Source organism: Paenibacillus sp. FSL M8-0334, from assembly GCF_038000405.1.
Lineage (GTDB): Bacteria > Bacillota > Bacilli > Paenibacillales > Paenibacillaceae > Paenibacillus_AQ > Paenibacillus_AQ campinasensis.
The window spans coordinates 1,439,929-1,555,271 of sequence record NZ_JBBOCH010000002.1 but is presented as its reverse complement, the minus strand read 5'-3'; the positions used below and the strand labels follow the sequence as shown (position 1 = coordinate 1,555,271).

At 52.9% G+C, this 115,343-nt stretch carries 93 protein-coding genes and 5 riboswitches (2 of these 98 only partly in view); of the genes, 27 read left to right on the top strand and 66 right to left on the bottom strand.

Going from position 1 to position 115,343, the window contains the following annotated elements:
* The 17 genes from MKX64_RS21250 to MKX64_RS21170 form a co-directional block, all read right to left on the bottom strand.
* On the bottom strand, positions 1 to 958 hold the 5' portion of the coding sequence (locus MKX64_RS21250; protein ID WP_341037293.1) for a glycoside hydrolase family 3 N-terminal domain-containing protein. Its footprint begins 1,343 nt before the window's first position; 958 of the gene's 2,301 nt are visible here — the first part of the coding sequence; the start codon lies at positions 956 to 958; its stop codon lies beyond the left edge, outside the window.
* Between the two features lie 424 nt (positions 959 to 1,382).
* Entirely contained in the window at positions 1,383 to 3,458 is a 2,076-nt protein-coding gene (locus tag MKX64_RS21245; RefSeq protein WP_341037291.1) for an alpha-glucuronidase family glycosyl hydrolase, read from the bottom strand.
* 118 nt (positions 3,459 to 3,576) lie between these two features.
* Positions 3,577 to 4,251: a GntR family transcriptional regulator gene (locus MKX64_RS21240; RefSeq protein ID WP_095265288.1), complete on the bottom strand. Its 675-nt coding sequence runs from the start codon at positions 4,249 to 4,251 to the stop codon at positions 3,577 to 3,579.
* 74 nt (positions 4,252 to 4,325) lie between these two features.
* Positions 4,326 to 5,132: a Nif3-like dinuclear metal center hexameric protein gene (locus tag MKX64_RS21235; RefSeq protein ID WP_341037290.1), complete on the bottom strand. Its 807-nt coding sequence runs from the start codon at positions 5,130 to 5,132 to the stop codon at positions 4,326 to 4,328.
* Positions 5,133 to 5,289: 157 nt separating this feature from the next.
* Positions 5,290 to 5,754: a hypothetical protein gene (locus MKX64_RS21230; protein WP_244908161.1), complete on the bottom strand. Its 465-nt coding sequence runs from the start codon at positions 5,752 to 5,754 to the stop codon at positions 5,290 to 5,292.
* Positions 5,755 to 6,059: 305 nt separating this feature from the next.
* Entirely contained in the window at positions 6,060 to 6,473 is a 414-nt protein-coding gene (locus MKX64_RS21225) for a YugN family protein (RefSeq protein WP_095265290.1), read from the bottom strand.
* A 70-nt stretch (positions 6,474 to 6,543) separates the two neighbouring features.
* Positions 6,544 to 7,038 carry a VOC family protein gene (locus MKX64_RS21220; protein WP_230875770.1) on the bottom strand — a complete coding sequence of 165 codons (495 nt, stop codon included), beginning with the start codon at positions 7,036 to 7,038 and terminating at the stop codon, positions 6,544 to 6,546.
* Between the two features lie 17 nt (positions 7,039 to 7,055).
* Positions 7,056 to 8,429, bottom strand: a complete 1,374-nt coding sequence (locus MKX64_RS21215; protein ID WP_095265291.1) for an AraC family transcriptional regulator — start codon at positions 8,427 to 8,429, stop codon at positions 7,056 to 7,058.
* Between the two features lie 147 nt (positions 8,430 to 8,576).
* Entirely contained in the window at positions 8,577 to 9,461 is an 885-nt protein-coding gene (locus MKX64_RS21210) for a cation diffusion facilitator family transporter (protein ID WP_095265292.1), read from the bottom strand.
* Positions 9,462 to 9,814: 353 nt separating this feature from the next.
* On the bottom strand, positions 9,815 to 10,666 hold the full coding sequence (locus MKX64_RS21205; RefSeq protein WP_095265293.1) for a protein phosphatase 2C domain-containing protein: 852 nt from the start codon (positions 10,664 to 10,666) through the stop codon (positions 9,815 to 9,817).
* 72 nt (positions 10,667 to 10,738) lie between these two features.
* Positions 10,739 to 11,986 (bottom strand): extracellular solute-binding protein, encoded by a 1,248-nt coding sequence (locus MKX64_RS21200; protein ID WP_176475424.1) that lies wholly within the window; start codon positions 11,984 to 11,986, stop codon positions 10,739 to 10,741.
* 87 nt (positions 11,987 to 12,073) lie between these two features.
* Positions 12,074 to 13,765 carry an ABC transporter permease gene (locus MKX64_RS21195; RefSeq protein ID WP_095265295.1) on the bottom strand — a complete coding sequence of 564 codons (1,692 nt, stop codon included), beginning with the start codon at positions 13,763 to 13,765 and terminating at the stop codon, positions 12,074 to 12,076.
* Complete coding sequence (locus tag MKX64_RS21190) at positions 13,749 to 14,855, bottom strand: ABC transporter ATP-binding protein (RefSeq protein WP_155618535.1); 1,107 nt, start codon at positions 14,853 to 14,855, stop codon at positions 13,749 to 13,751. Before MKX64_RS21190 ends, MKX64_RS21195 begins: the two co-directional genes overlap by 17 nt.
* 61 nt (positions 14,856 to 14,916) lie before the next feature.
* Positions 14,917 to 15,966 (bottom strand): ABC transporter substrate-binding protein, encoded by a 1,050-nt coding sequence (locus tag MKX64_RS21185; RefSeq protein WP_095265297.1) that lies wholly within the window; start codon positions 15,964 to 15,966, stop codon positions 14,917 to 14,919.
* A 205-nt stretch (positions 15,967 to 16,171) separates the two neighbouring features.
* Positions 16,172 to 17,413 carry a response regulator gene (locus MKX64_RS21180; RefSeq protein ID WP_341037286.1) on the bottom strand — a complete coding sequence of 414 codons (1,242 nt, stop codon included), beginning with the start codon at positions 17,411 to 17,413 and terminating at the stop codon, positions 16,172 to 16,174.
* Complete coding sequence (locus MKX64_RS21175) at positions 17,391 to 19,199, bottom strand: cache domain-containing sensor histidine kinase (RefSeq protein WP_230875771.1); 1,809 nt, start codon at positions 19,197 to 19,199, stop codon at positions 17,391 to 17,393. The genes MKX64_RS21180 and MKX64_RS21175 overlap by 23 nt, the downstream gene beginning before the upstream one ends.
* Before the next feature lie 833 nt (positions 19,200 to 20,032).
* Complete coding sequence (locus tag MKX64_RS21170) at positions 20,033 to 20,650, bottom strand: LysE/ArgO family amino acid transporter (RefSeq protein ID WP_155618537.1); 618 nt, start codon at positions 20,648 to 20,650, stop codon at positions 20,033 to 20,035.
* Positions 20,651 to 20,781: 131 nt separating this feature from the next.
* Here MKX64_RS21170 and pdxR point away from each other — a divergent pair, with 131 nt between their 5' ends.
* The 5 genes from pdxR to qoxD all read left to right on the top strand — a co-directional run bounded on the left by pdxR (position 20,782) and on the right by qoxD (position 26,558).
* Positions 20,782 to 22,227 carry a MocR-like pyridoxine biosynthesis transcription factor PdxR gene (pdxR, locus tag MKX64_RS21165; RefSeq protein WP_341037283.1) on the top strand — a complete coding sequence of 482 codons (1,446 nt, stop codon included), beginning with the start codon at positions 20,782 to 20,784 and terminating at the stop codon, positions 22,225 to 22,227.
* A gap of 497 nt (positions 22,228 to 22,724) precedes the next feature.
* Entirely contained in the window at positions 22,725 to 23,672 is a 948-nt protein-coding gene (gene qoxA, locus MKX64_RS21160) for a cytochrome aa3 quinol oxidase subunit II (protein WP_341037281.1), read from the top strand.
* A 60-nt stretch (positions 23,673 to 23,732) separates the two neighbouring features.
* Positions 23,733 to 25,676, top strand: coding sequence for a cytochrome aa3 quinol oxidase subunit I (gene qoxB / locus MKX64_RS21155; protein WP_095265306.1), 1,944 nt, complete (start codon positions 23,733 to 23,735; stop codon positions 25,674 to 25,676).
* Positions 25,673 to 26,269, top strand: a complete 597-nt coding sequence (qoxC, locus tag MKX64_RS21150; protein ID WP_095265307.1) for a cytochrome aa3 quinol oxidase subunit III — start codon at positions 25,673 to 25,675, stop codon at positions 26,267 to 26,269. The genes qoxB and qoxC overlap by 4 nt, the downstream gene beginning before the upstream one ends.
* A gap of 1 nt (position 26,270) precedes the next feature.
* Positions 26,271 to 26,558, top strand: a complete 288-nt coding sequence (gene qoxD / locus MKX64_RS21145; RefSeq protein WP_095265308.1) for a cytochrome aa3 quinol oxidase subunit IV — start codon at positions 26,271 to 26,273, stop codon at positions 26,556 to 26,558.
* Between the two features lie 196 nt (positions 26,559 to 26,754).
* Here the strand turns inward: qoxD and MKX64_RS21140 are convergent, their stop codons facing one another.
* Complete coding sequence (locus MKX64_RS21140) at positions 26,755 to 28,014, bottom strand: DHH family phosphoesterase (RefSeq protein ID WP_095265309.1); 1,260 nt, start codon at positions 28,012 to 28,014, stop codon at positions 26,755 to 26,757.
* A 315-nt stretch (positions 28,015 to 28,329) separates the two neighbouring features.
* On the opposite strand from MKX64_RS21140, the gene MKX64_RS21135 reads away from it, so the two are divergent.
* Together MKX64_RS21135 and MKX64_RS21130 are read left to right on the top strand one after the other, a co-directional pair.
* On the top strand, positions 28,330 to 28,761 hold the full coding sequence (locus MKX64_RS21135; protein ID WP_413773628.1) for a DUF2243 domain-containing protein: 432 nt from the start codon (positions 28,330 to 28,332) through the stop codon (positions 28,759 to 28,761).
* A gap of 45 nt (positions 28,762 to 28,806) precedes the next feature.
* Positions 28,807 to 29,607: a cytochrome c oxidase assembly protein gene (locus tag MKX64_RS21130; RefSeq protein WP_141235799.1), complete on the top strand. Its 801-nt coding sequence runs from the start codon at positions 28,807 to 28,809 to the stop codon at positions 29,605 to 29,607.
* A 108-nt stretch (positions 29,608 to 29,715) separates the two neighbouring features.
* Here MKX64_RS21130 and MKX64_RS21125 read toward each other — a convergent pair whose 3' ends face one another.
* Positions 29,716 to 31,290 carry an ATP-binding protein gene (locus MKX64_RS21125; protein ID WP_095265312.1) on the bottom strand — a complete coding sequence of 525 codons (1,575 nt, stop codon included), beginning with the start codon at positions 31,288 to 31,290 and terminating at the stop codon, positions 29,716 to 29,718.
* A gap of 322 nt (positions 31,291 to 31,612) precedes the next feature.
* On the opposite strand from MKX64_RS21125, the gene MKX64_RS21120 reads away from it, so the two are divergent.
* Genes MKX64_RS21120 through MKX64_RS21110 form a run of 3 tightly spaced genes read left to right on the top strand, consistent with a single transcriptional unit; the run spans position 31,613 to position 35,306 of the window.
* The gene (locus MKX64_RS21120; protein ID WP_341037277.1) at positions 31,613 to 33,121 is read left to right on the top strand and encodes a spore germination protein; all 1,509 of its coding nucleotides are present in this window, start codon (positions 31,613 to 31,615) and stop codon (positions 33,119 to 33,121) included.
* 5 nt (positions 33,122 to 33,126) lie between these two features.
* Positions 33,127 to 34,209, top strand: coding sequence for a GerAB/ArcD/ProY family transporter (locus tag MKX64_RS21115; protein WP_095265314.1), 1,083 nt, complete (start codon positions 33,127 to 33,129; stop codon positions 34,207 to 34,209).
* Positions 34,206 to 35,306 carry a Ger(x)C family spore germination protein gene (locus MKX64_RS21110; RefSeq protein ID WP_095265315.1) on the top strand — a complete coding sequence of 367 codons (1,101 nt, stop codon included), beginning with the start codon at positions 34,206 to 34,208 and terminating at the stop codon, positions 35,304 to 35,306. Before MKX64_RS21115 ends, MKX64_RS21110 begins: the two co-directional genes overlap by 4 nt.
* A gap of 86 nt (positions 35,307 to 35,392) precedes the next feature.
* On the opposite strand, the gene MKX64_RS21105 is transcribed toward MKX64_RS21110, so the two are convergent.
* The 4 genes from MKX64_RS21105 to MKX64_RS21090 form a co-directional block, all read right to left on the bottom strand.
* Positions 35,393 to 37,207: a DUF3658 domain-containing protein gene (locus MKX64_RS21105; protein ID WP_341037273.1), complete on the bottom strand. Its 1,815-nt coding sequence runs from the start codon at positions 37,205 to 37,207 to the stop codon at positions 35,393 to 35,395.
* Positions 37,208 to 37,283: 76 nt separating this feature from the next.
* Positions 37,284 to 38,324 (bottom strand): ROK family transcriptional regulator, encoded by a 1,041-nt coding sequence (locus MKX64_RS21100; protein ID WP_341037814.1) that lies wholly within the window; start codon positions 38,322 to 38,324, stop codon positions 37,284 to 37,286.
* A gap of 246 nt (positions 38,325 to 38,570) precedes the next feature.
* Positions 38,571 to 39,530 carry a phosphotransferase gene (locus tag MKX64_RS21095; protein ID WP_176475428.1) on the bottom strand — a complete coding sequence of 320 codons (960 nt, stop codon included), beginning with the start codon at positions 39,528 to 39,530 and terminating at the stop codon, positions 38,571 to 38,573.
* Positions 39,531 to 39,600: 70 nt separating this feature from the next.
* Positions 39,601 to 40,146: a GNAT family N-acetyltransferase gene (locus MKX64_RS21090; protein WP_095397310.1), complete on the bottom strand. Its 546-nt coding sequence runs from the start codon at positions 40,144 to 40,146 to the stop codon at positions 39,601 to 39,603.
* Between the two features lie 279 nt (positions 40,147 to 40,425).
* Here MKX64_RS21090 and glsA point away from each other — a divergent pair, with 279 nt between their 5' ends.
* Positions 40,426 to 41,367, top strand: coding sequence for a glutaminase A (gene glsA / locus MKX64_RS21085; RefSeq protein WP_095265320.1), 942 nt, complete (start codon positions 40,426 to 40,428; stop codon positions 41,365 to 41,367).
* A 124-nt stretch (positions 41,368 to 41,491) separates the two neighbouring features.
* Here the strand turns inward: glsA and MKX64_RS21080 are convergent, their stop codons facing one another.
* A complete protein-coding gene (locus MKX64_RS21080; protein WP_341037270.1) occupies positions 41,492 to 42,979 on the bottom strand; it encodes a stalk domain-containing protein in 1,488 nt (495 codons plus the stop codon).
* 340 nt (positions 42,980 to 43,319) lie between these two features.
* On the opposite strand from MKX64_RS21080, the gene MKX64_RS21075 reads away from it, so the two are divergent.
* Both MKX64_RS21075 and MKX64_RS21070 read left to right on the top strand, forming a co-directional pair.
* Positions 43,320 to 45,119, top strand: coding sequence for a hypothetical protein (locus MKX64_RS21075; protein ID WP_341037269.1), 1,800 nt, complete (start codon positions 43,320 to 43,322; stop codon positions 45,117 to 45,119).
* A gap of 235 nt (positions 45,120 to 45,354) precedes the next feature.
* A complete protein-coding gene (locus MKX64_RS21070; RefSeq protein WP_230875777.1) occupies positions 45,355 to 45,990 on the top strand; it encodes a L,D-transpeptidase family protein in 636 nt (211 codons plus the stop codon).
* Positions 45,991 to 46,006: 16 nt separating this feature from the next.
* Here MKX64_RS21070 and MKX64_RS21065 read toward each other — a convergent pair whose 3' ends face one another.
* Positions 46,007 to 46,291 carry a hypothetical protein gene (locus tag MKX64_RS21065; RefSeq protein WP_196426448.1) on the bottom strand — a complete coding sequence of 95 codons (285 nt, stop codon included), beginning with the start codon at positions 46,289 to 46,291 and terminating at the stop codon, positions 46,007 to 46,009.
* Positions 46,292 to 46,309: 18 nt separating this feature from the next.
* Positions 46,310 to 46,438 (bottom strand): hypothetical protein, encoded by a 129-nt coding sequence (locus tag MKX64_RS21060; RefSeq protein WP_255222942.1) that lies wholly within the window; start codon positions 46,436 to 46,438, stop codon positions 46,310 to 46,312.
* A 216-nt stretch (positions 46,439 to 46,654) separates the two neighbouring features.
* On the opposite strand from MKX64_RS21060, the gene MKX64_RS21055 reads away from it, so the two are divergent.
* Positions 46,655 to 47,572 (top strand): aldo/keto reductase, encoded by a 918-nt coding sequence (locus tag MKX64_RS21055; RefSeq protein ID WP_095265324.1) that lies wholly within the window; start codon positions 46,655 to 46,657, stop codon positions 47,570 to 47,572.
* A gap of 95 nt (positions 47,573 to 47,667) precedes the next feature.
* On the opposite strand, the gene MKX64_RS21050 is transcribed toward MKX64_RS21055, so the two are convergent.
* The 11 genes from MKX64_RS21050 to MKX64_RS21000 all read right to left on the bottom strand — a co-directional run bounded on the left by MKX64_RS21050 (position 47,668) and on the right by MKX64_RS21000 (position 60,415).
* Complete coding sequence (locus tag MKX64_RS21050) at positions 47,668 to 48,399, bottom strand: YwiC-like family protein (RefSeq protein WP_095397314.1); 732 nt, start codon at positions 48,397 to 48,399, stop codon at positions 47,668 to 47,670.
* A 37-nt stretch (positions 48,400 to 48,436) separates the two neighbouring features.
* Positions 48,437 to 49,969 (bottom strand): nitrate/nitrite transporter, encoded by a 1,533-nt coding sequence (locus tag MKX64_RS21045; protein ID WP_341037264.1) that lies wholly within the window; start codon positions 49,967 to 49,969, stop codon positions 48,437 to 48,439.
* 181 nt (positions 49,970 to 50,150) lie between these two features.
* The gene (locus tag MKX64_RS21040) at positions 50,151 to 50,798 is read right to left on the bottom strand and encodes a response regulator transcription factor (protein WP_095265327.1); all 648 of its coding nucleotides are present in this window, start codon (positions 50,796 to 50,798) and stop codon (positions 50,151 to 50,153) included.
* Complete coding sequence (locus MKX64_RS21035) at positions 50,798 to 51,835, bottom strand: PAS domain-containing sensor histidine kinase (protein WP_413773629.1); 1,038 nt, start codon at positions 51,833 to 51,835, stop codon at positions 50,798 to 50,800. Before MKX64_RS21035 ends, MKX64_RS21040 begins: the two co-directional genes overlap by 1 nt.
* Before the next feature lie 32 nt (positions 51,836 to 51,867).
* On the bottom strand, positions 51,868 to 52,338 hold the full coding sequence (locus tag MKX64_RS21030; protein WP_155618541.1) for a GAF domain-containing protein: 471 nt from the start codon (positions 52,336 to 52,338) through the stop codon (positions 51,868 to 51,870).
* A gap of 53 nt (positions 52,339 to 52,391) precedes the next feature.
* Complete coding sequence (narI, locus tag MKX64_RS21025) at positions 52,392 to 53,084, bottom strand: respiratory nitrate reductase subunit gamma (RefSeq protein WP_095397317.1); 693 nt, start codon at positions 53,082 to 53,084, stop codon at positions 52,392 to 52,394.
* Positions 53,081 to 53,650: a nitrate reductase molybdenum cofactor assembly chaperone gene (narJ, locus tag MKX64_RS21020; RefSeq protein ID WP_095265331.1), complete on the bottom strand. Its 570-nt coding sequence runs from the start codon at positions 53,648 to 53,650 to the stop codon at positions 53,081 to 53,083. The genes narI and narJ overlap by 4 nt, the downstream gene beginning before the upstream one ends.
* Positions 53,643 to 55,175, bottom strand: a complete 1,533-nt coding sequence (narH, locus tag MKX64_RS21015) for a nitrate reductase subunit beta (protein ID WP_095265332.1) — start codon at positions 55,173 to 55,175, stop codon at positions 53,643 to 53,645. Before narH ends, narJ begins: the two co-directional genes overlap by 8 nt.
* On the bottom strand, positions 55,165 to 58,842 hold the full coding sequence (locus MKX64_RS21010; RefSeq protein WP_341037261.1) for a nitrate reductase subunit alpha: 3,678 nt from the start codon (positions 58,840 to 58,842) through the stop codon (positions 55,165 to 55,167). The genes narH and MKX64_RS21010 overlap by 11 nt, the downstream gene beginning before the upstream one ends.
* 367 nt (positions 58,843 to 59,209) lie before the next feature.
* Complete coding sequence (ric, locus tag MKX64_RS21005; protein ID WP_341037259.1) at positions 59,210 to 59,908, bottom strand: iron-sulfur cluster repair di-iron protein; 699 nt, start codon at positions 59,906 to 59,908, stop codon at positions 59,210 to 59,212.
* 201 nt (positions 59,909 to 60,109) lie between these two features.
* Positions 60,110 to 60,415: a Dabb family protein gene (locus MKX64_RS21000; RefSeq protein WP_095265335.1), complete on the bottom strand. Its 306-nt coding sequence runs from the start codon at positions 60,413 to 60,415 to the stop codon at positions 60,110 to 60,112.
* Positions 60,416 to 60,533: 118 nt separating this feature from the next.
* Here MKX64_RS21000 and MKX64_RS20995 point away from each other — a divergent pair, with 118 nt between their 5' ends.
* Positions 60,534 to 60,662, top strand: coding sequence for a hypothetical protein (locus MKX64_RS20995; RefSeq protein ID WP_280523034.1), 129 nt, complete (start codon positions 60,534 to 60,536; stop codon positions 60,660 to 60,662).
* Positions 60,663 to 60,710: 48 nt separating this feature from the next.
* Here MKX64_RS20995 and nasC read toward each other — a convergent pair whose 3' ends face one another.
* Entirely contained in the window at positions 60,711 to 62,837 is a 2,127-nt protein-coding gene (gene nasC / locus MKX64_RS20990; RefSeq protein WP_445670848.1) for an assimilatory nitrate reductase catalytic subunit NasC, read from the bottom strand.
* Between the two features lie 59 nt (positions 62,838 to 62,896).
* Positions 62,897 to 65,122: a nitrite reductase large subunit NirB gene (gene nirB, locus MKX64_RS20985; RefSeq protein WP_095265337.1), complete on the bottom strand. Its 2,226-nt coding sequence runs from the start codon at positions 65,120 to 65,122 to the stop codon at positions 62,897 to 62,899.
* Between the two features lie 449 nt (positions 65,123 to 65,571).
* Here nirB and MKX64_RS20980 point away from each other — a divergent pair, with 449 nt between their 5' ends.
* Positions 65,572 to 66,798, top strand: coding sequence for a nitrate/nitrite transporter (locus tag MKX64_RS20980; RefSeq protein ID WP_095265339.1), 1,227 nt, complete (start codon positions 65,572 to 65,574; stop codon positions 66,796 to 66,798).
* 141 nt (positions 66,799 to 66,939) lie between these two features.
* On the opposite strand, the gene MKX64_RS20975 is transcribed toward MKX64_RS20980, so the two are convergent.
* The gene (locus MKX64_RS20975) at positions 66,940 to 68,175 is read right to left on the bottom strand and encodes an aminotransferase class I/II-fold pyridoxal phosphate-dependent enzyme (RefSeq protein WP_341037252.1); all 1,236 of its coding nucleotides are present in this window, start codon (positions 68,173 to 68,175) and stop codon (positions 66,940 to 66,942) included.
* Positions 68,176 to 68,359: 184 nt separating this feature from the next.
* On the opposite strand from MKX64_RS20975, the gene MKX64_RS20970 reads away from it, so the two are divergent.
* Positions 68,360 to 69,562: an MFS transporter gene (locus tag MKX64_RS20970; protein WP_095265341.1), complete on the top strand. Its 1,203-nt coding sequence runs from the start codon at positions 68,360 to 68,362 to the stop codon at positions 69,560 to 69,562.
* A gap of 206 nt (positions 69,563 to 69,768) precedes the next feature.
* Here the strand turns inward: MKX64_RS20970 and MKX64_RS20965 are convergent, their stop codons facing one another.
* From MKX64_RS20965 to MKX64_RS20940, 6 genes are all read right to left on the bottom strand, one after another.
* Positions 69,769 to 72,000 carry a stalk domain-containing protein gene (locus tag MKX64_RS20965; RefSeq protein ID WP_095265342.1) on the bottom strand — a complete coding sequence of 744 codons (2,232 nt, stop codon included), beginning with the start codon at positions 71,998 to 72,000 and terminating at the stop codon, positions 69,769 to 69,771.
* Positions 72,001 to 72,142: 142 nt separating this feature from the next.
* Positions 72,143 to 73,924: an IS1182 family transposase gene (locus MKX64_RS20960; protein WP_445670850.1), complete on the bottom strand. Its 1,782-nt coding sequence runs from the start codon at positions 73,922 to 73,924 to the stop codon at positions 72,143 to 72,145.
* Between the two features lie 196 nt (positions 73,925 to 74,120).
* Complete coding sequence (locus MKX64_RS20955) at positions 74,121 to 76,178, bottom strand: catalase (RefSeq protein WP_095265343.1); 2,058 nt, start codon at positions 76,176 to 76,178, stop codon at positions 74,121 to 74,123.
* Positions 76,179 to 76,438: 260 nt separating this feature from the next.
* Positions 76,439 to 77,203 carry a phosphosulfolactate synthase gene (locus tag MKX64_RS20950; protein ID WP_095397324.1) on the bottom strand — a complete coding sequence of 255 codons (765 nt, stop codon included), beginning with the start codon at positions 77,201 to 77,203 and terminating at the stop codon, positions 76,439 to 76,441.
* Positions 77,200 to 77,895, bottom strand: coding sequence for a 2-phosphosulfolactate phosphatase (locus MKX64_RS20945; protein ID WP_095397325.1), 696 nt, complete (start codon positions 77,893 to 77,895; stop codon positions 77,200 to 77,202). Before MKX64_RS20945 ends, MKX64_RS20950 begins: the two co-directional genes overlap by 4 nt.
* A 77-nt stretch (positions 77,896 to 77,972) precedes the next feature.
* Positions 77,973 to 79,448 carry an aminotransferase-like domain-containing protein gene (locus MKX64_RS20940; RefSeq protein WP_341037248.1) on the bottom strand — a complete coding sequence of 492 codons (1,476 nt, stop codon included), beginning with the start codon at positions 79,446 to 79,448 and terminating at the stop codon, positions 77,973 to 77,975.
* A 99-nt stretch (positions 79,449 to 79,547) separates the two neighbouring features.
* On the opposite strand from MKX64_RS20940, the gene MKX64_RS20935 reads away from it, so the two are divergent.
* Complete coding sequence (locus MKX64_RS20935) at positions 79,548 to 80,462, top strand: DMT family transporter (RefSeq protein ID WP_095397327.1); 915 nt, start codon at positions 79,548 to 79,550, stop codon at positions 80,460 to 80,462.
* A 121-nt stretch (positions 80,463 to 80,583) separates the two neighbouring features.
* On the opposite strand, the gene gcvH is transcribed toward MKX64_RS20935, so the two are convergent.
* A complete protein-coding gene (gene gcvH / locus MKX64_RS20930; RefSeq protein ID WP_095265348.1) occupies positions 80,584 to 80,976 on the bottom strand; it encodes a glycine cleavage system protein GcvH in 393 nt (130 codons plus the stop codon).
* Between the two features lie 83 nt (positions 80,977 to 81,059).
* Positions 81,060 to 81,147: riboswitch (glycine riboswitch) on the bottom strand.
* A 3-nt stretch (positions 81,148 to 81,150) separates the two neighbouring features.
* Positions 81,151 to 81,271: riboswitch (glycine riboswitch) on the bottom strand.
* Between the two features lie 180 nt (positions 81,272 to 81,451).
* Positions 81,452 to 81,553: riboswitch (glycine riboswitch) on the top strand.
* A 3-nt stretch (positions 81,554 to 81,556) separates the two neighbouring features.
* A riboswitch (glycine riboswitch) is annotated at positions 81,557 to 81,663 on the top strand.
* Between the two features lie 122 nt (positions 81,664 to 81,785).
* On the opposite strand from gcvH, the gene gcvT reads away from it, so the two are divergent.
* From gcvT to MKX64_RS20905, 5 genes are all read left to right on the top strand, one after another.
* Entirely contained in the window at positions 81,786 to 82,898 is a 1,113-nt protein-coding gene (gene gcvT, locus MKX64_RS20925; protein ID WP_341037247.1) for a glycine cleavage system aminomethyltransferase GcvT, read from the top strand.
* Complete coding sequence (gcvPA, locus tag MKX64_RS20920; RefSeq protein ID WP_095265350.1) at positions 82,895 to 84,244, top strand: aminomethyl-transferring glycine dehydrogenase subunit GcvPA; 1,350 nt, start codon at positions 82,895 to 82,897, stop codon at positions 84,242 to 84,244. The genes gcvT and gcvPA overlap by 4 nt, the downstream gene beginning before the upstream one ends.
* Positions 84,241 to 85,698, top strand: a complete 1,458-nt coding sequence (gene gcvPB, locus MKX64_RS20915) for an aminomethyl-transferring glycine dehydrogenase subunit GcvPB (RefSeq protein ID WP_095397330.1) — start codon at positions 84,241 to 84,243, stop codon at positions 85,696 to 85,698. The genes gcvPA and gcvPB overlap by 4 nt, the downstream gene beginning before the upstream one ends.
* A 153-nt stretch (positions 85,699 to 85,851) precedes the next feature.
* Positions 85,852 to 86,208 carry a hypothetical protein gene (locus MKX64_RS20910; RefSeq protein ID WP_095265352.1) on the top strand — a complete coding sequence of 119 codons (357 nt, stop codon included), beginning with the start codon at positions 85,852 to 85,854 and terminating at the stop codon, positions 86,206 to 86,208.
* Positions 86,209 to 86,228: 20 nt separating this feature from the next.
* Entirely contained in the window at positions 86,229 to 87,029 is an 801-nt protein-coding gene (locus MKX64_RS20905) for an arylamine N-acetyltransferase family protein (protein WP_341037242.1), read from the top strand.
* A gap of 118 nt (positions 87,030 to 87,147) precedes the next feature.
* Here the strand turns inward: MKX64_RS20905 and MKX64_RS20900 are convergent, their stop codons facing one another.
* The gene (locus tag MKX64_RS20900; RefSeq protein ID WP_095397332.1) at positions 87,148 to 87,627 is read right to left on the bottom strand and encodes a nucleoside deaminase; all 480 of its coding nucleotides are present in this window, start codon (positions 87,625 to 87,627) and stop codon (positions 87,148 to 87,150) included.
* 253 nt (positions 87,628 to 87,880) lie between these two features.
* On the opposite strand from MKX64_RS20900, the gene MKX64_RS20895 reads away from it, so the two are divergent.
* On the top strand, positions 87,881 to 88,726 hold the full coding sequence (locus MKX64_RS20895; RefSeq protein WP_095397355.1) for a chemotaxis protein: 846 nt from the start codon (positions 87,881 to 87,883) through the stop codon (positions 88,724 to 88,726).
* Between the two features lie 103 nt (positions 88,727 to 88,829).
* Here MKX64_RS20895 and MKX64_RS20890 read toward each other — a convergent pair whose 3' ends face one another.
* The 3 genes from MKX64_RS20890 to MKX64_RS20880 form a co-directional block, all read right to left on the bottom strand.
* The gene (locus MKX64_RS20890) at positions 88,830 to 89,474 is read right to left on the bottom strand and encodes a nitroreductase family protein (protein WP_095265356.1); all 645 of its coding nucleotides are present in this window, start codon (positions 89,472 to 89,474) and stop codon (positions 88,830 to 88,832) included.
* 96 nt (positions 89,475 to 89,570) lie between these two features.
* Complete coding sequence (locus MKX64_RS20885; RefSeq protein WP_095397333.1) at positions 89,571 to 90,047, bottom strand: RrF2 family transcriptional regulator; 477 nt, start codon at positions 90,045 to 90,047, stop codon at positions 89,571 to 89,573.
* A gap of 149 nt (positions 90,048 to 90,196) precedes the next feature.
* On the bottom strand, positions 90,197 to 91,246 hold the full coding sequence (locus MKX64_RS20880; RefSeq protein WP_095397334.1) for a Gfo/Idh/MocA family protein: 1,050 nt from the start codon (positions 91,244 to 91,246) through the stop codon (positions 90,197 to 90,199).
* A gap of 206 nt (positions 91,247 to 91,452) precedes the next feature.
* On the opposite strand from MKX64_RS20880, the gene MKX64_RS20875 reads away from it, so the two are divergent.
* Positions 91,453 to 92,358: a helix-turn-helix transcriptional regulator gene (locus MKX64_RS20875; RefSeq protein WP_341037239.1), complete on the top strand. Its 906-nt coding sequence runs from the start codon at positions 91,453 to 91,455 to the stop codon at positions 92,356 to 92,358.
* Positions 92,359 to 92,722: 364 nt separating this feature from the next.
* On the opposite strand, the gene MKX64_RS20870 is transcribed toward MKX64_RS20875, so the two are convergent.
* Positions 92,723 to 94,081: an MATE family efflux transporter gene (locus MKX64_RS20870; RefSeq protein WP_095265360.1), complete on the bottom strand. Its 1,359-nt coding sequence runs from the start codon at positions 94,079 to 94,081 to the stop codon at positions 92,723 to 92,725.
* A gap of 160 nt (positions 94,082 to 94,241) precedes the next feature.
* On the bottom strand, positions 94,242 to 95,402 hold the full coding sequence (purT, locus tag MKX64_RS20865) for a formate-dependent phosphoribosylglycinamide formyltransferase (protein WP_095265361.1): 1,161 nt from the start codon (positions 95,400 to 95,402) through the stop codon (positions 94,242 to 94,244).
* Between the two features lie 85 nt (positions 95,403 to 95,487).
* A riboswitch (ZMP/ZTP riboswitch) is annotated at positions 95,488 to 95,569 on the bottom strand.
* Between the two features lie 275 nt (positions 95,570 to 95,844).
* Here purT and csaA point away from each other — a divergent pair.
* Positions 95,845 to 96,177, top strand: coding sequence for a chaperone CsaA (gene csaA, locus MKX64_RS20860; RefSeq protein ID WP_341037237.1), 333 nt, complete (start codon positions 95,845 to 95,847; stop codon positions 96,175 to 96,177).
* 42 nt (positions 96,178 to 96,219) lie between these two features.
* Here the strand turns inward: csaA and MKX64_RS20855 are convergent, their stop codons facing one another.
* From MKX64_RS20855 to MKX64_RS20820, 8 genes are all read right to left on the bottom strand, one after another.
* The gene (locus tag MKX64_RS20855; RefSeq protein ID WP_095265363.1) at positions 96,220 to 97,266 is read right to left on the bottom strand and encodes a LacI family DNA-binding transcriptional regulator; all 1,047 of its coding nucleotides are present in this window, start codon (positions 97,264 to 97,266) and stop codon (positions 96,220 to 96,222) included.
* A gap of 137 nt (positions 97,267 to 97,403) precedes the next feature.
* A complete protein-coding gene (locus tag MKX64_RS20850) occupies positions 97,404 to 99,926 on the bottom strand; it encodes a carbohydrate-binding protein (RefSeq protein WP_341037235.1) in 2,523 nt (840 codons plus the stop codon).
* Positions 99,927 to 100,049: 123 nt separating this feature from the next.
* Positions 100,050 to 100,892 carry a sugar ABC transporter permease gene (locus MKX64_RS20845; RefSeq protein ID WP_095265365.1) on the bottom strand — a complete coding sequence of 281 codons (843 nt, stop codon included), beginning with the start codon at positions 100,890 to 100,892 and terminating at the stop codon, positions 100,050 to 100,052.
* Positions 100,892 to 102,178 (bottom strand): carbohydrate ABC transporter permease, encoded by a 1,287-nt coding sequence (locus tag MKX64_RS20840; RefSeq protein ID WP_095397337.1) that lies wholly within the window; start codon positions 102,176 to 102,178, stop codon positions 100,892 to 100,894. The genes MKX64_RS20845 and MKX64_RS20840 overlap by 1 nt, the downstream gene beginning before the upstream one ends.
* A 78-nt stretch (positions 102,179 to 102,256) precedes the next feature.
* The gene (locus MKX64_RS20835; protein ID WP_244908169.1) at positions 102,257 to 103,561 is read right to left on the bottom strand and encodes an extracellular solute-binding protein; all 1,305 of its coding nucleotides are present in this window, start codon (positions 103,559 to 103,561) and stop codon (positions 102,257 to 102,259) included.
* Between the two features lie 25 nt (positions 103,562 to 103,586).
* On the bottom strand, positions 103,587 to 104,633 hold the full coding sequence (locus MKX64_RS20830) for a LacI family DNA-binding transcriptional regulator (protein WP_341037233.1): 1,047 nt from the start codon (positions 104,631 to 104,633) through the stop codon (positions 103,587 to 103,589).
* Between the two features lie 184 nt (positions 104,634 to 104,817).
* Entirely contained in the window at positions 104,818 to 105,537 is a 720-nt protein-coding gene (locus tag MKX64_RS20825) for a YebC/PmpR family DNA-binding transcriptional regulator (protein ID WP_095265368.1), read from the bottom strand.
* Positions 105,538 to 105,688: 151 nt separating this feature from the next.
* Positions 105,689 to 108,820: a glycoside hydrolase family 2 TIM barrel-domain containing protein gene (locus tag MKX64_RS20820; protein ID WP_341037231.1), complete on the bottom strand. Its 3,132-nt coding sequence runs from the start codon at positions 108,818 to 108,820 to the stop codon at positions 105,689 to 105,691.
* A gap of 107 nt (positions 108,821 to 108,927) precedes the next feature.
* On the opposite strand from MKX64_RS20820, the gene MKX64_RS20815 reads away from it, so the two are divergent.
* Positions 108,928 to 109,752 carry an AraC family transcriptional regulator gene (locus MKX64_RS20815; protein ID WP_095265370.1) on the top strand — a complete coding sequence of 275 codons (825 nt, stop codon included), beginning with the start codon at positions 108,928 to 108,930 and terminating at the stop codon, positions 109,750 to 109,752.
* Positions 109,753 to 109,891: 139 nt separating this feature from the next.
* Here MKX64_RS20815 and cysI read toward each other — a convergent pair whose 3' ends face one another.
* From cysI to MKX64_RS20790, 5 genes are all read right to left on the bottom strand, one after another.
* Positions 109,892 to 111,613: an assimilatory sulfite reductase (NADPH) hemoprotein subunit gene (gene cysI, locus MKX64_RS20810; protein WP_095265371.1), complete on the bottom strand. Its 1,722-nt coding sequence runs from the start codon at positions 111,611 to 111,613 to the stop codon at positions 109,892 to 109,894.
* A 35-nt stretch (positions 111,614 to 111,648) separates the two neighbouring features.
* Entirely contained in the window at positions 111,649 to 113,487 is a 1,839-nt protein-coding gene (locus MKX64_RS20805) for an assimilatory sulfite reductase (NADPH) flavoprotein subunit (protein ID WP_095397340.1), read from the bottom strand.
* Positions 113,488 to 113,725: 238 nt separating this feature from the next.
* Positions 113,726 to 114,385: a bacillithiol biosynthesis deacetylase BshB2 gene (gene bshB2 / locus MKX64_RS20800; RefSeq protein ID WP_095265373.1), complete on the bottom strand. Its 660-nt coding sequence runs from the start codon at positions 114,383 to 114,385 to the stop codon at positions 113,726 to 113,728.
* Positions 114,386 to 114,404: 19 nt separating this feature from the next.
* Complete coding sequence (locus MKX64_RS20795) at positions 114,405 to 114,749, bottom strand: YojF family protein (RefSeq protein ID WP_095265374.1); 345 nt, start codon at positions 114,747 to 114,749, stop codon at positions 114,405 to 114,407.
* 298 nt (positions 114,750 to 115,047) lie between these two features.
* Positions 115,048 to 115,343: the 3' portion of a Gfo/Idh/MocA family protein gene (locus MKX64_RS20790; protein WP_095397341.1), read on the bottom strand. 790 nt of this gene lie beyond the right edge of the window; 296 of the gene's 1,086 nt are visible here — the last part of the coding sequence; its start codon lies off the right edge, out of view; the stop codon is at positions 115,048 to 115,050.

Here is a 115,343-nt window from a genome sequence, read left to right as displayed (position 1 = left end):
TAAGCGCTTGGGCTGCGGCCTCTTCCCCGGTTGCCGCGGTATTGTGACCGCTAACCAGCATGTTAATAGCTCCGCAGTCGGTAATGATGAATCCGTCGAAGCCCCATTGCTCACGCAGCACGTCATGGAGCAAATATTTGTTATTCGTGCACGGGACGCCGTCAATCTCGTTGTAGGCAGGCATGACCGACATTGCGCCGGCCTCCACCGCTTTCTTGAACGGATGCAGGTCCACCTCATGCAATTCTCGCAGGCCCATATGGACAGGTGCGCCGTTGCGTCCGCCTTCCGAAGCGCCATAAGCTACAAAATGCTTCAGCGTAGCGAGAAGGCTGTCCTCCCCGTCAAGGCGCTCGCCTTGCAGGCCTTGAATCGAGGCGACTGCGAATTCGGCCACCAGATGAGGATCCTCGCCGAACGTCTCCTCCGTCCGGCCCCAGCGCGGATCGCGCACAACGTCCAGCACCGGCGAATAAGTCGCCGCCCCGCCCTGGCTCCGGGTTTCGGCTGCAACAGCGCGGCACATCTCGCGGTACAGCTCGGTGTTCCATGTGCTGCCGATTGTCAGCGGCACCGGGAACACCGTTGCCCCGATCGCCATATGCCCGTGAGAGCATTCTTCGCCGAACAGAATCGGAATGCCGAGCCTGGAGTTTTCAAGGACATAACGCTGAATCGTGTTGATGGCCTCGGCTCCTTCTTTCGGAGACAGACCGTTCTCCAGCGTCACCTCCGTCCACGGATCGGCCCGCAACGTGCCGTACAGGGAGCCGATTCCGCCTTGAGCGATCTGCGCCTTGAATTCATCGGTAACTTCAATCGTGTTGTCTTCATTTTTCGTATACGTCTTCCAGCCGAAAGGCTGCACCAGCTGACCGATCTTCTCTTCAGCGGTCATGCGCTTGAGCAGGTCCTCCGTGCGCTGTCTGGGTGAGAGTGAGGCGTTTTTGTAATCCATGGCATACCCTTCCTTTTCACTTATTTTCAATGAAATCATGTCAGCAAGCTTGTTGCAGGCATTGCGCATCGGGTCACTCATTCTGGAGCTTGCAGGATGAAGCTGGAATGATGTTATTTTCGTTATGTTAAATATAATAACGTTATTACGAACTAGTCTACTTTCTTTTAAATCCATCGTCAATCTACAATTTTGGCTGCCCCGCGCAACATCGCAAGCGGCCATTATGCACACAAAAACATCCCGATCATTCCAGGGCTTGGAATGATCGGGATGTCGCTCCCACTTAGGTATTCTAATGGATTGCCGGACAAAGCGTTCACCTGTCTGAATGACAAGCACGTCCCCTTATGATCCACAGGTGTGCTCAGGTCTGTCGGTCTTGCATTTTGTTATGTTGTTAGGATGCCCTCAGCACAGCAGCTCAATAGATTGTGCGCCCCTGCTGATCCGGTATGCCGGATTTGCGGTAAAAATACGTGTTGATCACATCCCGCCATTCCTTCGCATGCTCGAGCTGATGCTCAAGCCGGCTCATCACCCCGGCGTAACGTTCGTGATCCATCTGTCCTTCCAGCTTGCTCCAGCGCGATATCAGCTCCTGCACCTTCTCCACGCCTTCAAAATGGGAATCGTAAATATGCTGAATCACCGTTTGGCCGGAACGAAGCACATGCGTATACGGCACATGGTGGAAAAATAACAGCAGTTCATCCGGGCAGGCATCCAGCGACTCGTACAGATCCGCATTCTCTGGAAAGTATTGGGCGGTATAGCCGGTTCCGTCTTTTACCGTCCGGTTTACCCCAATTCCGTGACAGTCGGCATAATGATACGTGCCCCATACCGAATACTCATACCCGTCCACATTCGGCCCATAATGATGCCCGGGATTCACCATCCATCCAACACCGAGCGGCGACGTGTAGCTCTCATAGATTCGCCAGGATTCAGCCAGCATCGCTCCGAGCTCACGGTGGATGTCTGCACTTGCCCCGAAGGTCAGATGGATCCATTCCGATGTGATCTCCTCCTCGGTCAGATCCGGATTCCAGGTCAGGCGTCCATAGCCATACAGATTGGCCTGTGCCAGCGTGTGACCGGTCCAATTATCATCGCTGCCCACATTCACAACTGCGGTGATGCCGCTGTAAGCGTATCGATACAGCTCCCCGGATACCGCACGTTTGACGGTTGCACCTTCGCCTGCGGCATACGTATCAAAGTCGAGAATCTCCTTCCATTGCGGAACCAGGTAACACAGATGCTTCTGCTGCCCGGTATATTCCTGCGTGATCTGGAACTCCAGCATCTGATTGGTCTTGGGCATCGCCCCAAGCAGCGGAGATACCGCCTCGCGCACCTGGAAGTCCATCGGACCGTTTTTAATTTGCAAAATGACATTCTCCATAAATTGCCCGTCAAGCGGCTTGAAGTGATCGTAAGCTGCCCGTGCCCGGTCGGTCTTCCGATCCCGCCAGTCCTGCAGGCAGTTGTATACGAAGCATCTCCAGATGACGACACCTCCGTACGGCCGGAGCGCCTCGCCCAGCATGTTCGCCCCTTCCGCATGCGTCCGATTGTACGTAAACGGCCCCGGACGATGCTCCGAATCCGCCTTCACGACAAATCCGCCAAAATCCGGAATATAGCTGTAAATGTCACTCGCCCTCTCCTTCCACCATGCCCGCACGCGATCGTCCAGCGGATCGGCTGTATCCAGGTCCCCGATGGTGATCGGACTGGCATAATTGATGCTCAGATAGGTCGTAATCCCATAGCTGCGAAAGATATCCGCCACCCGTGCCACATCAGGCAGAAATTCCGGTGTAATCAGCATCGTCTCCGTGCGGTGCACATTGACGTTGTTAATGGAAACGCTATTGATCCCGATCGAGGCAAGCATTCTTGCATAATCCCGTATTCTGCTGTCATCCCGGACAAAGCGGCCCTCTTCGAAAAATATCGAGTTTCCCGCATATCCCCGCTCAATCGAGCCGTCCATATTGTCCCAATGATTCAGCATCCGCAGCCGGTTACGCGGCTGCTCCAGGACATGCAGTGCGGCCGGGTCCGCCCCGCTCTGGAGCAGGCGCAGCAGATGAAACACCCCGTACAGCACGCCTCTATCCGTCCGCCCCACGACATAGAGCTGCACTGCCCCATCCTGCTGTACAGCATGAATGCCGTAGCCTTCATCGTTCAGGCCCTGAATCTGTCCGGCTTGCGACCATGCCTCCGGCAGCGCCTCGTCCAGTACAGCGAGTCTGACGAAGCTTCCGGACACTGACGCCGGATCGCGGCAGATATTCGGCTCTGCACCCCTCATCTCCTTGATTCCGTATACTAGCTCCTGCAATGCTGAATCCATCACTGCAGACGAATGCTGCACCACGATGCTGGACAACAGCTCCATTCCGGTCCGTAGAGCTTGATGCGAGTATCTCAGCCAGCACCGGTCTGCTGTTGAATAAGGAAGTCTAACCCCTTGACTCATCATCCTCAATCCCCTCTCCTGCTGTGAAAGTTAAACCCGAGCTCACGCGAGTGGAGCGCGAACCATCGCACACGCTGCCCTAGGTCGTTCAATCCACAACTTAACTGCGCTCGCGCTTGCCTTAAATAAAATAATGAGGAAACTTCTCCTTCAATATATCCTGGTCAAATACCACGAGCCGCAAGTGATTCTCCATAATCCTCATCGCCTGGTCCTTCTCCTGATTCACAATCAATCTGTACAGCTCCTTATGCTGCTGGATGATATCCTCCCAATTGGAATCCTTCGCAAGCCGAAGCAGCCGCAGACGGTTGAAGTGAATGTTCAGCTGCTGCAGCATCTTCCAGGTGCGTTCTTTGCCAGTAGCATCAAACAGGATTTGGTGGAACTCCTCGTCCAGCTCAAACAGCTTGTTGAAGTTTTTTTGGGTGGAACACACATCCTGCATATAGATGTTCGTCTCCATCCGAAAGCGAAAATCCTCGCCAAAAGAATCGCAAGCCAGCGCCACGATTTCCTTCTCAATCTTCTCGCGAATGAACCGACCTTCCTCCACATGCGCCAGATTGATTCGCGACACAACGGTCCCGCTCTGCGGAATGATATCCAGCAGCTCTTCCTCGGCCAGCTTCATGAAAGCTTCGCGAACCGGCGTCCGGCTAACATTCAACTGCTCCGCAATTTCCTTCTCGGATATTTTCGTTCCCGGCTCCAGCTTCAGCTGAAGGATCTGCTCCTTCAGCACATGATATGAGTAGGCCCGGGTTGAGCCTTTAATTAATTGTTCTGTCGACATACAGTACCTCTTCTTTCGAAAATCTATTTTCTTCTCTCTCTATGATTATGACCACCTTCACTATATAGTTGACCTTAAATAATTTCAATCAAAGGTCTCATCGCGATAAAATGCACCGGCAGCTCTGGAAAGGCATCCCGAATTAGCGCCGCCGTCCTTCGCATCCCCGGTTCTTCACTTGCGCAATGCCCGAGCAGCAGCAGTGCCCGTTCCTTCCCCTGGTCCAGGGCATCACGAATATACTCGGGCGTCTCCCATTCCGGCCCTTCCCCGGTGATGACCAGATCAACTTGATCCTGTTCATACAGCGGAATGGTCTGATCGCTCCCGCCCCTGTAGCCGACAGAAACAGCAATTGTGCTGCATCGCATCGGTCTGCGGCCGACAAGCCGCACATAAGGGAGATTCAGTTTCTGCTTGACCTCTTCCCCGATAGCTTGAACGGTCAGCGGCTCCGGGAGCCGAACGATGGCAGCATAGGGGGAGTATCGTACCGAATAGTGATCCCACTGCACAGCTTGAAGCAATGCCTGCGTGATCAGATCCGGGTTGTAGCGATGCGGGATGTCATGAAATCGGAAGATAGCTATTTCCCCGCCGCTGATCAGCTCCAGCTTCATGTCGCGAACACTGTTATACCCGCTTTCCTCCTCTATCGGTTCTGCATGCCGATGGCTGTAGAACGGTCCCTCGTGCGACAGTATTAAATTGGCCCCGGCATTCCGGGCTTCACGTATCGCGCCATAAGAAGCCATGAAGGTGACCGCGACGCCGTGGACAACCATATCCGAATGGCCGAACAGAAGCCGGTCTACTTCCAATTGACTTATATCCGCTGGTTCCGTCAGCCTGCGGATGATATGTGCTACCGTATAGTTCAATGGACACCGCCCCTTTACATATACTCGCCCTGAGTAAAGCAGGCTGCCGTTTCTAGTGCTACACGGCAACCTATTAATCACTGGTTGTCCTTGCTCTCCTTGTACGCTTTATATTTTTGGTTTGCAAGCTCTACATAGGTGTCCATGCCCTGATTCCTCAGCTCCTCCACAAATTATCGAACTCGGACAAGCTGCGCTTGCCCAGTATAAATTTGAATGTATTCTGATCCGTATAGTCTTTCAGCGGCGTGCTGAGCAGCGTCGCCCGCTTACGCTCTTCCACAGAGTATGGAATCGGCGGATCCGGAGGAAGCACGGTCTTTGTCTTTTTTATATCTTCCTGGAATCGAATCTCTTCTTCCGTGAACATGGAATGCAGCAGCTCCGTTGTGCCGCCATAAGCAAATACGCCGCCGGAGAAGCCGTATTCAATGCGAAGATCCTTGGTGCCCGTAGGATTCAGTCCGTTATAGTTAATGTCATCGAGCAGCTTGCGAACCCCGTTCGCCTTGGTATAGGTTTCACCTTCCACGCCCCATTTGGCGAAATCTTGACCTTCGTCACTGTAATAGAACCTGTCGATGAATTGCAGGATGGCTTTGAAATGCTCGCCGTCCTTCACCTTGGACTCGTTTCTGCAATACTAGTATAACTAGTATGGTAGTTTCGTTGAATTTATTGTAATTGACATGTTCCATGATTTCAATATGTTTTTTGTTTTGTTCTCATTTTTTAACAATTGCGCCGTTGAAGTCGATGCTCCCTCCAATACAAAAAAACAAGCATCTCCACAGAAAAACCGTGAATCAGCTTGCTTACAAAGGTGAGATACCGGCAGATAAGGCAGGCCCGACTCCCTGACGTCCAAAAGATATCCGCGACAACAAGCAGGAAGCTCGGCAATAACAGCGCCGAGCTTCCTGACACTTACTGAAAATATCCCTGTTCCACTTCCATCAAGGCTTGGCGCGCCCGCTCTATCCACACATCCTCAAGCGACGCATCTGGATCGAGCGGGGCCTGAAACTGGTCAAAGAGCGCCCCAATCAAACGGGGGGCCGCATGTTTGTCCGTGCCTGTGTTATACACATGCTTAAATACATACGGTCGGCCCAGCCTTACGGTTGCCCTGCAGCCGCCGCATTCGCCATCGAGCGCCCCCCGAATCACATGAAACGGAATCCGAAGCCAGACCATTCGCTCCGAGTCCAGGCGTTTATCCAAATAACCGTGCTTATAATCCCAATTCCCCGCCAGTGTAAAATCAAATTGACACAGGTAACTGTCGATGCTCAAAAATAAATCCTCGACATTTTCAAGCCTGGATTCCAGGTTGTACATACGATCGCCCATCCTATTTTTTTATATTTTAGATTCAGGATAGGCGCGAATCTGTCGAATTATACTCCGGTTACACCTTGCAGATCATCAGCTTGTTTCCGTCCGGATCCTTCACCACAAACCAATGGTCATGCTCAATCTCGCTCACCAGCTCCGCACCCAGCTGTTTCATATAAGCAAATGCAGCCGGAAGATCGCGGGTCATGAGCATGAAAGCCGGCGTATCGATCACCGGCGCGCCTTCCGGCCGGTCGCCTCCCCATTTCGGCATCGTGTCCAGAATCAAGCCCGTGCCTTCCATCGGAAGCGGGCATAAATGACCGTTCATAATCGCACAATCTTCCACGTTCAATCCGAGCACCCGACAATACCACGCCCGGGACCGCTCAATGTCGCGTACCGGAATGAAGATATTTCCGACTTTGTTTTGGATCGGTGACGCTTGCTGTTTCGCCTGCAACACTTCGTTTGGTTCATCCATCGCTTTCCCTCCATGAATCAGCTTCAACATTTTAGGAGCCGTAAACGGTCGGTATCCTTCCGGCAATCGGTTGTTATAAGACATCCTTGCATGTCCCCCTTCTAACTTCTCGTCCTAATCGGCACGCAGCATTTAACTTGAATCGAGCCTGACCGCATCCCTCGGTCCAGACCCCCGCCTTCGTCGGCGCCATACTCGGCAAACCATGTTCGTTCCGAATCAAGCTCAAAGCCTGCCGCTGACGCGAGCCAGTCATGTAAATCGCTCAGCACGCCGGTCATTGAACCGTACGCGGCCGTAGTCACACAAGCATAACTGCCGCCTGCAAGCGTGCTGATGGAGGACCGTTCTTCCCGGGGAATCCGGTATCCTTCCGGCAAAGCAATGCCGACCTCATAGACGCTGGCATGGCCTTCTACTGCCGACAGCCCTTCCTCAGACCTCATGTACACCCGCAGGTCTGGCCGACCTATCAGTCCGCTCCTCTTCAGCCAGGCCGTAGAAGTCTCTTCAACGTGGTCCATGCAGCCGTCCCCCTGTCCCTGAAAGGACATGATCGTCAGCGGCGGGCGCTGCTCAATAGCAATAGACCGGGCTGATAGGCTCCTCTTCACGGATAGATACAGCTTCATGCGAACGATACGATCACCGTCCAGCTCATATTCCTCCATAAATCCGCTAGCTCCAGGCTCAAACACGCTGCGTGGAAGCCATTGTGAGTACAGCCGGTTCCAGGCATGGAGGATGCCCGCATCATCACTGGCGTCCGTAATCTGCACGGTGGCATATTGCCCGCCTTTCACCTCCACCCGCTCAAGCCCGGAACCGCCTGGCTCCAGGTTGCCCGATTCGGACTTAGCCCTAACAGCAACCAGCTGGTAGCCATAAGCGTCCTCATCCCGGTCAAGATCGACATTCCATCCGAATACCCTCAGCCCCCGTTCATCCCATCCATGCTCTGCCAGACGTTTGCGGAAACAGGCAAGCGCCTCCCTTTCCAGTCCGATCGCTTGCTTACCGGCATACAATAATCCCCATCCGCTCAACGACTCGGCCTGCAGCAGCTTGACTTCCGGGCCAACACCTGCCGATCTGCAGGTAGTATGTAAGGTAGCTTCAACAGGAAGACCTATTCGCCCAAAGTTATAATAGAGCCCGGAATTCCGATAAGCCCCCGGTGTGAGCCCCGTGTATCGCTTGAAGCTGTTATGAAATGCCCGGTAGCTGTCAAATCCGCAGCGATATCCGATATCCGCCACCGGCATGGACGTATCCCGCAAAGCAGCGGCAGCCTCGCTCGTTCTCCTTTTGCGGATATATTCCTTGATGGGGTGACCGGTCAACGCATAGAAGAGCCGGTATAAATGCGGCAGCGAAATCGCGGCCGAACCTGCAATTTCTTCCAGCTCCAAATGTTCCTGCAGGTTGTCCTCAATGAAATCAATCGCCTGTTGAACAATGGCAGCATTCTCCATGCCCTCATCCCCCTTACACAGATGATGAGACTGCTATGCATCCTTGATACTTGACCTCATTGTAACAAACTCCGCGGGGAAAAGACTGTATTTTTTTATCAAAAACGCGCCTTCTTACGATAATGAGGCACCCAGGCCATCACATCATCAGGCTTGGCTTGCTTCCGCCTCAAAAGGCTCAATATGAATATGCGCATGGGATATTTGATGCCGATCCAGCAGCCGCTCCTCGATTACCTCGGTAATTGCATGGCTTTCCACCACGTTCAAATGATGCTGCACCTGAATCGTCACATCGACAAGGACATGACTTCCGAGCACTCTCGCTTTGATGTCTTTAACGCCTTTGACACCCGGGCTGGTCATGATGGTATCCTTGATGCCCGCAAGCTCGTTCTCGTCAAAACCGTCGGTAAGCGCGTGCGATGCGTCTTTGAAAATCCCCCATGCCGTTTTGCATATGATCAGGCCCACAATGACTGCCGCCAACGGATCCAGCCACACCCAGCCCACAATGGCACCGATGATGCCGGCAAAGGCCCCGATGCTGACCAAGGCGTCGGAACGGTTGTCCGCAGCGGCGGCCATAAGCGCCTTGCTGTTAATACGGCGAGCCAGACGCGAATTGTAACGGTATACGAGCAGCATGACCGCTGCCGAGAATATGGCGGTCCATGCCGAAATCATATCCGGCGACTCCGTGCCGGACGCAAACAGTTTGGAAACGGCTTGATACAGCACTTGAATTCCGACCACGGCCATAATAAACGATGCGATCAGCGCGGCTACCGTCTCGGCTCTGAAATGCCCGTACCGGTGATCGCGATCCGGCGGCTTGCGTGATATTTTCAACCCTACCAGCACGGCGATTGACGCAACAATATCCGTCGCGTTGTTATACCCGTCAGCCAGCAGCGCCTCCGAACCGGCGGTTGCGCCAACCACCAGCTTGATAGCTGATAGAGCGATATAGGCAATGATACTAAGCCAGGCCCCTTTTTCCCCCTGTTTAATATCCTGATAGATTTCCACGTTTTCTGCCTCCCTCTTAGAACAGCTTCTATGATACAAAACCAAATGCTGGTGGGTCTACAGAAACAGTTTTGCAATAGACTGTAATAGTAGAGTGAAGTGAATACAGTGTTGTCCGGTAAAATATGTTGCCTGAAGCAACATATGTTGAAGAGAGCTATATTTCTCTTCCGCCACCAGCTGTAGAGGGGCTTGTTGCTAGCAAAAAAACGAGTGGCAAAAAGGAGCTCACTCCTCTTTACCACTCGCCGATGGAAACATAACATCCCTATTGTGCGCATCACGGTCATTCAGGTAAACATGGATCACGACCTTCAGCCCTGCACACAGGTCTCGAACAGGTCCCAAACGAGTTAGTCCAGTTCAATCCATACCGCAGATTTATCATCGGATATTTTGAAGCGCGGATATTCAATGCACTCCGGATCACTGTTCTCCAGATTCACGAGCCACTGGGCATAATCCGTCAAGCCTGACGTCTTCATTTGCCGGAACAGAGCTTCCTCCGGGGACTGCAACTCTTCCATTAGCCCCTCCGGGTAGTATAACCCGTCGGTATGAAGCAGCAGCTCTTCCAGCCGGATGCGATTGATTTTGCCATATTCAATGAACAGCTCCGCATCGGAACGTCCGTTAAGAACGGAGTAGCCCTGGGGGGTGTTCATCTTCTCTTTATTTTTCAAAATCCGGGGCTTGACCATTTCCCACAGCTTGTCTTTCGACCGGACGCCCGATCCGATCGCTTCCTTCCATATCTGCTTGGACTCCGAGTCAATATGTGCCACATGGTCCTTCGTTACCATCCGGACAGCCCCGTCCGTATAAGCTCCCATAATCATGCAGTCTCCGGACTGCACGTATTCAACATAGTGATCGGTTATCCGCACCACGGCAAGGCCGGCTGTCCACAGCTGATCTTTCTCATCGAGAGGAATGCCGTTTGACTGCATTTCAAGCCCGAGCATCCGGTTCGCTTCCCGCGTCAACTGTTCCAGATCCCGGGTATCATCCGCCGGAACCTGTTCGAAAAATCGCTTCAACAGCTCCGATGCAAGCCGTCCGCCGGTCTCCCCCTTCGGCCCACGAAAAGGGACGAGCGAGGTAGCTCCGTCAATAACACCGTAGATGCGCTGAACATCATTCTGAATGACCGCATCCTCATTCCAGACTCCGCTGCCCTGTATCGACAAGCTTTGCACACGCATCTTGACCACTCCTCCATTCGGCACTTTCGCACCGCATCTTATTCTCTATAGTTTCTTTCTGATCAAACCCGATTATGGAAGTAGAGGCAGCAATTCTGCTGTCATCCGTTCCACATCAGGATGGCTTTCGATTTCCAATTGGGTAAGGGAATCCGCAATGAGCCTCCACCTTCTGTAATCATCCTCCGATGGCTGAATACTCAGGAAGGATTCGCTCAGCCTCAGCAGCATATCCGCGTCAGCCTCCTTCATATTCCGCTTTAGTGAAGCCAGCGTGTCCTCCCGCACCGGGATATACCCGGTGTTAGCGATTAGACTTTCTTGCACATCCTTCGATTGAAGGTGCCGCACCAGCTCGTTGGCCCAGGGCGTGCCTTCTCCTCCCTGGAGGACAACAAAAGCACTGTAGTGAGGCGCGATGCCCTGCACTGTGATTCCCGGTACCGGAAGCGCTCCGTATTTGAACTTTCCGGCAATATAGCGATCCAGCCAATTCATTTTCTGTGAATCAGTAATGAGAAACAAGATTTGCCCGTCCATAAATTCACTTAATGCAAGCCTATGCTCCAGCGGGAACATAACCCCGTAATCAAATACGAGCGCATGCCACGTGGTTAGAAGCTCCTGCAGGTGTGTCTGTCCGTCCACGTCCCTTGGTAAGCCCCACAGGTTCATAAACACCAGTGACAAGCTGTCATCCACGGCCAGTGTCTGATTCCATTTGATAGATGCTTTCCGGTCCTTCAGACCCTGAATCCACGACGACAGCACCTCTGCCATATGGTTCAGATCATGGTACTCGACATCTGTCGGATAACCCGCATTCTGCAGCTTGTCCTGATGATAGAGCAGAAGCGGCACTGAGGCTCCGACAGGAGCGGCCCACAGCGCATGGTTATAGGTGAACGCGGTTCTAGCGGCAGCCGTTAACTCCGGTGCATGCCCGTCTGGTTCGATCGGCTGCAGGGCCCCCGTATCGATCCATTCCTTCAATCCATAAGCGTTGCTAATCTCCGCAGCGTCCGGGGCCCGGCCTGCAGAAATCGCTGCTGACAGCTCGGATGCCAATGCATCATAGGATTGAAAGCTTCGAATGCTCACTTCAACATCCGGATTCTCCTGCTGATATGACCGAAGCAGGCCTTCCCATTCGTTGCTGTATATCCAGACCTCCATCCGCACCACTTCCCGGATTCTCTGTTCCGGAGGACTTCCAAGCCGCTGGAAATAGGTTGAATAGACGACCAAGCTGACCACAACGATGAGCAGAATGACAATCCAGACAGCGCTGTTCCTGCTTGGTCCCCATTTCTCCCACATGGCGCTCACCAACCTTCTCCCATACTTTTTCTACATTATAAAAGGCAGAGACAACGAATGGGAACCATGAATTGCTGGGGAATATCGCTATAAGGACAGCCCCCTGCTGCCCGACAGCTTGTTGGCAATCAACAGGGACACAAGCGTGGTCAGCGTCAGAATGGAAGCCAGCGCGGCGCCAGTGCCGTAGTTGGACGTGAAGACCTCGCTGTATATCGTAACCGAAATCGTGGCTGTGGCACCATAATACAGAACCAGCGTGGAACTGAGCTCGTTGATCGTTGTAATCCAGCTGAGAATCGCACCGGACATGACGCCGGGAGCCATCAGGCGTCCAGTCGTCTTGAAGAAGGTCTTCATCGGCGGTACACCGAGACTGACGGAGGCCTCCTCCACACTTCGGTCAAGCTGGTGCAGCACAGCTGTACTGGACCGGATCGTATATGGAATTTTGCGGACCACATAGGCGATAACTAGAATGACCCATGTGCCTGTCAGCACGATCGGCGGCTTGTTAAAGGCGATAATCAAACTGATGCCCAGCACCGTTCCCGGCATGATGTACGGAATCATCACGATCCCGTCGATAAACGCGGTCAGCTTGTTTTTGCGCCGTACGAGCAAATAAGCAATCAGCATGCCGGCGATGACCATGATGATGATCGACAATACTGAGTAGGAGTACGTGTTCAGAATCGCCTTCGGCACCCGGAAGAAAATTTCCTTGTAGCTGTCCAGACTGAAGCCGCGGTGGAATACCGGTCCGCTTTTCGCCAGAAACGACGTAACAAGCACTGTCAACTGCGGCAGAATGGATATGGAGGCCGGAATAAAGACAAGCACCGTCAACAGCACTTTGGGCATCGGCTTAAGCTTCTTCACAACCGGCGTTCGCATCCCGGTCATGGAATAATTTTTCCGGGAAACAAAGTAACGCTGGGAGAACAGAATGATGGTCGAGAAAAAGATCATGATGACGCTCAGTGTACTGGCCATCGCAGGATTGCCTCCCATCTCGCTGACAAACTGTTCATAAGCAAGAATCGGCAATACCTTATAGCCTTGCCCAAGCAGCATCGGTGTTCCGAAATCCGCGAACGAGGCCATGAACACCATGAGCGCTCCCGCAGACAACGTTGGAAAGATCAGTGGCAGCGTCACGGTGCGCAGCCGCCTCCAGGCCGTCATACCGAGACTCTCCGAGGCTTCCTCAAGCGAGGTGTCGATCGTTTTCAGCGCCCCTGACACATACAGGAAGATGTGCGGGTAGAATTGCAGCGCGAACACGATCACAATGCCGTGCCAGCCATAAATCGAAGGAATCTGAATGCCCAGCTCCCGAATGAACTTCGTAATGAACCCGTTGTTGCCCATCAGCAAAATCCAGGAGTACGCGCCGATAAACGGCGGGGACAGCAAGGACATAATGACCATCAAACGCATCAAGCCCTTGAATTTAATGTCATACCGGGTTGCAATATAGGCCAGCGGCGTGCCGATCAGAATCGCCAGCACGGTGGCGAGGCTGGATACAAGGAAGCTGTTCAGCAGCGCCTGGTGATAGTACTTTACTTTGAAGAAGTTGAGATAATTCTGAAGTGTGAACCCGCCGTCTTTACTGACAAAGCTGTTGAAAAACAAAGACACGAGCGGATACACGATAAAAGCCAGCATAAAAATATACACACAGAAGGTGACAAACGTCCAGAAATCCCATCTTGTAAGCAGCAGCCGCTGCTTTACGGTAGGCGCCCCCGCCGGATTAGGCCTCGCCAGCATGGTAAATCACCTCCTGGCCGGTGCTGTCATACATCACCGTGCGCTCCAGCTGGATATCCAGGAACAGCGATTGTTTCTCCCGGAACAGATGCTGCGATTTGCCGGGATAATCGTGTACATCCATGACGGAGCCGTCGGGCAGTGTGATCAGATAGCTGACTTTGTCTCCCAAAAAACTGACTGATTTCACCGTCCCCTGTACCGCGTGGTCCGAGGCCGGTTCGCCGCTCAAATGCACCTGCTCCGGACGGATCGCAAAAACGACCTTGCCTTCATACGGCTTGTGAAGGGACAGCTTGCGCGTCGTTCCCAGCAGCTGTATGATCCCAGCATGTCCGCTGCTATCCGGATCTTTCTCGCAGCTGCCTTCCACAAAATTCGAGGTGCCGATAAAATTGGCCACAAACCGATTATGCGGATACTGGTAAATTTGCTGCGGCGTGGCAATTTGCTGAATGACGCCTTCATTCAGGACAGCGATCCGGTCGGATACCGCCAGCGCCTCCTCCTGATCATGCGTCACATAAATCGTCGTAATATTGAGCTCCTTCTGCAGCTGGCGAATGTCAGTGCGCATCTTCACCCGCAGCTTCGCGTCCAGATTCGAGAGCGGCTCGTCCATCAGCAGCAGGGCCGGACGGATGACAATGGCACGCGCCAGTGCAATCCGCTGCTGCTGCCCGCCGCTCATATTGCTGGGAATTCGGTCGCGCAGATGAGACAGTTCCACCATCTCCAGCGCCTCCATTACCTTTGTCTCAATCTCTTTCTTGCCCATTTTGCGAGCCCGAAGACCATACGCTACATTATCGAACACACTCAGATGCGGGAAGATGGCATAATTCTGGAACACCATCCCGATATTGCGCTCGTGAGTCGGAACATCGTTAATGACCCGATCGCCGAAATAAATATCCCCCTCTTCGTTCCGGTAAAACCCTGCGATGGTTCGAAGCAGCGTCGTTTTCCCGCATCCGCTCGGTCCCAGCAGTGTAAAGAACTCCCCTTCTTCTATTGAAAAATGCGCATCATTTACCGCCTTGTTCTCACCAAAATACTTGGTTACATGATTGAAAACTACTGAACTCATAGATGCCTCCATATCCGGGAGAACGGCTGGTTATCGAAACACCAGCCGCCCTCCCATTTCATTATTCAATGCCCATCATGATGTTGGTGAATCGTTCAATAATCGCTTCTTTATTGTCTGAAGCCCACTCGAAATCGTACTCAACCAATTCAATATCAACGGTTTGCGGCAAACCTTCGACCGGGTTGACATCATCGCGCACCGAGCGGCGCTTGAACTCGCTTTGCACCAGCTCCTGCACATCCTTGCCTACGAGAAAGTCCATGAACTGCTTGGCTTCCTCCAAGTTTTTCGTGCCTTTAATAATCGCCGCACCGTCCGGTACAGCCGAAGTACCTTCACTTGGATAAATGATGCCAATTTGAGCTCCGCCTTCCATATACCGCAGCGCAGCATCCTCCAGCGTGATGCCGAGAGCAAACTCACCATCCGGAACTGCGCGCTGCACAAGGCTTGAGCCGGACAGGATTTTTCCGTCCATATTGTCGACCAGTTGTTTCACATATTCCCATCCCTGCTCGTCATCCTTGCCAAATGCCGTCAGCATCGTAACGAGCTGAGTATAAGACGAACCGGATTTGGCAGGATCGGCGAAGGCAATCTGTCCTTTCCATTTCGGATCAAGCAGATCCTCCCAGGACTGAGGCACTTCATCTTCAGGCACCAATTCCTTGTTATACGTAATGACCATTGGAAGGGCGTTAAATGGCGTCCAGTTGTTGGCAGGGTCCAGATAGCCCGGGAAAATGCTGCTTTTCTCCGAAGTAGAATAAGGCTCGAAATATTCGGCGAAAGAAGCTAGAGAATCGGCCCCGCCAGCCCAGAATATATCGCCAAGCGGATTGTTCGCCTCGGCCTCTACACGCTTCAGCAGTTCTCCGGTGCCACCGGAGATCAGATCTACTGAAATGCCGGTCCGGTCTTGGAATTCCTTAATAATCGGATTGTTAATTTCGGCAGCATTCGGTGAATAAATGGTCAGCTTGCCGGATGATTTAGATTCGGCGTCTGTGCCTCCACTTCCCGCGCTACCGCTTGAAGAACCACAAGCCGTAAGAATACCTGACAACAAAATTACACAAACGAGCGCTGTTAACCATCTTTTTCTCATTTTTAAACCCTCCTTATAATCTGTGTCACTTTCCCTTCCACATTTCCTACTATAACGGGCATCCCGGTGCCTCTCAACGAGACAAAATTTCATAAATGTTTAAATTTTTGCTTTGTTCGACATCTTGTTTAGACAAAAAAGAGGCTTTTGCAATCAAAGCCTCCTTCATCGTCGTTTATATTCATCATCAGGTTTACATCATCGGTTATTTTTCCGTTTTCTTATGATACTCAGACGGCGTTTCTCCCGTATATTTCCGAAAGATTTGACTAAAATAGCGGGAATCCTGGTAACCCACGGCCTGGGACACCTCATACACACGCACATGTTCATCTTCCAGCAAACGCTTGGCTTGCTCCATTCGAAGCCGGGTTACGTACTCCACGAAACTAACCCCTGTCCTTTTACGGAACAAGCGGCTGAAATGCGCCTCGCTCATATGAAACATCGCAGCAAGCCCCTGCAGGCTGATATCCTCGTGATAATGATTATGAATATACAGCTCTACCTGCCGGAAGCCTTCCGCCAGATGTATCGCGTGATGATCCATATGTTCGAGCTCGCCGTAGACAGATACGACAGGCCTGTCCTGCTTCTCATGGCCCGCGATCTGTTTAATCGCCTGCAGCGCCTCCTTGTACGCCTGCCCGAGCTGTTCAAGCGTTTCATGCACTGCACTCACCCCAAAACATACATCCCCGCTTCTAATCCCAGGCAGGCCAGCCTGCAGCAGACCGACAGCCTCATCGGTTCCAGGCAACAGCCAGGCGGCATGCCCTTCATTCATCCGCAGCATATGCCCCCCGATGGCGTATCTGCACATCTGTGACCTCAGCTGCAGCCATAGTCCGTCCACAACGGATTTCGCATCGGTAGACAGCCCAACCTTAGCCACCACCACCCTGACTGGCATGGTACGACCTTCCGGAAATAACCATCCGGTCAATTTCCGAACCGAGTCGCCCTCTTGATCGCCTAACAAATGATCATAAAGCAGCTTCTGAACGATCAGCGGTTCCCCATCCTTCTTCCAGCTTAACAGCTGTTCCATCGCGATCGAGCGCTGCCGTTGGTTCGCAATTTCCTTGCACACTTTCTGAATCGCCTGCATGAGCGCATCGGGATCGGTAGGTTTGAGCACAAAATCACTGGCATTCAACTTGATCGCCTGCTGTGCATAAGCAAAGTCATCAAAGCCGGTCAGAAAAATAATCTTCAACTCGGGATACAGCGCCTTCGCGGCCGAAGCCATTCCGAGCCCGTCAATGCCCGGCATACGAATGTCTGATATGAGAATGTCCGGCTCATGCTGCCGTATCGCCTGCAGCGCCAGTTCTCCATCTGCTGCCTCGCCAACCAGCTCGCATCCGAGGCTTTCCCAATCAATCGTCTGTTTAAGTCCCTCTCGAATCATCCATTCATCATCAGCTATAAGAACTTTGAACATCGCCTAGTCCCTCCCGTCTATCACTAATCACCGGTATAGACAGACATACCCGTGTGCCCTTATCCGGAACGCTGTCAATGCGCAAGCTATAGGCATAACCGAAATGCAGCTGCAGCCGGCGCATCAGATTGTGAAGTCCGATCCCTGTGCTGCTTCCGTTCAGGGGAGCGTACGTCCCCTGCTGAATCCGGTGCAGCTCGTCAGGAGCGATGCCGGTGCCGTTATCCTCGACCACAAACTGCACCCGCTCTCCTATTCGCTGGCCGGTAATGAGGAGATGCCCCTGTCCGGGCTTGGTCTCCAGCCCGTGTATGATGGCATTCTCCACCAGTGGCTGAATGAGCAGTTTCGGCATGCACAGATCAAGAATCGTTTCGTCCAGTTCCAGTTGAATCGTGATTTTGTCCCGATAGCGGATTTCTTGAATCGTTAAATAGTTGCGGATCTGCTCGATATCCTCACGAATCGGGATCACCGTGTTTCCCCTCCGAATGCTGAACCGAAGCAGACTGCCAAGCGATACCGCAATTTTACTGATCGTCTCGATTTTATGAATACGCGCCATCCAATTGATCGAATCCAGCGCGTTATACAGGAAATGAGGAGTAAACTGGGCCTGGATCGCTTTCATCTCCGCCTCCTGAACCTTCTCCTGCTTTTCATACACCTCATGGATGAGCCGCTTGATTCGTTCTAGCATCTGGTTGAAGCTGCCTCCGAGATGGCCAACCTCGTCCCGATAACGAGAATCAAAGCTCACCTCCAGGTCGCCCTTCTCTACCTGCTTCATCAGCCGGCGCAGCTTTCGGAGCGGACGTGTAATATAGTCGGATAACAAATAGGCAGCACAGTAAGAGAGCATGACTCCGGATATGATGATAAAGGTCGTAAAATTACGGATTTTCGAGCTTTCCCCTGTCAGTGCCGTGACCGGCACGACATTGATCATTTTGAAGCCGTACAGATCGGAGGAGTCGTAGATAACCATATGCTCCGTTTGATTTTCCTCGATTCGAAAAAAGCCCTTCTTCTCCTGCAAAACAGCGTCCAAGTACGGCTTCTCAAGACGGGTGCCAACCTCGAGCTTAGAATGACGGCTGGATATGATATATCCTTTATCATCAAGCAGATACACCTCGCCTCCGTCGTAGCGGTAAGCCTTATCGTATTTATCGGCAAATGCGGATTCCATAATATCGACGACAAAGTAGCCGAGCGGTTGGCCGGTCTCAATCTGCTTGAGCAATCTGCCCGAGCTGAGCACTGCGCCGTAATCCTCATATTTTTTGAGCGAATAATGGGTATCCCACACAACATCGCCGCCAGCCAGCCTCGCCTTTCGGAACAGCCCCCAATCCGGGTTGTATCGAAGGTAGGAGCTCGGGATAAAATTCCCGGTAAAATAGCGGTCCCCGTTCTCTCCCAGCACATAAAGCTGAATGTCCCACGATTTGAAGCCCAGAAAGCTGTTTAAGATCGCCGCAACCGTCTGCTGGTCGCGGTACTTCTCTTCAGCGCTCCGCGATGCGGGCTTGGACAAAATATCTTGAATTTCCTTATTGCTGTACAGATACATGGACAGTTGTTCAATATCTTCTACAAAATAATTGAGACTATGATTGATTTGCGATAAATTCTCAAGAATGATCTCGTTCGCTTTGGTCTGGATTTCACTGGAGGCTTTCTGGTAGGAGAATATACCAAGAACGGCGAGGGGAGTAACGGCAATTAGAAGAAAGAGCAGCATCAGCTTGGTTTTTAATCCCATAGCATGCAATCGATCCATCCAGTATCTCATTTCGTTCACCTGTTCTTTTGTGTAGTAATTTACATTAATATATCACAAATTGTCGAACAGACCAATGAAAATGTCGTATTGATGTCACGTTTCATGTCATTGAAATTATCGATTGATTAACATGTCTCAAAATTTATTTTTTTAGCCTGCTGTCTCCGTACCCCCGCCACCCTCTTTGCATCATTATCCCTTTCGTTCAGGTACCATTCGCTCATTATCCCTTTCGTTCAGGTACCATTCGCTCATTATCCCTTTCGTTCAGGTACCATTCGCTCATTATCCCTTTCGTTCAGGGGCCATTCGTTCATTCAGTTCATCATCCCTTTCATTCAGGGAGTGGAAATTAAGAGCTCCCGAAAAAGGAGATGAGAGGAAGCCGAGACAGTGGGGAAGAAACAAAACTTAAAACGGAGAGACCTGAATTGGAGGGCTTAAATCGGAGGCTTAAAAAATTGGCGAATTTCTACCCGACCGGACCTGCGCAGAGCTTGCAACGCTCCCTCCCTGAGCTAACGGGATAACTATGCAAGACTCACACTGAACCATCTGGATCATCGCGATACACACACTTCCTGAGCCAAAGGTATAATCTTGCAACGCTCCCTCCCTGAGCTAACGGGATAACCGTGCAAGGCTCACCCTGAACCATCGGGATCATCGCGATACACACACTTCCTGAGCCAAAGGCATAATCTTGCAACGCTCCCTCCCTGAGCTAACGGGATAACCGTGCAAGGCTCACCCTGAACCATCGGGATCATCTCATCGCACTAGGCTCACTCTCTTCACCGATAGGATAGTGATGCAAGCGGCTCGCACCCTTACGCCATCCACATACTGTACGCAAGGTATCCTGCCGTCCCCCACATCACGATGGCCGAGACACGGTTCAGCAGAGATAGCACTTTTCCCGAACGATCCAGTCTTCCGGCAGCTCTTCCGGCCAGCCCGAGCCCGATGAACCACAACCAGGAAATCGTAATGCACGCCAATGCAAAAGCGGTCTTGTCCGCTCCTGAATAGGTCAGTGAGCTTGTCCCGATAACACCGATGGTGTCAAGTATCGCATGCGGATTAAGCAGAGATACCGACATCGCGAACGCCACCTGCTTGCCTGGGGAGAGGGATTCGAGCTTCTCCTCTCCGAGGGACGACGGCTTGCTGCGCCACGTTGTTACTCCCATATAGATCAGAAATAAGATGCCGAACAAAAACAGCATCACCCGCAGCCCTTCCAGTTCCAGCACGACAACGGATACGCCCATAATCGCCAGCGTAATTAACAGGGTATCACACAGCGCAGCTGTCAGAATTACCGGCAGCGCCTTGCTGAAATTGGGCTGCACAGCCCCCTGGTTAAACACAAACACATTCTGTACCCCGAGGGGTAGGATAAGTCCGAAAGCCAGAATCAGCCCATGAATCATTGCTTGTAGCATCCTCAATTCCTCCAGCATCATTTGGCTTCATTGTAATGAATCCACTTCACCAAGTCTCCAACCAATTGGTTGACATCCATCCCAACCAATTCGATATAATGGACCCATACGAAGCAGGAAGGGGACTGACTATGCGCTCACCATCCGAATGGGACACATCCTCCCGAATTCCTCTCTATCAACAAATCTATGAAGATATGAAAGACAAAATCATGAGCGGGGAATGGCCGGTCGGGACCCGCATCCCCTCCCAGCGGCAGCTCGCCGCCCAATTTGCTGTCAACCGGAGCACGGTTATCTATGCCCTCGACGAACTGATTGCGGACGGATTGCTAGAGGCCCGGGTCGGTAAAGGTACCGTCGTTGTGAATAATACCTGGAATGCGCTAGCAGCCGAGCCGCCGCCCGATTGGAACCACTACGTACAGTCCGGCTCCTATCAGCCGAATATTCAAATCATTCAGCAGATTAACGACGCCGAGACGAATGACCGTATGATCCGCCTCGGAACAGGAGAACTCTCCCCCGAGCTGCTGCCCGTGCAGAAAATGAAGGATATATTTAGCGAAGCCGAGGCAGACGAGCCGTTCACGCTTGGCTACTCGGAGCCGAAAGGCAGCCTCCGCCTGCGGGAGGTGCTAAGCGAGCATCTTCACGCCAGAGGGATCGAGACGTCTCCGGCCGGCATTATGATTGTATCTGGCGGGCTTCAGGCGCTGCAGCTCATTTCGCTCGGATTGCTTCACCGTGGCTCCACCGTTCTGTTGGAAACCCCATCCTATTTGAACTCGGTCCATGTCTTTCAATCAGCTGGCATGAGCCTTCAAGGGGTTCCGATGGACGATCACGGCATCCGCACAGATACCCTCGCCCGGCTCAAGCGCCAGCATAACGCCGCACTGCTGTATACCATTCCGTCATTTCATAATCCGACGGGTATTCTGATGACGGCAGAACGGCGCAAGGCGCTGCTGCAAGTATGCACGCAGGAACGTCTTCCGATTATCGAGGACGATGTGTACCGGGATTTGTGGTTTGATGAAGCGCCTCCCCCGCCTTTGAAAGCACTGGACCGCCAAGGGATGGTTCTTCACATCGGCAGCATGTCCAAGACGCTTGGACCGGGGCTTCGCATCGGCTGGATTGCCGGACCTGAGCCGGTCATCAACCGGCTGGCAGATATCAAGATGCAGACCGATTACGGCTCCAGCTCCCTGTCCCAGTTTGCCGTTGCCCGCTGGCTGGCTACCGGGCAATATGAACAGCATCTGATCGAGATTCGGGCTGCCTTGAAGCAGCGCCGGGACCTCGTTCTTAACCTGTTGGAACAGCATTTTCAAGGGCTCGCCTCCTGGACTGTGCCGCAAGGCGGGTTTTACATTTGGCTTCACCTTATGAAGAAGATCCCCATCCGCCACTTATTCGAACAGGCTCTGAAAGAAGGACTTCTTCTCAACCCCGGTCAAGTGTACGACCGCCAGGATCGTCAGCATCTTCGGCTGTCCTATGCCTATGCCTCCCTGGAGCAGCTGGAGTTCGGGCTGCAACGCCTGGCTGATCTGATCCAGCAATATTAATCAGGCCATTTCAACTTAAAGCCATCCATCGGATTCATCCCAATGCCCTTGCCGGGAATCCCGCGCGAACCCCCTCCCGGCATCGGGGAGCGATGGAGCCTCACTTTAAGTGAACGACCTTCCATTTTTTATGTGAAAAAAATCTCATATCGCGCTGAATCGCTTGCTGGCAAGGGCTTTCTCCCGCTTCTCCCCCACCATTCACCCCCGTTTTCGGTGCGAAAACGAGTCTGAAATTGTGACGATCCTGGGAACTCTCGTGAAATTTTGAACAAACAATGAACAGTCGGAAAACCGCGCCATAACAATGATTTCTTTCATATCCCCGCTGTTTTGTAACAATTTGAACACATAATCTTAAACACATCGCCACGAATATGGATTTTATTGTTATTTTTTCTATTTTATATGTTTTGCAAAGAAATTTATTACTTCCTAGTATAAGGGTAATCAAACTATTGAATCGAATGAAGCCGTTTCAAGGAAAGGGGTACATCATGAAGAAAAGAGGACCGTTACTTGCATTGTTTTTGAGCGCTGTTTTGCTCTTATCGGGATGCAGCTCGCTTACGGTTCTGGATCCGAAAGGACCCGCTGCCAGAACACTATCGGATACGATCATATTTTCGATTCTGATGATGATCGGGGTCTTGGTCGTCGTTTACGTGCTCTACATTTATATGCTGACGAAATACCGGGCCAGAAAATCTAACGAAGGATATGAGCCCCCTCACGAGGAGGGAAATATCTGGCTGGAAATTACCTGGACTGCGATTCCGATTATTATCGTTGCCATTCTATCTGTTGTTACTGTTAAAACAACCGTTGCTGTAGAGAATGTGCCAGAAGGCTACGAGAGCCAGAAACCGCTGGTTATCTATGCCTCTTCCTCCAACTGGAAATGGCATTTCAGCTATCCTGAGGAAGGCATTGAAACTGTGAACTATGTCAACATTCCTACACATCGCCCGATTGAGTTCAGACTGTATTCCTTCGGTACGATCACCAGCTTCTGGATTCCACAGCTTCATGGTCAGAAGTATGCGATGAGCGATATGATCACCAAGCTGAACATGGTTGCGGAAGAGCCGGGCTCCATGATGGGCCGGAACGCTAACTTTAACGGTGAAGGCTTTGCCCATATGGAGTTTGAGGCGCTGGCCATGTCGGCTCCTGAATATGAGAAATGGGTCGATGACGTAAAAGCGACCGCACCGGAGCTGACCGAGGACGAGTTCAACAAACTGCTGAACACCGCCCATGTCGGCAGAATGACATTTTCATCGACTCATCTTGAGTTTAGCCCTCCGCCAGAAGAAGGCCATCATCATGGCAGCGGCGGCGACCATTCTTCCGACGAAAGCCCGGATACTGAGCATGACGGGCATCATGGACAGGATGAACACGACAACCATGACGAGCAAGGTAGTCATGACGGGCACTAAATCCGGCTTGCCGAGGCAAGCCCGGTTCACTTCATACATCCAGAAAGGAGCAAGACCCTTATGAAATGGGACGAATTTTTCGTTACCGGAGATCCGCTAATATACGGGGCCATGGTGAGCATCGTTCTCGTCTCGCTGGCGATCCTATTCGGTTTAACCTATTACAAGAAATGGGGATACCTGTGGCGGGAATGGCTGACAACCGTAGACCATAAGAAAATCGGTGTCATGTACATCATCTGCGCCCTTCTCATGCTGTTCCGGGGCGGCGTTGACGCCCTTCTGATGCGTGCTCAAACCGCAGCGCCAGAAATGAAGTTTCTGGACGCACAGCACTATAACGAGATTTTCACGACGCATGGCGTCATTATGATTCTGTTCATGGCGATGCCTTTCATTTTCGGCTTGATGAACGTGATCGTTCCGCTGCAGATCGGCGCGCGTGACGTTGCCTTCCCTAAGCTGAACGCCATCAGCTTCTGGCTTTTCTTTGCCGGCGCGATGCTGTTCAACATCTCCTTCATTATTGGAGGCTCGCCGGACGCAGGCTGGTCCGCTTATTTCCCGCTAGCCAGCATTGAATTCAGTCCGACGGTTGGCAACAACTATTATTCCTTGTCCCTGCAAATATCAGGGATCGGTACGCTGTTAACCGGCGTCAACTTTATCGTTACGATTCTGAAAATGCGCGCTCCGGGAATGACACTGATGCGCATGCCGATGTTCACCTGGTCGGTGCTAATCACCTGTCTCATTATCATCTTCGCTTTCCCGGTGCTTACGATCGCGCTGCTGCTCATGATGTTTGACCGTCTGTTCGGCTCTCAGTTCTTTACGATGGCCAATGGCGGCATGGATATGCTCTGGGCGAACCTGTTCTGGGTATGGGGACACCCTGAGGTATATATCGTTATTCTTCCTGCATTCGGTATTTTCAGTGAGATTATCTCTACGTTTGCAAGAAAGAATCTGTACGGCTATACCTCGATGGTTATGAGTATGGTTGTCATTTCCGCCCTGTCCTTTCTTGTGTGGGCCCACCATTTCTATACAATGGGTCAAGGCGCAATGGTCAACGGATTCTTCTCCATTACAACGATGGCGATTGCCGTTCCGACAGGGGTCAAAATATTCAACTGGCTCTTCACGCTCCATAAGGGCCGAATCAGTTTCACGACACCTATGCTGTATTCCCTGGCCTTCATCCCGATCTTTACGATCGGCGGCGTGACCGGTGTCATGCTGGCCATGGCCAGTGCGGACTACCAGTACCATAACACGATGTTCCTGGTTGCCCACTTCCACTATGTGCTCATTCCAGGTGCGGTGTTTGCCGTTATTGCCGGCTTCCATTACTGGTTCCCGAAAGTGTTCGGCTTCCGTCTGAACGAACGTCTTGGCAAGATGGCATTCTGGTTTATCGCCATTTCGTTTAACGTCACCTTCTTCCCGATGTTCTTCCTGGGACTGCAAGGGATGACACGCCGGACTTACACCTACTCGGAAGAAACCGGGTTCGGTCCGCTGAACCTGCTGTCCATGATCGGTGCGATCGGTTTGGCGATCGGGTTCATTCTTCTTGTGTACAACATCTACTGGAGTACACGTTACCAGCCACGCGACAAAACGGGCGATCCTTGGGATGCACGCGCGCTGGAATGGTCAACGCCAAGTCCGGTGCCGGTATACAATTTTGCAGTTACACCTAAAGTGAAAGGCCGCGATGCGTTCTGGTTTGCGAAGAAGAATAATGAACCGCTCTCGGATGAGAAGATTACGAAAATTCATATGCCAAGCAATACCGGAAAACCGTTTGTACTCGGTGTCGCCTTCTTCTTCCTGGGCTTCTTCCTGGTATTCAGCTGGTGGACACCGTCCATCATCGCCGGAATCGCCGTCTTGATCATTCTGGCTACCATGTCCTTTGAACGTGATCATGGCTATTACATTCCGGCTGAAGAAATTGTTCAAACCGAACAGAAACTGCGGGGTGATACGGTATGAAAATAGATGCCACTCAGCCGCTTGAATACGGAACGGAAGAGAATCGAAACCGAATCTTTGGATTCTGGCTGTTCCTTGGAGCTGAAATTGCGCTTTTTGCCACCTTGTTTACCGTCTACTTCGTACTGGTGAACCGCTATGCCAGCGGTCCTAGCGGAGCAGAAATTTTTGAACTGACACCGGTGCTGCTGGAGACCTTCCTGCTCTTGACAAGCAGCTTCACCATCGGGCTTGCGATCCATGCGATGCGGCTCGGCCTGAAGAAGCAGACCATGATGTTCATCGTCATTACCCTGCTTCTCGGCGCCGCGTTCCTGGGCATTGAGATTTATGAGTTCTTCACCTACGTGCATGAAGGATTGACGCTCTCTACCAGCGCCTTTGCTTCCAGCTTGTTCACCTTGCTCGGCACACACGGTGCTCACGTGGCCTTCGGTCTCTTGTGGGGAAGCGTCATTCTGATCCAGCTCAAGAAGCACGGTCTGGATCACTCGACAGCGAACAAATCGTTTATATTCTCGCTGTACTGGCACTTCCTGGACGTTGTATGGATCTTTATCTTCAGCTTTGTATACCTGAAAGGACTGATGTAATATGTTGAAACAGCTGTTTCCAATCAAGCATGTTGCGGGTTACATTTCTTCCCTCGTCCTTTCGGCGGTAGCGCTGGTCGTTCTGCTCGATATGCCGTTTGCTTCGAAAATGGCCATCCTGGTAGTAACGGCCGTCCTGCAGGCTTCCGTACAGCTCGTGCTGTTCATGCATGCAGGCGAGAGCGAAGATAAAAAATCCGTGTATATCAACATTGCCTACGCTCTGTTTGTCGGACTGGTGACCATCTTCGGCACCCTGTTCATCTTCGTATGGGGCTGGTACTCGTGATCACTGCCCGATCAAATCACTAACCAAGTTAATAAGAAAACGGACCGCGCGAGGCTTGCCTCACGCAGTCCGTTTTTTTGTTGTGCCAGTAGTGCCGGGGGTACGGTCTTACCCGCTCCAAGCACGCACCTCACCTGCTGCGCCCGCGGCGACACGGGCTCCACGCACGGGCTGCACGCTCGCGCAACAGGCGCGGCTAACCATCCTCAAGCGTCTTCTCATCATCCCGATCCGAAGTTAGCGAGAGCCGCTCCAGCTCCCTGCTCGTTCGGGTGTTGATCAGCTGATCCTTCAGCATCTGCACATACACGTCGTCCCGGGCGAGCCATGCTCCATACTGGCGCTTCATATGCCGCTCGGCATCGTGAAACGTAGAGAAACGAAACGGCAGTGACTCCCCGTTCCATTCGATCACCCATTCGCCTGCCTGTGCGTAGACGAACAGCAGGTCCTCCCCCCAGCTTTCGTACAACACGCCGGACTCTGCGCCCTTGACATTGAACTGGTTCCGGACGGCATCGAACCGAATCGGCTCCAGTTCAAACGGCTCCGCCGCATACAAGCGGTAGACTTCCTCCGTTATGGTACAGCCTGCAGCCTTGGCATGTCCACCGCCTCCGTAACGCATGGCCACCTCCGAGACGTCAACATGATCATGAATCGTTCGCAGACTCATTTTACGGCCGCCCATGTTCAGAATTGAGATGTAATCCAGATGCGGGTGGAGATTGCCAAGCTCATTTGCAAGCTCGGAATGATACGATTCGGCATACACAATGCCAACGCAGTATTCATCCACGTACGTCTGAATCATCTCCCGCTGCTTGCGCTGGATATAACGCTCGATTTTCCCTTCTTCCATCTCCAGAATCTTCTCTTCAAATTCGTCAAAATAGAAACCCTGACCCTGGCGCAGGCGCTCCACCATCTTGACCTCAAATTCGTCAATGGACAACATATAGAACAGATCATTGAGCCGCCTGGCCTCCACCCGGTTCACTTCCTCCCACTCCCAGGTATCATACAGCCGAACCAGCTCTACAAACTGGTCCATCGTCTCCGTTGAAGCAATATGTCCGTGTTGAATCAAATATTCGTAGAACAGGGAAGTTGCCGATGCGAGCCGGCCGTCCCGGTGATGGACTTCAACAAGCCCCCATTCATATTGGTTAAAATGCAATGCCGTTTTATGGTGATCAATGAGCTGAACATGACCGCCCTCATCAACAAACACATGCAGTCGCTTCTCGACCTCGGGATTCACCGATAAATCCGTAATGAACAGCATGTCATACGGATGATCCGGAATGGACATTCTGTCCAGATACCGTTCTACCTGCAGGTTTAATCCGTTGACCGAATTATAGCGGACATTGGTCTGGTCACCGAAAGCGCATTTGGCTATAATGCCGCATCCGACACCGTCCAGATCATTGTGCGTGTACAAATGGTACATCCATGCCAACTCCTCGTAATGACGTTCATCCCACAAGATTCCCTCTTATGCCGTCTTTTATCCAAAGGCAGGGGTGGCCCGCTTTAACCGGTATTAACCGGTATTAACCGGCTTTACGTCCCTTCCCTGTCTAGCCTCCAGATCCTTATATCCTACTCTGACTTCTATCAACGGCTGGCACAACAGCGACGCCGGGTTTGTCTTCCTTCCTGCTGCTTCGGTTTGACTTCCATTCAGACCGGACAGAATGGGGTAATGAATTCTATCCACCCGCTTGAACGATGAACCAAGCAGATCATCCAAAGGAGTATGCCCATGCAAAAAAATGCAAAGCGAAGCCTGTGGTCCGGCATATTGTTTGGCCTCGGGTTCGTCGCCTTTATTGACGAATTTGTCTTTCACCAGCTGCTACATTGGCATCATTTCTACGACCGTTCAACGACCAGTGTCGGTCTCGTCACAGACGGACTGTTCCATGCGTTCAGCTGGTTTGCAACGATCGCCTCCCTGTTCATGTATGCCGATCTTCGCAGACGTCAAGCGCTGCACAGCATGCGCTGGATCGGTGGCGCCCTTGCCGGTGCCGGAGGCTTCCAGCTGTATGATGGCATCATTCAGCACAAGCTGATGCGGCTGCACCAGATCCGGTATGAGGTCGATGTCTTGCCCTACGACCTTACCTGGAACATCCTTGCAGCGATCGTTCTCACAGCAGGGCTGTTTCTCATCCGCCGCACCAGAACGTGACGAGAAAGCCGTGCAGCCCCACTCATTATCGCGGAGGTTATAATTATGCATCATGTACATAATGCCCACTCATTGGATTATCACATCCCGGGCACACTCGTGCTTGTCATAGGTGCAGCCCTGCTCGTGGCCTATATTGCAGCTGCGCGGGCCACCGGCCGGCATCTTAAGCGCTGGCCGGTGCTCCGCTCTATCTGCTGGGCGCTGGGCTTGGCCAGCCTTGCCGCATCGCTCATCGGACCAGTGGCTAAGGAGGCTCACCATCAGTTTACCGCTCATATGACCGTACATCTGCTGCTCGGCATGATCGGGCCGCTGTTCATCGCCTTCTCCCGCCCGGTGACCTTGCTCCTGCGCACGCTCCGCACAAGCTCCGCACGGCGGCTAACCCGTCTGTTAAAAAGCCGTTATGTGCAAATCATAAGTCATCCCGTCATGGCGGCTTTGCTGAATATCGGCGGCCTGTGGGTTCTCTACACGACCGATTTATATGCGGCCATGCACGAATCGCGCTTCCTATATACTCTGATTCATATTCATGTGTTTCTGGCAGGGTATCTGTTCACCGCCTCCATCCTTGCCAATGAGCCGGCTCCCCACCGGTACCGGCTCCCGCTTCGGGTCATTGTGCTCATTCTCGCAGCGGCCGCACACAACATTTTGTCCAAGCACCTTTATGCCCACCCGCCTGTAGGTGTGCCTCTAGCTCAGGCAGAGACCGGCAGCATGCTGATGTATTATGGCGGAGATGCCGTGGACATTATGATGATGATCGCCCTCGGGTACCAGTGGTTCCGATCAGTTAGCAGGGAAAGCCCCGGCGGCAATCTCAAGCCGGCAGCCTGAGTATCGGGATGGCTTCCAGCCTGAGTATCGGGATGGCTTCCAGCCTGCCTATTCCGGATAGCCTTGTCCTAGTGCTTATGCCGGTTAAGCCTCTAATTAATCGACCTCTTAATCGACCTCGGTCACAATCGGAATCCGGACGGTAAATGTTGTGCCCGTCCCCACTTCACTATCAACCATAATTCTCCCGCCATGATCCTCCACAATTTTTTGGCATACGGATAACCCAAGACCGGTGCCCTCTTCTTTAGTTGTATAGAAAGGCTCGAAAATTTGGGGCAGATCAGACGGGGGAATGCCCTTCCCCGTATCCGTTACCTGAATGACCGCCACCCTGCTCTCTTCTGTTAAAGAAAACGAAACATGCCCCGTCTTCTCCATCGCCTGGAACGCATTGCGAATCAAATTGATCAATAACTGAATAATTTTGTCCCGGTCCATGTTGGCTTTAATCTCCTGATCCGGCAAATCCAGTGAGAACGTATGCCCATAGGAGGCTGCCTCGGACTCGCACAAGGAGTATACCCGAATCATGCATCCGGACAACGATTCCAGCTTCATGTTGCTGGCATGCGGCTTCGAGAACTGCAGGAATTCAGCCGTCAGTTCCCCAACGCGGGTAATCTCTCCCATAATGACATCGTACCAGGGCTTGATGTTGTAATTTTGAATTTTGGACAGCTGGATAAAGCCTTTGATGGAGGTGAGCGGATTGCGAATCTCGTGCGCCATGCCTGCCGCCAGCTCTCCGATCATCTTCATTTTTTCCGTACGGAACAGCTCGTCCTGCTCTCTTAGCCACACATTCCGACGCATCTGAAAAATCCGGTCCTCCGCCATCGTAATCAGCCCCTGGAACGTTGAAGCTTCATGCGGATAACAGGTAATGCTGTAACATACTTTGACCCCGATCGCGTCAAACTTAAACTTCTCGTCATCGATCACCGCCTGCTCGGTTAATAGAATCGCAAAGCGATCACCCGCATATCTAGAAGCGCCGATTAGATGCTCATCAAATCTGAGCTGTATGGCTTTGGCCATGCTGATCAGAATTTCGTTAGCGGTGGATATATCTTTGCCATTCAATGACTTGAAATTGTTAATGTCAAGCAGAACCAGCTGAAATGGCGTGCGGTACTCTACCAGTTCCTGAACCTTGTTCATATACCCATCATAATTCAGCAGTCCGGTCAAGACGTCGTGGAAGGTGAGGAATTGCTTTTCTTTCCATAGCTTGCTCTTCTCATACTCGAGCCGGTGAACGAAGTGGTAGGAGAACACAACGACGAGTGAGGAAATAAAGTCAAATACCGTTACGAGCAGGTTATAGCTGGTTGGCGGCATGTACACCTGCCGGATCAGCGAATATTGAAGCACGAGCAGAACGCTGATCGGCAGCGTTTCCTTTAAGCTCGCTTTTCGGTGGATCAGATGAATAATCAGGATGTAGTACAGCAGCACACACCAGTTCAGCTGGGTGGATAAATGAAACGCTCCCAAGAACAGAAACTGCCCATAACGGAGCCATTTGTACTTCCGGTCCAGAACCATGCTGCCATAGAGAAGGATCGCCGTGAGGACCATGACGGGAATGTTGGAGCTATATCCGAGATATACAGAGGAGATCATAATAAATACCGAAATAACCGGAACAAATAGGAGCTTCATGATATTAAATGACAACAGCACCACTCCTAATTCATCTATCCGCTAGGGAATTGCGCGCTTTCGTTCGATTTCCATTTCCATTGAGAGGAATCTTTCACCAAATATGGTACACTATCTCCTCGGCTCTGAACAGATATAATGCGCAATCCAGCGAAGATTTTAGGTATACCGACCTATAAAACTAGCAATATCCAAAACACCAATCTCCGTACGTGCCTCCCGCTATCCATCTCCCCCTCTTCCCCGGCTTTTCATCTTCACGAGCCCCACCCATCATTTGGGAAAAAAAATATGAAACTCCGCATACTTAGACAATCATATAGCATCCGGGGTGATCATGATGGGCATCTTAACATCCATGCTGCGCAAAGTGCTGTTCAATCCGTTAAACGAGACGAACAAGGATCAGGACCATAACCATAACGAGGATAAGCCGGAACAGAACGCCTCCGCCGATCTCCAGCACATTCTGGATCAATTCAAGCGAAGTGCCGATCTGATCCATCATCGATACCCGCGTGAAGGCCTGGATGTCATATATTTCAGTCATATGATCAATGAGGACAAGCTTCAACGGGACCTGCTCCCTCCTCTGCTTGCTGCACCGGCGGCCGATATCATACTGAATGAACAATCTCAATTCCAACAGGTGCAAAATGCGAAGGATTGTGTCACAGGAATTCTATCCGGCAACGCCGCCATCTTCTATAACAACGTGGCTTATTTGGCAGATGTTACGCTCCCTGCCTCCCGATCCGTGGAGGAATCCGAGAGCGAGTCCATCATCAATGGTCCCCATGAAGCTTTTAACGAGAATGCGCTCACCAATCTGTCATTAATCCGCAAACGAGTGCGCAGCTCTCATCTGAAGGTGATTCATTTATCCGTCGGGGAGATAAGCAAGACCGATTGTTATGTCCTGTATATGGAAGATATCGCGAATGAAGATTATTTGTCCGAGCTGATCAGACGAATCAAAAATGTGGAAATCGATGCGATCCATGATACGAACATGCTGCTGCAATGCATCGATGACAATCCCTATTCGATGTTTCCCCAGTATATGACTACCGAGCGGCCGGACACCATCGCTTCCAAGCTCGTATCGGGAAAAATCGTCTGCTTGGTTGACGGAAGTCCGTCTCTGCTCAGCGCGCCATCATCTTTCTTTGAGTTTTTTGCTTCGGCCGACGATTACTATCAACGCTGGGCTATCGGGACGGCTACCCTGTTCTTGCGGTTTATGGCGCTCGTCATTACCGTAACATTTACCGCGCTGTATGTGTCGATTACGTCGTTTCATTACGAGATGATCCCGGAGAATCTTATCCTGACGCTGACCACATCCAGAAGCAGGGTACCTTTCCCCCCTATTATCGAGGCGCTCCTGATGGAGACAACCATTGAGCTCCTCCGGGAAGCAGGCGCCCGGCTGCCGACCAAGATCGGCCAGACGATCGGTATCGTAGGCGGTATTGTCATCGGTCAGGCCGCTGTGCAGGCGGGGCTGACCAGCAATGTTCTGATCATATCCGTCGCCTCCTCGGCGATCGCTTCCTTTGTCATTCCAAGCTACATTATGAGCGCTGCCTTTCGCCTGTTTCGCTTTGGTCTGATTTGTCTGGCCGGTCTCTGGGGGAACCTGGGTCTTGTGATCGGTATCGCCTATATGGTCATCCATCTAAGCGGCTTGACTAGCCTTGGCAGCTCCTATTTGACGCCGGTGGCACCGTTTCAGCCCTACGATTGGAGAGATGTATTCTTCCGGTTCCCATTCCGCCTGCTGAACCGGCGGCCAACGCAGAACCGGGCACAGAATAAGACAAGACAAAAAATGAAAAGGTGACCAAGTTGAAGGAAAAACTCTCCTTTTTTCACGTGATGATCCTGACTTATATGATCCAGACCGGTGTCGTGGTCTTCAGCATCACTCATCTGGAGGCGCTGCATTTTGGAACGAATGGCTGGCTTATGGCGCTGTTTACCTCGCTTGTCGTTCTCGTGAACCTGATGCTGATCGCCATCGTGCACCGGATGTCGAATGGAAGATCCATCTTTGAAATATTGGAGAAGAGCATTCCGAAGTTCATCCTGTTCCCTATTTATTTGGGTCTGGCGGCTCTGTGGTCGATGATCGGCTGTCTCGTAGCCAAAGAGTACGTGCTTATTTTTCAAATGTATGCTTTCCCTACAACCAGTCCGATGGTATTCAAGGTCGCGATTGATATCCTTGCCTTTCTATTAGTGATCAAAGGCGTCTATAACATTTCCAAAGCTTCAACCGTTTTCTTCTTCTCTACAATCTGGATGAATCTGCTCGTGTTCAAAGCGCTGGACGATATTAAACTGGAGCGGCTGACCACCTTTCTCTTTAAAGAGGGCGGGGATATGTTCACCGGCTTTTTGAACATTTATATCGCGTATATCGGCTATGAGCTTAGCCTTCTTCTGTTCCCGTACGTGAACAAAAAAACAAAGCTGATGAAGGCTGTCATGTACGGCCATCTGATTCGAACCTTTTTCTATTTGATGCTCGGGATCGTTTCTTATGGGATTGCGGGCCATAATTTGCTCAAGAAAATGCTGTTTCCCTTACTTGATCTGCTGGCGTATATCAAGCTGCCCTTTATCGAACGGGTCGAGAATCTATTCTATGGGTTCTTCCTGTTCACGACGCTGATCACGCTGGTTATGTACTATTGGGCGGCAGGCGAGAGCACCTTGAGAATTTTTCCGAAACTGAAAAGCAGTGTGCATTATTTTGTGATTATCCTCTGCTCCCTCATCGTCTCGACAGTCCCTGTCGCCCTCGATCAGGTTCTTCGAGTTCTCTATCTGCTCGGATGCGCCCAGATCGTCATTGCTTTCCTGTTGCCGGTTATCCTTATTCTGCTGCTCCTTATCCAACGAAGAAAGGTGGTGAAGCACGGATGAAGAAGGCGATCCTGTGTGTTATTCTGTGTTTCAGCTTGACGGCATCTGGCTGTGCGGCTGACTCGCGTATATTGGAGGATCTCGGCATGGTTCAGACCACGAGCTATGACCTGCTGCCAGACGGCATGCTGAGCATCACCGCCTCTATTCCGATGGCTGACCCCGAAGCCTCTGCCAAGCGGGAAGTCTTGACGGTGGTTGCTGAGAACACCAAGAATGGCCGGATTAAAATGTCCCGAGAAACCCAGCTCATATTGGTCAGCGGACAGATACGGAACGCGCTGTACGGATTGTCGATGGCAAAAAAAGGGATCTACCGCTATATGGATACACTCATTAGAGACCCTTCCATATCGCCGGAGTTAAAGATCAGTATCGTAGAAGGCAATGCCGGGGAGCTTCTGAGGAAGGACTATGACCAGCACCCGAGAACCGGGAAATATATCGACCACCTGCTGGAGAAGGAATCCTCGTGGCAGACCATTCCCCGGGTGACCATCCTTAGCTTCCTGCGGGACTTGTTTGACGATGGCATCGACCCGATCACCCCTATTATCAAAGATATGGGGAACAGCATTAAGATCAACGGCATCGCCCTGTTCCAGGACGATCGCTATGTTGCCAAGATCCCTGCAGATGATACGATGATTTTTGCGTTTCTGAAAGGCAGTTTTAAGGAAGGCGAGATCAATGTAGATCTTTCGGAGAACGGAGACAAGAAGGAATACGCCATGCTCAGCTCGCTTGTCAGCGGAAGAAAGCTAAAGGTGAGTTACCATAATCAGCAGATTAAAGTCCGCTGTGAGATCAAAATTATGTGCTCCATTCTGGAATTTCTCGGTGATCTGGAGATTAGCAATGAACAGGATCGGAATAAGCTGGAGCGCCGCATCTCCGACAAGCTTACCCGTAAAGCGGACAGCATGATCGCGCTGCTCAAGCAGCACAAAGTGGACAGCCTCGGCCTCGGATCGGCTGTGCGCAATAAGATCGGTTACGCCAACTGGAAGAAGATGAATTGGCGCGAAGAATTTCCTCATGTTGAAGTGGAGAATAAGATTAAAGTGGTCATTAAGGATTTCGGGGAAGTTCGTTAGGCTGCGTGAAGAGCGGCAACGCCTCTGCCTTGTGTTCATTACAGGTGCCCCGAATGGATCGTTTGCTGCCGGGACACCTGCGATATCTAGCTGGATTTAGGCTTATCCAGATGGTCGGACAGACGCATCACAGCTTCCTGCAAAGACGCCTGCTGCCTGGCATACATCCGCTCCAGGTCCTGCATCTTCTTCAACTGCTCGGTAAATTCATCGATGTTGGCATGGCAGTCATCCGGCAGCAGCCGGTACAGGCTTGAAGGATCCAGCTGCTCCAGCTCCTGGAGCAGCCTCCGCTCGTGATCCCTGCTCTCCGCCAGCTCGATGGCGGCTGTTCGAAGCGTGGCACAATGCCGGATGCGCGGCTCATCATCTGGAATGGCGGCGAGCGCAGCATCGGAGAGCGAGATGCTGTAATGGCGCATCGCGTCCAGATGGCCGGTATACCGGAATTTCCCCTGCCGGATCAATTGCCGTACCCGGTAGGCAATGAACGTATCAGAAATGTATTGATCAGCCTTTCCGATCACCTCCCCGATCACCCGTGCCGATTTAAGAAACCTGCCGTCCCTGGCTCCGATGGCATCCGCACACGCAAGTATGAAGGCATCATAATGGGACTCCTCGACCGTACACAGCTGTCCGTCCAGAACAATGCGAAGGCAACCATCTTCAAGCAGCAGGCGCTCCCAGTCTGCACGAAGGTCCGACTTCGCCTGCAGCGTCAGCTTCACAGGTCCGTCTTCTAGGAGCGGCTCAAGCTTATCCGGCACGATCTCACCGGTCCGCCTGTAATCGATCTGCGGGTACAGATCGGACAACATACGCCCGGGATTCACAACGAAGACCTCGGCCTCATCCGGAAGCAGTGTCATTAGACGTCGCAACCCCAGCTGTTCGGAAGCGGAGTCGCTGGCCCAGATGACGCATTCGGTATCCTTCCATTGATCGGGCCAGGTTAGCCAGGCTGCTGTCGAATCAATCAGCATCGACCTCGTCCCATCATGTTCCTCCTCCGATACGGCGAAGCGGGACAGCAGCCAATGATGACGCTCCCGGAGTTCCGTTCCCTCACACCCTCTCGGCAGCGGGCCCACCATGAAATCATCCGGCAGGGCAATCACCATCTCCCCCTGACGGTTCCGATTCCGCAGAGCCAGCCGCAGCGATCCGGCTGCCGATTCATCAAACGTTACATGAACCCGGGCTATCCCGCTCCGATGAAGCGGGGATTCCAGCAGATAGCGCTCATTGCCGAAGCCCCATTCCTTATCAAACCCGTTCAGAAACAGCTCCATCAGCTGATGCCTGCCCGCAGCCAGCATGCGTCCGGTATCCGTATTCATGCGATCTTTAAGCTTTAGGAGCTTCTCACTGAAATGATTGATGGCTGTACTCTTCTCATGCCGATATTGATCACGGGTCATCCCTTCTCTTACCGGTATGGCCGGATCGTATATCCCCTGTCCTTTCCATCCCGAATATGCAAAGGTTCTCGCAATCCCGATAAAGCCCAGCGCATCCAGTCGGTCCGCATCCTGCACAATGGCGCCCTCCAGCGTCTTCATCGCCTGCCCTGAACCCCCGGCAAACGACATCGTCCCGATAATGTCCAGCACATGCTCCCGGTCCGCTGGTGCTGTTCCCGCTTCTTCAAGCCAGCGCTGGACTCGGTGTAATCCTACCTCCTTCGAAGCATTCAGCTTCTCATCGGCCACATCATGCAGCAGCGAGGCCAGCTCGCATAGGTAGGCATCTGCCCCCTCCATCACCGAGAGCAATCGTGAAAGACGGGTGACGCGCATAACATGCCACCAGTCATGACCGCTGCTGTCCTGTTCATGTACAGCCCGGGCAAAACGTGCCGCCTCCCGAATGATTCGTTCCTGGTTTGCGTGTCGCACGTGGCAACCTCCCTTCTTCTCCATCAAGCGGATCATCATTCTTGTCATACCTAATCCATCACTGTTCTGGACCGGATTAATTCCCGCCTGCCTCCCTGGACAGCATCAGATCAAGGGACAATCCCTGTAAGCCATACAAGTAATCCTGCTCCCAATCGCCAAGTATGAATGCCGGAAGATGCTCACGCGGAATATAGGCCTGGCTTGCAGCCTCCAATTGCGCCAGCAGCCCTTCATTCGCCTCATGTCTGGACAAAATGACCCCGTGCGGATTCAGCACAGCCGCAAAAACCGCAATCAGGCGTGCAACAGCATCCACCGACAGATCCCCGTCCGGGGAGCGCGGGTGAGGATGGGACGCCCGCATCGCTTCCCCGAAGTTATATTGATCGTATAGAGGCACAAATGACACTTCCCCGGAGAAAAAAGAGCTGCCGCGCATGATGTTCCCGTCCAGCATAATCCCCGAGCCCGGCCCGTTCTGACCGAAATACAGATACACCAGCGACGGCTGGAGCTTGCTTCGCTGATGTCTCGCCATATAGTAGCCGTATACGGCTGCGTTCATATCGTTCTCGATGACGGTAGGCAGCTGGAAGCGCTGCTCGCAGTGTGCTTTCAGATCCAGATCATGAAATTGTTCATATTCCGGAATATAAATTAGCCGTCCATTGTTCACCGCAGCAGGCACGCCGACGGAAACGGCTGATATTTGGGGATGTTTGTTCACCAAAGCTGCAATCAGGGCATCAAAGTCTGTAATATCCGCTGTCAGCACACTCGCAGCATGACCTTGATCCTTCACCTCGCCGGCACAATTAAAGACGATATAACTCGTTTCCGTTCGCTCCAGGAACAGAGCCAGACCAAGCATAACCTCCGGATTGTAACTGTACCGGTTTGCTCTTCTGCCGCCGCTTGAATCATCCAGTTGCACGGGGAGGAGCTCACCCGCCTTCTCCATCTGCCCGAGAAACTTGCTGACCGTCGGGAAGCTGACCCCGAGCCTGTCGCTGAGCTCCGCCTTTGTAGCGCTTCCAAGCTCGAGCAGCGCGGACCGCAAATTTCTCAGAATCGTTCTTCTAACCGCCTTCGGGTCTGCGATAGATCCGTTCAACACTTGTCCCCCTCCAACATATTAAATCCGTTTAATAAGGTGAGCCGAGTGTATCATATCGTTCTTGCTCCGTGCAAGTAAGCAGGGGCTGTCTCCATGAATACCGGTATCATCCTTGAAGCCCCTTCGAAACTTGCTTGCACCTTCCCTGACGCAGCTTAGAGCATGCCCTAGGTGCCAGCTGACTAGCACCGCTAAGCAAGGCATGTGATCTCCGCTGTGACGGGACGTGATAGACGATGTCCGTTATGGCTGTTGAGCTAACCTGCTTAGGCAGCCGACGAGATTGGCAGCCGTTTCCTCATATTGGACGAGCAGACGCTCCTTGGGCCATATCGCCTCATCCCGCTTCAGATCATCTGCGATCAACAGCAGCATCCACAGTGAGAATATCACGGAGAAACGGTAGTAGTCCCGGATAAATGTCTCCAGCTCCCAGCTGCGGCCATACGGTATTGAAAAGCTGACATACACGCTTAGCAGCGTCTCGCGCTCCGCAGGCGTCACCGATTTCGGAAACATCGGATGTGTCATATCGATCAGATGGTATAGATCCCAGAATGGCGAGTTCAGATGCGCGTGCTCCCAGTCGATAATGTACAGACGCCCGTTCTCGCCCTTCGCATAATTGCCCAGATGCAAATCGCCGTGAGACAATACCCTGATTGATGACAACGCCTGACCGGACACATAATCATCGATCCATTCATCGAGCGTCCACGCCCATCCGAGCTCTGCAAGCAAAGAAGCGGCCTTCTCCCGCTTCAGCAGAAGATCAGACGCCATGCTGGCAATCGACGGCTTGGGCCCTTGGCTGTTTAACCCGCTCCAATGCTGTTCCGGGAAGGAATGCCACCAGGCCATTTGCTGCACGACCTCGGTCGCCAGCTCCACACTATACTCATGCCGCAGCAGTCCAAGATCCTCGAATATTGTCCAGCCGTCTTCCCCGGCCCCTTCCCCCGATGAGGCCAGCAGCAGCGGGAAAATCGCAGGAAAAGAACTCAATACATGCCGATATATCCACGCCTCCCTGTCGATGCTCTCCCGATTGGTGAGCGGTTTGAAGACGTAGCTCTGCTCTGGCCCTGGATAGAAACGCTCTACCCATCGGCCATTCATTCCTTGATATAACGGCTCCCTCTTCCACAACCCTTGCCCGTTTAGCGTTCCATCCGGAAGGACGTAACTGCTCAGGTCTTCCATAATCCCCTCTCCCAACCTTACAACGTGCTTACACCAACCGTCTAGTTCCGCGACCCTGGATACACCGGAGCTACGCCTGAACCGGCTTCTCATAAATGTTGAACTCCCCATTCGTCCCAACAAAGCGATACCCGTTCCCACTGTAAAATGCATTCAGCGTTGGATTGTTAGCCATACAGTCCAGCCTTACCCGATCCTTACCCTCAAAACGGATGCCGGCATCGCACCAGCGGAGGATCGCTTGGCCGAGTCCGGAATTCGCATACTGGCGATTGATGGCCAGCCTGTGCAAGTACAGGGCCCGATCTTCGGGATGCGCCTTGTCGCCCCACAGGGAGTAATCCCACTGGCTTGGCTGTTTCATCAGAATGACCATGCCGGCAACCTGTTCCCCGTCCATCGCCACAAACACCTCGCCGCGCTCGATTGCGCTGGGGGTATCATGGGAGTCCTTGCCTTCAAGCAGTCCGCTCCATTGATCGGAGCCTTTGCTTTTCAGCCAGCGGGCCGTTTCCAGCAGCAGGCCCATGACCGCCTCCGTATGCTCCGGCTGTGCCTGCCCCATCGTCAATGAATGATGAATGTTCGTCTCTTGTATCGTAAATGATATCTTCATTCGATTGTGTTCACTTCCATCTCGTCAAGAATATGTACATCCAATTTGAAATTCGTCGATTTTAAATATATACCGATTATCATGGAATTGATTTCCGTGGTCAAGCTCTGCCAGGAGAGACAACCTGTTTATTTACTGTTGACTGTATATTGGACTGATCTTATGTTCTATTATAAGAAGATATATACTATGCGCTACCCCCGCCGGGGCCAATACAATAAGGAAAGTGGGCCCTTAGTAATTTCTAATGAGGATTCATGAAAGGAGCACAGATCTACAATGTTGGCTGTTGATATGGAAACGATACGCAAGCAGTTGCCTGTCTGGGTGGAGGTCAGCAGGCCTCATGCAGCACATGGAAAGGTAGCCTCGTATATCCCTGAACTGTCCAAAGCACCTGCAGACGCGCTTGGAGTCACCATTCTAACGAAGGACGGGGAGTCTGCGAGCGCGGGCGACTGCGGCATGCGCTTTACGCTCCAGAGCATTTCCAAAGTGTTCACGCTCATTCTGGCTCTCATGGATCACGGGGAAGATGAGGTGTTCAGCAAAGTCGGCATGGAGCCGACCGGCGACAACTTCAACTCCATGCTGAAGCTCGAGCTGGTGCGTCCAGGCATTCCCTTCAATCCGCTGATTAACGCCGGGGCCATTACCGTCTCCTCTTTCATTCGAGGCAGAGACCCCAAGGAGAAATCCGAACGAATCCTTCAGTTTTTCAAGGATCTGACCGGCAACCCTGGCCTCGATTACGATCTTCAGGTGTATCGCTCCGAATCCGAGACCGGAAATCTGAACCGCTCCATTGCCTACTTCCTGAAGGAGAACGGCGTTCTGAATGGGGATGTTGAAGAGGTGCTGGACGTGTATTTCCGCCACTGCGCCATCCTTGCAGATTGCTCCGATCTTGCCCGAATGGGCCTCGTGCTTGCGCACAACGGGGTTGACCCGATGACGGGCCAAACGCTCATTCCCCGCAGATATGTGCAAATCGCCAAAACCTTTATGACGACCTGCGGCATGTACAATGCATCCGGAGAATTCGCCATCCAGGTCGGCCTCCCTGCCAAAAGCGGGGTGTCCGGCGGCATCCTGTCACTTGTTCCCGGATACTGCGGCATCGGCGTTGTCGGACCTGCGCTGAACGACAAAGGCAACAGCCAAGCTGGTGTACATCTTATGGAGCATATGTCACGTGAGCTGGACTGGAGCATGTTCTAGGATGGTTCAGGTTATATCACAATAAAAGGTCCGGGAAACAGCGCTCTTACATGAGCCTTCCCGGACCTTTGTACGCATTCTACCAACCCCGCGCTATTATAATGACATTCTGCTCAATAGAGGATTACCTGATGCTTTCCCCAAGCTGGACTTCTCCGGTTTCCTGGTTCCAATAGAGAGGGATACCGAGCTTCTCGCAGATCAGTTCCAGCGGATACATCGTGGAATTGGCCAGATACGGAAGTTCAAGCTTCTCTTTGGTCGCTTTCCCGTTCACTAGCAGTACCGGCGGATTGCTTTTCTTAACCGCAATGGTCTTTCCCTTATAAGAAAAAGAGATCACCGGATACCTCTGATTGTTGGCCTTCGGATCCGGATTTGACTGCCCAATTTTCGTGGTGACGCCCAGCGACTGAAATACACTGGTAAACGGTACGTACAGCTCTCCGTCAATGACGGCAGATGATGCATAGAACCGGACGTTCTCCCCGTTCACCTTCCAGGTCATGGCTGGGAGCACCTGGGCTGCGCTGTTGCCTTTGAGCTGCTGTGATCCGGCGACAGTTCCCATTCCCGAATAGTAACCGTCGCCCCATGCGAGCAGCTTTCCATCCTCGCTGACCGCGTAGCCGGTTTGGCTTGCCGAGCCCTCGATGGCCTTGATACCGGTGAGTCCTTTGACCTGAAACGGCTTCGCTGTAGGTACCGTGTTGTAGTTCCACTGCCAGACGGTCCCGTCGCTTTTCAGCATATACAGACGTTGGTAGCCTGTCTTGATCTCTTTAATCTGTTTCATGCCGATCACATCTTTCACAGCTGCAGGCGGCTTGTTGCTATCAGCGTTCCAGTGAAGAACGGTACCATTGCTATGGAGGAGGAACACATCTGAATATGACACTGCTATTCTTTCAATTGAAGAAGCTAGAGGTTTTACTTCCCTCAGCTCATTCTCTGTACGATATCTGTCATAAAAGCTGTTGTACATATTCAGTGTCCCTACGTTCCCGTCCTCATCCAGCACAACCGCTTCATATCTGGCCATCACGGCCTCCCGAACATCTGAAAAGCCCTTAAGGCGAGTGAGCCGGATATCGAAGGCTTGGTGATCCCGGAACGAAGGATACCACAGCGTCGCTGTGCCGTCCTTATGAATGACAATGGAGCCGAATGCCTCGGAATAAGCAAGCCGCTTAACATTGTGCAGCTGCGTTAATTGAATCGGATCTCCCCGTTTTTGAAACGGCAGCTGTGCGTCACCGTTCATATAAGGTGTATAGAAATCTCCCCATGCCCACACCTCACCGTCCTTGTTTAGAGCAAATGAAGTGCTGCCTCCGGCCTGAACCTGAATAATGTCCGACAATCCTTCCACGGTCTTGGGAACGAATTGATGAATGGCCGTCCCATCCCCAACCTGTCCGAATTTGTTGTAACCCCAAGTGGTGACAGAGCCGTCACTCCAAGCGGCAACGCCATGACCATTTCCGCCAGCAGCACTTACAGGCTGTACGGTTGGGGCGGCTTGCGCATGGGTCTTCCAGCCGATAGAACCTACCGTCACCGCAAGCAGAACCGCCAGAACACCTTTCGCCCAATGTTTTGCAGTTTTCAAATATAACAATCCTCCATTCCGCCATTAACTTGTACTCTCGTTCTACCAAACGATGAAAAAGGGAAAATGTTTCATTCCTTCGTCATTTTTCCTAATCGATGATCATTCTTTATGCCCGTGCGATTGGCACTAAAATCCTCGCAATGTCTTAATATTCCATATCATGGAAAGTAACGATGAAACAAAAATAGTTCCATGTGAGCAGGCCGTGCCAGCCGCGGCTGAAGCGCTTCAGACTACTAAGAACTTGGCCTCATCTCTTTTTCTATGTTCGATGCTATAATAAGCCCGGTTAAATCCATAAAGAGAGAGGTTATCGCAAAAGAATGGAGGGAAATGGATGAATGTGAAAAAACGTCAAATGCTCATAGTCCTGCTGACTGCTCTTCTTTTGGCTGGATTTCAGGCTCCGGCACATGGAGAAGCGACCGGAGTTCGGGCAACCTGGGTGTGGCAGACAGAATTCATTGCGGATCGCGGAGAGCAGCTTATTGCATTTGCAAAAGATGAAGGAATCAACCTCATTTATTTACAAATTCAGCGCCAGCTTCCAAAACCAATGTACGAACACTTTATCCAGCAGGCTCACGAGAACGGAATTGCCGTCCATGCCCTGGGAGGAGATCCTAGATGGGCGCTTGCGGAGTATCGTAACGATATGCTGGACTTTGCCGATTGGGTTACCAGCTACAATAGGGAGGCAGCTGCCCGTTTTGACGGTATCCACCTCGATATCGAACCCTATGTGCTTGATCAATGGGAAGATCAGCATCCGTCGATCATCGAATCCTGGCAGCGCAATTTGACCGCATTTCTGAACACCATATCCGATGCCGGACTGGAAACGGGAATAGACATCCCATTCTGGTTTGACTCTTTCACCCTGGCGGATGGGACCGGACTAAACGAATCGCTGATGAACGATTTTGACCACGTTACGGTGATGGCTTACCGGAATCAGCTCGATTCAGCGAACGGAATCATATCTCTGGTTCAATCTGAGCTGGAGCTTGCCAGTCGGCTAGGACATCGGGTGATCGTTGCCGTCAATACCAAAGAGATGCCGAAGGAGCCTCATACCTCCTTCTATGGACTCGGCAAAACGTATATGAATCAGACGCTGCTCGAACTGCAGCATGAGCTCAGCTCTTTCCCTTCCTTCGCTGGGCTGGCGATCCATGACTACCGCAGCTGGGAGAGTATGCCCCATTCAGAGGATAGTGGACCGAATCAGCCGCCTGACAATGAAGCGCCTGCTCCTGTTCCAGATCCTGTTCCAGAACCGGCCCCTGATCCGGGTACCGGGGAACCCGTTCCAGCCCCTGACCCCATCGAGCATGCTGAACCGATAAGAGGGACCTATATATGGGAAGCAGAACAGGCAGTACATGAGAGCCAGGAAATTCTTGAATTCGCCCGTGAGAAGAATCTGAATTTACTGTACGTCCGGCTGGACCTTGAACAGCCGTTCAGCGCTTATTCTTCGTTTGTCCGAGATGCGGCCGAGGCCGGAATTGAAGTTCACGCCTTGGGCGGTCATCCGCTATGGGCGCTTGAAGAGAACCGGGACAGAATGATGCGGCTTGTCCATTACGTCAAGGACTATAACCGGAATGTGGACAGCCTTTCCCGCTTCCACGGCATTCATCTGGATATCGAGCCTTATGTGCTTCCTGGCTGGAGCAGCCATACGCCGGATATCATTTCCCAGTGGACATCCAATATCGATGCTTTTGTCCGCGAAATGAGGCGTGACTCGGAGTTGAAGTCCAGCATGGACATGGCCGCATGGCTGGACAAACACGCGGTACCCGGCGAGAACCTGTCCCTGGCCAAATGGATGATCAGCCGGATGGATCATGTATCCGTCATGGCCTTCCGCGATACGGCCGAAGGCTCGAACGGGATCGTCAGCATCGCCCGGGAAGAAATTGCATATGCAGATGAGCTGGGAAAGCCCATTCTCCTTTCGGTCGAAATGAAGGAAAGTCATGAAGGCAATCATATTACGTTCTATGAAGAAGGCGCTGCCTATATGGAAGAGGAGCTTGCCAAGCTGCCCGGACTTTTGCAGCACTCGTCCTCTTATTCAGGCATCGTCGTTCATGCCTATGATTACTGGAAGAATGCGAGACCCTGAGCTAATGCTTTAACAGCTTGCAAATCGCTTAGGCAACAACCCTCCCCCCTAGGGACGGGTTGTTGCCTTATTTTATCGTCCTGCTCGTATAGGCCCTCCTCTGCAAGGGAATATTACCCATGTCTTATGAGCATCAACGTATGTGTTCATAAACATCATTATCGACAAAGGGAAGCGTATTCGAATGAAACATATCCATATATGGACGATTGTTCTCTTTATCTCTTTAGGCAATATGTATATCGGGACCGATACCGTCTATGCGGATCCCTCCCTGCCGATCATAGCGGAAGATCCAGAATACACCATTGATATCTATCCCTCTCACCACAAGCTTGTCGTGTCAAAGCAGGGCAAGATAATAAAAACCTACCGGGTTGCCGTAGGAAACCCATCCACGCCAACGCCAGTAGGAGAATACCTCATCACTTATAAAGGCAAAAATTGGGGACCCTCTTACGGGCCTCGCTGGCTCGGGCTGAATGTTCCATGGGGGCATTACGGCATTCACGGCACGAACAAGCCCTATTCCATCGGCCAGCATAGAAGTCATGGATGCATCCGCATGTATAATCATGAGGTCATAGAACTGTTCGATCTCGTCCCCATTGGCACTAAAGTTACTATATTCGGCCATGTGCTCGGAGATTGGATGCAGAGTCCAAGAAACCTTGCTGCAGGCGATATCGGAGGAGATGTACAGCTCGTCCAGAACCGCTTGAAAAGTGCCGGTTATTATGACGGTATGTGTGACGGCAAATTTGACGCTAATACCACAGCAGCACTAAGACGGTATCAACGGGACCTCGGCCTCCCCGAAAACGGTGTTGTCAGCTCCAAAGTCTATCAGGAATTAGGGCTGATCGAATAATTGCCTTATCGCTGCATCATCTTCGTATTAAAGCATTAATAAGATCGCCCACGCTCACATTGCCTATCTCCTCAGCCAGCCGATCCGCCTCTGTCCTTCTCCGAAGAGAGCCTGCAAGTACAATGGCCACCTTCTGGTCCCGGTCGACCAGGACGGATTCAACCTCCAGCGCATTGGTCAGAATACCCACGATCACGGCGATTTCCTGTGGAGACAGATTGGGGAGCGAGGTTTTTTTTTTGCTTTTTGCTCTGCTTCTACCGTTATTTCCGTTGTTGCCGTTCTTGCCATTTATTCTCACGGGCTCCCCACCTCCCCACTACACGATAACGATAGGACTGCCTGCTCCTCCAAGGATGCTTGATCCGCCCAATCCCCCGATCAGGGATGCCAGGATTACAATGACAACGATAAGCGTAACGAGGCGTTGATTGTCTTCTTCATTCATGATCGATCCCCTCCAATTGCATGGATGGTTCTTCTTATTATATGAACGCGGGTTTTTTGGTGTTCCACAGGCTTGTGACATCACCGGATTCGACTTCATGCCTGCTCGTTTGACTGGTGTTGTTTTTATCGCTCCGAACGCTTGACATTCCGTTCCCTCCTGTCACAATAGAGAGGAAGTGCTGCACTACATACTTTAATTAGGAGGATCCCACACATGAGAACGATTACACTCGGAAGCAGCTCACTTGAAGTTCCCGCGGTCGCCGTAGGGTGCATGCGGATCAATTCATTGGATAAAACAGAAGCGGAACGCTTCGTACGCACAGCGATGGAGGAAGGCGCCAACTTCTTCGATCATGCTGATATTTATGGAGGCGGTGCCTGCGAAGAAATCTTCGCAGATGCTGTTCAGATGAATCCGACCGTTCGCGAGCAGATGATTCTGCAATCCAAATGCGGCATTCGGCAAGGGATGTTCGATTTCTCCAAAGAGCATATTCTCGCTTCGGTTGACGGCATTCTGAGCAGACTGAAAACCGATTACCTGGATGTGCTGCTGCTTCATCGCCCTGATGCGCTCGTTGAGCCCGAGGAAGTAGCTGAAGCATTCGATCAGCTGGAGCGTTCCGGAAAGGTTCGGCATTTCGGTGTCTCCAACCAGAACCCGATGCAAATCCAGCTGCTCCAGAAGTCGGTCAAACAGCCGATTGTAGCCAACCAGCTGCAGCTTAGCATCACCAACGCCACCATGATCTCCAGCGGCATTAACGTCAATATGGAGAATGCGTCAGCTGTCAACCGCGACGGCAGCGTGCTTGACTTCTGCAGGCTGCATGACATCACTATCCAGCCTTGGTCTCCGTTCCAGTACGGATTCTTCGAGGGTGTCTTCCTGGGCAGTGACAAATTCCCGGAGCTGAATCAGAAGATCGACGAGCTGGCCGAGAAATACAGCGTCACCAATACCACGATCGCCATTGCATGGCTGCTCCGCCATCCGGCCAACATGCAGCCGATTATCGGGACGATGAATACCGAGCGTCTGAAAGACTGCATTAAGGCTACTCATATCACCTTGACGCGTCAAGAATGGTACGAAGTATATCGCGCAGCGGGCAACATTCTACCGTAACAAGCTTGTACGGGCATGTTAACAGGTTCCTATCATAAACAAACCTCCAAGACCGCCAATCTGGAACAGATTGGCTTTGCTCTTGGAGGTTTTTTTCACATATGGAGAAAGATTATGGCCAGCACGAGAAACTGCACCGCTCCGGCAATTTCGAGTATGCCAACCTTCATCGGCTTGATGACCTTCCCGGAAAGCACCAGCGCGCGCGCCAGCGGAAACAGGAAAGCCAGCGTCAGCCAGGGATAGCCGAGCAGGAACGGAACGAGCAGAATCACAGCATGATAAGCTTTGGAGTAGTATGTATACCGCCTGTTCTTCCGCTCGCGGAACACCGATTTCACGAACAATGCCGTCCCCGTAAAGTACAGAAAGTTTAACAACACCACAGCTGCGAGTCCGGCATCAAGCCCGCCTCCCCCCAGCATGTAGGCAGCAGCCCCGCCTGTGCAAAACAGCAGTATTGCACAGATATCATTAAAGAGCGCACGCTCCTTCTTCCGGAGCACATGCCATATGTTAACCATGATGAACAGCAGCAAGACCGGAGCATACCCGAACAGCCACGGCTCCTGCAGCACAACCGGGATGAGCATAATGACCGCCGCAGCGCCATAGCCAATCCCCCATCTGATCCAGCTTCTTTGCCTGCTCCCCTTCTTCAGAGCCTGCAGCAGTGGGTACGACGCCAGATAGAGCAGCAGCCAGGCCAGAAAGAGCGGCACGTGAAGCAGGATCGGCTGTGCCGCCATCGTGCCGATCATATAAGGCACGGCAAGCATAGCCCAGCCTCCATGCTCGCGGGGGATTACAATTCTCGACTCCTTCATACCTTCGCCACCTTTCCACTACGATTTGAACGCTGGATCAAGGTTTAGCCACGCGGTCTTCCATGGCTGAAGCGCCTGGCGTGCGGTCTGTAATATCGCTGAAGGTGCCTACATAGTGCACGATTTCCCCCGTCTCATCCTTCACCACATTGATCGTCAACAGCTCCAAATACTGTTCCCCGTTCTTTCTCCGGTTCCAAATTTCACCCTGCCAGCTGCCCTTCTCCATTATCTCCGCCCACATCGACTGGTAGAACTGCGGCGATTGCCTTCCGGATTTAAGCAGACTTGGGTTTCTGCCAAGCACTTCCTCTTCCGCATAGCCTGTTAGTCTTGTGAAGGCAGGATTTACAGCATAGATACGCCCTTTCGCATCCGTGACCAGAATGCCCTGGCCGGTAGAGTTGAACACCTGGGAGGTCACGGCGAGCTTATCCTGATAATACATCCACACAACCAGTACAAAGCTGGCCAGTGCAACCTGGGACAGCGCCATGAAGCCGATTGAGTATTGGCCGGTTGCCGAATGAATGAAGGAAAGCATCAGCGGCGGGAAGAATCCGCCCAGGCCGCCCATCATCGACACGATACCATTGACAATGCCCGCCTGTTTATTGAAATAAAGCGGCACCAGCTTGAAAATAATGCCGTTGCCAAGCCCAGCGCATACCGCGATGGTTAAGCATCCAACCGTGTACAGCGCGATGGACGGCGAGAACGCCAGGAGAACCGCCGCCAAGGTCATGCCGATAAATACCCCCATCAGCAGAAACAGCGGCTTGAATTTATCCGCAAGCCAGCCGCCCACCGGACGGAGGAAGGTGGCGATCAGGATGAAACCGGCTGTTCTCAGCCCTGCATCCACCTTCGGCAGCTCGAAATGACTGACCAGAAAGTTCGGCAAATATACGGTAAAGGCCACGAATGAACCGAACGTAATAAAGTAAAACAGCGAGAAATACCAGAGCTTATCATTTCTATATACACCCTTGATCTGCTCCATCACCGGGGTTTTCACCCTCGGCTCCTTCCGGTCGCCCAGCACGGCGTTTAATGCCGCAAAGACGAGCAGCAATATCAAGTACATTTGGATTGTAGCCGACCATCCGATCTGGGTAGCGATGACCGGTGCAGCAAATGTCGTGATGGCCGTTCCCAGGTTGCCCATCCCGTAAATGCCGTTAACCAGTCCCAGTTTTTCCTTCGGATAGTATTTGGGCAGAGAGGTAACCCCTACCGAGAATACCGCGCCGCCAATCCCCAGGAACAGGCCGCCGATTACCAGGTGCGTTACACTTGAAGCCGTGCTGATGAAATACACCGGAAACAGCAGCAGAATAAAACTGACAATAAACACAATCCGTGCCCCTACCACATTGGCATAATAGCCAAGCGGAATCCGCAAGACGGACCCGAGCACAACCGGGATGGCGGTCAAGATGGCGATCCGGTCAGCCGGGATGGCGATATCCTCCCGAATAAAGGGCAGCAGCGCCGAGATGATCACCCCTACCATAAACCCAAGCACCAGATTCATCGTTTGCAGCGGCAGCTGCAGCTTCTTGATCATTCTAATCACCTTTTCTGTGCATAATGAATGGCTCTTACGATTGATCCCCGTTTTCATTGTAAGTGCACTTATTCACAAAAATAATAGGGAAGTTCCCTGAACCTGAGCAAGGAACTTCCCTATTATGATGAATGGATAACTTCAAGGCGCCGAAACCTCTCCCCCTGCCTGGCGGAGGAAATCAAAAATCAAGCAGCTTTTTTTTCAGCGCATATTCAACCAGCTCCGGCCGGCTCTTCAAATTGAGCTTCTCCATAATTTTGGCCTTATGCGCTTCCACTGTCTTGACGGAAACATACAGCTTCTCGGCGATCTCCTTGTTGCCGTAACCTTTGGCGATCAGCGGCAATATTTCGACCTCTCGCCTGGACAGGCTGTTGAACGGATCCTGCTCGGCGCTCTCGCTGTCCTTTTTGATGAATTCCCGCACCAGGGAGGTCGCCATCTGCGGATGGATATAGGTGCCGCCTGCATGAACCATGCGAATGGCCGAGACAAGCTCGTCGTCCGGTGCATTTTTCAGTACATAGCCCGCTGCGCCGTTCTTCAGAACATGGAACAAATAATCTTCGTCATCATACATCGTTAAAATGATAATTTTCGTGTCCGGAAACTCGCTGCTGATTTTGCCGGTGGCGATCAGTCCGCTTTCCCCGGGCGGCATGCTCAAATCCATCAGCAGCACATCCGGCCGGTGCTGAGCCACCATCGCATAAGCCTCCAGACCGTCCGCTGCCGTCGCTACCACTTCCATGTCTTCCTGATAGTTCAATATCATCGTAAATCCGCTCCGAACAACAGCATGATCGTCCGCAATCACAATCCTCATCATCCCACCTCCTGCTGCTCTGCCCGGGACAGCGGAATGCTGAGCTGAACCGTCGTTCCTTCCCCGAGTGCCGAACGAAGCATAAACTGGCCGCCCACCAGCTCGGCGCGTTCGCGCATCCCATACAAGCCGAGGCCGGTTCCCTTCGCCTCGTCAATGACCATATCAAAGCCTACGCCTTCATCGCGCACCGTCAGCAGCAGATGGCCGTTCTCTTCGCACAGCCGTACGTACACTTCATCCACACCCGAGTACTTCAGGGCGTTCAGCAGCGCCTCCTGGCACACCCGATAAACGACCGTCTCCATCTCGCTGCCGTACCGGGCCGCCGCAAGCTCGGCCGAGAACTTCACCAGCAGACCGTAATTTTTCTCCAGCCACTTGAAATGAGAACGGAAGGCTGCTTCGAGGCCCAGATCATCCAGGGAGGAAGGGCGCAGCTCTACCGACAAGTGCCGGATATCATCCAGAAGCCGTGTCAAAGACTGCTCGGTATGCTGCAGCTTCTTCAGCACATCCTCCCCGACATCCATATATTTAATGACGCGCAGATCGACCAGCGAACTGAGCAGCTCCTGAGCCACGCTGTCATGCAGCTCGCGGGATATTCGCTTGCGCTCGTCCTCCTGCGCTTTAATGACATATTTAAGCATATGGTTGCGCTGCAGCATCTCCTGCGTTTTCTGCTGCTTGGTCAGATCCAGAAGCATCAGCACCCGCACCCCCCGAGCCTCATCAATCGTATGGTAGCTGGCGGCAAACGGAACGACACCCCCGTCCCTAGTCTTGAGAAACACCTGAAAGGAAGAAAATTCCCCCTGCGGATAATTCAGATAGCACCGGGCACAGGAGATCAGTTCCTGTTCATCGGTATAGCCTTCACAGGTTTGACAGAAGGAGGGATCAGCCCCTGTACGGATCTGCTCAATGACTTGCGGGTCGATAATCTGCTCCGCCGCAGGATTCATATCGATCACCTTGCCCTCCTGGTCGATGAAGATCATCGCTTCCATGCTGTTCCGGTACAGCTTGTTCATCAACTCGCCTAGCCGTTCTCCGCTCAAAGCGTTCAAGGCTGCGACACCTCCCTGATTTGAAAAGCGCCCAATGAGGCTCCGAGGCTGTTCTGGAATCGGGCAAAGGACGCCTCATCCAGTTCGTTCTCCTTCCGGAAACCGACCAGAAGCACGCCAATGACGCGGGATCCCTCCCATAAAGGCAAGGCGCCAAGACTCCGCAACTGTTCTGATACAATGATCGGATAATTGAATAAATCCTTGGCTTCGATATCGGTACTGACATTTTGAATCAGCATCGCTTTCCCGGTTTTAAATACGATCCCGGCGACGCCTTTGCCGGAATGGAGCACGATCCGCTTGTACCGGTCGTTCCTGTTCCCCGAAACGTACTGCCATGTAAGCACAAACCGGTCTTCAGCCGGCTGCACGAGCGCCAATGACACAAAGTCGAATTGAAACCTGCTCCGAATGCCGTCAATCTCCTGCTGATAATGAAATGAATGGAGATTCGTCATGGTCATACCCCTAACTCCTCTGATGTAGAAAAGAAGGCCGCGATCAGCCTTCCCTTTAGCTACATGTCATATTTACGGTGCTTTCTATACAGAATATATCGTCTGCCGATATAATTCAACGGCACACTCCACACATGAACAAGCCGGGTGAACGGCCACAGCGCAAAAATGAACAGGCCTGCGGTGATGTGAATTTTAAAAGACAGCGGCACATCGGTCATCAAGCCCGGGTCCGGCCGGAGAATAAAGAGCTGGCGGAACCACACCGACACCGACTCCCGGTAGTTGAAATCCGGCTGCAGCGCATTGGTGACGAGCGTGCTGTACATGCCTGCCGCCACAATGAACAGCAGCAGCACGTTAACGATCATGTCCGAGGCGGAACTGAGCTGTCGCACATTCTTCATCGTGAATCTGCGGAAGGTGAGCAGCACCATCCCGGCCAGTGTCAAAAACCCGAAAGCCCCACCGATATAGACGGCCCCGATGTGATAGAGATGCTCGTTCACCCCGATCGCTTCCATCCAGGACTGGGGAATGCCAAGCCCCGCTACATGGCCGGCAATTACCGGAATGATGCCCATATGAAACATGAGGCTGCCTGCCTTCAGTCTTTTTTTCTCCACGAATTCACTCGACTTTGCTGTCCAATGGAATTGATCTGTCCGGTAACGGTAAATGTGACCAACAACGAAAACCGAAACACAAATATAGGGGAAAATCACCCACAATAACTGATCTATCATCCTCATGTGCCCTGCGCCTCCTGAATGACACACGCCTTAAATGTATCGCGCAGTCCGTTGATAAGATGGAAGTACGGGCTGGCCGCCTCCTTCAGAGCCTGCTGCAAGCGGTAGGTGCCGTCCTCCATAACCGCCAGCATCAACCCCAGGATGTTCGCGGCTTCCTGCTCGTGCCCCCGCCAGTCGGCGGCTGACAGAAACTCGCACATCAGCGGCAAATAATCCGACAGCTCCGTACCTTCGATCTCTAGGCCGAACAGCTCATAGGCCTCTTTAAGGCGGACCAGCAGGGAGCCTCGCTCCCGGCTGTCCTCATATTGGTAGTACGTCATATATAATGTCGTTTTCTTTTGGAAATCAAAGGTCTGCACATACATCTCTTCAATCTGCTCCATGCTGTATGTCTGCATAGCCTCCCAGTACTGCTGCAGTGCAGGGTAAGCAGGATGTCCGGCAATCAGCGCTTCGGCCCAGACCGATGGATGGTAGTCGATCTTTTCCGGATAGGACAGCTGCCGGGCATAAAAGGCGAACAACGCTTGTTGTTCATGCAGCTTCTCGAGATCAATCACGCCATATCCCCCCGTAGAAGTTTTCTTCGTACTGTGTCTTGCCGCCTTTACCGAAGCCTTCCGGTCCGCAGCCCGAGCAGCCGAGACCGAAGCCTTCGTCCCCCTGCGAACGGTATACGTCCATATACGCTTCCTTATGGGAGGTAGGGATGACAAAGCGGTCTTCGTACTTGGCGATTGCCAGCAGCCGATACATCTCTTGGACTTGATGCGAGGTAAGCCCTACCCGTGCCAGCCGGCGTTCATCGAAGTCTGCACCGGAGGAGACCGCACGCATCATGGAGCGCATCATGGCCATTCTTTGCAGCGCCTCCTTGACCGTGTTCGTATCCCCGGCGGTCAGCATGTTTGCCAAATATTGAATCGGTGTCCGCATCTCTTCAATCGCCGGGAAGATCAGGTCCGGATTCGAGATCGAATCCTTGCCTTCAAACACATTCATGATCGGACTGAGCGGCGGAACATACCATACCATCGGCAGGGTCCGGTACTCCGGATGCAGCGGAAACGCCAGCTTGTATTCAATCGCCAGTTTATAGACCGGCGACTTCTGCGCGGCTTCAATCCATTCCTCCGGGATGCCGTCGGCCCGTGCCTGCTCGATGACAGCAGGGTCGCTCGGGTCCAGAAACAGATCGCACTGGGCCTGGTACAGATCCTGCTCATCCGGCATGGACGCTGCTTCCTGAACGCGGTCCGCGTCATACAGCAGCACGCCGAGATAGCGGATGCGCCCGGTACAGGTTTCAGAGCAGACCGTCGGCAGTCCCGCTTCGATTCTCGGAAAACAAAAGGTGCATTTCTCCGCTTTGTTCGTTTTCCAGTTGAAATATACCTTTTTGTATGGACAGCCGGTCATGCAGTAGCGCCAGCCCCGGCAAGCCTCCTGATCGACCAGCACGATCCCGTCCTCATCCCGCTTGTACATCGCTCCGGATGGACAGGAAGCCACGCAGCTCGGATTCAGGCAGTGCTCACACAGCCGCGGCAAATACATCATGAACGTCTGCTCGAAGTTGAACTTGATCTCTTCCTCGATCTTCTCAATATTCGGATCGCGCGGGCCTGTCACATGGCCTCCCGCCAGATCGTCCTCCCAGTTCGGTCCCCACTCCAGATCCATCGTATCTCCGGTTACCGCGGATTTCGGGCGGGCAACCGGCTGGTTATTCTTCTCTCCGGCATTCGTCAGATGCTCGTAATTGTAAGTCCACGGTTCATAATAATCCTTCATCTCCGGCATGTCAGGGTTGTGAAAAATGCTGCCAAGCGCGATTTTGGACAGCCTGCTGCCGGATTTCAGCTCCAGCTTGCCGTTCTTAAGCGTCCAGCCACCCTTGTACTTCTCCTGATCCTCCCAGCGAACCGGATAGCCGATCCCCGGCTTGGTCTCCACATTGTTGAACCAGATATACTCTGCTCCGGGCCGGTTTGTCCAGGTGCTCTTGCAGGTTACACTGCAGGTATGGCATCCGATGCATTTGTCCAGATTCATCACCATGGCCACTTGCGCTTTAATCTTCAAGCCAATCCACCTCTTTCATTTTGCGGACAGCCACGTATACATCCCGCTGGTTTCCGATCGGTCCGTAATAGTTGAATCCATAGCTGAGCTGGGCATAGCCCCCAACGACCTGCGTCGGCTTCACATGGATTCGGGTCGGGGCGTTGTGGCTCCCGCCGCGGTTTTTCGTTATCTCAGAGCCCGGGACATAGATATGTTTGTCTTGGGCATGGTACATGTACATTGTCCCTTTCGGCATCCGGTGACTGACCACAGCTCTCGCGGTGACCACGCCGTTGCGGTTGAATACCTCCAGCCAGTCGTTGTCCTCAATATGATGGGCCGCTGCGTCTTCATTGTTCAGCCATACCGTAGGTCCGCCCCGGAACAGCGTCAGCATGTGCAGATTGTCCTGATACGTGCTGTGGATGTTCCATTTCCCGTGCGGGGTCAAATAGCGCAGCACCAGCGCCTCACCGCTGCCGCTAATCTGCCGGTCCCGAGGGCCGAACACCATCGGCGGAAGTGTCGGTTTATACACTGGAAGCGCCTCGCCAAACTGCAGGAAAATCTCATGATCGATATAAAAATGCTGTCTGCCGGTCAGCGTACGGAAAGGGACAAGACGTTCGATATTCGTAGTGAATGGAGAATATCTTCTGCCCATCTTGTTGGATCCGCTGAATACCGGTGTCGGGATGACCTCACGCGGCTGCGCCGTAATGCTCTGGAATGTGATGCGTTCCGCCGCCCGGTCTGCCGAAATATCCTTCAGCTGCACGCCGGTATCCTGTTCGCACGCCTCCCAGGCACGCTGGGACACCCTGCCATTCGTAGCTGACGATATCGACAGTATGACCTCAGCCGCATCCCGTGCCGTATACAGCTTCGGAAGCCCCTGCTTGATCGACCCGTCCTCGTAGATGCCGTTCACCCGCTTCAGTTCCTCGTATTCCTCCGCAACGGAAAAGCTGACGCCGTGCGCGCCCACCTTGCCTTTGGAAAGAAGCGGCCCCAGCGAAATGAACTTGTCATACACTTTCGTATAATCGCGTTCCACAATCGTCAGATTCGGCATCGTCTTGCCCGGAATTGCCTCAATTTCACCCTTGCGCCAATCTTTCACCATCCCGTAAGGCTGAGCGATCTCACTTACGGAATCATGCGCGAGCGGGGTGGCCACAAGGTCTTTGTGTACGCCGGGCAAATGCTCCTTCGCCATCTCCGAGAATGTCGCGGCAAGCGTTCTATAGATGTCCCAGTCCGACCTCGATTCCCAGAGCGGATCGACAGCCGGATTGAACGGATGCACAAACGGGTGCATATCGGTCGAGGACAGATCCGTCTTCTCATACCAGGTCGCAGCCGGAAGAACAACGTCGGCATACATCGGAGTCGCCGTCATGCGAAAATCAAGGGCAACCAGCAGATCCAGCTTGCCTACCGCTTCTTCCCGCCAGACCATCTCCTTCGGCTTCTGCTCCTCGTTCGGAGCGGAGAGCAGGTTATCCGATGTTCCCAGCAGATGTTTCATGAAATATTCCTGCCCCTTGGCCGAGCTGGATATCAGGTTGGAGCGCCACACAAACATCGTGCGCGGGAAATTCTCCGGCGCATCGGGGTCCTCGGCCGCAAACGTTGTTTTACCGGACACAATCTGCTCATAAGCATGCTTCACAATGTCCTCGTTGCTTGTTTTTCCCTGCCGGTTCGCCTCCTCCGCAAACGCCAGAGAACTCTTATTGAACTGCGGATAGGACGGAAGCCAGCCGAGCCTTGCGGCCAGCACATTATAGTCTGCGGGATGGCTGTAACGTATATCGCCGCCTGTTGGCGATTTCAAGGACTCGGTATCCATCTCCTCATACTTCCATTGATCGGTAGCGAAGTAGAAGAACGAAGTTGCGTTTTGCTGCCGCGGCGGCCCCTGCCAATCCTTAGCGAAGGCTACGGTCGACCAGCCCTCAATCGGGCGGCATTTCTCTTGACCGACATAGTGGGCCCAGCCGCCTCCATTGACCCCTTGGGAAGCGGTAAGAATGACCAGGTTCAGGATAGAGCGATAGATCGTGTCGCTGTTGAACCAGTGATTGATCCCTGCGCCCATGATGATCATGGAACGCCCGCCTGTATCCAGTGAATTTTGCGCAAACTCCCGGGCAATCTGGACCACGATGGAGGCTTTCACACCCGTAATGCTCTCCTGCCAGGCAGGGGTGTACTTCGACGTCGCATCTTCATAACCGCCGGCCTCCAGCTCGCTTCCCGTTCGCCGGATACCGTACTGGCTCAGCATCAGGTCGTACACGGTGGCTGCAAGACACTGCGTTCCGTCAGCCAGCTGAATGGTTTTGGCAGGAATCATCCGTTTGAACGTACCGCCGCCATCGTGATCAAAGTATGGAAAATGAATCGTTTGATAGCTTCCGCCATGAGGCTCAACCGAAAGCGAAGGCGAGATGACCGAGCCGTCCTCGCGCTCCAGAATCAGGTTCCACGGCTTCCCTTCCTCCCAGCGCTGACCCATCGTTCCGTTCGGCACCAGGATTTCCTCCGTCGTTTCATCGATGAGAACCGGCTTCCACTCAGCATGCGGCGGCGACGTTTCCCACAGATCGCTTGCCCGCAGGAAGCGGCCTGCTTTATAACCGTCCTCGAACTCCTCAAGCAGTATTAGAAACGGCATATCCGTATACTGTTTGGCATAATTCAGGAACATCGGCTCCTGACGCTTATGGTAATATTCATCCAAAATGACATGGGTCATGGCTTGGGCAATGGCTGCATCGGTTCCAGGGTTTGGCGCCAGCCAGTTGTCGGCAAACTTCACATTCTCGGCGTAATCCGGGGCAACGGAGACAACCTTGGTTCCCTTATAGCGAACCTCGGTCATGAAATGTGCATCCGGCGTGCGCGTCAGCGGCACATTGGAACCCCACATCATGAGATAGCCGGCGTTATACCAGTCGCTCGATTCCGGAACATCGGTCTGCTCTCCCCAAATTTGTGGAGAAGCCGGCGGCAGATCGGCATACCAGTCGTAAAAGCTCAGCATCTCGCCTCCGAGCAAAGAAATGAAACGGGCACCGGAGGCGTAGCTGATCATCGACATTGCCGGAATTGGCGTGAAGCCTGCGATACGGTCCGGTCCGTATTTGCGTATCGTATATATCAATTGGGCGGAGATCAGCTGGGTCGCATCCTGCCAGGACACCCGGACATGACCGCCCTTGCCTCGCGCCGCTTTGTACTGTCTTGATTTCGCGGGATCCTCCACAATGCTGGCCCAGGCAGCGACAGGATTACTATGCTGCTTCAGCGCCTCATTCCACAGACGCCACAATCGGCCGCGCATATACGGATATTTCACGCGCAGCGGGCTGTACTCATACCAGGAGAACGACGCGCCGCGCGGGCAGCCTCGAGGCTCGAATTCCGGCATGTCCGGCCCGCAGGAAGGGTAGTCGATCTGCTGGTTTTCCCAAGTAATAATGCCGTTCTTCACGAACACCTTCCAGCTGCAGGAACCGGTGCAGTTAACCCCATGCGTCGTTCGCACCACCTTGTCATGCGACCAGCGGCTGCGGTACATGTTCTCCCATTCCCGGCTCTTCTCCTCAAGAATGGACCAATTGTCCGAATAGCTTTCCACCCTTTTGAAGAACCTCAGTCCCTTGTTTCGTTTCATAGGACGCTCCACTCCTTCTGCTTGAATGACGATGATTGGCGGGGAATCAATGCGTCGTCCATTCGTATAATCTTATTATGAAGAAGCGGCCCCCTCCCCTCCTATTAGGGAAACTCCTATATCGCTTGGCGAACTCCCTTGTTTTGCGGATGAATGCCTGTCCCCCTGATCCATCGGGATAACGGTGCTAAGCTTGAAGAAGGGCTGACATGGGGGCATGGGCGCATGGGGGCAACCGGGCATTCTGGCAATCGGGCATTCTGGCACGAAAAAGACCCCGCCGATGGCGAGGTCTCTACTTCTACTCGTGAAATCTATAACTGATACGTGTGCGTTCCAGCCACACCGCGGTATCAAACTCCTCGATTTACATCGCAGCGCGAACGTTTCGGAATAGAATATTGTTCTCCAGATGAATATGGTCATACGTATCTTTCTCCAGAAGGGATAAGCGCTGATAGACAAGACGGTAAGTGCCGCAAGCATCTGCTGGCAGTTCATAATCGCTGGTGACTTCCCGCATTTCTATCAACAGTTGACCAGCCGATTCGTGTTCATCCTCCAGCTCGGACAGATGCGGTTTCAGCGCCGCCGCCGTTTCCGAACCCGGCCCGCTTACAAATTGTGTGATTAATGGGAACACCACCTCATCCTCATCCTGGGTATGATCCAGCAGCTCTCGCTTCAAATCCGAGAACAGCTCCTGTACCCGAAGCAGCTCCGGATGTGCACCTCCATGAACACGCGCCAGCTTCGTAACATAGGGCACCAGCGCAGGCAACTCTTCCATTAGAAAAGCGTGATGCTTCTTCTGGATATGGTCGATCAGCTCAAGCGCTGTCAGTTCGGCCGGACGATGCTGCTGATATTCCGCAAATTTCCGCTCCACAAGCTGTGCTTGCTCCAGCACTTTAACCGGGTCCAGTCCCCGGCCAAGGGCGGCCTCTTCCAATGAAACTTGTCCGCCACAGCAAAAATCAATCCGAAGCTGACGGAATACATCGGCGGTCTGTGGTACGGCTGTCACAATATCAGATACTTGCGTTTGAAGTGTTAATGTACTCATGTTTCACTCCCCCATTCCTGTTGCAATCGTCTTGCTTACCATCAAGTATATAGAAGGAGGTGTCTCCGCTTGTGATTGCCGTCATACCAAATTCAAACGATCTGTGACAGCGGCACCACCTTCGCGGCCATGATCACATTCGCTGCATAATAAAAAAAAGCATTCCCCGACGATCTGTCGGGAAACGCTCCTTGACTTGCGTTATATTTCGTTATAATCAATTTCCAAGAATTGCGTCACTTCCTGCTCCCACCGCTCTTTTACAAACGCCACATGATTCGGGTGAACATTGTAAGCTTCATAATCAGCTTCACTGTCAAACACCATGGAAAAGCCGAAATGATAGGTATTCTTGGGGCTGATCTGCCGGAATACTTGAAAATTCTTTACGGTAGGAATCGCGCTGAGCGCAGTCCGCCCATCCTCCAAAAAGCGCTGCTCTTCTTCTGAACCCTGCTCATGCTTTAATGAAAATATAACGGAATGAATGATGGCATTACTGCTCATATCGAACATCCTTTCTATATTTTGAGTTGTTACTATTATATGGTATAGTGCTGTAAATGAACATCCAGTGATTAGGAGATTCATAGATTTCGTTCATTGCGGATAGGAGTTCGATAGGATGGAGTATCTCAAAAAGGAACTGATTCTCAATCTCACAGTCATCTCGGCCGCGATCGCTGCCATTCTCGGAGCCATTGGCGCGGAGCTAAGTATAAGCAGCTCGGAATTCAGCAATCGTGATGATTGAGACCGGTATCTTTCGACGCGTCCTAACAGATAGGACGAATCCGATCTGTTATAATCGGCGGATTCGAACCGCCGCGGTTTTAAAGCCAGGCATTTTACAATTCGGGTCAAGCTCGGGGCGGGTAGCCCGGTTGACATTTTGGATGCCGCCCCAATGCATCGGCACGAACAGGGTATCCTCACGGATATGCTCCTTGATTCGGCTTCTCACCTTGAAGCTGCCGAACTCCGATTGGATCAGCACCCATTCCCCATCCTGGATGTGATAGCGCTCTGCCGTATAAGGATGCAGCTCCACGAAATTCTCCAGCTCTCGTGCAGCAAGCGACGGGCTTCTCCGGGTCTGTACTCCGGTCAGGTAATGATACAGGACCCGTCCGTTTGTCAGAATAAGAGGATACGCCTCGTTCACACCGGCCCAAGCTGGACCTTGATCCGCGGTGAACACCGCTTTTCCATCGGGGTGGGCAAACTTATCGCGGAAGAGCAGCCCGCTGCCTTCCTCCTCCGTCGAAGGACACGGCCAGTATATCCCTTCCTCCCGGCGCAGCCGGTCGAACGTGATCCCATAATAGTCCGCAATCCCTCCCTTGCTCGCCAGTCTCAGCTCGTTGAAGATCGCCTCAGCATCCTTGTAACGAAAATACCTGCCCTTGCCCAGCGCCTCTGCAATCGAGCAGAGGATGTCCCAATCATGCCGAGCCTCACCCGGTGCCGGACGCGACGCTTCTCGCAGCAGCACCCTGCCTTCCAGATTGGTCAGCGTCCCTTCATTCTCCATGTAGGACGTCACTGGCAGCACCAGATCGGCCATGCGGGCTGTTTCGGACATGAGCATATCGGCCACCACCAGAAAATCAAGTTGTTTAAGTGCTTCGGCAACCAGCTCTGCATTCGGATTGGATACGATTGGATTGGAGCCCATCACGAACAAGGACTTTATCACGCCCTGATGCACCAGCTCCATCATCTCGTAGGCAGACACCCCTTTCCCCGGCAAGCTGGAAGGCTCCACTCCCCATACGGAAGCGATGTAGGCACGGTCCGCTTCATTCTCAATGGATCGGTAGCCCGGAAGCTGGTCTGCCTTCTGGCCATGCTCCCGTCCTCCCTGGCCATTGCCCTGGCCGGTAACGGCCCCGTAGCCGCAGCCTTCCCTCCCGATTTTGCCGGTTGCAAGCACCAGATTGAGGAAATGACGAACCGCCAGATGGCCATCCGTTTGCTGTTCAACGCCCCTGGCTGTCAGCACCATGCCCGTCTCTGCCATGCCAAAAGCGCGGGCAGCTTCCCGGATCATCCCCGGCTCCACCCCGCATCTTGCTGCAGCCACATCCACATCAACCTTCGCCATGTATGCGAGCAGATCGTCATAACCATTCGTTCGGCTGCGAATGAACGCTTCGTCAATCAGCCCCTCCTCCATCACGACTTTCAGCAGAGCGTTCGCAAGCGATAGATCCGTTCCCGGACGGATCTGCAGATGCAGATCCGCCGCTGCTGCGGTCGCCGTTCTCCTCGGATCGATGACAATCAGCTGTGCACCTGCCTCCTTCGCCTCGTTAAAATAAGGCATCAGGGTGGGCTGACACTCGGCAATGTTGGTGCCCGCCAGAATAATGCACTTCGCCAGTGGAATATCCGCCAGCCGGAAGGTTAACCCCCGGTCCATGCCGAATGTTTTGACACCGGCAGACGCAGCAGCCGACATGCAGAAGCGGCCGTTATAATCGATATAGCGGGTGCCGAGCGCCACTCTGGCGAATTTCCCCAGCAAGTATGCCGTTTCATTGGTGAGTGAACCGCCGCCGTACACGCCCAGCGCATCCGGACCGTGCAGCGCGGAGGCCTCCTGAAAACGGCCGGCGATTTCCGCAATCGCCTCATCCCAGGTGCAAGGCACAAGGTCCCCGTCTCTGCGGATGAGCGGATGCTGCAAGCGTTCCGAGTGCAGCGCATGCTGGTGGGCGTTCATTCCCTTCACACAGGCTCGCCCCTGGGTGGCTGCGTTCGGCACGCCCTCCACACTGAACGCTGCCCGCCGCTGACCGGCAATGCTTTCGGAAACCTCCTCCACCGATATTTTGCACTGTACGCTGCAGAATGGGCACTGTGTAGCCGCTTCGGGCCGTGTGCCTGCATAGGCAAATGTTTGTCTCTGTTTCACTCTCCACACCTCTTCCTATCATTGATGGAGTTTCCTATATGACACATGTTTGAATCGTAGTCAGTGAATCATCCAAGCACCTTCGCCTCATAACGATGGCCTGACGCCAGGTTCGCATCATACCGCTTGCTGTTTCCGATCAGCTTGTCGGCAAGCTCTTGCTGCAGGCATGCATCCAGCACATGTTCCCGGATCGGTACGATGCCTTCGCGATCCACCCATTGCCACAGCGGCTCGCCAAACCGGCTCTTCTGGCGATACCACTGCAGACAAGCCGAGGCGAGCCGCACCGCCTCCCCCGCCTCTTCTGCCAATCCGACAAGCTGGGCTTCTCGTACAGGATGCTGCGCATGTCCGCCCAGATACACCTCCCAGCCAGCGGGAGAAGCTGCGATGCCGATCCCCTGCACGAGGACGCTGACGGCGCCATGCGTGCTCTCCGCTATGCCCGCCGTCACCGGATAGGGCAATGACAGATTCGCCCAGTCCCTCATCAGCTGTTCCTCGATCCAGCGCATCCCCCTTTCAACATCGGCGTCCGTCCGCTCCGCGGGGTCCCCGGTCCGAATGTGCACACCGCGATAACTCGTATCCTCGGGTGCCGAGTCGGAAGCGCCAACAGACTGAACGGTCTCCGGATTCCCTATACGATCCACAGCAGCCAGTTCAGCATAATAGCGCACAGCCGGACGGCATATGCCGCAGCCAGCAGGATTCGCAAACCCCAACGCTCCCATCAGGTCGGATATGGAAGCCGGTGCCTGCAGCATCGCTTCGTCAATAGCTTGACGCAAGGCCGCATGGCTCAGGTCTGTGCAGCGGCATACAGCTTTAGCTGACGAGCGGTCTGCAGTGTTCGACCTCGACTTCTGGCTCCGTTGTCGTTGTCCCCCTGCCTTCGCCAGCTTCACTAGCGCTGCGACCGCTGGTGCGCAGCCTCCGCAAGAGCCGGAAGCCTTCGTGCTCGCTTTCACCTCGGCGACCGTCTCAAGTCCGTCAGACAGAATGGCCTGCATAATGATCCCTTTGCTGACCCCGTTGCAGGAGCAGACTGTCTCATGTTCCGGCAGAGCATCTGCTGCAGCCTCGGCTGCGGTCATCCCTCCCGCCTCCTCCCGGATCAGCTCGGATACAGGGGCTGCACGCTTCACCAATCCCAGAAGAGATGGGCCTTCCGATGGATCACCGAACAGAATAGCCCCTGCCACTATGCCATGCCGCATCGTGACCTTCTTATACGTCCCGTCAATCATGTTATAGGATTGCATGGCCGTATCGATATTCTCCCCGCCAATTTCACCGACAGAGAAGACGTCTACCCCGGACACTTTCAATTGAGAATACGGAATAGACCCGGTATAAGGCGGCGTATCCATCCCGCACAGCACCCGGGCCAGCACCTTGCCTTGTTCATACAGCGGAGCAACCAGCCCGTAGCTGATTCCGCGATGCTCGGCGCACTCGCCCACCGCATAGACATCGGGGACATTCGTTCGCATATAATCATCCACAACTATAGCCCGCCGGGTATGAATGCCGCTTCTCATCGCAAGCTCGATATTCGGCCGGATTCCGACTGCCATCACAACCATATCCGCATCGAGGATTGCGCCGTCGGAGAAACGAAGTCCCTTGACCTTCGCTCTTCCTGTAATTCGGGTGGTCTCCCGGGACAGATGAAATCGCATCCCCTGTTCCTCAAGCTGCTTCTGCAGCATACGGGCCGACATCGCATCCAATTGACGATTCATTATATAAGGAGCGTTATGAATGACATCGACCTCGAGGTTCAGATTCAGCAAGCCGCGAGCCGCCTCCAGCCCCAGCAAACCTCCGCCGATGACAGCCGCTTTGGAACTGGTGTTGGACAATTCCTTCATCTTGACGCAGTCATCCACCGTTCGAAATGTCAGAACGCCTGCTTTATCCGTCCCGGATATCGGCGGGATGAAGGGTGTCGAACCGCTTGCCACAATAAGTGCATCATAACTCTCCTTCATCCCGGAGACGGTCTCTATATAGCGGGATTGTGTATGGATAAAGGATACCGTCTCACCAGCGTGAAGCCGGATTCCGTGCTGGTCGTACCAGGACCAGTCATTCAGAACAATGTCCTGAAAAGCATGCTGCCCCTCGAGAACTTTGGATAACAGGATACGGTTATAATTGGGGCGCGGCTCGGCACCAAACACGATGATTTCATACCGTTCAGGCGCAAGCTTCACGATTTCCTCGATGCACCGGACCCCTGCCATACCATTGCCAACTACAATCAACTTCTTTCTCTTGTTCATGCGGCCGCCTCCACCCTGTGTTAATTCGATGTCAGAAAATATAAAAGCCCTTTTCCGTTCGTTCAGGAAAAGGGCGCCGTTGCCTCAAAGCCGATACACCATTGTATCCGACTCTCACATATCATTTAACTTATATGAATTCAGTATAGCTCAAGATTTATATATGTCAATAATTCTAACACATAATCCCTTTATTTTATTCAAAATTTTATTTTTCGAAATTTTATGTAATATATATTGACATTCAATAATGATAATATCTATAATGTGAATCAAAATCACAACGCTGTGATCAGCGAGTGCGGCAGCACAATGAAGTGCCCCGCATAACGGCAATGAGGCCGCAAAACGTTCTTTTCATTGGACGTTTTGCGGCCTTTTCTGCCTGGAGAGAAGCCTATAAAAATGATCGTAAACAAAGAATTTCATTGGATGAGGAGTGACGAGAAGTGGAGAAGAAGGGATTTTGGCAAAGCGGGCACAAGCCCACACTGTTTGGTGCGTTTCTGTATTTTGACATCAGTTTTATGATTTGGAGCATGCTCGGTCCGCTGGCGGTTGTCATTGCAGCCGATTACCCGATGGACCCGGTGCAAAAAGCCAATCTGGTAGCACTGCCGGTATTGGGAGGCTCCATACTCAGACTGGTGCTGGGCGTTCTCGCCGACCGGATCGGCCCCAAGCTGACCGCCCAGATCGGCATGCTGATAACGCTGGTTCCACTGCTGCTTGGCTGGCTGTGGGTCAGCTCGCTGGATCAACTGTATGTTGTTGCTATGCTGCTTGGCGTCGCAGGCGCTTCATTCGCAGCTGCACTTCCCCTCGCTGGGCAGTGGTATCCGAAAGAGCATCAAGGCCTCGCGATGGGCATTGCAGGGGCTGGCAACAGCGGTACGGTGCTGGCCACCTTGTTTGCCAACCGGCTGGCCCAGCATTTTGGCAGCTGGGAAGTCGTTTTCGGTCTGGCTATCATTCCAGTCACGCTGGTGTTCATCTATTTCAGCCTGTTCGCCCGCAACAGCCCGAATCGGCCTGCGCCGAAGAAAATGTCCGAGTATGCCAACGTTCTGAAGCAGCGTGATACGTGGGTGTTCTGCGCCATGTACTGCGTCACCTTCGGCGGTTTTGTCGGACTTGCCAACTACTTGACCATCTTCTTCAACACCCAATATGGGCTTACCCCTGTACAGGCAGCGGATATTACAACCATCTGCGTCATTGCCGGCAGCTTCTTCCGTCCGGTGGGTGGATTTCTCGCTGACCGGATTGGCGGATCGCGCATGCTGATGATGCTGTATTCCGGTGCCGCCATCATGCTGCTTGGCGTCTCCTTCCTGCCGCCGCTCCTGCTGGTTGTCATTATGCTGTTCCTCGGCATGATGTGCCTGGGGGCTGGCAACGGCTCGGTATTCCAGCTCGTTCCCCAGCGTTTCGGAGCCGAGATCGGGCTGGTGACCGGCATCGTCGGCGCAGCCGGCGGTTTGGGCGGTTACGCGCTGCCGCTCATTCTCGGACGCCTGTATCAGGCTACGAACTCCTATACGCCAGGCTTTATCATTTTGGCGATCATTGCTGCCGGTTCGCTGGCACTGACCCTTATTATGCAGATAAAATGGCGCAGAAGCTGGTCCAGCCAGCTTCAGACCGGAGCACAAACCAGCTCCGTCAAGATCTGAGTTCCGGACGGACGGTCAAATACACCGACCAAGCGATAATGACAACAAGGTCGACAGCAGCGCTCTTGATGTGCGCATGCTCTCGACCTTGTTTTTATACTAGATGACTCGCTATGACTCGCTGCTTATGGTGATGCCCTTCTAGCCCTCACTCCCGGCCGCTTCCCGTATAAAACGTCCAATTCGCCGGGCAGCTTCACGCAGCTTCTCCTCGTCCTGGACGAGCGCAATGCGCACATAGCCTTCACCCTCGGAGCCAAAGGCATCCCCCGGAATGACTGCGACGCCTGCGCTGAGGAGAAGCTCACGAGCAAAACGCCGGGATGTCCAGGCGTCCGCCCCCGTCCTCAATGTATCCGGGATCCTGGCCCATACAAACATCGTTGCTTTCGGTTTATGCACATGCCAGCCTTCAGCTGCAAGGGCCTCAACCAGCACGTCTCGCCGATGCTCATACAGTGTCCCTGCATACAGCGCGTCGCCAGTGGACGACATCGCCTGCTGAATTGCCGTAACCGCAGCCTTCTGAACCGGCATGAACACACCGAAATCGATGTTGTTCTTCAAATCCCGTAAAGCTCCGACCGCCTCCTCATTCCCGACCAGAAATGCGATCCGGCAGCCTGCCATGTTAAAGCTCTTCGAAAACGAATGAAATTCCACGGCGATGTCATCCGCTCCCGGCACCTGCAATATGCTGATCGGACGATAACCGTCAAAGCCCATTTCGGAATAGGCCAGATCATGCACAATAAGAACATTCCATTTCCTCGCAAGTGCGACCAGCTTCTCAAAAAAATCCAAATCGGCCGATACCGCAATCGGGTTGCCGGGAAAATTGAGCAAGATAAACGAAGCCTCTGCCCACACCTCATCCGGTATGCTGTCCAGATCCGGGAGAAAATCGTTCTCCTCCTTCAGCGGAAGATACCACGGCTTCACTCCGGCAATCGCCAATGCTCCCGCATAGATCGGGTAGCCCGGATTCGGCACGATCGCCACATCCCCGGGGTTGCACACAGCTTGAACCAAATGCGCCAATCCGTCCTGTGAACCCATCAGCGCTAGCGTCTGGGTTGCAGGATTTACCTTGACTCCGAATCGGTGCTCCATCCAGGCGACAACATGCTGCCGGAACTCCTCACTTCCCCGCGTCCCCGGGTAGCGGTATTGATCCTCCTTCAGCACTTCGCCTGCAAGGGCCTCCCGGATGGCCAAGGACGGCCCCTGATCCGGACTGCCGATGCTGAGGTCAATTAAATCCATGCCGGCTTGTACCGACTCCGCTCTCCATTGGGCGACCTCAGCAAATATGGAAGAGCCGACATGCGATAACTTGTCTGCCCGCCATGTGCGTTTGATTCTGTTTTGCTCCACGATGCCCCACCCACTTTTTTTCTTTACATTATACATGAATTTCGCCTCTTGCCGCCTCACAGAATCCCAGGATCATACCTGCGATTGGATCATGAGGCAGCCCCCTTCAAAGTTAGGTCTTGACCTGTAAACCTTTTCAACCTGTAAAATCAACTATACCTTATAGAGATCAGGAGTAGAGACCATGTCGAGAAAAATCGAAAACCTGCTTGTGTTTGCCTTCACCTTTGCCGCCTTCATTCTGGGCACCACCGAGTATGTCATAGTGGGCCTGCTGCAGGACATCAGCACCAGCTTGAACGTTTCGCTGGCTGCAAGCGGAATACTTGTGTCCGGATTTGCTATCGCTTATGCGATGGGCACGCCGTTTGTTGTTGCCTGGCTCGGTCACATCCCGAGACATATGACCATCGCCGCCGCATATGCCGCCGTGCTGATCTTAACGGCTGTGACATCGATGGCCGCTTCTTTCCCCGTAATGTTAACGCTTCGTATCAGTACAGCCATACTTTGCGGACTGACACTTTCCCTCGCCATTGCGATGCTGAGTGAATTTATGAGCGCCGCAAGAAGAGCCGCAGCCGTTGCCTGGGTGATCGGCGGCTTCTCGATCGCCAACGTCCTCGGCGTACCGCTTGGCACGCTCATCGGACGTGCCACAAGCTGGCAAGCCTCCTTCCTGTGGACCGCGATTGTCGGCATCATCCCGCTCATCATTATGATGGCCATCATGCCCAAGAGCTTGACCCGAAGTGTCGTTCCGGTCGCCCAGCAGCTCGCGCTGTTTAAAAACCGACGCATTGTGCTCGCCTTTATGATACCGGTGCTGGGCGTAGGATCGGTGTTCATCATCTATACATATATCACTCCATTTCTCGAGGATGTGCTCGGCTTTCCTCAGCAATGGACCAGCTCCCTGCTGCTCGTATACGGAGCGCTTACGATCTTCAGCAACTGGCTTGGCGCCAAAGTCGCCCAAGGGAATTCCCGCGTCAAGCTCAAAATCATCTTCTTGATCCAGACCGCTCTAATGGCAGCACTGGCGCTTACCGTCCAGCTGTCATGGACAGCTCTCGTACTGCTGATGCTTGTGGCCTGCTTCTCCTATGCCATCAGCGCGGCGGCGCAGCTGTATCTGATTGACTTGTCCGACAATGCAGCGCCGGGTTCCAAAGACTTTGCCGCCTCGCTCATGCCCGTCGCTTCCAACCTCGGCATTGCCGGTGGTTCCTTTCTCGGCAGCTTTGTCATCGATATCGTAGGCGTCGCCTATCTGCCATGGGCCGGAGCGCTGTTCGCCGCTGGCGCTTTTGCGGTCACCGCCCGCTGTTACCAGCTGGATCAGCTGGAGGCGAAGCACAGCATGCAGCCGGCCCAGTCCGCATAACGCTCGCTCGCCTGGCTGGCTGAGGGCTTGACAGCCCGGCTTAGCTCCGCGACACCTGCAAACAACCAGCTGTTGAACGAACAAGGACTCCACATTCCCTGATGAAGCTTGATTCCGGTGTACCGGATTAAGCTTTAGGGAGGTGGAGTCCTTATTATGCTGGCGCCGCCTATGCTGTAAGGCGGCGCCGTTTACAGTAGATTCAATTATTCAACCCGGCTAGGCATTGGGGTAAACAGCAGGTTGATCGGCAGATTGCTGCCAGGCGCAGCCGTCAGCAAAATTTCTACCTTCTGCTCGAAGTTGCCTGTTCTGTGCAGCACCGCCTGCTCGGTTGGCGATACCTGTCCGAGCGAATAGATCGGTACGATCTTGCCGTTGACCATTGCGTAACCGGAGTATTTGCCGCCACGCGGATTGAAGGAGATCAGTACGTTCGGAGCCACGCGGTCCAGTGTAATTTTGTACAGAACACCGAAGTTCCCCGTATTATGCGTAATGTCTCCCACCATCGGGTCGACGCCCACGAGGTTAGGATCATCTGCATTATCTCCGAGAGCGAGCCGTTCCGGCTGACGCCCGATAAGGTCGGCGTAGCGGATGACACGGGTCGAATCCTCGTAGGTACCACGGTTATGGACGCCGTCACGGTCCAGGATAGGCAGCTGATCAAGCACCTCCAGCGGATCGGCCTGGTCATCAATCATAATGACATCGAATTGAACCGGCAAATCACTGTACATATCCGAGTAAAGGGAAATGACATGCCCCTGTCTCATCCGGATCGCGCTCAGCTCGGTCATAACCAGCTTCTGTTCACCCGGCTCAAGTGTAACCGAGGACTGCTTCGATCCATCCAGCATGGACTGGAAGTAATTCTGCACCGAGCGTTTGCCCGCTGCTGTCGCAATCGGAGATGGACCGGCAAATCCAAGGTAGTCAGTTCGCAGTGTGACCGGCGCATTGTTAATGTTGGTCGCCACAACATACATCTTCACATCTTTATTCACGTTGTTGACATGGTGGATCATAAACCGCATATCCCCGGAAGCCGTCTCGCGGTATACAATGCCTTCGCTGTTCACCGTCTCCGGACTGTTGCTCCGGATCAGCGTGCTAGGCTCATCATAGAAGCTGTAGTTCAATTTGTCTCTGCTCATCACATTGCCAATGAAGGTGTATTTCTCGCCTTCCGGGATGAACAGCATATTAAAGTTTTCCTCGCTGTACAATGTTTCCGACGTAATGTTCACCGTATGCTCATAAGTGGTGCTCAGCCCGCCTCTGTCCGTCACGGTCAGCTTGATCGTCTGAGGCCCTGGCGTGAAATAGGCATAAGCACGATTTTCCCATTTGTAAGTAAGCAGCTCTTTCGGATCACGGTCATCATAGCTGAAGTCCGTAATCGTAATCAGCTCACCCATCTTGTACTCCGGCTTGTCGGTCTCGAAGCGAGCTACCGGCGGCTGGTTCGGCTGAATGACATTCAGTGTTACACTGTACGGGGCGCTCCATGCGCCGCTCGAATCCTGTACCGAATAAGTAACCACATATTGTCCCGGCGCGTTGAAGACATCCTGTCTTCCTTCCCAGCGCTCATTGATGATGGTGCCTTCCGCAGCCTTGGACTCCGTTATGTACACCACCGGTTCACCGACAAATATCTCCTTCGGCTCCACCGTGAATTTGGCGACCGGTTTAGCCTGCAAATTCATGATGACACGCTTGCCTTGATTATCCACCTTGTATGGAATTTCAAGCGCCTGCATAATGGCTGTTAGCGGTACCATGAACGTATTGTTCGTCTGGTATGAAGTGCCTTTCATCGTCTTAGCCACACCGTTTACCAAGTACTGGTCGCTGTCGGTTTTGAAGCGAAGCTCCGTACCGTCTTTTTGGATGAGGGTTTCCTTCGTCTTCTGATCGTAGCTGACCTTAAAGCCAACACGGTCTACAAGCGCCCGGATCGGAACATAAGAGACGCCCTTCTTGACCTGCATCGGCTGCGGCGCGTGATAGGTCGTTCCCCCGTGAACCATTTTTGTACTGTTAAAATAAAGAATGAGTTCGTTAGGATTTCCGGCTGTCTCGGATGTGGCAGGTTTCTCTGTCGTCTGATTTCCCTCGCCGTCCGGGTTGCCTGCGCTAGCGGAATCCGCTCCCCCCTGGTTCTCTGTTCCAGGCTGATTCTCTTCCCCTTCGCCTTCAACTACTTCAGATGCAACAGCTTGATCCGTTGTCGCATCGGTCTGACCGCCCTGCGGCTGTTCTTCGGTTGTTTGTACACCTGAGGATGGATTCGCCTGCGTCGTCACCTCAGCGCCGGATACGGCTTCCTGTGATGCTGGCGTATTGCTTGACTCCGCGCTAACCGGCAGAGTCCCAGCTACTTGAGAGATAATAAGTACGGTTAGCAAAGCAGCTGTCTTCAATTTCATGCTTAAACTCCTTCTGATTCCGATTTTTATAACTCCAATAATGCCATACTATTAGACGTAATTTATGGTAAATAGTTTCTATAATTCGCCAAAATATTTTGAACTTTTTAGGCCTTTCGGCATTCTACCGCTCTTCCCCCCTTTATTCATGTGTAATCACATTCGCAAAAAAGGCAAGAAAAAAGGGGCTGTCCAATAAGTCCCTAAAGTAAAAAGGTTGGACGAGAAGAGAACCATTTCTCCGTCCAACCTTTTTACGTCCCTGCGTTTGAAAGAATGTAGCGAGGCGAATGCCTGCTACTTTCAGTAGATTGTGGGCCAAGGCCACAATCCCAAACTCTGTATGAACTTTTTCTAGACCCCGCAAGGAAAATCTGCGGAACGACCGATTGCCCTTGATGTGACCGAATACACTCTCAACCTCGACTTTACGTCGAGCATAGATCGCGGATTTCTCGTCATCCTCAAGGGCTGTTTTTGCCTTTGCCTTTAATTCTTCCCATACCGTGTTCCAGTGTACTTGACGATTTCCCTTTGCTTTCGTACATGCTGCCTTTAATGGGCAATCGCTACAATCCTCACATTCGTAAATCTTAAAGCTTTGCTCTAGGCCGGAGCGTGTCTTCTTCGTCTGGTACTTCTTAAACGAAACGTATCGACCATTCGGGCAAATAAAGCGATCGTCTAACTCTTCATACGTCCAATTGCTTGCATGCTTCATGTTCTTTTTGTAGCGTCTGGTTTGTTCGTGCATATAGCTGCCATATGGAATAAGAAAATCAAATCGCGTCTCTTTTTCTTCGCCTAACGCGTACAAATAGTTTTCCTCACTACCATAACCAGCGTCAGCAATCACGGTTTTAGGCATGGGTAAAGAAGACGCAGCAAGTTGCTCCATATGCGGAATGAAGCAGCGTGTGTCCGTTGGTCGTTGGTGAAGACTATAAAACAAAATAAATTGGTTTTCCGTTGCCATCTGTACATTGTAACCTGGTTTAAGTTGACCATTTTTCATGTGATCTTCTTTCATTCGCATAAACGTAGCGTCTGGATCGGTCTTGGAGTAGCTATTGCGATCACCAAAGCAAGCTTTCTGCTGATCATACTTGGCCAGACGTGGAAGAAAGTCTTGACGAATCTTTTTCAGAGGCTGTTTCCAGGCACTACGCTCTTTTCGTAAGGCTTTTCTCGCTTCACTGTCATTGGTTTGAGCGATCTGTTCAGTTAAGCGCTCTACTTGTTCTTCTAGAATAACAGCTGTTTCTTCAAGCTGTACAGGAAGCTCATCTGGATCGGTAGCTACCATTTCACTAGCTTCTTGCTGCGTGAGCGTATGAATATGCGCAAGGGTTGCCTGCACCTTTTCTTTGAGTTTCTCTTCAAAGCGTAACGTAGATTTTTTCCACACAAAAGAATACTTGTTGGCATTAGCTTCAATCTTTGTGCCATCCAAGAAGTAGTTCTCCATGGTAATAAAATTGTCGTTGATGAGCTTTTTAATCATCGTTTGAAAGAGCTCATCCATAAGGCTCTTCATTCGCACACCACGGAAGTCATTCAGGGTGCGGAAGTCCGGCTGTTGCATCGCAGCTAGCCACATCGCCGGTAGGTTTTCTTGTAATAGTTTTTCAATGCCACGGCAGGAATAGACTTTTTGAGAGTAGCCATAAAGAATCACTTTGAGCATCATTTTAGGATGGTAGGAACTACGGCCACCGCCAACATAATGAGCAAACAACAGCTCGTCAGGAATAGATTCAATCATTTCATCAATGATACGAGCGACATGGTGGGAAGGGATTAGTGATTCTAGATCCAAGATCATATGCATCTGCTTGTTATCATAAGCTTTAAAAGCAGGTGTGAGCTTTCGTTTAGAATCTATGTTTCCTTCTATATTTTCTAGAGGAAATGTGAGTTGCATGTTATAATGTTTAGTAGTAGTCATTTGATTACGCATAAAAACCGTCCCTTTCTGAAATGGTTGTGTGGTAACTTTCATTTTACAGGAAAAGACGGTTTTTTTGCGCATATTTTTAGCGTTTTACAAAAAAAGAGGCTGCCAGTAGTCAGGTTTCACTGACTTTCTGGACAGCCTCCCTTTACTTAGTTATAAATAGTCACACCACTCTTGACCAATACCGATGCTCGGCAATGGCTTCGATCAGCTCCTCCGCAAACAACGGGCTGTCCTGTTCAGCCGGAGCCACCACAACGCCGGGACTTGAAGGCTCAAGAAGCAGCTCCGCGCCCTCGGCCATCGCACCGATCGGCTTGTAATGCTGGAACGCTTCTTTGACAAAGTCCAGCGATTTCGGATTAGCCAGCAGTTCATCGACGCTTTGTCTGCCGCCGGCTACAAGAACGGCGTCGAACAGAACGGAGTCCGAGTTCAACATCGAACGCTGCACCTCCAGCTGGCTTCCGGCCTCACCGGATATGACGCCCAGTTTGGTGCTCACGATTTCGGCGATGATGCCAGACTGCTCAAGCTGCTCGAGCACGCCCGTCAGCGCTTCGCTGAAGCCGTTGTCCGCCAGAACGGCAACCTTGCGGGATCGCGGACTCTTCACTGTATTCATCATGCTGAGCGCCGGAGAGGACAATGCGGAAGCCGCGCCCTGGCCGCCAGGGGAAACCGTTCCGATCCCTTCGGAGATCCGGGAAGCCAGCTCCTTATCCACGTTCGCGAACATGTCAACGACCCGCTGGCGGATGTCCTTGCTCTTCACCTTTCCAAGTTCGAACTGGAAAGCGGACACAATATGCTCTCTCTCCACCTCCGACATGCTGTTCCAGAACATGGATGCCTGGCTGTAATGATCCTTGAAGCTGTCGCTTCGCTCCCGGATTTTGCGTCCGTCCACCTTTTCCGTATAGTGCGCGTAACCGCCTTCTTCTTCAGGCACCGGGGACGGCGAATTGCCGGCCAGCCCGTTCTTGTGATAGCTGACCTGCCCCGGATTGATGGTCATCCGGTGCATACCGTCACGCTGGTTGTTGTGCACGGGCGCGACCGGGCGGTTGATCGGAATCTCGTGGAAGTTCGGCCCGCCAAGACGCGAGAGCTGTGTATCCGTATACGAGAACAGCCTCCCCTGAAGGAGCGGGTCATTCGTAAAGTCAATCCCGGGCACCACATGACCCGGATGAAAAGCAATCTGTTCTGTCTCGGCAAAGAAGTTGTCGGTATTGCGGTTCAGCGTCAGCTTGCCGATGATCCGCACAGGCACGATTTCTTCCGGCCACAGCTTGGTCGGGTCCAGAATATCAAAATCAAAGGTAAATTCATCTTCTTCCGGAATGAGCTGAACCCCCAGCTCGTACTCCGGATAGTTTCCGGATTCGATGGCGTCCCACAGATCCCGCCGATGGTAGTCCGGGTCCTTGCCGGCCAGCTTCTGCACTTCATCCCAGACATGCGCGTGCATGCCGAGCACCGGCTTCCAGTGAAACTTGACAAAATGCGCCCGTCCCTCGTCGTTGACGAAACGGAATGTATGCACACCAAAGCCCTCCATCATGCGGAAGCTTCGCGGGAGTGAGCGGTCAGACATTTTCCACATCATCATATGTGCACTCTCGGTGTTGTTCGAGACAAAATCCCAGAAGGTATCGTGGGCCGACTGCGCCTGCGGAATCTCGTTATGCGGCTCAGGCTTCACGGCATGCACCAAGTCCGGAAATTTCATCGCATCCTGAATGAAGAAGACCGGCATATTGTTTCCAACCAGATCATAGTTGCCGGCTTCGGTATAAAATTTAACGGCAAATCCCCGGACGTCCCGGACGGTATCGGCCGATCCCCTTGAGCCTGCAACAGTTGAGAAGCGAACGAAGACCGGCGTCGTTTGTTCAGGATCCTGGAGAAATTGTGCCTTCGTATAAGCTTTCATCGACTCATATACCTGAAAATAACCGTGAGCCCCGAATCCGCGTGCATGGACGATCCTCTCCGGAATCCGCTCATGGTCAAAATGGGTCATTTTCTCCCGAAAATGAAAATCCTCCATCAGGGTGGGGCCGCGCACGCCGGCTTTCAGTGAATGCTCATCCTCCGATACCGGCACGCCCTGGTTGGTCGTCATCGGCTTGCCGTCATTGGATACGGTGAATTGCTCAAGCTGCTTCTCCTTGCTTGTTTGCTGCCTGTTGTTGCGAGATTGCTGTTCCTTCATTGTCCAAACCTCCCGATTCGCAGTTGTTGGTACTTCAAGCACGGTAAGATGGGCAACAAGTGACCTGTCAATTCGCCCCCTTATTACCCGTCAGGCCATAATGCGAATCTAGGTTCACGATTCTTTCACAATAAAACTCGCGCTCTTCCGAAATACAAAAAAAACCGCCTCGCGGCGGCGTTCCCCCTCGCAAAGCGGCTTACAATACGTTGACCCTCTGCTGTAACCCTCTCCTGTTACGGGCTTACGGTACGCTATCATTACGCAAAGGTATAGAAGGTGTCTGAGCGAAGCCCCAGACGAAGCGTTTCCAGCGAGATCGGGTCCGAGAACGGAATGTTGGCCAGATTCACGTCAGATCCGACTAGCTGGATGAAACAAGTCTGCATGCGCTTGTTCGGCGCTTCGAATATGATCCGGTCCAGACTGATGCCTGACTCGACGATATCGTTGATGATATCAAGCCGCATCTCGCCTGTGCTATGGCATATGCCGCTCGTTCCGCTCTCCCTCGCTTCGGTAATGACCTTGTAAGCCCCGGCATCCAGATCTTCCAGAATCGATTCAATCCATTCGGATGAAGTCAACGTCTCGGACACCTCGTCATCTTTATGTCCTACCTCGCTCATAATGAGAAAATCATCACTGAACTGTTTAATGTACTTCGCCTTTTCCCGGTTGGAAATCGGCAGGGTGCCGTTGGAGATTTCAATGTAGGTCGCTTTGCATCGCAGGCAGAAATCCCGGTAATCTTCCAGCTTCCGTTGGCTTAAGTATTTCTCGAACAACGTTCCGCCGAAGAAAAATTCAACCTGGTGATCCCGAAGGATGGCAATCTTCTGTTCCAGCTGCGGTGTGACCAGCGATGTACCCCAGCCGAACTTGATAAAATCGATGTATGCTGCGGCGCTTTCCAGAGTATCGCGAAAGAACTGGAGCGGAACTCCGTTGTCAATCAGCACCGTCAAGCCCGATTGCCTTGGTTTGGACTGCCTCTCTGGCAGATGTAGCCCGGTATTCCTCATGCTTGTAGCCTCTCAATCGTTGGAATATGGTTGTCGAGACTCACGTTCATCACAAAATCCGAATTCAGTTCCTGGACACAATAGCCGATATCAGCTTCATCAAACTCTGGACGTTTCGGGTCATAAAACTTCTTCGCCGCTTCCGAAGCCCTGATCCTTGCGATGGTCTGCGCTGCCGTTTGCTCATTCGTGCCCTCGATTATGCCTTTCATGTAAAACGCACATGCGAGATCATCATCACCGGTCGGATGTGAAGCCACGATAACGACAGAAGGATCGTCTCGCCTTGTCATGCACTGCTGCCTGACATACCTCGCCGTAGTTCGTGCGTTGGAGAAGCCTGTAACCAGAACCTGCTTCGCATGCAGCGCCTGGAGCGTAGCCTGGACGCCGTTCGTTGTTTTCTGGATGAGATACTTCCCCGCCACATCGCTGTGATCCAATCGCTTCGGGGAGTTATCCAGATCAAAGCCCGGAATCGGAAGGCCCCCGACTTCCCCTGCCAGTAAATAATCCGGATGCTCCTGCTTATAACGGAACGCCTGCTCCAGCGACGGCGCCAGCAAGATCCCTTTCACTCCGTTCAGAAAAGCATAATGGGCCACCGTAAACGCCCGGATGACATCGATGACCACATGAATATCCGAGGACCCCGGCACGCGGCTGCTCCCTTGTATGATGCTGACCGCCATGGCTCCCTCCTTGACCAAGACTTGTGCCTAACGCATTGCTTTCTTTAGGGCTGTGAGTTCACTCCCAGTATATTCGCCTAGTTCAAATCGGTTCGGGGAAAAGTGATGCCACCCTTCATCTCCTCCGCAATCGCAATTAGCCGGCGCAGCCCTTCCTCCATTTCAGCCTCGCTGATATAGGAGTAACTCAGCCGAATCCAGGACTTCATTTCACCGAGCGGATCGCAGATTTCTCCCGGGACAAACGCCACCGATTGCTCCAGACAGCGTTCGAGCAGCAGGTCAACCGGCACCTCCTCCGGCAGGTTAATCCACAGGTTCAGACCGCCACCCGGACTTGCCCAGCGAAAGCCGGTCCCCGCCAAAATACGCTCCATCCGAGCCTTGCGCAGCTCCAGCGCAATCCGAAGCTTTGCCACATGCTCCTGCAGCCTGGCCGAGAAGAAATAATGCTGGAAGATCTTCTGTGTGAGCAGCGGCGTGCCGTTATCCGCCAGTGCCTTCACCGCTATAATCGAATCCATCAGCGCCGGCCTCGCAGCCAGCAGCGAAATTCTCAGTCCCGGAGCTACAAACTTGCTGAAGCTGCAAATGTAGATCGCATACCCCTCCGTATCATAATAAAAAAGCGGCGGCGGTGGCGGATCCTCAAAGTAAATGTCGCGGTACACATCATCCTCCACCAATATGCACTTATAGCGTTCCGCCAGCTCCAGCAGCTGCTTTCGCTGCGACGCCGGGACCGTGTATCCCGTTGGATTCTGAAATGTCGGGTTCATGTAGAACAGCTGCGGCTTTTCCGTACGCATCAAATATTCGATCCGATCCAGATCATAGCCCTCCGGCGTAATTTCCACGGGAAGCAGACGGACGTTCTGCCTGAGAAACACATCGATGGCCGGGCTGTAGGTCGGTCGCTCGATCAGCACCCGGTCCCCAGCCTGGACAAGCGAGCGCGAGATCAGATCAATCGCTTGCTGCGATCCTGTCGTGACGAGCAGTTCATCCGCTGATAGAGACAGGCCGTACTTTGCCCTAAAATATCTGCTCATTTCCTCACGAAGCTCCTCGTCGCCGGATACGGAAGAATAGGTGGACAGCACTTTGGGATGCAGGTCGAACACTTCCTTCACATGCCCGGATAAAAAGGCGTTCGGCAGCAGCGACGGATCGATGAGCGCTTCGGACATTTTGTACGCGACCTTCTTGCGATGAATTTCGAACAACCGGCTTCGCGGGGCGCGCACAGGCTTGGCCTGATATTCCCAGGGCGGATCGTCCAGAAACCTTGAACCGGGTCTGGGAGCAGGCTCGCTCGATACATAATAGCCTGATTTATAACGGGCCTGAACAATCCCCTCCTCAGCAAGACGCTGGTACGCCTTGTGTACTGTCAGCCGGTTCACCTGCATGCGCTCCGCCATTGCACGAACGGATGGCAGCTTCTCGTATCTCTTCCATTCGCCGCTTTGGATGCCCAAGATCACCTCATCATATACAGATTGATGCAGCGTTCCCCTTGGCCTGCCCGAACCCGGCTCCAAATAACTCATTTCTCCATCCCCTCTCCGTCCTTCGCAATCTGTTCTACTCTCCACCATCTGTTCTATTCATAATCCATTATAGTATACAAAAAAGGAGGAGAGCCATACATGATTCTGTTGAACTACATACTGATGTGCGCCATATTCAGCACCACCTTCCTGGCGATCAAGGTCGGTGTTGAGGCAGGCCTGCCTCCATTCTTCGCGGCAGGGTTTCGCTTCTTCACCGCAGGCCTTCTGATCATGCTGTGGATGATCGTCACCAAAAAAATCCGCCCTTCCCTGCTGCTTCGCAAGGATTGGATCCTTATCGGTCTGACCAGCACCTTCGCTACCTTTGCAACCTTGTACTGGGCCGAGCAATACGTAGATTCCGGGGTGGCCGCCGTCCTATCGGCAACGGGACCGATGATGATCCTGATGCTGCAGACGACCATCGCAAGAAAGTCGGCCAAACGAAGCGAGTACTGGGGAGCGGCCATCGGATTTGCCGGGGTATGCGTGCTCATTATGCCGAAGATGGTGCTGGAGCAAGACACGCTGTGGATACTCAGCTGTGTCGTTATTTTGATCGGAGAGCTCGGCTATTGCATCGGCAGTCTGTTGACCCGAAAGCTTACGGTTACCTATACCGACATCTCCCCGATTGCGATAAATTCAATGCAGATGATTTACGGCGGTTTGGCCTTGTTCGTACTGTCAGTCTTTACCGAGCGGATCCATATCGACGCGGTGCTCACCTGGCCCGGAGCAGGATCCATGTTATATCTGACCCTGATCGGCTCCATGGTCGGCCACAGCCTGTATGCCTGGCTGCTGAAAGCAACGAATGCCTTTTTCCCGTCGACCTGGCTTTTCATATCCCCGATGGTTGCGGTCGGACTCGGGTTTCTGTTCTATAACGAGGCCATCACACTGTACTCCCTCCTCGGCAGTATCCTGATTGTGATCGGGATTGTCGTGATGAACCTGGGCGAGCTTACCAGACGCTTCGGCAACCGGGGCCTGCATACGACAGCCTGATCGTCACGGGCACAGCACAACTAAAAAACCGGCGGTATTCCTCAAGCTGCTACTCGCTTCAAGGAATCCTGCCGGTTCTGCTGTATGTCTATTCTGTTATGAACGCGTATATTAAACAGTCTTACTCGTCTACCTTCGCACGGTAGGCTTCCGCTGTCAGAAGACCCGCCAGCGCTTCTTCCAGATCGCCGTCTACTTCAATCTCGAACATCCAGCCGCCTTCATACGGCTCGTCGTTGACCAGCTCAGGCTTATCCTCCAGCCCATCATTGACTTTCGTGACGGTGCCGGATACCGGACAATACAGCTCGGATACCGTTTTAACCGATTCGATCGTTCCGACGCTATCGCCCGCTTCTACCGCAGCTCCAATCTCCGGCAGCTCTACAAACACGATGTCGCCCAGTTGGTTCTGCGCGTGATCGGTAATGCCGACACGCACCACATTTCCTTCTACCTTCAGCGCCCATTCATGGTCCTCGCTGTACACCAGTTGCTCTCTGATTTCACTCATTTTTGGTCTCCTCTTTTCGAATTGGAATGTTCTCTTATGCATTTTAAATGAAAAAAAGGACATGGAAAGGCCTGCGGCCTGTTCTCTGTCCTTGATACCTGAGAGTTTCCCGAATCTCCGGTATCCTCCGGACATTCGTTTCCCCTTGGGTGGCTTCCGCGCTCTCCAGAGCTGCGTCGGATGACGGTACTTTTACCTGAGAGATTGTTCGTTATGCCGGCAAGACAATAACGGCTTGCTCCTTCGGTGCCGCAGACGACATCACCTGCCTGCAGTCTCTCCCGTCCATCGTCATTCGCTTATTCGGTTGGTCGCTATATCTCCCACAGAATAAAACAGGGACGAGTCGATGTCAATATTTCTTACAAAAAATAAAATTTAAAGCGCTTTTGGGCGAAATAATGGTTGACACTTTACCAAATCGGACGTTTATAATAATCACAGGAGCTTTTTGATATGAACAATTACATAGCGGATGATGGTAGCGGGAGAGATTACCGACAGCTCGACAGGTAGCGCCGAAGGAGTAAGCCGATGTATCGGTGAATCTCTCAGGCAAAAGGACCTTTACCGGACGCATCTCTGGAGAGAATCCTAATTAAAAAGGATCACCCAAGGGGAAACTCACACGATCATTACATGATATTGACATGGCGGTGGGGTAACTCTCAGGTACAAAGGACAGAGCAGAGGAACACGATGGGCATGCGGCAATTTTGCTGCACAGCTTCATTTTCCTTCTGCCTGTCCTTTTTTGCTGTTTCGCAGTTCCGTGTTTTACATTTCATACCACATGATGAGGTGAGAAGATGAGTTCATTAGCGCGCACACCGCTGTACCCGTTATACTCGGAATTCCCTTCCGTCCGCTGTATTGATTTTGGCGGGTGGGAGCTTCCAGTCCAATTCTCGGGCATCGTTCGCGAGCATGAAGCCGTACGTGGACAGGCAGGCCTGTTCGACGTTTCCCATATGGGAGAATTTCTGGTTACCGGTCAGGATGCGGAATCCTTCATTCAGCGGATGACCACCAATGACGTGACCCGCTTGTCTCCGGGCCAAGCGCAATACACACTGATGTGCTATGAGCATGGCGGCACGGTAGACGATCTGATCGTATACAAGCTGGCGCAAGACCGCTACATGCTTGTCGTGAATGCCTCCAACATTGACAAGGACCTCGAGTGGCTGACCGGGCATGTGTCCGGAGATGTTCTGCTGGAGAACATTTCATCCGAGACTGCTTTGATCGCCCTGCAAGGACCGGCATCGGATGCCGTAATGGCTAAAGCGGTCAAAGATCCCCTCCCTTCGCTTTCCCCATTCCATTTTATCGAGCGCGCCGAAGTGTGCGGTTGTGCCGTGCTTCTCTCACGCACCGGCTATACCGGCGAAGACGGCTACGAAATCTACTGCTCGGCAGACGATGCACCGGCGATCTGGAAAGGACTGCTCGCGGCTGGCGAAGCCGACGGACTCATTCCTGCCGGACTTGGCGCACGCGACACGCTCCGTTTCGAAGCAAGACTTCCGCTGTACGGGCAGGAACTGTCGGAAAGCATCTCCCCACTGGAAGCCGGCCTCGGATTCTTCGTGAAGCTGGACGCCGGGGAGTTTATTGGCCGTGACGCGCTGCTGAAGCAGAAGAACGAAGGCATCCCGCGCAAGCTTGTCGGGATTGAAATGATCGACCGCGGCATTCCCCGCACGCATTACGCGGTATACGACGGCGATGGCTCGCTCATCGGCGAGGTGACCAGCGGCACGCAGTCCCCGACCTTGAAACGCAACCTCGGCCTTGCGCTGATCGACGCGGAGCATGCGGCCATCGGCACAGAGGTGTGGGTTGAAATCCGCGGAAAGCGGCTGAAGGCCAATGTTGTAAAAACCCCATTCTATAAAAAAGGAGCTGCGAAATCATGAAGCATCGTTACCTGCCAATGACCGATCAGGATCAGGCTGAAATGCTGGCTGCTGTCGGTGCAGAAACTATAGAGGACCTGTTCGCCGACATTCCCGAGGCGATTCGTTACCAAGGAGTGCTGCCGATGTCATCCCGACTCGGCGAGTACGAGCTGCTCAAGCACATGCGTGCGCTGGCTGACAAAAATGCCGATTTCGACCGCTACACCAGCTTTCTTGGTGCCGGGCTGTACGACCATCACATCCCTGTCGTGCTGAATCATGTCATTTCCCGCTCGGAATTTTATACCGCTTATACCCCTTATCAGCCGGAGATCAGCCAAGGCGAGCTGCAGGCGATCTTCGAATTCCAATCGTATATTTGTGAACTGACCGGCATGAAGGTAGCCAATGCGAGCATGTATGACGGGTCCACTGCTCTTGCGGAAGCGGCAGCGCTGGCGAGCGGCGCGACGAAACGCAAGCGGATTGTCATCTCACGCGCCGTGCACCCGGAAGCCAGAGAGATTGTGCTGACTTCTGCTCACGGCCTCGGCTTGGACGTCATCGAAGTCGGCTTCAAGGACGGGGTAACCGATCAGGAGGCGCTGGCTGCAGCCATCACGGAGGATACGGCAGCCGTGCTGATTCAGTCGCCGAACTTCTTCGGCTGCATTGAGGATGTAAGAGCCATCGAGCCGCTTGTTCATGACAAAAAAGCGATGCTCGTGCTCAGCGTGAACCCGCTCTCCCTCGGACTCTTGGAGTCTCCCGGCGAGCTTGGCGCCGACATCGTCGTCGGCGATGCTCAGCCGCTTGGCATTCCGGCTTCCCTCGGCGGTCCTACCTGCGGTTTCTTCGCAGTATCCGAGCCGCTGATGCGCCGAATTCCAGGCCGGATCGTTGGCCAGACGGTCGATAGCGAAGGCAAGCGCGGCTTCGTGCTGACGCTGCAGGCGCGCGAACAGCATATCCGCCGGGAGAAGGCAACGTCCAACATCTGCTCGAACCAGGCGCTGCTTGCGCTGTGTGCTTCCGTATATATGTCGACGCTCGGCAAGGCGGGCATGCAAGAGGCGGCGCTGCTGAACATTCGCAAATCCCACTATGCAGCTGAGCGGGTTGCCAGCGGCTCTCTGTCGCTTGCGTTCGCATCCCCGTTCTTCAATGAATTTGCGGTCAAGCTGCCTGCGGGAACTGACATGAAGCAGCTGAATGCCAAGCTGCTGGAGCGTGGGTTCATCGGCGGCTACGACCTAGGAGCGGTATATCCGGAACTTGAGAACTGCATGCTTATCGCCGTCACCGAGCGGCGGACGAAGGAAGAGATCGACCACTTTATCAGCGAACTGGAGGCGATGGTATGAAACCGGAAAAAGCGTTGATTTTCGAACTGAGCAAGCCTGGACGCACCGCCTATTCCCTGCCGGAATGCGATGTGCCGGAGAAAGAGACATCGGAGCTGATTCCTGCCCATCTGCTTCGCCAGAAGCCGGCCGAGCTGCCTGAGGTGTACGAGGTGGATGTCATTCGCCACTACACCGAGCTGTCCAGACGCAACTTCGGGATTGATAACGGCTTCTATCCGCTCGGCTCCTGCACGATGAAATACAATCCGAAAATTAATGAGGATGTCGCCCGTTTTGCCGGATTTGCCAAAATCCATCCGTATCAGCCGGAAGAGAGCATTCAGGGAGCGCTTGAGCTGCTGTACACGCTCCAGAACGATCTGGCTGCGCTGACAGGCATGGATCAGGTAACGCTGCAGCCGGCTGCAGGCGCTCATGGCGAATGGACCGGCCTCATGCTGATCCGCGCCTACCATGAAGCGCGAGGCGAGCACCGCACCAAGGTGATTGTACCGGACTCCTCGCACGGTACGAACCCGGCCAGCGCCACCGTTGCCGGTTACGATACGGTCACCATCAAATCTAACGAACGCGGAATGGTCGATCTGGATGCGCTCCGGGCCGCTGTCGGCAGCGATACGGCAGCGCTTATGCTGACCAACCCGAGCACGCTTGGCCTGTTCGAGGAGCAGATCGTTGAAATCGCCGAGATCGTTCACGAAGCGGGCGGGCTGCTCTATTACGACGGCGCCAACTCTAATGCGATTATGGGCATCACCCGCCCTGGCGACATGGGATTTGACGTGGTGCATCTGAATCTGCACAAAACGATGAGCACGCCGCATGGCGGAGGCGGGCCTGGTGCTGGGCCTGTGGGCGTCAAAAGCAAGCTGATTCCGTTTCTGCCGAAACCGATCGTCTCGAAGCGCGAGGACGGCACCTTCTACTGGGATTATGACAGGCCGCAATCGATCGGCCGCGTGAAAGCATATTACGGCAACTTCGGCATCCTTGTTCGCGCATATACCTACATCCGCACCTATGGTCCGGAAGGGCTGCGCCGCGTATCGGAGCTGGCTGTGCTGAACGCAAACTACATGATGCACCGCCTGGCCCCTTATTATGAGGTAGCTTATCCGGGACTGTGCAAACATGAATTCGTCCTGTCCGGCAGAAAGCTGAAGCAGTACGGTGTCCGTACGCTGGATGTTGCCAAGCGCCTGCTGGATTTCGGATATCATCCGCCAACGATCTACTTCCCGCTTAACGTTGAGGAATGCATTATGATCGAGCCGACCGAAACGGAAAGCAAGGAAACGCTGGATGGCTTTATCGACACGATGATTCAAATCGCCAAGGAAGCGGAGACGACACCGGAAGTGGTCATCAACGCGCCGCATACGACGGTCGTCAAGCGTCTTGACGAAACGACCGCAGCCCGCAAGCCGGTGCTGAACTGCACCTGCGGTTAATCCAAGAGAAGCTCTTGCCCGGTCCAAAGGGCAAGAGCTTTTTTTTCGCATTGCCTTATTTTCGCACAGCAGCCTTCCCGGGCCGAAAGCGGTGAGCATTGTGATATAATAAATCCAAATGTTATGGGCAATGAACCCAGAGAGGAGAACGATGTGAATACTTCAGAGATTCTAGCTATCCTGGCCCTCCTGGTCTCCGTTTTGCTGCTGTTAAGGGTCGTCACACTGCAAGCCAAGGTGAATGAATTAAGAGATGATCTGGACCGGATCTCAAGAAAGGTCAACTTCCCGACCGCGTCCGGATATAAAGCTGCCGCTCCCTCTCCTTCCCCTTCACCTGTATCTTCCCACTTGCCAACGGAACAGCAGCTGTATGTAGACGAGCGCGTGCGGCAGCTTCTGAACCAAGGAAAGAAGATCCAGGCCATTAAAGAGGTACGGGACCAGCTCAAGCTGTCTTTAAAGGATGGAAAAGATTATGTGGAAGCAATTGAACGCCAAAATGGATAAGAAAGCCGGGTGATCTGCAAATGATCCATACCAGTGAGCAATGTGATGTAGCCGCCTATTTGAACCGCATCGGTTACGAGGGTCCGCTCGAGCCGACCTTGGAAGTACTCAAGGAACTGCAGCGCCTCCATGTCCATGCCGTCCCATATGAGAATCTGGATATATTGGCAGGCATTCCGCTCTCCCTGTCGGTGCCTGAGCTGTACCACAAAATCGTCACCGCCAGGCGCGGCGGATACTGCTTCGAGCTGAACGCCCTGTTCGGCTGGCTGCTGGAGCAGGCCGGCTATGAAGTGACGAATTACTTCGGGCGCTTCTGGAAGGACGAACCTGTCACGCCAGCCAAGCGCCGGCATCATATTCTGCATGTGGTCATCGATGGCAAACGCTACATCACGGATGTTGGCGTCGGCGGGGCCGGACCGCGAGAGCCGCTGGAGCTGATTGAGGATGCTCCGCAGACCCAGGGGGATGAGTGCTACCAATTAAGCAAATCTGCCGCCTATGGATGGATGCTGTACGAGCAAAAGGGCGAGGGCTGGAACCCGGTCTTTTCCTTTACCGAGGAGCCTAATTTGCCCGAGGATTTCCTGACAACGTCCTATTGGTGCGAGCATGCGCCGGACTCCCCCTTCAACAAAACAGCCAGAGTATCGATCCGAACCGCGGAAGGCCGAAACACCATCGATGACCGCGAGTTTCGCATCTACACCAAGCAAGGGGTACATGTCTTCCGTCCGGCCAGCAAGCAGGAATACACCGAGGCACTGGCACGTTATTTCGGCATTCGGCTGACCGGCGAGCTGCCTTGGCTGGAATAGGGAGGAAATTCTTCCTGCCGCCGGAACGCCCCTCGCGCATCAGCCATCATCGTTATATACGTTATGTAACACAGCAACAAACCGGGTCTCCGCTGGCGGATTCCCGGTTTCTTCTTGTTTAATATTCGATTTTGCCCGTGGATGTGGTCCATGCCTGGAAAGGAAGCAGCCGTTCATCCATGTGCAGCTGCTGCATCGGAATCGAGCGTTTCTCCATCGGCAAAGCGATTTCATCGTATATAAACTTATCGTCAAAGCCGATATTGGCTGCGTCCTGCTGGGTGCATGCATAATATACGGCATCCGGCCGGGACCAGTAGATCGCTCCGATACACATCGGGCACGGCTCACAGCTGGTATAGATCGTACATCCCTCCAGCTGATACTGGTTCAGATGCTGGCAGGCTTCGCGGATCGCCTGCACCTCGGCGTGCGCGGTCGGGTCATTTCGCGTAGTGACCAGATTCCGGCCTCTCCCGATAATTTCTCCGTCCTTTACAACGATCGCGCCAAACGGGCCGCCTTCGGTGTTCAGCACATTATGATGCGCCTCCCGGATAGCTACACTCATCCAGTATTCATGATTTTTCTCCGTCATCAGCAACAAGCCCCCTTCGGATTTTGCTGGCGTCCTGATTATATTCAAGGACCCTTCATAATATAAATGTCTATTTATTATATATGATTTCAAGGCGCCATGACCTCCGGTTCTTGTATCCAGAAGTTGCTGCCTTGATCTTGGCCGCTTGGAATTATCTTAATTTCCTATATTCACCTTATACTGGTTATCATGTACGATGAAGTTAAAGCAAAGCTGCAAGCAGATGATTCGTAGAGGGGTGTGAACCATGATGGAGCAGAAGATTGCCGTGATGATCGTTCATGGTTTGGGAAGGCAGAAGGAAAATTATGCAGAACGACTCATCCGTAAATTAAGCGAAGCGTTTGCCGAGGCTTCCGGACTTTCTACCGACCAGCTTGCCATTGAAGCCGTTCACTGGGCTCATGTGTTTGCGGAGCGAGAAGAACAGTTATTCCGGGATATCGTCTCATCCTACCGTCTGCGGTACCGCTGGCTGCGCCGCATTGTCATCCACTACTTGGCAGATGCGGTTGCTTACCAGCCGGTAGAGGGTGACGCACAGAACTATGAAGAGGTTCACAGCACACTTAGCGCCGCCCTGCACCGGTTGTCGCTGGCAGCCGGTCCGACTGCACCGCTATGCGTCATTTCCCACAGCCTCGGCACGGTGATTGCCAGCAATTTCTTCTATGATTTACAGTTCTCTTCCCGCGGGAAACGTCTGGTCATCAACCCGGAGGCGCCGATTGAGAAGGGGGAAACCCTCGCTTTCTTCTATTCCCTCGGCACGACGCTGCCTTTATGGAGCTTGCGCTACCGGGATTTCGACCAGCCGATCCGCGTTCCTTCCGATCACCTGAAGCTGCATCATCGCAGGCTCGAAGGCGAGTGGATCAATTTCTATGATAAAGACGATATATTAGGCTATCCGCTTCAAGGGGTGGACCCTGCCTATAAAGAAACAGTGCGCAAGGACGTGGAAGTCAATGCCGGCCATTGGCTGACAAGCTGGAATCCGCTGTCCCACAGAGGCTACTTCTCCAACCCGACCATTATCCGCCACATCTCCTCGACGCTGGCAGCGGCATGGAACAAGGTGAATTACAAACGTTAAGCTAAGCCTTGGAACAGCACGATAAGATGACCAGCTTGGTTGAATGCTCTTCAGCCTGGATTCATATCACAAAAAAAAGGAGGCCAAGGCCTCCCCTGCTGGATCATGATTTCATTTCATTCCAGGATATTACGTCTTCCAGCGGAAGTCTCACCGTAGGACGGGCTGGCGATGCTGCCTTTCCGACCGCAATCAGCATGACGCTGCGATAATGTTCTGGAATATTGAATTCTTCAACAAATTGCTCCTTGTTGTAGCCGCCCATCGGCACCGTATCGTAACCTCTTGCCTTCGCCGACAGCATCAGCTGCATCGAAGCCAGACCTGCATCCACATCGATGATGCTGTTCTTGACCTCATCACTCATGTTGGCATACCCATTGCTCGCGACCTGAATAAAACGCTCCTTGATCTCTTCGGTCATAAAGCCGGCTTCAAAGGACATGTTGTAGATCTTTTCCCCTTGTTCATACCATCTCAAGTCCCCGAGAACTGCAATGACAGCCGAAGCATCCAGCACTTGCTGCTGGTTGTTCGCAATCGGGTGCAGCTTCTCCTTCAACGCCTGATCGTCGATGACAAGAAAACGCCAAGGCTGCAAATTGCTGGAGGACGGAGCAAGTGTTGCGTCCTTCAGAATCTCCTCCATTTCCTCTCTTGAAATCTTCACCGATGGATCATAATGGCGAACCGAGTGACGCTCGCGAACAACGGTATGAAAATCTTGAATGGCCAGCATGGACATCATCTTTCCCTCCTGCATACTTATATTTTCTATAGTCTGAAATTCCATGAAGTTAACTGTGGTGATTCATGCACAGTATAAGGCAGGCAAGAGCGATTGTCAATCCTCTTGCTGGTCCGATTTCGTTTTTTCCGCAATATCGGCAATGGTACGGGCGCTCAGCACCTGCAGCATGCTCTCTTCCAAGTCGGATATCACATCCGAGAACGCACATTTGATTCGCTCTCCAAAGTGATGCTCTCCTGCTGCATCCAGCATGCCGGCACTGATGTGGCTGTGAATGTGCAGCGCGTTATAAACATCGGCCAGCGAGATGCTGTCGGCGCTTCGGATCAGGCGGTAGCCGCCGTCTCGGCCTTCCCTGGATTCAATGATATTCTCCTGGGCAAGCGCCTTGAGAATACGCCGGAGAACCGTCGGCTCAGACTGCAAATAAAGCGCCAGGTCGCCGCTTGAGCATTTTCCGGCATGCTTCTCAAGCGCGACCAGTGCTTGCAGCGCCAGGCTGAAGTTTTTATAACTGGATTGACAGGACGCCGCCGATTTGCCGACCGCTCCATCCTTTCCGATGTTCATGTAACCGCCCCCTTGCTTGCTCTTCCGTATTGTAACGCAAACGTCCGGAAAGCTTCAAGCATGGAAACGCGGATCCTCATTAGTGAACGGGAGTGAATCTCCAGCGTCTCCCTGTAGAACCTGTAGAATGGGATCCACGCCAACGCTTATCAGCCTCGCGGCTGGCCCATGAATTCTGAAATTTTCACTTTTCTTCCTGTTCTCGCACTCTCAAGTGCTCCAAGTACCATCGCCATGCTGTAAATGTTGTCGCTGCCGTCCGTTTCCGGCTTCGTGCCAGCCTCCAGGGAAGCAAACATATTTTCCAGACAGCCATGGTGCCCGGTCTTGCTCATCTCCGGGATGATGCCCTGCACCCGTTCCAGCTTGCGCGAAAACTGACCCGCACCCTCTTGATCTGCCACCACTTCTGCATACACCTCATCAAAGCCGTTCCAGATCGCCGTTCCCTTCGACCCGGTGACGCGCCAGGCCGCTTCCCAGGATGTCTGCGCTCCCTCAGCGCACCAAGAACCCCGGTAGTTGAAGACGGTGCCGTCCGACATCTCAAAAATACATACGGCCATCGCATTGCCTGCATACCAGGAGCCCGGAGGGTTAAATTCCTGGCAGTACACCGTTTCCGGATTCGCCCCACTCAGAAAGCGGGCTTGATCGAAGGTATGGATCGCCATATCGAGCAAGAGCGGACTCTCCATCGCTTCCCGGAACCCGCCAAAATGTGGGCCCAGGAAAAAGTCGGCGCCTATAAAGCCCGGCTGCCCGATCGCCCCGCTCTGGATCAAGTCCTTGTAAGCGCGGATGCGCGGATCAAAGCGGCGGTTCTGCATCACCGCATGGGTTCTGCCCTGGCGGCTTGCCAGTTCCACGATCTCCAGGCATTGATCCATCGACTCGGCCAGCGGCTTTTCGCTGAATACATGACAGCCGTGAGATAATGCAGCCCGGCTAATATGGTAATGGCTTGCAGGCACCGTAATATCAAATACGATGTCCGGGCTGGTGGAAGCAAGCGCTTCCTCTATATTCGAAAATACAGGGCAGCTCAGGCCATGCCTTTCCGCCATCGCCCGGGCTGTCGCTTCATACAAGTCCACAAGTCCGATAATGTGCGCATCTTCTCTTTCTTTTACGTACTCCACCCACAGGTTAGACATGCTTCCGCAACCTGCAATCAGAATGCTGTAACGTTTCCCCATCTGCCTCGCTCCTTATCATACGAATGTATGCTCATCCCGAGTGGTTGCGCCTCACGGCCCACTCTTCACTTTGGGTTGATATCTCTCCGATATTGTCTTACTGTAGGAAGTAAGCAACTTCATTATAATTGCAGTTTCACCGTATTTCTCTACCCAACCTTGTCATTTACCACTCAAATCTTGCGCTTGAGAAAGAGGTGTTGAGATTGTCCAATCCGAAAGAGCTTCATGAGAATACAAGGCTGGATTATAAAGCCTACCCCTTTCAGCTATTCCGCAACGAGGTACACCAGGCAGCCGCCAAAGACTGCGTGCTCTACCTCCACTGGCATGAGCATGCCGAGATCATCCTGATGCGGGAAGGCCGGGCTGTGTTTCATATCGATAGCGCTCCACATACGCTGATAGCCGGAGAGATTCTGATGATTCCGGGAGGGAGCCTGCATGTCGGCTACGCGCTGGATGAAGGGGCTGTCCGCTTCGACTGTGTCGTGCTGAATCCGTCGTTGTTCAATGATTATATGCATGATCCGGTTCATGCCCAGTATGTTGCCCCGTTTCTGGAGGGGCGCGTGCGTTTCCCCGCCAAGCCAGCGGATATTGACCCGGCCTGCCGCGATGCTTACGCGCTCGTTCACGAGGTGATTGAGGAGCTTGCTCATCGGCCTCCGGCTTTCCAGCTCATTGCCAAGTCCAAGCTGCATGCTTTTTTTGCCTTGATGGCGCGCACATTCCTCCCCGACCAGCTGGCCGGCAAAGCAGAGGAAGCGTATTTTCCCGGACGTGAGCTGTTCAAGCAGCTGATCCGCCGGATCGAAGCGCGGCCATGCGACCGCATGTCGGTGGAAGAAGCTGCCGCTCAGGTCGGATTAAGCCCTTTTCATTTCTGCAAAATGTTCAAGCGGCTTACCGGTCGCACGTATGTGGATTATGTAAATCTGCTGCGAATGAATGAGGCGCAGCGCTTGCTTCGCGAGCAGCGCTGGACCATTACCGAAATCGCCAGCCATGTAGGCTGCGGCAACCCGAATTACTTTACCAAGCTGTACAAGCAATACAAAGGGATGACCCCCTCTCAGGCCCGTTCCGAAGCGGCCCGGAACGGTCGCTGAACATCCCGGTTCCGGTTAGAGTCCTCGTCCAATTTCGCATCTCATCTGGTGAGCGGAGCCCTTCCATTTGAACGATGGAATGGAGAAGCTAAGTACAGATTACGTGGGAAGATGATCGAAGTGACTGATATCGTCTTCCCTTTTCTATTATGAATTTTTCATATAATGATATATTCATATTCATATATATGACGATACTGCAGCTCTTTTATGCTAATGTGGCCGTCAGGCGGCGCCTTAGCTCGAACAGAGGGTTCCTTCATCCTCAGTCTTCGCGTCTCGTCTACCACCATGCAAAAAAACCTTGGAGCCCTCCAATGAAGGGAATCCAAGGTTTGTGATTATTCTCAGCAAATCGCTCTCCTCAGGCCTGGATGGGAATCGGCTGCGCTTTTGATTTCGCTTCGAGCTTTCGGATGCTCATGTAATACGCGATGCCCAGCGGGATACAGGCCCCGAGCCAGGCCAGCGGATTGGCGAGACACGCGCCCAGAAACCCAATCTGCTCGGTCAGGAAAATCGCGGCGACCACCCGCATTACCAGCTCCATAATCCCGGCTACGGTCGGAACAAAGCTCTGTCCAAGCCCCTGAAGGGTGAACCGGTAAATGAACAGCAAGGACAGAATCAGATACGTACTGCCATTGGATACGAAGTACAGCCAAGTCAGCGACAGAATCTCCTCCTCGCCGCTGCCAACGAACAGCGTCGCTGCCCCGTTGCCAAAGAGAATGAGCACCAAACCAATCACGATGCTGAATACGCCGGAGAGGATAATACATTGTCTAACCCCGAGACGAATCCGATTAATATTTCCCGCCCCGTAGTTCTGCGCCGTATAGGTGGCCATCGTCACCCCGAAAGAGTTCATCGGCATGACAGCCAGCATATCAATCTTCTGCGCCGCCGTATACGCAGCAACCGAAGCGGCGCCGAGACCGTTAAGCGTAATCTGTAAAATGATGGCCCCAATCGCAATGATGGAAGCTTGGAAGCCCATAGGCAGGCCGATGTTCATATGCTCGCGCAGACTTTTCCAGCCCGGCTTCCAATTCGCATTTTTAAACTGCAGCAACGGCACCTTTTTCTGAATATAGATCAGACACATGAAGCTGGCCAGCAGCTGAGCAAGCACAGTCGCAAGCCCAGCCCCGGCTACTCCCATGCGAAATACCAGAATAAACACCAGATCCAGCACGATGTTAACGACACTGGCAAAGATCAAAATATAGAGCGGCGTGCGGCTGTCGCCCAGCCCCCGAAGCAAATTGGACAACAGGTTGAACAGCACTGCCGCACCGAGTCCGAAGTTGATGACAATCAGGTAATCGTATGCATCATCCAAAATTTCCGCCGGCGTGTTCATCATGACCAGCACAGGCTTGGTAAAAATGACGCTAAGCACGGTCAGCACCACCGTAAAGACGAGGCTGATCAATGCGCTTGCGCCTACGCTTTTTCGGATGCCTTCAATATCTCCCGCACCAAATCGCTGGGCAGTAACGATGGACAGCCCCGCCGTCATCCCCATGACAAAACCGAGCACAAAAAACATAATGCTGCCCGTCGAGCCTACAGCCGCCAAAGCATTAACCCCGATCGTCCTTCCGACAATAAAGGTATCGGCCATGTTGTAGAACTGCTGAAACAAGTTTCCGATCAGGAGCGGCAGTGTAAAAGCAATGATCAGTTTGACCGGGCTCCCTTGGGTTAAGTCTCTCATCCGATTTCTCCTATTATGTTATTCTCTAGTGCTTGCGGTCTCTATTTACTGCTATATTATCATGAACCGTTGGATGATCAACATAAATTTTTGTTCGATTTCGCACCGAGGGCCGGAAGCCTCGTTCACAACCCCTGAGACTTCCGGCCCTACCGGATGTTTATGCCTGCTCCACTACAAGACCCGCCAGTGCCTGAGCGGCCCGCTCACGCGCTTGCTCGGTCGTCTCGCCTGTCGATAAGGCCACCGCGACCCGGCGGCCCACCTTCGTTACAGGCTTGCCAAAAATTCGCACCTGCGTGCCGGGAACGGCCAGCGCCTTGTCCACGCCACAAATCGCATAATTATCCAGCTCCTCCGGCGCCTTCAGCGGCCGGCTCGCACCTGGCGCCACGAGTTCAATCTCCGGAACCGGAAAGCCGAGAATCGCGCGAACATGCAGCGCAAATTCGGACAGATTCTGACTTGCCAGTGTCACCAGGCCCGTATCGTGCGGACGCGGAGACACTTCGCTGAAGTAGACCTTATCTTCGGCCAGAAACAGCTCAACGCCAAACAAGCCGTACCCGCCCAGCTCATCGGTAATCGCTCTTGCGATCGATTTTGCTTCTTCGAGCTGTCGTTCGCTCATCGGATGAGGCTGCCATGATTCGATGTAGTCCCCGTTTTCCTGGATATGACCTATCGGCGGACAGAAGCTGGTTCCGCTCACGGAACGGACGGTCAGCAATGTAATTTCCGACTGAAACCGAATGAATTCCTCAATGATGACACGCCCGTTCTGAACCCGGCCGCCTTCCATTGCAATTTCCCAGCATGTCCGGATATCCTTCTCGCTCCGGCAGACGCTTTGTCCTTTGCCCGAAGAGCTCATCAGCGGTTTGATAACACACGGATAGCCCATTTCACGAACGGCCTGCTCAAACTCAGCGTACGTATCGGCAAAGCGATACCCTGCCGTAGGCAGCCCCAGCTGCTCCGCCGCCAGACGGCGTATCCCTTCACGGTCCATCGTCAGCTTGGCCGCTCGCGCAGTCGGGATGACGCGGAAGCCTTCCTCCTCCAGCTTCACCAGCTCGGATGTGGCCAACGCTTCGATCTCGGGCACGATCAGATCGGGCTGCTCGCGTTCAATAACCTCCCTCAGCTTCCCGGCATCCAGCATGTCAATCACCACATGACGATGAGCTACCTGCATCGCCGGCGCACCTTCGTAACGGTCGACCGCGATCGTCTCCACACCCAATCTTTGGGCTTCAATCAACACTTCTTTGCCAAGCTCGCCAGAGCCTAGCAGCAGCAGTTTCTTCGTTTTGAACATAAGGTTGCAGCTCTCCTTCTACTATGTAGTTTCCGCTTGTTATCATGGTTAAAGAACAAAAAAAGGCAAGGGTACCCAATGTCCCTTACCTTGCCCAGGCGTACGGCTGCTCTAACCGGATGTGCTCCCTCATGGTTCCCCATGCTTCGCCAGTTACACATCGAGCTTGTCATTTGTCAGCAACATCATACTGAATATTTCATGAAATTGCAATGATTGCGAAAATTTTGCCGCCAGCCATGATCGCTTATATAATGGGGGAAGCGGAATCGTTGCCTGCAGGCTTAGCACCATTATCCCGTTTGATCAGGGGCATCCCTGAACTAAGGGAGAATAACTCCGCTAAGAGGCTGGAGAGCCACCATGCACTTATTAAGCACTCAGGTGGTCTTGATCCTAAATTTAATTCAACTTATAGATCTTTAAGGGAGGCGTACGATCCATGACTGCAACCATCGACGATTTTATGAAGCTGGATATCCGCATTGGCACAATAGTAACCGCCCAATTCTTTACCGAGGCCATCAAGCCGGCCATCAAGCTGACCATCGACTTCGGCGAGCTTGGCATCAAGCAATCCTCAGCGCAGATTACCCGCAGATATGACCCGGAAGAGCTGATCGGACGTCAGGTCGCCGCTGTGGTGAACCTGCCGCCAAGACGAATTGCCGGCTACAAGTCCGAAGTGCTTGTACTCGGTGGCGTTCCCGAGGAAGGCGATGTCGTTCTGCTCGCTCCCGACACCGCTGTTCCAAACGGCACACCCATCGCTTAATCCAGCAGATAGGCGGCGCCTAATCCTTAGGTAGGTGCAGGATCATTCTGACGATTGATGTGGACCCGGGCCGGTTGTCTCCCGCACAACGAGGCCGGCTGGGAGCACGATGCGGCGCTCGCTTAATGGCTCCCCGTCGATTTGATTCAGGAGCATGCGGACCGCCGCATGCCCCTTCTCAATAATGTTCTGCGACACCGTTGTGAGTGACGGTGACGTATATTCTGACATGAACAGATTATCAAAGCCGATCACCGAATACTCGCCTGGCACACTTTTATTTTTTTCCTTCAACCCTTTCAGAACCCCCATCGCACTGACATCCGAGAAGGAGAAGATCGCCGTCACATCAGGCAGCTCCACCAATTGGTCGGCCGCCTTATAGCCGCCTGCCAGCGAGGTCGGAAGCTTGATCATGAGTCTCGGATCATACGGGATACCAGCCTCTTCCAGCGCATCCCGGTAACCGAGCCAACGTTCATGCAGCACCCCGTAGTAGGCGATCCGCTCCATCGGAATATCTCCGATCAGCAGCGCAATGCGGCGATGACCCTGCTCGATCAGGTACGAGGTTGCACGGTAGCTGCCCTGCCGATCATCCAGATTCACCTGGTATAGTCCGCTATCCTTCAAATAGCTGTCGATGAAAACAGCTGGCACCCCGAGCCCCGTAACCCGCTGCACCGCCTGCGATCCCTCGTTCGTCCCGACGACAATCAATCCATCCAGCCTTCGCTCCTTCACAAACGAGAACGTCTCCGTCGCTTCGTCGATCCCGGTCAATATAATGTGGAAGCTGCGGTCCCGCGCTCCCTCCTCTACACCGGCAAGCAGATCCCAATAGAACGGATTATCCTGCAACCGCCCCGGCTTCATGGTCGGAACGACAACCCCGATCAGATCCGTTCTCTTTGTTTTCAGATTGCGTGCAGGCAAGTTCGGAGTATAACCGAGCTCATCAATCACTTTCCTGACCTTCTGTATCGTCTTCGTGGATACACGGCCTTTTCCGTTCACAACATTGGATACGGTAGCGATCGATACGCCCGCTTCCCTGGCCACATCCACAATGCTGACTTCTTGTTTCATTCAGACACCGCTCTCTGCATTAAACGTTTTACCATATTATAGCCCAATTCCGCCCAATCCGAAAATCAGCATCCGAACATCACTCATCCTCACTGCTCCTAAGCTGCTCGATACGTTCATCTATGCCGGACTTACAGTCACCAGCCTATATTTCCCGGGCCTCTAACAATTTGAAATGCCTGTCCGGGGTTGTGCACCGGCCCTGAACCGGTTCCGGAGATGACCACATTCGAGAACGTTCCCGAGCCGGTAACGGTGTCAAAATAGATGCCGTACGTCCCTGACCCGTCGATGGTGACTCGATCAAACGCAATATGCTGAATCCGCTGATTATAGCTGAGCTTCACGCCTTCGTACGTGCTGTCAAGGATATCGACCTGCTCAATCAAGATCGGAGCGGTAATGCTCTGGTTCTCGGCATAGATCCACAAACCGCCAAAGCTTGTATTCCAGTTCGGCTCATACCCGCCGGTGCGAAGCAAAGTATTGCGCTTGATTTCCGTCGTTCCGCTGAAGCTGACCGCGTTAAAGCGGGTGCTGACCGCAATCCCGGCTGATGCAGTGACGGTATCCGCTCCGAGGTTATCCCACACTTTATTGTCTTTGCCGCCATAGATCGCAAATGTATTGGCCAGCACCGGAATCTGAGCCGTGTTATAACGGAACAGGTTGTTCTCGTTCGGAACGCCATCCGACCACATGGCAAACGCATCATCACCGGTGTTGCGCACATGGAAATGACTGATCGTCGTATTTTTCACACCACCATGAAAATTGACGCCATCAGCCCATGTATTGCGCACGCGGCCGTCCACGATATACAGCCCATCCGTGCCGCCGTTGAGCCAGATGCCCACCTTCATATGCTCGATCCAAACGCCCTGGATCAGCGATCCGGAGGCGAAGCGTCCCTCAAGGCCGGCGTGATCCTCCGCGTCATTCCGGTAGAGAGCGTCTCCGTACAGAGACAGGTCCGCAATATAGACTTTGCCTCCTGTGCCGTAGAAGCCCCCTTTTCCACCGGTTCCCTGCAGCGTTGTATGCCACATGCCTGCTCCCCGGATGTGCACATTCGACACATTCACCCGGTCGTTCATCCGGAACGTGCCCGCGGGGATCCAGACGCCGCTCCCCGTCGCCTCGGCATGCTGAATCGCTGCCCGGATCGCTGCCGTGTCGTCGGTATGATCATTCGCCATCGCACCAAAGTCGGTAATGCTGACAAAATGGTCCGGTTTCGTATATGCGGGAGCTACCATCTCCAGATTGATCAGATCGATTGTGTAATAGTCGGCATGGTCTGCCGCGTCCTTCTGAAGTCGAACCGTTGCGCCTGCCGGGATCGGGTCAACCAGATAACGGCTCTCGTCATAAAAGTGATGTGCGCCTCCGTCGGCCGGATTATCGTTATACGGGTAGCTGCCGTACGTCCATGCATACCTGGAGCTCACATCCAATGTCTGACGCTTGACCCCGTTCACGTATAAGCTAAGCGTCGCGTCGATTCCGCCACCCTGCGGGGCATCCGGCATGCTGTAGCGGACAACCAGCGCATTGGCTGCCTCCGGCGCCGTCCACTCGACGTAATGACCGGTCGATGTCAGCTTGACCGCTTGCCGACCCGAGGATTCCGCCTCGACGGTCAAGTACGTGCGGGACGGCCCAATCGTCACGGCATTCGTAGTTCCCGTCTCCGCTTCCAGCTCCTGATAAGGAACCGTAGCTCCCCGCTCAGCCAGTGGCAAGCCGTCTGCAACCGTCAACGCATCCATTCTCACTCCGGCAGCTGAACGGTCAACAGCCTCATACGTGATCGTATTTAGCCCTTTGCGAAGCGGCAGCTGAGTGGCTGTTTCCGCCCAAGCTTCAGCACCGCCGGTGGAAGGAAGCTGCACCGAGCCCGCGTCAATGCCATTGACCTGGAGCTTCATGGATCCGGTTCCGGCCGTGCTTTTGGCATAACGCAGAACGACGTTCTTCTGTCCGGCAGATGACAGATTGACCGTGAATACTACCTTCGCTCCGGCAGCATCAAAATGTTCGAGCGCTCCTGACACGTAGGATACACCGCCGGTATGAAACTGCGCTTCCGCTTCATAGCGGTTCGGCGGGCCCGGGTTCGGCTCCGGTTCCGGTCCGGTGCCCGGCATGATGTCTCCGATCACGACATGATCCAGATTGACATTGCCCGAATCCTCTGCCGTGAACCGGTATTGCAGCGTATTGCTGCCGGACCGGAAGGCATACGTCTCCGTCACCGTCCTCCATTCGGACCAGGACGATGTCGGCGGCAGCGCTAGCTGCCCCATTTTCACCCCGTTCACATAAGGGCTTATCGTCATCGTCACACCTGTGCCGTTAGCATAACGAAGCGTGACCTCCCGTTCCCCGGCTGCAGATGCGTTCATGGTAAACGTGACGGCGGCTGTCCCTTTGTTATTGTCGGTGAACCCCGCAACAAACCCGCTTCCCGTATAACCGGGATGCTCGTTATCCACAAATGCCCCTCCGCTCAGCGCCGCCTGCTCCGCTTCCATCATCACGGCGGTCACGGTCGCAGCCGCCTCTCCGGAGGCCGACGGCCCCCAAAATGTCAATAGCATGCAGCAGGCCATAAACAGCGCAACCACACGTCGTGCCAGTCCTTCCAGTCTTCTCATGCTCATCCCTCCAACAATCATGATCAGCTGGTTTCCACTTCTTTCCTCATCCTGCCCAAAGCTCTATCTGTCCCATGTCACAAGGAGTATCGCCAACACGCGCATCCGGGCAGCAACACCGCACTACCCTTTAGTTCCGCCCTCGGCCAGACCTGTAATCAGATACCGCTGCAGGAACAAGAACACGACGGCAATCGGCACCGCAATCAGAATCGCCCCGGCCGAGAAACGGGTGAAATTGTTGGCAAACTTGTCGTTAATAAAGTTAAACAGGCCAAGCGCCAGCGTGAACTTCTCTGGACTTCGCAGAATGATGCGCGGCAGCAGAAAATCCATAAACGGCGCCATGAAGTTGAACAGCGCTACAACCGCCAGGATCGGCTTGGCCAAAGGCGTCAAGATTTGAAAGAAAATCCGGAAATGGCCGGCGCCATCAATTTTGGCCGATTCATCGAGATCCCTCGGAATCGTATCCAGATAGCCTTTGACAAGAAAGGCATTCATCGGAAGTCCGCCGCCAATATATATGATAACCAGTCCCCAAAGCGAATCGAGCAGCCCCACCACGTTCAGCAGCAAATAAATCGCCACCATTCCCATCAGCACCGGGAACATCTGAAGCAGCAGGAACGAATAAATGCCGTATTTACGCCCAATGAAGTCATACCGGGAGAAGGCGTAAGCGACAAACGAGACGATGATAACCGAAGCGGCGGATGTGACAGACGCCACGAGCAGCGTGTTTTTGTACCACAGCAAATAATCGCTCTGCGGATTCGTGAACAGCCATTCATAGTGCGTTGTTGACCACCGCTCCGGCACGAGACTGGAGCTGAACATGCTCGTTCCCGGATTTAGCGAGATGCTTAACGTCCACAGCAGCGGATACGAAATGACCACAAACATAATTAGCACGACCGCATAAATCAGCGTTAATTCCAATCGGTTCTTGAGCTTCCGGTTCATCAAAACATCTTCTCCTCTCGGAACGATCGGCTGCGGCTGAATTGGAAAAATGCAAAGATCGCAACGACCAGGCCCATAATGATGGAGATCGCGGCAGCCATTTTGTAGTTGTTGTTCTCGAAAGTGAGCTTATACACCCACGAGATCAGGATGTCCGTACCGCCTGCCGTCTGGTTTCGAACCGGAGGACCGCCCTCGTTAAACAGATAGATGATGTTGAAATTGTTGAAATTGCCCGCGTACTGCATGATGAGCAGCGGCGCGGTGGCGTACAGCACATGCGGCAGTGTAATATGGCGGAATTTGTTCCAACGGCTGCCGCCGTCCACGTCGGCCGCTTCGTACCAGTCATTGGAGATGCTCTGCAGCACCCCGCTGAACAATGCGAATACAAACGGGAAGCCGAGCCATACCTGAATCATGATGATGGTGACTTTCGCCCACACCGGGTCTGACATCCACGGAATCTGCACGCCAAACGGCGCCAGCAGCTCCCGATTAATCGCGCCGAAGTCGTCATTGAACATTGCGGCAAAGATCAGGATCGTGACAAAAGACGGCACCGCCCACGGCAGGATGAAAATGGTGCGGATCAGCCGCTTGAATTTGACGCGGGCATCGTTGACCATCACCGCCAGCAGCAGCGCAACTACGATTTGCAGTGTTGTGGCCACAAACGTCCACACCACAGTCCAGGACAGAACGGACAGCAGGCTGGAGCGCCAGATCGGCTCTGTGAACAATGTGGTGAAGTTGTCGAAGCCTACCCAATCCAGCAGCTTGGCTGGCGGTGAATTGTACAGATTGTAATTCGTAAAGGCCAGGCTGATCATGAACAGTAGAGGAAAGACCACCACGAACACCAGAATGAAAAAGCCCGGCAGCACCATGTAATAAGGGAAGCCGCGATCCCATACCGCATGGAAGCTCTCCTTCATGCTTGGAATCGCATATCCGCTGCGCAGTTTCTGTCCGTCCCGGTATGCGTCCACCAAATTGTAAGCATAGAACAAAAGCAGGAACACAACCAGAATGACGGACAACAGTCCCTGCACAAGCAGCGCGCGGGAGTCATCGACCATCGGGATCGTGCCCAGCGTGTATATCCCCCAAAATCCAATGTTCAGAAAATCATACAGCGCAATCAAAAGCGCTGCCGATAACAGAAAGAACAGACTCCCCTTTATAAATCTCCGGTTGTACAGCTGCCCTATGCCGGGGATGATGGATAGCGCCGCAGCGAGAGCCGGACGATGCTGTTGTTGTTGTACTAAGTTTGCTGTCAAGCAGGTTCACCTTCTTTGGACATCGGCCTATAAAATTTGGATCTTCCCGAGCCGTGTTTGTTCTCAGTCATCATGCATTTATTCTGCTCCCGCCATTTTGATTTTGTCCTGGATCTGCACCACGGCTTCATCCAGCACTGTCTGTGCATCCTCGCCTTCCGCAGCAAATTTAAGCGCGTTGGCCATCGGATCCCATACATGGGTCAGCTCCGCAACATTCGGAAACGGAATGCCATATTGAATTTGCTCCGAGAACCCGGCAACAAGTGGATTATCAACCAACACCGGATCGTTCAGCACATCCAGATGTGCCGGAATTTCGCCCGCTTGTTCATACCAGGTCATGGACGACGATGCATTGGTCAGAAATTCAGCGAGATCCGTAGCCCACTCCGGATGCTGGGAATAAGCCGACAGCATCCAGCCTTTGACCCCGATGAACGATTGCGGATGCGTCCCGTCTTCCATAAGCGGAAGCGCAGCTACCGCAAGGTGGTCGCCAAGCTGCTCCTTATGGTCGGTGATCGCCCACGGCCCGTTAATAACGGCCGCAACCTTGCCCTCATTGAACAGGCCGCCAACGATATCGCCGTTCACGCCTTTAGGCAGATAGTTCTTTTGGAACCAGCTTTGAATGAGGCTGACACCCTTGACCGTTCCCTCTTGATTGAGTCCGATGTCCGTAATATCAAAGCCGCCGTCTTTTTCGCCAAAAATGTAACCCCCGCTGCCGCCCATGAAGGCCCACGAATAATAAAAATTGGTCGCATCGTATAAGAAACCGTATTCATCCTTGGCCGCATCCGTCTGCTGCTCCGCAATCCGCTCGAGGTCCGCAATCGTCTTGGGCGCTTCCGGCATCAGTTCCTTGTTGTACAGAAGCGCATAGGTCTCTACAACAAAAGGCAAACCATACAAATTCCCGTCATAGCTAAGCGCTTCCAAAGTCTCCGGCGTGAACTGCGCGAGATGTGCTTCCGAGGCCTTCATCGGCTGCACCAGCCCTTGGACGGACAGGCTGCCGATGCCCGGCTGGTAGAATAAGTCCGGCCCCTTGCCAGAAGGCCCGTCAAGCGACAGCGTTTGCGGCTGATCGTTCATCGCGATCGGTGTGATTTTCACCGCAATCCCGCTCTGTTCTGTATATTTGTCTGTAATCGCTTGCAATACTGCGAGTTTTTCCGCATTATCATCAGCCCAGATCGTCAGCTCTGCCGGCTTCGGCGCCTCGGTGTCATCCGAAGGAGACGTTCCTGGCGTTTCCGCGGACACCCCTTCGCTCGCGGGTCCTGGTTCTACGTCTCTCTGCGGCCCGCATGCCGTCAACATCACAATCAAAACGATACATAAGACCCCAATGAATCCTTTGTTTTTGATAATCACCTAAATTCCTCCCATGTCGAAATCGTTATTGTCTATCGGTTAAATGCGCCTTTGTTGTTGTGTCCCGAACCAGCAGTTCGACAGGCAACACCACCTTTCGAGAAGTTGAGCACTTGTTGTCCATCAGTTCCATCAGCAGCTTGACCGCCACCCGCCCTTTCTGGACGATATTCTGCGATACGGTGGTCAACGCCGGAAGCGTATAGCCGGACATGAACAAATTATCAAATCCGACCAAAGACACTTGTTCGGGCACCCGCCATCCCATATCCTTGATCCCCTTCATCAAGCCCAATGCAGCGATGTCGGACATCGAGAAGATCGCGCTGACATCGTTGTGATTGGCCAGCCACGCCGCTGCGTGATAACCGCCTTGCACGGAGGTTGGCAAGCGGATCATCAAGCCGGGATCGTAAGGCAAGCCTGCTTCATCAAGCGCCTTCCGGTAGCCGAGCCAGCGCTGCTGAAGAACCGCATAACGATGCAGCTGATCCATCGGAATATCGCCAATCAGCAAAGCAATCCGGCGATGTCCCAGTGCAAGCAGATGCTTGGTCGCTGCATATCCCCCGTACTGATCATCCACACATACCTGACATAGTCTGGGATCGTTCAGATAGCTGTCAATGTATACACAAGGAATATCCAATGTGCGGAATAAAGCGTCTTCTCCCCGATGATCCGTGATCCCGACCACAAGCAGCCCATCCAGCTGACGCTGCTTCACAAAATCAAGCGTCTCCTCCGGCATGCCCATGCTTACCAAAATCATATGGAATCCGTGATCACGGGCGATTTCCTCGGCTCCCGCCAACAAATCCCAGTAGAACGGATTATCCTGGATTCGCCCCGGCTTTGTCGTCTGAACGACAAGCCCGATTAGACGAGACTGATTCGTCTTCAAATGGCGAGCCAACAAATTGGGAGCATAGCCTAACTGTTCAATCGCTTGTTGAACGCGCTTCATGGTTGTCTTCGATACGCGCCCCTTGCCGTTGACTACATTGGAAACGGTTGCAATAGATACGTTGGCCGCCTTGGCTACGTCGTGTAATATAACATCATGCTTCATAATCGCTCCTGTCCAAATTGTTAAACGTTTAACCTCCTTTCGTTTATATTGGTTAAACCTTTAACCAGAGGGTATCATGCATTCCTTCTGGTCGTCAAGACATTTTCATGAATAGGTAACAATAAAAAAACTCACTCTCTGTATCAGCAACGGATACAAAAAAGCGAGTTTTCCAGTAATCTTATTAATCTTCAAATTCCACGTTATGATAGACCTGCTGGACGTCTTCGAGGTCTTCCAACGCATCGATCAGCTTCTCGAACTGGGCCTGGCTCTCCTCCGGCAGCGTAACATAGTTCTGCGGCAGCATCGTCAGCTCGGCGACGGTAAATTCGGTAACGCCCGCTTCCTTGAACGCCTCCTGTACGGCATGGAATTGATCCGGCTCAGCGTATACGATGACCGCGTCGTCCTCTTCCAGGACGTCACGTACATCCACATCCCCCTCGAGCAGCAGTTCAATCACTTCATCTGAAGTTTTACCCTCGATACCGATAACCGCTGTCGGGTCGAACATATACGAAACGGAGCCGCTAACGCCCATGTTGCCGTTGTTTTTGTTAAACGCCGCACGTACCGCAGACGCAGTCCGGTTCACATTGTTCGTGAGTGCATCTACAATGAGCATTGACCCGTTAGGCCCAAAGCCCTCATAACGCAGCTCCTCATATTTCTCATCGCCGCTGCCCTTTGCCTTCTCCAGTGCACGGTCGATGATCGCCTTCGGTACATTGTACGTTTTGGCGCGCTCCAATACGACCTTCAGCGCACGGTTGGACTCAGGGTCCGGCTCACCCTTCTTCGCTGCAACATAAATCTCTACGCCGAATTTGGCATATACTCGGCTGGTGTTAGCATCCTTGGATGCTTTCTTTTCCTTAATATTATTCCATTTACGGCCCATACTTTTCCGCTCTCTTTCGTCTTTGAATCTGGTGCAGGTATCATAGAATACCTTCGTTCATTATAGCTCTAATAGAGAACTTGAACAAGGCAAGCGATAGAGAATGGTATGGGCAATAACATTCATCACTTCCTCACCCCTATCCCTGTACCTACTGGCCGACAGGTCGCAAGGTAAATGCCAGCATATATTCACGATTCGCGTACAGAATATGCTCTGGATGCGGCTTGGCCCCCCAGCTGTCATCGCCGCCTACGCCCATTTGCTTGGCCATGACCCGGATAACGGTTTTGTCCGAAGCTGGCAGCTTGTAGGCATGGTCGCTGGCCTCTATTTCCAGCGGGGTATACGGCTGCGCACTAAATTCGAACTTCGAGCGGCCTTCAATGGCGAAGCCTGCCCCGGACCGGCTCTTCACTTGTGCCCACCGCACTTCGGTTTTGTTCCCGCATTCTTGCGGGCGAAGGTAAGGCACCCATTGGTCCTTCACGAGACCTGCATATCTTCCGATTTTCGCCCCGCTGTTTCGGTCGGAATAATTCTCAAACGGCCCCTTGCCATACCACTCAATATGGTCAAAGGCATGTTCCATGGCGAACATCAAGCCCACTTCCGGAATCTCCGGCAGCCCTTCGCCGGGCGTGAGTCTCATCTGCACATCCATACTTCCATCGCCCTGCACGATATACTGCAATGTACTAATAGACTCGGGCTCGGTCGGCAGTGCGTAGCGTACCGTAACCTCCACCGCAGCTGGAGCCTCACGGTAAGAGAACTCCAGCAATCTCCGCTCCAGACTGGCCGTCCTCCAAATTCCGCTGCGCTGCTCCAGATGATTCCCGCGGTCATTGTCCACCAGGGCTCGCCAGAAGTTCGGACGCAGCGGTTCAGCGATCAGCTCGGAACCAGCGCTTGTGTAGGAAATCAATTCCCCTGAACGGAAATCAAAAACAACCGTAAACGCCTGTCCCGCTACAGTAAGCCGATTCTCTTGCCTTTCCACTTGTACCGGCTGCCCGTGGGAAATGACATTCACCTCAGGCTGCTGCACCACTGGAAGCACAAATTGTCCAAAAGCGATCTCATGACCCTTATCAGCCCAGCTCGTGCTGTCTTTCAGCACTAGCCCGAATGTGGCAATGTACTCCACCCCGGCAGCACCAGCGGCTGCGATTTCCAGCAGGTTCGAGACATCTACCTTGACAGTCTCCCCCGGCGCAGCCTGGACAGATCCTCTTCCCGCCTTGACCTGCTCCCCGTTTGCCATCACATTCCAGACAAAATCAAATGCGGCAAGATCCGTAAATAAGTACTTATTTGACATGATCAAGCGGCCTTCCGGCAGCTCGCTGCCGTCAAACCGGACGCTTTGGTAGCATTTTTTCACTTCCGCGATTTTCGGAGACACGGTTCGATCCGCAAAGATGAGGCCGTTGCCGCAGAAGGTGCCGTCATGCGGCGACTCGCCGAAATCACCGCCATAAGCCAGATACGCCTCGCCCTCTTCGTTGCGGGTCAGGATCGCCTGATCGATCCAATCCCAGATGAATCCACCCTGAAGGACAGGATACCGGTCGAAGAGCTCCCAATAGGCGCTTAACCCGCCGCAGGAATTGCCCATGGCATGGCTGTACTCGCACAGTATGAACGGTTTCTGCGGATCATTCCTGACATATCGCTCAATGTCATCGATCCTCGTATACATTTGACTTTCGATATCGGATGCCGCCTCCGACGGGCGATAATGGAACACACCCTCATAATGTACAATGCGGGACGGATCTGTATCTTTAAAGTAACGATGCATGTGCAGGAAATTGTCCCCGCCAAAGGATTCATTGCCGAGGGACCAGATCACGATCGATGGATGGTTCTTATCCCGCTCATACATCGATTTCGAACGATCCAGCACGTTGTCCAGCCATTCCGGCTTGCTCCCGGGAATCGCGCCCTCCTCCTCTTTCTGCCCGTAGCGCCAAGTTCCGTGGGTTTCAAGATTCACCTCGTCTATGACATATAATCCATATTCATCACATAGCTCATACCATTTGGGATGATTCGGATAATGAGAGGTCCGGACAGCATTAATGTTATGCGCCTTCATCAGCTGGATATCCTTCAGCATCTCATCGATCCCGATCGCACGCCCCTTCACCGGGGAGAACTCATGACGGTTGACGCCCTTAAATTCGATTGCTTTCCCGTTGATCTTCATCAGCCCATCCTGAATTTCAAAGCGACGGAACCCCACTTTGCAGCTTACGTATTGGACGGTCTTATTCTGCTCATTACTCAAACCGACCACCAGCGTATACAAGTTCGGATCTTCCGCGCTCCACTGTCTTGGGGAATCAACCAAACCCGACAGCGTGATCATCTTCACCGGATCGGAGCCGAATTTCACCTGTTCGAGCGGAGCACGGCTCCATACTTGCTGTCGATGCTCGTCATACAGCTGCATGTCCACCGCTATGGCCCCCTGATCCTGTTCACTGTAATTATGGATTCGTATCGTGACGCTCAAGGAACCATGTTTATAGTTGTCATCCAGCTCTGGAAGCGCTTTAAAATCGTAGATGTGAGCATCGGGAGCCGTGTACAGGTATACATCCCGGAATATGCCGCTCAATCGCCAGAAATCCTGGTCCTCCAGCCAGCTCGCATCGCTCCAGCGGTAAACCTCTACGGCGAGCTTGTTCTCACCCTTCACCAAGTAGGGGGTCAGATCGAACTCGGCTGGCGTAAAGGAATCCTCACTGTATCCCACCAATTCCCCGTTCAGCCAAACATAGAAGGCCGATTCCACTCCTTGGAAACTAATATAAACAGGCTGGTCGCTCCAGCTGTCGGGAACCGCAAACGAGCGGATGTAAGAACCGACCGGATTATACTTCGTTGGCGCATAAGGCGGTTGTAAATCCTCCTGCTCAATCCACGGATAGCGAACATTCGTATACTGGGGGTAATCGTAGCCTTGAAGCTGCCAATGTCCGGGGACCGCGATCTCATGCCAGTTCGAAGCATCATAGTCTCGCGCATAGAAATGCTTGATCCGCTTCTCTGGATTTTCCGCCCAGGCAAACTTCCATACGCCGTTCAAGCTCATGTAGCTCCGGGAATCTTCCACTCTCCCTTCGAGCGCTTCCTCCACACTGTCATAGGAAATGAATGTGGCATGGGCATCCATGCGATTCAACTGGAAAATTTCAGGATTATTATTCCACTCGGGATATCCGTTAGCGGGCGGGCTGTATTTCCATTTCGTTTTTCCCAAATCCGTCACTCCATTTCTGTTATAATTATATTCACATTATAAAGTGACATCTTCCTTGTTATCTATTAAACGATATTCATCATCATTTAAATATTTGAAATCGAGGTGCTGCGTATATGGACATTATCCATCTCTGTCATCTGAGCGAGTCCGACTTGCACCTGCCCGTATATCTGACGTCGGCAGGACAATGGAACCATCAGGACCCTGTTCACCGCCCTGACGGATTCGCTTCTTATCAATGGCTGATGATCCTGTCGGGCGAAGGCGCTGTACATGTGGATGAACGCATTTATTCCGCTAAAGCAGGACAGGCGATCTGCCTGTTCCCGAATGTTCCGCATCGTTATCACGCGATCCAGGAGCCTTGGAAACTGATGTTCATATCGATGGAAGGCAGCCTTTGTCCTACGCTGCTCGCCCAAGCAGGCATTATGAAGTCAGGGGTGTACAACATTCTGAATGCTGACAAGATGCAGGCAGACCTGGCTAACATCATTACCGGGGCGGGTTCGAATGACAATCATACCAACCTGGAATGCTCCAAGCTGCTGTATAGCCTGCTGCTGGATATCCCTTCGCATATTCATGCCACCCAGCATACCAGGCATCAGCATTTCGAGCGGCTACAGCCCGTCACGCGGTACATTAAGGAACACTGCCACCAGCCGTTAACCATCCAGCTGTTGGCGGAACAAGCCGGAATTACGCCTCAATATCTATGTCTCCTGTTCAAAAAAGCGTTTAATATAAGACCGATGGAATACGTCAATCGCGAGCGCATTCAATTCAGTAAGGAGCTTATGGTGTTAGAACCGCAGCTTCAAATTCAAGAGATTGCCAGCAGGTCCGGATTTGAGCATACCAGCTATTATTGTACGGTATTCAAACGATTGGAGGGGATCTCCCCTGAAAAATTCAAGAAATCACACAGCTATTAGTCTAGTCCGATCACTCTGAATCCTTCACACCGCGAACGCATCAAGCGAAAAAAACACCCTCAAGCCGTGTTCATGTCTCGCATGACATGAGAGCACTTGCTTGAAGGTGTAGAAGAAAACCTATGCGTATTTTTCCGAATTATGAATGAAATTGCCGGCCGTCCAGCACCTCTTGCACATAGCCAGCCCGGATGACAAAATCCCCGAAATGCTCGCCTTCGTGCCGATCTTTAGCATAATGGGCAATGATCGCGCGCAGGGAATCCACAATCTCCGTTTCCCCGATGTTCTCTTTATACAGCTTATTCAAGCGGTTGCCTGAGAAACCGCCGCCCAGGTACATATTGTATTTCCCCGGCGCCTTGCCGATGAAGGCAATCTCGGCCAGCATGGGTCTGGCGCAGCCGTTCGGGCAGCCGGTCATTCGGATGACGATATCTTCCTCACGCAGACCGTTCTCCTCCAGAATTTGCTCGATTTTGTCAAGAAGCGAAGGCAAATAGCGCTCCGACTCGGCCATGGCCAGCCCGCATGTAGGCAGGGCAACGCATGCCATCGAATTTCTTCGCAAAGCGGAATCATTCGCTCCATCGGTCAGACCGAATTTCTGGATCAGCTCCATCACTTTTTTCTTCTTGTGGCTTGTAATATTGGCGATAACCAAGTTCTGATTGGCCGTCAGCCGGAAGTCGCCGGTATGAATGCCTGCAATTTCACGAAGTCCGGTCATTAGCGGATAGTCAGGCTCATCCTTGATCCGTCCATTCTGGATGAAGAGTGTGAAATGCCATTTGCCGTTGCTTCCCTTCACCCAGCCATACCGGTCCCCGTTATGATCGAACTGAAACGGCCGTGCCTCCTCCAGCTTGTAGCCGAGGCGGCTGCTGAGCTCATTCACAAACCAGTCGATGCCCCGGTCATCGATCGTATATTTGAAGCGGGCGTGCTTCCGCACGGCACGATCCCCGTAATCGCGCTGGATCATCACCGTTTTCTCCGCCACTTCAATCGTCTGCTCCGGTGTGCAGAAGCCGATCACCTTCCCGACCTGCGGATAGGTTAACGGGTCGCCATGGGTCATCCCCATGCCGCCGCCAACCGTGACATTGAACCCTTTCAGCTGCCCGCCTTCGATGACCGCAATGAATCCGAGATCCTGAGAGAACACATCCACATCATTGGACGGCGGGACAGCTACCCCGATTTTGAATTTCCGAGGCAGATAGACCGGTCCGTAGATCGGTTCTTGCTCCTCATTGTCACGGCTGTCCAGCACCTTCTCGCCATCCAGCCATATTTCGTGATAAGCTCTCGTACGCGGATCAAGATGATCGCTGATCTTGCGAGCCCATTCATACACTTCGCCATGAATCTCCGATTGATACGGATTCGGGTTGCACATCACGTTCCGGTTCACGTCACCGCAAGCGGCAAGCGTGGATAGCAGCGATTCGTTGACCTCGCGGATCGTATCTTTCAGATTCCATTTCAGCACGCCATGAAGCTGGAAGGACTGCCGCGTCGTCAGCCGGATCGTGCCGTTGCCGTATTTCTGAGCAACGCGATCCATCATCAGCCACTGCTCTGGTGTCACAACACCGCCGGCAGCCCGCACGCGCAGCATGAACTGATAGGCAGGCTCCAGTTTCTGCTTCTGTCTCTCGTTACGCAGGTCCCGGTCATCCTGCATATAGCTGCCATGGAATTTCATCAACCGGTTGTCATCCTCCGGAATTGAACCGGTGATCGGGTCCTGCAGCGTCTCCTCCAGACTGCCCCGCAAATAGTTGCTTCGACGTTTAATATCCTCAACATCACTGTGAGGCGCGCTATTCGGTGAAACTAAATTATTATCTGACATTGCTCTGTACTCCTCTCGCGGCCTGGAATGATGATTTAATATACATCCCGCTGATAACGTTTCTGCTGCTGCATCAGGCTTACATACTCCGCCGCTTTCTCCGGGCTCATTCCGCCTTCCCGCTCAATGATAGCAGTTAGTGCGGCATGCACGTCGTGGGCCATTCTCTTCTCATCGCCGCATACATAGACATAAGCCCCTTCTTCCAGCCACTGATACAGCTCCTTGCTCTTCTCCAGCATCCGGTGCTGAACATATACCTTCTTGTCGGTATCCCGTGAGAAAGCAACATCCATGCGTGTCAGCACGCCATCCTTCAGCCAGCGCTGCCATTCAATCTGATACAGGAAATCCGTTGAGAAATGCTGATCTCCATAGAAGAGCCAGTTCTTCCCTTGCGCGCCGCTCTCCTCCCGCTCACCGACAAATGCCCGGAACGGAGCCACTCCGGTCCCCGGCCCGATCATAATAATCGGCGTGTCCGGGTTAGCTGGCAGCTTGAAGTTCGGATTATGCTGCACGAATACCGGCAGCTTGTCGCCGATCTGCGCCCGCTCGGCGAGCTGGACGGAGCAGACGCCGTAACGGTTGCGGCCATGCGCCTCATATCGTACTGTACGGACAGTCAAATGCACTTCATCCGGATAAGCGGACGGACTGCTTGCAATCGAATAGAGACGGGCCGGAATTTTGCGCAGCGTGGTAACAAACTCCGATGCAGCGATTCCTTTCAGCCCGTAATCCTGAACCAGGTCAAGCAGATCCCGCTCCTGGATATAAGCTCGCAGCTCCGCTTCACGTCCGGCCGACAGAAGCTCCTGCAGACCGCTGTTTCCTGTCAGCTTCGCCACCTGCTCGATGAGCGGCTTGGTAAGCACCGTAATCTCATAATGACGAAGAAGCGCTTCACGAAGCGGACGCTCGGTTCCATTCTTGTCCGTGGCAACCGCTTCTTCCCCTCTCCAGTCCATCGCCGTGATCAGATCTTCTACAAGCTGCGGATGATTCTCCGGATAAACTCCCAGGCTGTCCCCTGGCTCATACTGCAGATTGGAGCCTTCCAGCGACAGCTCGAGATGTCGGGTTTCGCGTTCGGAACCGCGGCCGTTCAGATTCAAATTCTCCAGAATCTCCGCCTGAAACGGATGGCTTCTGGAATACTCCGATTCTGCCGACGCACTCAGGGATGCAGCGCTGATAGCGGTTGGCGCTGCTGTTCCCGGTGCTGCCGTAAGCTCTGTCAGCGATTGAAGCACGCGGTTGATCCATTCGGCAGCCGGCTCGTCAAAGTCCACATCACAATCGACGCGAGGCGTCAGCCGCTTGCCGCCCAGCTCTTCCAGCCGTTTGTCAAAGTCCTTGCCGGTTTGACAGAAAAATTCATAGGATGTATCTCCCAGCGCCAGAACGGAATACGCCAGATGATCCAGCTTCGGCGCCCGCTTGCTGTGCAGAAATTCATAGAATGAAATCGCATTGTCCGGCGGCTCCCCTTCGCCATGCGTACTGACAAGCAAGAGCAGATTTTCTACTTTTTTCAGGGCGTTCGTTTTGAAGTCACTCATTGAAGACAGCGTCACCTGAAAGCCTTGCTCTTCCAGCTGCTTCGATAATTTCTTGGCCAGTCCATGGCAATTTCCGGTCTGGGAACCGAACAACACCGTCACATCTTTAGAAACAGCAGGAGCCACAGGGGCCGGGCTGATCTGCGATGTTGGCACAGCCACCGTCGCGATCCCTGCAGCCGTTCCTTGCAGGGCAGTGATATAGCCGCACAGCCAGGTGCGCTGAGCCTCAGTCAGCGTAGGCAGCAGCCGATTCAGCAGCTCCACCTGCTCCTGATTAAAAGGGCTGTTCGTTACTTGAAGTTCCAACAGTATCCACCTCACGTAGCAAGCATAATTAATTCCAAGTAATACGATACACTTTATAATATTGCTCTCTTGAACCTATCATAGCTGGAGAAATCGGTCAATTCGAATGTTTTTATAGCTTTTATCAGTTCTGCTGATAAATAGAGCAGGCATGAAAAAAGGAGCTGTTTCCGGCAAACATCTGCCAGAGACAACTCCTTCCACATCCCACAATAATAGAGATGATTGTATTGCAATGTTAATCTTCAAATGAATAAGTCCAGAAACGCTCAGTTCCAAAGCGACGAACAATTTCTTGCTGCTGCAGCTTCTTCGGCCCGAGCAGCTCGGCAGCCTGGAACTGGGACTTATGAGCCTGGATCGACTGCATCTTTTGCTCCAAAAATGATTTGACATCCACCAGCACATCCGGTTTCCCGAGCTCTTCCTCACAGTTGTTGGAGAAGGCGATGCCGTATACGGTCGGTCTCCGGTCTTTCGGCAAGCGCTGAATCGTCCGGACGACGGCCGCGCCGGTAGCATCATGGTCCGGATGCACGCTATAGCCTGGATAGAAAGTAACGACCAAGGAGGGCTTAATCTCCTCCAGCAGCGAATGAATGACGCCATCGAGCTTGTCTTGATCTTCGAACTCGATCGTTTTGTCGTGAAAGCCGAGCATTCGCAGATCCTGAATGCCGATCGCCCGGCATGACGCTTCCAGCTCCGCCTTGCGGATGGTCGGCAGTGTAACCCGATTCGCAAACGGTGGCACGCCCATGTTGCGGCCCATTTCTCCCAAGGTCAGGCAGGCATATGTCACCTTCGCCCCTTCGCTTACGTATTTAGCCAACGTTCCCGACAACCCGAACGCTTCATCATCCGGGTGGGGCAGAACTACCAATATATTTTGTGTCATGATTTCATCTCCTCTTTACTCAGAAAGGCTCCCGGCTAAGTTGCAGGGCGACTACGAGCTTGCCTTGGGTATCGTGACCGGCCATGATCAGCCTTTCCTTGTCGTTCTGCTCATAATGTGTAAGTCCCTCTGCATAGATCCATCCCTTCTCCATCTTCAGACCGACTCGGTACGGACCGTTGCCGGAAATGGAGCCGTGGGCGTAGCGGATCACGGCGTTGGTGATGAAGTTGGCGGCCGGATGCTTGCTGCTGTCATAATGGGCTGCATAAGCGCCAGTGGTCATCTCCAGATGCACATATACATCCTGATTTTTAAGTTTATCAATCATCTGTTGGACGTCGTCCACATGAATAATCTCCATAATTCCCCTCCGTATATCATGAGCTGATTGCCATCAGACTTGCCGCCGGGCATCCGCACAACTAAACAGTGCAAGGACTAAAAAGCCATACAGCGGACCGGCAACACCTTCGACTAGAACAAGCCCATTCGTAATGCTAAGTATCCTTATCTTAGTATCGGCAATTGCAGGACGAATGTCAACGCAACCTTGCGTACACTACTATATAAGCTGCATCTTGTGCAACATGAAAAAGCGCCTCTGCAAGATCAACGATCTTGCAGAGGCGCACCCTTGGATGCCTTGCATGTATGCAATATTACAGTTCCGGAATTTCGATCTCCACTTCCTTCTTCGCCAGCGAGGAACGCAGAATGCCGTCCAGTATCGCCTGATTCCGCAAAATTTGCTCGCCCGGAATCGGGGCGGGCTTTCCTTCGCGCACCGCGTCCACAAAATCCTTGATCTTCTCTTCGAATACGTTCACCTGATGCTGAATGAGCGGAATTCCGCTTTCCGTATGGTGGCCCTGAATGTCGTGGAACAGGGAAATGGAGCCCACTCTTCCATCCCAAACACCGCTCCAAGGCCCCGTCCCGGCCGGCGTGATCTTCA

Bases quoted from the DNA above. Each gene is read 5' to 3' on its own strand.
- MKX64_RS21045 (WP_341037264.1), bottom strand. From the start codon at position 49,969: ATGATCAAGAAGCTGCAGCTGCCGCTGCAAACGATGAATCTGGTGCTT.
- MKX64_RS21095 (WP_176475428.1), bottom strand. From the start codon at position 39,530: ATGGAAGACCTGAGCAGTTACGTCCTTCCGGATGGAACGCTAAACGGG.
- MKX64_RS20935 (WP_095397327.1), top strand. From the start codon at position 79,548: ATGATTCTGTTGAACTACATACTGATGTGCGCCATATTCAGCACCACC.
- MKX64_RS20970 (WP_095265341.1), top strand. From the start codon at position 68,360: ATGTCGAGAAAAATCGAAAACCTGCTTGTGTTTGCCTTCACCTTTGCC.
- MKX64_RS21200 (WP_176475424.1), bottom strand. From the start codon at position 11,986: ATGTGGGAGAAATGGGGACCAAGCAGGAACAGCGCTGTCTGGATTGTC.
- MKX64_RS20965 (WP_095265342.1), bottom strand. From the start codon at position 72,000: ATGAAATTGAAGACAGCTGCTTTGCTAACCGTACTTATTATCTCTCAA.
- MKX64_RS21175 (WP_230875771.1), bottom strand. From the start codon at position 19,199: ATGGATCGATTGCATGCTATGGGATTAAAAACCAAGCTGATGCTGCTC.
- MKX64_RS21055 (WP_095265324.1), top strand. From the start codon at position 46,655: ATGAGAACGATTACACTCGGAAGCAGCTCACTTGAAGTTCCCGCGGTC.
- gcvH (WP_095265348.1), bottom strand. From the start codon at position 80,976: ATGAGTGAAATCAGAGAGCAACTGGTGTACAGCGAGGACCATGAATGG.
- MKX64_RS20995 (WP_280523034.1), top strand. From the start codon at position 60,534: ATGGAGTATCTCAAAAAGGAACTGATTCTCAATCTCACAGTCATCTCG.
- cysI (WP_095265371.1), bottom strand. From the start codon at position 111,613: ATGTCAGATAATAATTTAGTTTCACCGAATAGCGCGCCTCACAGTGAT.
- MKX64_RS20890 (WP_095265356.1), bottom strand. From the start codon at position 89,474: ATGATGTCCATGCTGGCCATTCAAGATTTTCATACCGTTGTTCGCGAG.
- MKX64_RS20950 (WP_095397324.1), bottom strand. From the start codon at position 77,203: ATGAGGAATACCGGGCTACATCTGCCAGAGAGGCAGTCCAAACCAAGG.
- MKX64_RS21075 (WP_341037269.1), top strand. From the start codon at position 43,320: ATGAATGTGAAAAAACGTCAAATGCTCATAGTCCTGCTGACTGCTCTT.
- MKX64_RS20825 (WP_095265368.1), bottom strand. From the start codon at position 105,537: ATGGGCCGTAAATGGAATAATATTAAGGAAAAGAAAGCATCCAAGGAT.
- pdxR (WP_341037283.1), top strand. From the start codon at position 20,782: ATGCGCTCACCATCCGAATGGGACACATCCTCCCGAATTCCTCTCTAT.
- MKX64_RS21190 (WP_155618535.1), bottom strand. From the start codon at position 14,855: ATGAGTTCAGTAGTTTTCAATCATGTAACCAAGTATTTTGGTGAGAAC.
- MKX64_RS20845 (WP_095265365.1), bottom strand. From the start codon at position 100,892: ATGAACCGGAAGCTCAAGAACCGATTGGAATTAACGCTGATTTATGCG.
- glsA (WP_095265320.1), top strand. From the start codon at position 40,426: ATGTTGGCTGTTGATATGGAAACGATACGCAAGCAGTTGCCTGTCTGG.
- narI (WP_095397317.1), bottom strand. From the start codon at position 53,084: ATGAGGATGATAGATCAGTTATTGTGGGTGATTTTCCCCTATATTTGT.
- qoxB (WP_095265306.1), top strand. From the start codon at position 23,733: ATGAAATGGGACGAATTTTTCGTTACCGGAGATCCGCTAATATACGGG.
- MKX64_RS20870 (WP_095265360.1), bottom strand. From the start codon at position 94,081: ATGAGAGACTTAACCCAAGGGAGCCCGGTCAAACTGATCATTGCTTTT.
- MKX64_RS21090 (WP_095397310.1), bottom strand. From the start codon at position 40,146: ATGAAGATATCATTTACGATACAAGAGACGAACATTCATCATTCATTG.
- MKX64_RS20850 (WP_341037235.1), bottom strand. From the start codon at position 99,926: ATGAGAAGACTGGAAGGACTGGCACGACGTGTGGTTGCGCTGTTTATG.
- MKX64_RS20900 (WP_095397332.1), bottom strand. From the start codon at position 87,627: ATGACGGAGAAAAATCATGAATACTGGATGAGTGTAGCTATCCGGGAG.
- MKX64_RS21245 (WP_341037291.1), bottom strand. From the start codon at position 3,458: ATGATGAGTCAAGGGGTTAGACTTCCTTATTCAACAGCAGACCGGTGC.
- gcvPA (WP_095265350.1), top strand. From the start codon at position 82,895: ATGAAGCATCGTTACCTGCCAATGACCGATCAGGATCAGGCTGAAATG.
- MKX64_RS21040 (WP_095265327.1), bottom strand. From the start codon at position 50,798: ATGAGGATTGTGATTGCGGACGATCATGCTGTTGTTCGGAGCGGATTT.
- MKX64_RS21110 (WP_095265315.1), top strand. From the start codon at position 34,206: ATGAAGAAGGCGATCCTGTGTGTTATTCTGTGTTTCAGCTTGACGGCA.
- MKX64_RS21035 (WP_413773629.1), bottom strand. From the start codon at position 51,835: ATGAACAAGCTGTACCGGAACAGCATGGAAGCGATGATCTTCATCGAC.
- nirB (WP_095265337.1), bottom strand. From the start codon at position 65,122: ATGAACAAGAGAAAGAAGTTGATTGTAGTTGGCAATGGTATGGCAGGG.
- MKX64_RS21135 (WP_413773628.1), top strand. From the start codon at position 28,330: ATGCAAAAAAATGCAAAGCGAAGCCTGTGGTCCGGCATATTGTTTGGC.
- MKX64_RS21170 (WP_155618537.1), bottom strand. From the start codon at position 20,650: ATGCTACAAGCAATGATTCATGGGCTGATTCTGGCTTTCGGACTTATC.
- MKX64_RS21050 (WP_095397314.1), bottom strand. From the start codon at position 48,399: ATGAAGGAGTCGAGAATTGTAATCCCCCGCGAGCATGGAGGCTGGGCT.
- MKX64_RS21140 (WP_095265309.1), bottom strand. From the start codon at position 28,014: ATGTACCATTTGTACACGCACAATGATCTGGACGGTGTCGGATGCGGC.
- qoxA (WP_341037281.1), top strand. From the start codon at position 22,725: ATGAAGAAAAGAGGACCGTTACTTGCATTGTTTTTGAGCGCTGTTTTG.
- csaA (WP_341037237.1), top strand. From the start codon at position 95,845: ATGACTGCAACCATCGACGATTTTATGAAGCTGGATATCCGCATTGGC.
- MKX64_RS20905 (WP_341037242.1), top strand. From the start codon at position 86,229: ATGATCCATACCAGTGAGCAATGTGATGTAGCCGCCTATTTGAACCGC.
- MKX64_RS21240 (WP_095265288.1), bottom strand. From the start codon at position 4,251: ATGTCGACAGAACAATTAATTAAAGGCTCAACCCGGGCCTACTCATAT.
- MKX64_RS21220 (WP_230875770.1), bottom strand. From the start codon at position 7,038: ATGTCTTATAACAACCGATTGCCGGAAGGATACCGACCGTTTACGGCT.
- MKX64_RS20940 (WP_341037248.1), bottom strand. From the start codon at position 79,448: ATGAGTTATTTGGAGCCGGGTTCGGGCAGGCCAAGGGGAACGCTGCAT.
- MKX64_RS21195 (WP_095265295.1), bottom strand. From the start codon at position 13,765: ATGCTGGCGAGGCCTAATCCGGCGGGGGCGCCTACCGTAAAGCAGCGG.
- MKX64_RS21185 (WP_095265297.1), bottom strand. From the start codon at position 15,966: ATGAGAAAAAGATGGTTAACAGCGCTCGTTTGTGTAATTTTGTTGTCA.
- MKX64_RS20895 (WP_095397355.1), top strand. From the start codon at position 87,881: ATGGAGCAGAAGATTGCCGTGATGATCGTTCATGGTTTGGGAAGGCAG.
- MKX64_RS20795 (WP_095265374.1), bottom strand. From the start codon at position 114,749: ATGGAGATTATTCATGTGGACGACGTCCAACAGATGATTGATAAACTT.
- MKX64_RS21215 (WP_095265291.1), bottom strand. From the start codon at position 8,429: ATGGAGAATGCTGCCATTGTTCAACAGGCGATTGATTTCATTGAGGAC.
- bshB2 (WP_095265373.1), bottom strand. From the start codon at position 114,385: ATGACACAAAATATATTGGTAGTTCTGCCCCACCCGGATGATGAAGCG.
- MKX64_RS21130 (WP_141235799.1), top strand. From the start codon at position 28,807: ATGCATCATGTACATAATGCCCACTCATTGGATTATCACATCCCGGGC.
- MKX64_RS20880 (WP_095397334.1), bottom strand. From the start codon at position 91,246: ATGGGGAAACGTTACAGCATTCTGATTGCAGGTTGCGGAAGCATGTCT.
- MKX64_RS21030 (WP_155618541.1), bottom strand. From the start codon at position 52,338: ATGACCATGACGAATCTCCATTCATTTCATTATCAGCAGGAGATTGAC.
- MKX64_RS21000 (WP_095265335.1), bottom strand. From the start codon at position 60,415: ATGAGCAGTAATGCCATCATTCATTCCGTTATATTTTCATTAAAGCAT.
- MKX64_RS21060 (WP_255222942.1), bottom strand. From the start codon at position 46,438: ATGAATGAAGAAGACAATCAACGCCTCGTTACGCTTATCGTTGTCATT.
- MKX64_RS20885 (WP_095397333.1), bottom strand. From the start codon at position 90,047: ATGAACATCGGAAAGGATGGAGCGGTCGGCAAATCGGCGGCGTCCTGT.
- ric (WP_341037259.1), bottom strand. From the start codon at position 59,908: ATGAGTACATTAACACTTCAAACGCAAGTATCTGATATTGTGACAGCC.
- MKX64_RS21205 (WP_095265293.1), bottom strand. From the start codon at position 10,666: ATGCGTGTGCAAAGCTTGTCGATACAGGGCAGCGGAGTCTGGAATGAG.
- purT (WP_095265361.1), bottom strand. From the start codon at position 95,402: ATGTTCAAAACGAAGAAACTGCTGCTGCTAGGCTCTGGCGAGCTTGGC.
- gcvPB (WP_095397330.1), top strand. From the start codon at position 84,241: ATGAAACCGGAAAAAGCGTTGATTTTCGAACTGAGCAAGCCTGGACGC.
- gcvT (WP_341037247.1), top strand. From the start codon at position 81,786: ATGAGTTCATTAGCGCGCACACCGCTGTACCCGTTATACTCGGAATTC.
- MKX64_RS21010 (WP_341037261.1), bottom strand. From the start codon at position 58,842: ATGAAACGAAACAAGGGACTGAGGTTCTTCAAAAGGGTGGAAAGCTAT.
- MKX64_RS20815 (WP_095265370.1), top strand. From the start codon at position 108,928: ATGGACATTATCCATCTCTGTCATCTGAGCGAGTCCGACTTGCACCTG.
- MKX64_RS20830 (WP_341037233.1), bottom strand. From the start codon at position 104,633: ATGAAGCATGATGTTATATTACACGACGTAGCCAAGGCGGCCAACGTA.
- qoxC (WP_095265307.1), top strand. From the start codon at position 25,673: ATGAAAATAGATGCCACTCAGCCGCTTGAATACGGAACGGAAGAGAAT.
- MKX64_RS20855 (WP_095265363.1), bottom strand. From the start codon at position 97,266: ATGAAACAAGAAGTCAGCATTGTGGATGTGGCCAGGGAAGCGGGCGTA.
- MKX64_RS21120 (WP_341037277.1), top strand. From the start codon at position 31,613: ATGATGGGCATCTTAACATCCATGCTGCGCAAAGTGCTGTTCAATCCG.
- MKX64_RS20955 (WP_095265343.1), bottom strand. From the start codon at position 76,178: ATGAAGGAACAGCAATCTCGCAACAACAGGCAGCAAACAAGCAAGGAG.
- MKX64_RS20960 (WP_445670850.1), bottom strand. From the start codon at position 73,924: ATGCAACTCACATTTCCTCTAGAAAATATAGAAGGAAACATAGATTCT.
- MKX64_RS21225 (WP_095265290.1), bottom strand. From the start codon at position 6,473: ATGTACAACCTGGAATCCAGGCTTGAAAATGTCGAGGATTTATTTTTG.
- MKX64_RS21180 (WP_341037286.1), bottom strand. From the start codon at position 17,413: ATGTTCAAAGTTCTTATAGCTGATGATGAATGGATGATTCGAGAGGGA.
- MKX64_RS21070 (WP_230875777.1), top strand. From the start codon at position 45,355: ATGTATATCGGGACCGATACCGTCTATGCGGATCCCTCCCTGCCGATC.
- MKX64_RS20945 (WP_095397325.1), bottom strand. From the start codon at position 77,895: ATGGCGGTCAGCATCATACAAGGGAGCAGCCGCGTGCCGGGGTCCTCG.
- qoxD (WP_095265308.1), top strand. From the start codon at position 26,271: ATGTTGAAACAGCTGTTTCCAATCAAGCATGTTGCGGGTTACATTTCT.